We start from the raw sequence: 115,343 nt of genomic DNA on the forward strand, positions 1-115,343 counted from the left end.
TATAAAATTATCTTTGCTGTACATCGTTCTATTCAAACATCTTAGACTATTATTCCTCACTTATAAGTATAAGTGAGGAATTTTTATTTTACAACTCTGATTAGTTCATTCGTATATTAAACCGTCTTTGAGGCTTTTCTTCTGCTTCCTGGTACTTTTCTATGCAGTCGATTATTTTTAAAATGCCCGGGTAATACTCAACATGCTGATACCATTTTAAAAGATTAAACAAACAATCTTTCCCCCAGATTACCAGAATGCGGTCATATCTGTCGTTCAAAACATGATTGGTAAAGCGTTTCTGTTCAAATTTATTTTTAAATACAGGAGTGTTTTTCATTCCGGTTTGATACGTGTGCCGGGATGTTATGTTGCAAAAAACAATAATTAATTTTACGAGTATTTATTCTTCTCTCTTTTTCTTAAGTCGTGATTTTGTTCGTAGTCCGGTTTTTTCTGCATGAAGTTTTTCAGCCTGGTCAATAGAATGTGATTGATGAATGTCGTGGTCTTCTTCAGCTATGTCTGAAAGTTTAGCATAGAACTGCCGAAGTTCATTCAGCTCATCTTCCGAAAGATCTTCGATATCAACCATCCGGTTGCTGGTATATTTACTGGCGGCAATCAGTTCGTTTAGCTTTAGCTGAATTGCCTTTGAATCTTTATTTTGCGACTTCTGAATCAGGAATACCATTAAAAAGGTAATAATTGTTGTGCCGGTGTTGATTACCAATTGCCAGGTTTCTGAATAATTAAAGAAAGGGCCTGTTACACCCCACACGATTACTAATCCTAATGCAATGATGAATGCAGTAGAACTACCTGTCCAGCAGGTTATCTTTTCAGCTAAAGTCTCGAAAAAACTGTTTTTATTCTTAGTCATAATGAATTTTATATGAACAACATCTCAGAATTAGTATAAGTTTTTTTGAGCAGTTGACCATTCTGATTTGAATAGGGCAAAATGATTATTGGAAGTAACTAAAGATTTCCGTTTATTTGCAGACCCGGTTTGTAGCATAGGCCGGAGATAATTTGACTCCGTAGCTCAGTTGGTAGAGCAACAGACTCTTAATCTGTGGGTCCTGAGTTCGAGCCTCAGCGGGGTCACGTCTTGGGACAAGTCTAAAACATTCAGACTTGTCCCATTTTTTTTACCCTTTATTTTCTTGTCTATCAGACAGATAAAATTAATTGCTTCGTTAACACGAGTAGTTCGATATTGAAATCCATCAAAAGTCAGTTTTTCAGGAAACATCGAACTAATTATCTTCCGCTTTTGTGTTATAGTGCCGTTAATGTATAAGTTATCGAGTTGCGATATACTAGTAATAGCCTTTTCCCATAAAGGTTCAATATTTGTAGCATCAGTCGCTGAAGCTGTCAATTGTACTTCTAATTTGTTGATCCGCTCTTCACTCTCTGATTTGATTGTACGGTAATCATCTGCATCAATATCGCCAGCAAGAAGTAAATCCCTTGCCTTAGATAATCTTCTGTTAGTTTCCTCAAGTTGAACCTTTACCTGTTTAATGTCACTCCGTTGCAAGCGGGTCTTCGCCTTAAAGACGGATACGATAGCCTCTTTATAAAGCTGTAATTTAGGCAGTGGACTTACATGTTTTTTTATTTCTTCAACTATAGCATCATTTAACTTGGATGCATTGTATCTGATACCACATGAAGAACTGCAATGATAATAATGGTAATATTGCTTACATCCTTTAGAAGCACTTCCGGTAAGCATTCTGCCACATTTTGGACAAATTAGGAAGCCCCGCAATGGCAACATATCATCGACTGCCAATTTAGTACGCATCACCTTTTTACGTCCATTTAATACATCCTGTACATCATAAAATAATGCTTCGGATATCAACGGTTCGTGTTGTCCTTGTACAAAACAGCTTTCCTCATCTTTGAATTTAGGAATAAAGATTTTCCCACAATACAATGGATTGCGGATGGCTACCCAAAAATTATTCTTGCTGCCTCTGCTTAATCCCTTTTCCCTGGCTAATTTCCAAACTTGCTCTGTATTTAATCTGCCTAACGCTAATTCCTGAAATGCCCATTTCAATATGTCAGCTTCATCTTTTTTGGGCGCTATATATTTTTTTCCCGCTTCATTTGTTTTGTTTATATATCCTAATGGAGCAGTGCCCATGTAACGTCCTTCTTTTTTTGCACGCCTCATGCCATGAAATACATTTAACGCCCTTCGGTCATTTTCCACTTCAGGTGCAGCTAAGTAAAAGGCAAGCATCATTTTATTTTCTGGAATAGAAAGGTCCAAGGGCTGTTCTACCGCCTGAGGCTCTACACTTAATCGACGTAACGCGCTAATCATTTGGTAGGCATCTCCGGCATTCCGACTAAATCGATCCCACTTAGTAAAGAGAACAAGATCTGACTGTCCTTTATGCTTACGCAAGTCAATCAGTAGCTTTGTCCATTGAGGACGATTAAATGTTTTAGCAGAATGATCTTCAAAGATTACCTTTCTTACCTGAATTGAGTTTATCTCGCAGTATTTACGGAGGCGTTCTTCCTGGTCACGCTGTGAATAACCTTTATCTGCTTGTTCATCTGTACTTACTCGTATATATAAATCTGCTATTTTCATAATGACTGTCGAAATGGAACCTCTGTTTATATTGCAAGATAGCTAAAAAAATTAGTATTTCAATCGTACCAAAGGTATTAATTTACCTTTTCTAAGTACTGATCAACAACTATCTCGGCCATTTGGTAGAGAAATTCCAGTATTATTTTGGCTTCATCCAAAGTAACTTCTAAACCATCTTTCTTCAAAATTTCAGTTGCTTTTTTAGGGGATATTCTTTCTTCTTCAAATTCCATTTCACACCCTCCCTTATTGCAGAAAAAGCCCGTATTCGGGCTTTACTCTAAGTTTCTAATTTCGGCATTCGTTTATTCATTGACCGGTAAATATAACCGGCTACCTTGATTCCTTTTGAAAGAAGGAACATATTTTATATACCCAAAATCACTTAAATCCCTGATACATTTATGATAAGTAGTACTGGCAGAAATTTTGGCTATCCTCATGATTTCATGACTGAAAGCATATACAGGATTTTCAAAATCATGTTCCTGCCAGTACTGAAGCAAGGCTGCATAAATACCAATATGGGTAATGCTAATGCGAGGGTCCTTCGCAATAGCAGAAAAGAAATCCGACAATGGTTTTAATGCAGCCATTACTATTCCATCTAGCTTACAGACTGGCCTTGTTTTCTGGTTCTTCGCTTTGCTGCCTTAGGAACTTCCGGGTTGTCGTCATCATTATTCTGACCCTTGCTTTCTTTTTTTGCTTCCTGTTTAGTGGAATTAATTTCCGCCTGTCCTTGTTTTTCACCCTTTGCTTCTTTATTGCTTAGGCGCTGCATATTGCCGCCATAAACAGTGACAGATTTGAATTGGGGATTAGCTTCAACGAAATGCCGTTGTTCACTGCCATTCTGAACAAACGTTACCACCTGCCGGTTGCCTTTTTGAAGAGAGCTTAACAAGGCTGTTTTATCCTGCTCAGTGCTTAATTCCTTAATTGGATGCTTTGCCAACGCTTTCTCCAAATCAAATCCATAATTCTGATGGAATTGTTTTATTTTATAGTTTCCGTTTAGATCAGTCTCTTTCATATCAAGCTTGATCCATGCGTTGTAAATTTGTCCTTCTTTGTTGGTGAGATCCTTATTGACCGACCTTCCATTTAACAGGTTGTACGCCTCTTTTAAAGTGATGTTATGTTCCTTATTCAGATAAAAAGTTTGGTTCATCACCTCAGGCTTATTTTCCTGTTTCATTGTCAGGTCGTACTTATTAAAAAAGTACATGTCACTCTGATCGGATTTTCTGAAATGAAGGACAGCGGCTGTCGAGTCCTTACCGAAACTTCCCTGATGGTACAGCAGAAACTGAGGACTCTGCTTCTGCATCTTTTCCTTCAATTCGTTTTCCAAGCCTTCTCCGAAGCCGGTAAACTTTACCTGATCTCTTAAGTACTCAAAATTTTTCTGGTTCATAAGTTTTAGAATTTATCGGGTTTAATTATAAGATTATTTGGGCTTCAATTCACCAACGATTGGGCATCTACTATAGTTGAACTGTAAATTTTAAGCTCTAAATGCCTTCCGCCATTTTTTTCCATGACCTGGATTTTGAAATTCTTTTTATCGGGAATCGTAAATTTTGGTAGGGCAAAGACAAACACCTGCTCAGCCTTTCCGGCAATAGACACTGGATGACCATAGGTATATAGTGGTTTGATTTCATTTTCCTGAGCAGCGGTTCGTTTAGATTTTTTCTGATCGCAGATAAAGAATCGAAGCTGATCGATGTCGAAGCTGATATTGGAGTGATTCTCTAACTGAATTTGCCAATACATGACGTTATCCTTAATGAATAAACCCTTTAAGCTGAGTTCCATCTGATCTTTTTTATCCCGGATACCGCGAATTGTTCTTTCTTCACCCGCAGCCTGCTTAGCGCACGCTTCAATGTCCGCTTCATTTGCTCCACTATTTGAGAAGAAAGCATCAGCTTCCTTTTTGCCCCTTTCTCGGGCATATCGGATATTCAGTATAGAAGGATTTTCAACATAGTTTAACAAGTAGGAATAAAGTCTGCCATCCGCAGTGATCACGGTGAGATTAGTCTCTTTAAAGTTTTCTTTGCCAGCTTTTACCTGTAGTACATTTTCAACACCTTTCGCTTTTTGAACAAGTATATCTTTACTGCCTCTGTCCACACTTTTGATGGCATATGGAAATATCAGGTTGCTGGTTTTCGAATAGGTAATATCCAAGTGGTAAGGCTCAATTACCGAGATTATAGGTTCTGATATACGTTGAGCGGATGCTCGAATATTGGTAAGCACAAGGAAAATTCCTGTTATCATTACTGCACTGATCGTTTTCATTGTTGGAATTTTAAGTAAATGAATTATCCTTTCTTATTTAGTTATACTGCTTTTGCTTCTCATCCAGTAGCAGTATTCGGTAGCCTGCTTTTACTGTTACTTTAACCTGTTTTACTTTTTTGCTGAAAAGACTTCGGGCTGCATTAATTCCTGCACTGGCTGCCTGTGCTCCGAGTGAAGGATCTAATGTGGTGATTCCCAACCCCTGAACAGCACGGTCTGCAGACTGTTTAGCAGCATCACGGGTGATTGCTCCCGGAATATAAATACCCTCTAATCCATCCAGATCATACACCGATAGTTCTATGGGGAAAAGTGAATTTTTATAGCGGATGCTATTGATTTTAAGGTTCAGGCGTTCTCCATTCAGAGAAGCGATTCCAAACAGAAAATTATTTTTGGGAATGCGTGTTCCATTGATATAGATATCCTGAAGCAGCCGAAGCTTGACTGTCGAACCGGCCACTAGTGTTTGCGTTTCATGGATCACGGTTTGAATAGCATTCGGTTCATTTGCAGAAACATTAAAATCATCAAATGAAAAAAATCCGTTGGATAGACTGATAAAATGAGTATCAGATGCAACCGAACGATTATCCAGTAAAGAAACTAGATCATCTGGACTATTCGCATTTACAGCGAATACTTGTCCCTGTTCTGCTTCAGAGACTTCTCTCAGCCTTTCCTTTACCCGCTCTGGGTGTTGTATATCCAGTATCTTTTCAAGCATGCCATTTAACTGCTGCATTTCAGGATCTTCCCCATCGCCTTGGCTCACCGATGTCATCATCTGTTCAAGCCTGTCAATATCCTGACTACTAACTCCGGTATTGTTTTCGTCAAGATCTGAACTTTTAGTATCTGACTGCTTTTGAACTGCTGGAGGCTGGTCCAGTATTTTATTAAGCTTTTCCAGTTTTTGGTAAACTTTTGTTTCGTTAGGATCAGAATAAGCAGAGCCAGTATAAGGAGAGGTATTGATATGACTAGCAGTGCTGTTTTTATGTTCCCATTCATTCGCTGAAGAACCGGCTTCAGGCAAAGCGCTTGTATTAGGATAATTATAATAAGGGTCATTTTTCATCTGCTCTTTAAGCTTTACAGAATCCGAAGCCGCCTTTTCATAGTAGCTGAGTTTATCCAGCGACTTATCCTCTTTAAGGTAAGCATCAGGCAACTTCATATTAAAGCCTTTTTGGGATGCTACTTGGGCATTGGCTGCACTTGTTTTACCCCCTCCGAGTGCCCAAAACATCAGGGTTATAAAAGGCAGTACCAATAGTGGCAGCACCATGAAGAATTTACGCTGCCGGATGAATTTGGGAGAATGGGTTTGTTGTTCCATAGCTGTTAGTTTTTATTTTGTGACTGATAAATGTTTTCGATGAGCTTAATACTATCCATTAAATCAGGGTTATGCTTAACAATACTATCGTATCGTTCTTTACCCAAAGGTGAATTTGAAAGGTTGTCCAGGTACGCTTTGAAGTGATGAATCTTTTGATATGCATCTTCATTTATTACAATGGAAGCTTTAGTATTTTCATCACCGGGCAGTTGAGCATATCCTGGCTTTTTAATGGATGCTATTTCAAAGGAAAGTGTGTATTTACCTAAAAGGCTGTCTGATATGAGGTAAATACTGTATGTGCTTGCGAAAAAGCAAAACAGCAGCAGCATGACAACCTTCACTTTAACCGATAAACGTTCGGTTTTTCGCTGCATCCATGCAGCCCAACCTGCTTGCATTCGCATGCACTCTCTGAGAATGCTACCTTCAATTTTATCCTGAACATCCTTTTGTCCGATGGCATTTCGATTTTTCTTATTACTGATTACCATAACTTATCGATTTTCAATTTTCAAATCCCTGTTTTCAATGATGCGCCAACGCTCAATCAGGAAGCCGTGAGGGTTATTATCACTTCTGGAGACATTACGCAAATACCCTTCAGTAATTAAGCTTCTGGAAACGATACTTGTCGTACGGATGATCTGCTGGTTAGCGTAGCAGCGGAAGTAATAGGGATACTGGCTAACATCTACCGTAACGCTGTCTATGTTTATCTGCTGACTGATATTACCGGCAATGATATTGGAGTAATAGCTGTTCTCTTTGAGATTATCATATTCTCTTTTTGCAGAAGCATCAGCCAGGTAGAGGGCTTTGGTGATATTCACTTTTATTACTTTGTCATCCGGGTCCAGCGTAAAGAAAAGCTGATGAAAGCTTTTTACATGATCCCTTGCTTCCACAGGGATATTTTCGTTCCGGTCTGAAGCATAAGCTTCGAGTGCCTTGCCATTTGCCAGGATATAAATCTTACCTTGCATTTCGGATACCAGCCGGTAACTTTTATACAAACTGAATGCAGTAAGGAACACACATCCTGAAATCACAATCATGCTAAAGCTTCGGATATGGCGGAAAGCCGTATCTATTCTTTTTGTCTGTTTGAACATAATCTTAGTATTGAATAATGAATACTTAGGAATTACCTTTTATTTTATTGCTCATAAATCCTGAAGAGGAATTGGCTCTCTCTGTGAAATAAGGTGATGAAGTACTGTGACCAGCCATACTTTGAGTGAACCTGCCCGCAGCGTTCCCCATTGCATCTGCTGTCATACTTGCTCCTGCAACTGTTGTATTAACAACAGCCGTCGATGAACTGCTGAACATGCTGGTTACTCTTTGTACCAATGCACCCCCGCCTCCTGCGTGAACAATGGAATTAGCTACTGAAGGGACTGTAAAATAGCCGACAATGCCGATAATCATAAAGACGAGATAGGCCGCATCCGTAGAACTGAAGAAAGTATCTCCCGAACTCTCGATCTGGCCAATATCCAGTGCCAGCATCTTTTCCTGGATTTTACCGATAATTGCCCCGAAGATATTGGCAACCGGAAGCCATAAGAAGATATTAATGTAGCGGGCAAGCCAGGCAGTGAGGGTATGCTGGAAGCCATCAAATACGGCAATGCCAAAGACGAGTGGGCCTAATATGGAGAGGACTATTAATTGGAAAGTTCGCAGTGTATTGATGCAAAGTGCTGCCGCTTCAAATAATACCCTAAGCACTTCACTCATCCATTCCTTTACAGAATTACGAAAGTTATAAGAGGCTTTCGCCATAGCAAACTTGACATCATTGCCGATACTTTCAAATATGCCTTCCTTGGAAGGATCAGCGCCATTATAAGTGTATTTATACCACCTCTCCCGGTTACCCTCGCCCATTTCACCGACGTACATCTGCCAGGTGTTTGATTTCTTAATAGCTGCTTCTTTCTGTTTCAACAGTATTGCAATAGCTTTATCAGAACCTTCTACCATTTCAGAGGTAGCGGTAACGGTAGGTTTCATCACCCCATTAATCATTGAGAGTATCGCCGGAAAAATCAGCACACAAAAGCCGATGACGAATGGACGAAACAGCGGATAAAAATCAATGGGTTCTGCATTGGCGATGTGTCGCCAGACCCTTGAGGCGATATACCAGGTTGCGGCAAAGCCTGCTATTCCCTGTCCGATTCCGATGAGCTTGCTGCAAAGCGGCATCATCTCCTCATAAAGTTGATCCAGCACTCCCTGGAGGCCGCTCATTTCGTTTGCTAAGCCTTGTGCCTGACTAAATTGTGGCAATATCATTCCCACTGCTGCGATGATTGCAGCTCTTTCCCACCTTGCCATAAAAATTTATTTAATTGGTTAATCCATAGATGTTGCGAATGGTATTTACATCATTCCTTTCTTTCGCTCTCTGCAGGGCCAGCACTGTTGTATTATTGTTGAAATATCTAAGGAACTGTAATTTGTCCTGCATATCCATACAGATGTTATCAATAGCTTTGAGGCGTTCGTCATCGGACATTCGCAATTTATCAGAAGTAATGATCGTTGCCAGATCATCCAGGTTATTCAAACTCTGTTTGAATAGGTTATTGTAAACCCTGCCTAAATAATCCAGTTCCGGGGAAGTGAAATTACTATCCTGTTTAAAGCGGCGATAAGCCATTTTATATTCTTTTACCAGTATTAGCTGGTAATTGATGATGTCGGCTACCTTTTTATAGTTCCTGACCGCAGGACTTACCTCCATCAATTCGTCAAGAAAGGTTTTATGTAAGCTGAAATTACCCTCTGATAAATCCTTAATGTTGTTATAGCCTGAGCTGATGATCTGGTAACCTTTTTTCATATCAGTCAGAATTTGCTTTAACTGCGTCAGCTTCTCTACGTTCAGCAATAATTGCTGCACTTCCTGGCTTTGGGCAGAGGATTTAAGATTGATCCCGATATTTAAAATAATGAATAGTACGACGGTCCTTTTCATTTTATTTGTTTTTAATGCCGTACAAAGCACGGCTGATTTGAGTATCGTTTTTCACTTGCATCCGAGCAGCGGCCAGCAATATTGCTTCATTGCCAAAGTCTTTGACGAATGAATACTTATCCTCCATATCGGTATATAATTTATCAATACTTTTCAGGCGTTCATCATCCTTCATTTCGAGTTTTCCGTTAGTAGTAAGGGTAATCAGTTCATCAATTGTACCGGCACAATCATCCAGTAATCTTTTAAATACCCTGCCGATATAATTTATCTCATCCTGATTAAAAGCGCCGCTTTCCTTTGTTTTAGTATAGGCATGATAGTAAGCCTGAATGATGTCTTGTTGGAGGAAAATAATATCAGCAACTTTAGCATAGTTTCTAATTTTAGGATTGACATTCTGTAATGAATTGAAGTAATCCGTATGCAGGTTAAGTTCTCCATGTTTAAGATCCCTTATGGTTTTTAATCCTTTGTGGGCAATCGAATACCCTTTATTTACATATCCCAGGTAAACCTGCAGGACTGCGATTTGCTGGATGAGGTATTTCTTTTGCGTCTTTTTCTGCCTGAACCATTCAGAAAAAGTCTGTGCTTGTGTTGAATCAACAAATACGGCAAGCAGCGATAGAATAATTAGCTTTTTCATAATCTGAACTTTTATTGAATACCGTATAATTTTTTCACTACATCCACATCATTTTTAGCTTTGGCACGTTGCAGGCTCAGTAGTATATTCTGCTGGTTAAATTTTATCAGGTCATAATAGTTGGCGTCTACATGATCAGCTGCGGTATTAATAATTTGTAGTCGCTTGGCATCACTCATTTGAGTAGTAAATGAGTGAATCACTAAGAAAACCTGGTCGATATTTTTGGTGCTCTGATCAAGTATCCCAGAGTAAACTTCGGACATATAATCTAATTCATCCTGAGTAAAATGCTTATCCTGTTTAAATAAGCTCCATGCTCGCTGATATTCTTTCACAAGCAGCACCTGCTTTTGACTGATTTCTTTAATCCGGTTGTAATAGGAGATAATGGATTTGACCTGATATAGCTCTTCATAGTAATCTTTGTACAATTTCCGCTGCTTTGCAGTCCATTCCGAAATTTCATCGAGCTTTAATTTGGACATCGCATTTTCCAGAACCTTCTGTGCATTCTGCAGCCAGATCGTTTTATTCTGCAATCGCTGAATCTTCAGATCAACCGCACGGATTACTTTTTTAACACCTGCTTTGATAATTTCTGCTATAGGAATCTGTGCCTGTGTTTTTTGAACCGGTGTTATTGTTCCCAGCATCACTATTCCCAGTACCACCAATAACTTTTTCATACTATTATATATTTAAGATTATTACTAAGCTGTACCTGTTTTTATATCCCTTGCTAAGGCTGCTATACCTTTTTTTATATCGCTATATTTCTGAGCATACTGCATGACTTTTACTTTTTCAGTTTCTTCAGTAGTATAAGCCAGATATTCTTCGACGGACACTTCAGTCCGGTAAACTTTAGAGAGCATTCCGCCTAAACTGATAAAAACTTCCTTATATTTTCTTGCCGGATCATTGGCCTTATTAACCGATAAGACTAAAGCCTTTTCTTTTTCTGTCAAGCCGAGCAGTTCCTGTATCTGTTCAAATTTGTTCTGGTATTTCGACTGGTCTAAGAGTATTTTACAATCGCTATTGTTGATAATAGCCTGTTTTACTACCGGGGAACTGATGATGTCTTCTACTTCCTGGGTTACTACAACGGCTTCGCCAAAGAATTTACGGACGGTCTTAAAGAGGTATTTGATGTATTCTGCCATGCCTTCCCTAGCGATTGCTTTCCAGGCTTCTTCGATTAATATCATCTTTCGGACACCTTTCAGCTTACGCATTTTACTAATGAAGACTTCCATGATAATGATGGTTACCACCGGGAAGAGGATGGGATGATCTTTGATATTATCCAGCTCGAAAACGATAAAGCGTTCATTCAGGAGATTCAGATTCTGAGACGCATTAAGCAGGTAATCAAATTCGCCGCCTTCATAGTATGGACGCAGTACATAGAGAAAATTACTTACATCAAAGTCCTTTTCTTTTACTTTGTCATTGATCAATATCTCAACAAACTCTTCCCGCAGAAAATCATAAAAGCTGTTGAAGCAGGGAAATAGATTTTTGTTTTTATCCAGCTTTTCATAGTAAAGCTGTAAGGCATTGGATAAGGCTACATACTCACTACGATGAAATACTTCATTGTCTTTTTTCCATAAGGCCAGTAATAGCGCCTTTATACTTTCTTTTTTTTCGGTATCTAAGCTGTCTCCTTCGCCAATGTAAAAAGGGTTAAAGCGTATTGGGTTTGTTTCATTGTAGGTAAAATAATAGCCATTCACCATATCACATAAGCCCTTATAGCTGTGTCCGACATCGACTAAAACGATGTGCGTTCCCTGTTCATAATAAGAACGCACCATGTGATTAGTGAAAAAACTTTTCCCTGAGCCGGAAGGGCCTAAAATGAATTTATTACGGTTCGTGCAGATACCTTTCGTGACCGGCTCATCGCTAATATCCACATGTACCGGCTTGCCGGTAAGCCGGTCGCCGAGCCGAAGACCAACCGGACTTAATGAAGAGCGGTAATTGGTTTCCAGATTTAGAAAGCACGCCGCCTGTTCAGCAAATGTATCAAAGGTGTCGTTTATGGGAAAGTCCGCCTCATTACCAGGAATCCCTGCCCAAAATATCTGCGGTGCCCCGACCGTTTCTTGCTTAGCAGCAGCATCCATTTGTCCTAATCCGGAAGATACCAAGTTTTTGAGATCTTTAAGTTTATCCTTTTTGGATGCCCAAACCAGTATATTGAAATGTGCTTTTACCGGGAGACGCTGCTGGCTGATGGCCTCGTTCAGAAAATCATTCACCGCGTCCCTCGCTATTGAGTTTTCACGGGAATATGCTGACAGGGATTGCAGCCTCAACCGCTTGCTTTCGAGCTTTTGAATAGTTTTTTGTGCATCCTCAATAAAAATGTATTGGTTGTAAATATGATTGCAGGGTAAAAGCTGACCCAATGTAGAAGCAAAGCCAATACTAAATTTTGTTTTGTCGGTAGAATATTTGTCGTAATTAATTCTTGAACCGCATAATGCGGGGAGATCAGCAGCATCACCTAAGGTATAAAGCTGGCAATGCTGATCGCCTACCTGAATGCTTTCATTGAAAGTTATATCTTTTAGGAACAACTCATGCCGACTTGAAGCCAGGTAACAATAACGTTCAATTAAACCCATTCGTCGGTTTTGGCTCAACAGTTCTTCATCTTTCAACTGTATAAGCTGTACAAATCCACTGTCTTCCAGTATTCTTTTAAACTGCCCGGCACTATCCAGAAAATCCTGTAATAGCTGCTGATTGAGTGTTTGTTCCGGCACAATAGATTTACGCAGAAGGTTGGAAAACAAGGAAGAGGCTGGTTTTCTGCCTGCCGGTTTTTTAGTGAGCAATATATAACAGCTATGGTCTAAAAAAGGACGTTCATTAAAAAAACGTTCACTGCTGAACGAAAGGAAGCTGGTATCTTCACGAGTAAAATCCGGCTTATAGCTGCGGTCTATAAACCAGTCCTGTTTGTGGAATACAGACAGCTTCGGCAATACCTTGATAGCTTTAACCCAAGCCTGGTGAAAGGCTTCATACTCTTGATCCGACAGCGTAAATATTTCGGGCAGTTCAGCCTTAAATACTACTGTTATATCTCCTTGAGCAGATAAGATACAATCCTGTTCTACACCTAATATTGGCAAAATACCCTCCAACTGCTTTTCCATCTTCACTTATTTATATGTTTTCAATACTGGTTATCCGATCCCTATGTTATCAGTTTATCATTATATTCTTTTGCCCCTTTTTCTTTTTAGAGATTTCTTCAACTTGTTTTTCTCCAACTGCTTTTCCCGCTCGCGGTTTGTTTTGACTAGCTTAGGAAGGTTTGTCTGTTCGATTGGAATTACGTTGGCTTGAAGGTTTTTAAGAATAGGATATTTTACCAGCATATCCTTGTAATCCATTCCATATTCTCTAGCGGCTGCAACAGGATCAAGCTTACGCTCAAAAGGGATTTCAATGAGTACTACTCCCCGCGGCACTTCTTTTATTCTGGCAGGATCGATGTCAATAACTTGATGAGACGCAGGGTGATAATATGCAAGATATTTCTCCTGTTCAATTACATAATGCAGATCATGTAAGCGTATGCTGGTACTGAAATCATCTTTGGGACGTAACTCTTTTAGCCTGAAATCAACAATAAAATCATGACCGGCTATATTAATCATCGGAAGTTTCCCATTTAACCGTTCCTGTAACAACTTCTTATCAACTATAATATCAAAGTCTGTTTTATCCTTAAGTGATAAGACAGGTATGCTATACTTTTCCGCCATTCCTGCCGGGTCCAGGGTAACCATTTGCGGTACTTGTACTTCTCTTGCATTTTTTGGATCTGCTGTAAACGAGAAGGGAATGTTTTTTGTTGACAAGTCGTACCGGAAAGTGTAATGCGATTCTTTGTACTGCATATCTTCAAATAGAATCACGTTCTCCGGTTTATCTGCCTGCCGCAGCTGGCCTTGTTGTACATCCACAATGAACTCAGTGCCTTCAATTATATGTATTGGTAGTTGCCTTTTCATAAACATTCTCTTTTAAACACACTATTTATTTTTTATTCATCGGCTAAAAAAATACTTTCTGGTTCTTGATTTTATAGTTTTTGGAATGCTTCGGTTCGCCAGCTTTTTCATCATTCCGTATTCCCCATAGGTATTACTAAGTGCATAAATCTTTATCGTCAAAACTGTTCCCGCTGCCAGGACAATGCTTATGCAGACGAAGGAGTTAATCCCGAGGATATATAGAATTGCGAAAAGAATGAGCAGGGCAATCACGCAGCCTCCGAAATACCAGATATATTGCGCTTTGAGCCCTTTAAATTCTATTGACTTATTTATTCCTTTATTGATTTGATATATACTGTTACTCATAGCTTTTCTTTTAAAATCTTAGTCTGTTATGCCGCTTTATGCGTGGTTCTTGTAAAGTTTGATTTTGAAAATTTTCCCTACCCTGCAAGCTGAAACTGCTTGATTTTGCCATCACCGTCTGTGCTGCAGTATCTTTTTCCGGAATCATCTGAATAATGGGGGGTTCTTTTTCCAGCCTTTCCGGCTCATTCTGAATCAGTCCGTTTTGCTTCATTTGATTTTCCTGAATTTTTATGGCAATCTCTCTTTCCAATCTGGATAGTTCACTTTTCATCTCCTGTAATTCAGTCTCTTTCTCAAAAGGCTTAGCTGCTATCTGCGTGACCATTGGAATATTATGCTCCAGTTCCTGTAAAGTCTTTTGATATTTCTCTTTCAGGTTGTCTACCCGGTCAATAGCGTTTAGGAAATGGCGGGCGGCAAGTTTTGGATTATCGGAATTCGGAATCCCATGATTGTAAGTGTATTTGATGCCATTTTCTGAGCGCTGAGCATAAAAGGAATTGGAGTATCTATATTCAAATATTCCCTTTTCTTCATAAGCCTCTCGCTGCCTTCGTATGTACAGTGAAAAGCCATAGAGCGTACCAATTCGCTTTGTGTCATCCTCTCCATCATTGGGATTCCATGTTTGATGAAGTTTAATCAAATGCCTGCCGATGTCTTCAGCATTAGTACCGTTAAAACCATTTATCTGAATCGGATTGGCTTTCGTCCCATCTTTTTCATGCTGCAGCTTGCCTTTATAGAACGTGTCATCATCAGTCAGTTTTTCTAATGTTTTGACTGTATTTGATTTTTCAGTCTGCATATCTTCTAACTGATATTTGGAGCGGGACACCTCACGGTAATGAGCTGTTTTCAAACTTTCCATCACTGCGATTTTCTTTTCTAACCGGGACTTTTCAAGGAGAGATGTATCGCCGGAAAGAATGGCTATGTATTCGGAGAAGTTCATTCCGCTTTTTTCATCGACAGCTCCTTCATCTATCGTGCGTACATTCAGTTCACAATTTTTCATCTGGCTGATGAACGTTTGTTTATTCTTGAGCAGGTTAAACTTGTAATTATCCAGTGACTGCTCAACCGCATAGATGTAATTGTGCACTTTATTTTCGTAGTATTTTTTAGCAATCAGGTTTCCCTGCCTTGCGCCGCGTCCGTTCCGCTGTTCCAATTCTGATGGTTTCCAAGGAATATCCAAATGATGCATAGCTACTACTCGCTGCTGTACATTTAAACCTGTTCCTGCTTTTTCGGTGCTGCCGAGTAAGACACGTATTTCTCCGGAATTCATTTTCCGGAAAAGCTCCGGCTTTTGTTTATCAGTCCAGTTATGGATGTAGGTTATTTCGTGAACGGGAATATTGAAATCTCTTATTAATTTCTCTTTTACGGCATCGTAAATATTAAAAGCATCTGGCTTTGGTGTGCCGATATCAGAGAATACAATTTGAGTGCCTTTATTCAGATTGGTTTTGTTATATATTTCAGCAATCATTCTGGCACAAACATTAACTTTGTTTTCAGGATGGTCCTCATAACGCCGTTCATCTATGAGACGCATATCTGAAGCCATCTTTCTAGCATAATTAGTTGCAATCAGCATGCGCCCTTTATCTTCCTCTTCGCTTAGCTTTCCTCTGCCAATTAATGTTCCGTCACCGGTTTTAGCAAACTGCATCAGGTTTTTAATGAACTCCCTTTGCTCAGGCGTAGGCGTAATATTTACCAGGGTTTCATCCAGGGCAGGCTTATCCAGGTTGATATGTTTTGCAGTTTTATAATCAGTAATTTCATTATAGAATAATGCCAGTTCCGGAACTTTGATGAAATGGCGGAAACGCTCTTTGGCAATTATTTCATTTGTTACTGAAAATTCGAAATCAGTTGTTTTTCGTGCAAATACAGCAGCCCATCCATCGAAGTTTTCAATACGCTGCCTCTCCATTTCTTTAGGCCGCAGGTATTTGAACAATAAATACATCTCTGTCAAACTGTTCGATATAGGCGTACCTGATAAAAAAGTAACACACAAATCGGCATTGAACTTTTCCTGCAAGGTACGTACGGCAAAAAGCATATTTAAAGCTTTTTGGCTGCCTTCCATATTGCCTAAACCTGCTACGCGATTATGCCTGGTCGTAAATGTCAGATTCTTGAACTTATGAGCTTCATCCACGAAAAGATGGTCAATGCCCATTTCTTTAAAGTTTATTCCGGAATCTTTCTTTTGTTCAATTTCATTCAGCACCGTTTTAAGCTTGCCCTGTAGATTGTTTTTCCGTACCTCCAGGCCCTTCAGCATCTTTTTAGAAATGTCGCCTCCTAAGTCTTTCAGGGTTTCCAAATCACGTTCAACATTATCTAATTCAACTTGGAATATCTCTCTTTGTATCTCGGGTGATTGCGGTATTTTACCAAATTGGTCATGAGTGAGGATGATACAATCCCAATTGTTGTTCTTGATTTCATGAAATAGCCTTAATCTTTTCGCAGGAGTAAAATCATTTTTACCTGGAGCCAGGATACGGGCATTTGGGTATGCTTTTCGATAGGTTTCGGCAATTTGGTCAACATTTGCTTTTAGGGCCAGTATTGCTGGTTTATGCACAATGCCTAAGCGCTTCATTTCAGTTGCCGCCACAATCATAGTCAGCGTTTTTCCCAAGCCTACTTCATGGTCTATTAATGCACCGCGGTTCTGCATAATCCGCCAGACGGCATTCTTTTGAGAACTGTATAAGTCCTGAATACCTAATCTTTTCCTGTCTAATCCCGGAAAGCTTAAATGACTGCCATCGTATTCACGCAGCACGTAGCAATTGAAGGTATTGTTGTATAAGTTTTCCAGATATTTTTTATCCGAATCCGGCAACTCCTTTAACCAGTTAACAAACCCGTTTCGAATATTTTCAATCTTTTGATGAGCAAGCTGTATTGCTTCATTGTCTGGCACCCGGATGGTTTTTCCCTCACCGGCGGAAATTTCATAAGTAAAGAAAGGTGTCGTATTTTCTAAGGCATGCTCCAGAATGGTATAGCCGTAAGTCGTTCTTCCGCTTTTTGGCGTTACAGCATATTCCTGAGTTACTTTTGCATTGTATCCCGATGTGTTTACTTTAAAGGCATCTAGAGAAGAAAAGTAATTAATACTGGTATTCTGTTCAAAAAGTTGATTTGCAAAGCGCTCATAGTATGAAATGGGTATCCATCTTTCGCCCAAATTGAAATCCAGTAATTCAAATGGAATTCTTTCAGGCTGTACTTTAGTAATGGCTTCCAGGCTCCTTTGCAGCTGCACATCATCCGGATTTTCTTTTACTTTCTGCTCTGCTGTCTTTAGTTTTGCAACCACATTGCCGCTTAAATATTTATCGTTTGTTTCCCAGGTTTGAGCAGCCGGGTCAAGATAAATATGGGAGCCTAACGCTGTTATAGTTTCTGCTTCTGTTTTTCCGATTGCAGCGGCTATAAAATCAATATTGACATTTCCGGTTTCGTTCAGGCTGCGGGAAAGGGCTTCCACCGGATCATCGGTTACCAAACGTTCCTGCTTTTGAATGATGGATTGGTGTAGGATGTCGGCTTTTACAAACTTTTCACCCTCTTTCCTTTCCAGAGAAGAAAGGACGAGAAACCCAAATGCAGTATCATTAGCAATCAGTGTACGATTGTCTGGTCTGTTCAGAAACCCATATTGAGAAATGAAACTTTCGTACCTTTCATTCAGGGTTTTTCTCTCCATATCATCGACTGGCTTACCAGTCAGTTCCTTTTCTGCTAACTCCAGATAGCGATCTCGGATACCTATATAACCCTCATAAAATGTTTTATTATTCTGCTTATATAAAGGTTGAAAAGAGGCCTGTTTAAAATCGGTATCAGGATTATTTATTGTTCCGATCTGTCCTTGATGGAAAACTAAGGTGCCTTCTTTATAAAACGGTTTTAGTTCGGGGAAGAATTGAGGCGTAATCCGTTTTAAGTCAAAAGCTCCTTCCAGGCTTTTATCGCCTTCATAGATGTAAGCATGATTATATTGTTTAAGCTGATTGGAAAGGTTTTTTAACTTCTGGCTTAACAGAGGAGCATTCATCCAGTTAGCGGGGAAGCTGATTTCTTCCACATTGGAATAAAGCTTATATAAATATCTGTTTGATTTGTCCTGCCTGGCAGTTAATAATACAATGCTTTCATGTTCGGGATGGTCGGTGGTTTTCGCTATACCTATGATGCGTGCAGTTTGTTTTTGCACTAAAGCAGTATCAAGGTCGCTGAGATAAGCCATTGCCCGGTTAATGGGTTCAGCAGGAGCGGTATCAAATAAGCCCAACTGCACCGGAACGAGTTCTTCCTTACTTTCGGGAACTTTCAAAAAGGTAAGCTTTTGTCCACCCGGCTCAGGTATTATCGCCTTTATGCTTTGTGCCTGATGAAACTTGCTTTCATCAAAACGATTGCTAATGCCTTCGCTGATTATAGCTTGCAGTTTTTCAGAAATGTTGTTAATGTCCCCATGCTGCCAGACGGTTTGATGTGCATTACCATACTGATTCTTTCCAGCCTTTATTTCGTTACCTATAAAAATTTCAGGATGCTGATGGATATAGGCATTAATGTGATACCTGCCGAATTCATTTTTTTGTTCAATTGTTTCAGCCAGGTGTTTTTCTTCAGTAGAGATTCCGGGTTTCTTTTCATTCTTCTGAACAATCAGCAAATGATTAGGAGCTTCCGTATTACCGGTATCTTTCATTAAGTTATCCGGCATTACTGTCAGGCTTAGAAAGTCGGCCTTTTCAAACAAGTATTCCCTTGCCGCTTTATTCGAAGGGCTGTTTAAAAAAGCATCTGTGGTGACATAAGCCAATAAGCCTCCATCAGCAATTTTGTCTAAGCCTTTTGCAAAAAAGTAATTGTGGATTTTTCCGGAAAGATGCTTATCAGGGAAAGCTTCATCATAGACTGAAAAGTTTCCGAAGGGAATATTGCTTACAATCAGGTCATATTTCCCATTGTCATTAACCGGAGCTTCTTCAAATCCGGTAATATGAACTTTTGCCGGAATATCCATCGTACTGCTCAAAGCCTGAAGGACACGTCCGGTCAGCTGGTCTTTCTCTACTGCAGTTATTTGCTGCAGATTTGAAAATGATTTTGCAGCCTCTGTAAGAAATATCCCGGCACCGGCACTTGGTTCATAAATCTGGCGAGGCTGAATATCCTGTTCCTTTAAAACTTGATATAAGGTTTGGGGTACAATAGCCGGTGTATAGAATGCAGTTAATACACTGGTTTTAATAGAGGCAACAATTTCTTTGTACTGCTTCTCATTGAAATGCTGTTTAAGAAGATTATGCAGTTCTATGATTTTAGGATGCAGGCGCAGGTCGTTATCCGCTGCACTTAGTTTTACCCATTCTTCTTTTTCAGCAGTAGGATAGAGTACCGCTTTAATACCACCAAAGCCCGAATAGTTTTTTAGCGTATCCACCTGCTGAGGAGATAAGGCTTTGTCCTTCTCCCATTCCAAAGCAATACGGATAGCCGCTATATTATCGTTTAATTTTTGCAAAAGATTGTAAGCCATACCTCACGTTCCAATTCTCACTAATCGCTTTAATATTGTCCGAAACCGACACCTGTTTTAAAAGGTGTCGGTTATTTTATTATCTGCCTTCAGGTATTGGTGTATTGTTCCCGCAATCGCATAATACAGCGACCGGTCATCTTCGTTTTCTTCAGTAAATCCCAATGTTTCAAATACTGGTTTGCCGGCATTAATGAGATTTACTATTTCATAGGTCAGCGTGCCGGTTTCTTTCATCAGCAGAAAGTCAGGCTTAAACTCTTCTTCCAGTAAACTTCGAATGTAATTGAACTTTGACGGCCGAAGGTCTTTGGTCAGCGCATTCAGGCATAGTTCTTCAACAATATAAGCCGGTTTGTTTTCTGACAGTAATGCTTCAAGGAAGGGTTGAATGGCCGCTACCTTTTGCTCTAAGTACTGTGTTACCGAAAAATCCAATTGCAACTCAATCAATACATCCGGATTGTTATTGATTATATAGGCCCGAAGCTTTTCAATTAACAGTGTTTGCATGACCAAAGAGATTTAAATACCGAAGAAGGATTTAATGACAGTAGCAACAACTACCAGAAATACACAGCTTCCAAACCAGGCGGCGGCAACTTTTCCGGTATCCTGATCTCCGGCATTCCATTTTTGATAAACTTTAACCGCACCAATCAGCCCTAATAAGGCGCCTACGGCGTACATCAGATTAGTTCCTGAATCAAAATAGCTGCGAACCTGAGTATTCGCTGCTTCAATGCCGGCGTTTCCATCCTGAGCTGCCGCAGCAAAATGATAAGCTGTTAAAATAAGGGCAGCACCAATGGATTTTAGCTGTTTACGGGTAAGTCTTTTAAATTTCCATACACACATTTTCATAACACACTATTTAAAAGTTAAAAATTACTTAAGTTAAAAAGCGGAGGGTAACTACTGTTTCACTACCCTTTATCATCCTCACCTTGCCTATAGCACAGGGTTGAACAGGAGTTAACTCCTCCGCTTGGTTCCGTTATACTTCATTCCACAACTTCACTACCTCATCCTCACTGAGTATAATGGAACCATATTTTGCACATTCCGAAGTGATCAGTTCATTAATGGCTGACTGGAATGGAGAAATTTTTAATGCAGGATATTCTTTAAGAATCAGGTAGAGATATTGAGAGAACTCCTGCTTAAGGGCTTTTTTATCAGAAGCATCTTTGACAGCCTCTTTCAGCCTGCTTACAAGATGTTCTACTTCCTGAAATGGGTTATCTTCGGTAGATTGAACACTGTTCTCGAAAGATTCTGATTGATCCAGTTTTGTATTATTTGAATAGCAAGACAAAGGCTTATTAAGGTCAGGAGTAACTTGCAGCTTTCGTTTATCAACCAGATTTTTAAGATCCTGATAGTAAAACCATATTCCGACGAATAGGTAATAGATGGTTAAGAGAAGGATAATTACAATGAAGTAATTTGTCCAGGTGATGTTTGTAAACATGGGCTTCGTTTTTTGTTTTCCACTTAATCAATCCGAATTATTCAGGTAGCTGTTTTCGATTCGGGTTGCTTACAATTACATCACAAAGGAACATCAGCCTGATGCGCTTAACAAGTCCAACTTTTTGTTGTACCCAATTTTGTACCCTTGTACCCTGTTGATTATCAGCAAGAAAAATTTTAAAAAAACATAAAAATTCGATAAAAAGGATTTTTTGTATTAATCATGAGAAGTACTTTTTCAAAAAGAAAAAACATTAAAATAAAAAAGGTATTATTTTAAATTGAAGCCTTGAAAGAGCATATTCTATTTATGGTTCAAGCAATATTTATCTCTTATTTGGATTAATATTATGTCTTTAAAGCCCTATGCAAAATTAACCTGGTGGCAAATAGCGTTGATATCAATTGCAGCATCTGCTATAGGAGGTTTGGTAAGCAGACGATCTTCAAAAAAAGAAAGAAAAGTCTATAATGAAGAGCTTGAGCAAGCACCCTGGGCTCCTCCCGGCTGGGTATTTGCTCCTGCCTGGACAATAAATAACTTCTTTGTGTTATTAGGATTACAAAGGCTACTGTTATCGAATATTTCTGATCGTAAAAAACTCATGGTTTTACAAGCAATGATATGGGTTATATTCTTTTCTTTTGGATATATATATATATATTTTAATAAAAAAAGTTCGACTCTTGCTGCTATATGGACAATATCTGATATGGCACTTGCTATGTCAAGTTTTATCATAGCCTACAGGCCGGATAAAAAATTAGCATTCTGTTACCTGCCATTATTTATGTGGACAACATTTGCAGGTACGGTAGCAGTCTATCAGGCACTTAAAAATCCAGATCCTGTGTTTAAAACTGAAGCCTTGCTTGATTGAATGAGTAAAACGTGTTCTGATCAATACTCTTTGATCTTTTTTATTAACTTTTCCAGAGTTTGGATAGCAATCTCTTTATCTCTTTCTTCAGCAGTATATGATTTGCTTCGCATGGAATCATATGAAAGATTTTCTTTATAAGGTGTAGAAAGATGCGGAACGATTGTTTTAAACACTTCATTCATAGAACGAGCCATTAAAATTTTCAGTTCATCGGCAGCACGTAGGATAAGAGCCATTTGGTCAGTTGATAAGATGCACAACACTTTAGACTTCTCATTTTTAACAGGTGTTTTTTCTTTTAAATTTTCCGTTTTGGCCCGCAATGGAACAATTGACAAGTGAAGCTTTTTTTCAAGATAGAAAATCTCCTGGCTAAACCAATTGCTCAGTTCATCTTTGAGATCAGTTTGCTCAGCGTGCAGAGCCATGCCTGCCTTACGATGTATCTGGTTGAACTCTTTAAAGTAAAATAGCAAACAATCCATCTTATCAGAGATACTTTCACACGCATTAATACGCTCAACAATATTTTGTGTGAAGTAATTTATGTATTCCTTGCAATTAAAGTTTAGGTAAATGAGTAACTTATCCAAAGAAGAATAAACGGAAGTTTTTCTGTGAGGCTCTTTAAGTGCTTCAAGTTCTTTTAACAGTTCTTTTATATAATGCACCTCTTTGAAAGTAATAGAACAATCATGATTGAGAGGATTTATGAAGGAATTTAGAGTATCAAAAATAATATTTTTAATTTTTTCGTCTGTTATCTCCGAAAACAATCTCCTCTTCAACCTATTCATCCGCGGTCTTAACTCTTTTTTTGTTACTGAAAGGTAAGTGGCAGGTACACGTTTTTCCAGGCACAAATAAGTTGAAAAACGGAACTCAAGAAACCTTAATAATTCTTCAAGATTTGCAATAAGTAAATTGTAAAGATCCTTTAAATTCTGCTTTCGCAATGAGATTTTCTCTTTGTTTTCATGAGCCCGATTTACCAGCATAATTAGATTACAATGGCATTGGTTAATCAGGGTACTAATTTTATTTTCATCTAATAAGATGAAAACTTCCTTTATAATAAATAATGGATACTTTGCTTTTTCCTCCTCTATCTTCAAAAACCAAAAGTTGAGCTCATCATCTGAAATTTTAGATAAATCAGTTTTGGCTGGATTAAGTGTTACGTTAATTAATACATCCAACCACTCCAAATTGTATTCACAAATCGACTGTTCGCTAATCATAAGAAAACCATTAAGAGAATATTTAGAGAAATCCATCGGCAGGATTTTATTAGGCAGACCTGTCAATTCTAAATATTTTATATCCAAATTTGAAGATTTAGTTAGAGCGAGGGAATAAGTAATTTATACTATTTGGCATACGTATAAATAACTATTTTTAGCCTAGTGGACGAATAACAGGCTAAAAGGAAGATTAGGAAAGTTAAACTTCAAGTTTATTAAGTAATTCGACTTTATTTGAAACGTTAACTTTGTCAAAGATATTCTGCACATGTTTATTAACTGTCTTTTCCGAAATAAATAGTGTTTCTCCTATTGTTTTGTATTTACATCCCTGACGGATTAACCTAACAATCTCTATTTCGCGACATGTTAACTGATAAATTTTGCAGTTCTCTTCAAAAGCAAAGGGGCGTATAAAACCATTATTTAATTCCATAAGTCGTTCATACTCAATTCTTGCTCTATTTATTGATCTGGTAATGAATATGATGGTAATAATTATAAAGCCACCGTTTGTAAAAATTACTTCAACTAACTGGCTAACATTAAAATATGCAAAGACGGTCATGGAGGCCCAAGGTATAACGGCACAATATACTGCAACTACTTCCGGGAATTTATTGCTGTCTCTGTTGTCCTTAAATTTTACACGGATGGCGCGCAAGATTGCCCATAGTAATACCAGGGAGTAGAAGAAAGGAATAATGATTCCGTATTTTATAGCAAGATTAAGGTTGCCATTAAGGGAATACTCAATTACAAAAAAGATAATATAGGGAGTGATCAGAAATAATGGCACTCCATATATTGCATGGAGGCGTAATCTTTGTAGATCAAACGCCTTATAAAAATAGTAAGGAAAATAGGATGCCATTAAAAACCCACTGCCATAGGCTATGATGTTTTGGGTAATTATTGAGATATCAATTTCAGGATCAGGGAAAAGACCGCCGGTGGTATTGTAAACAATCAAGAGAAACAGCAGGATTAAGTACCACATTCGGTTTTCATCCTTCGGTCTGTATAAGTAATAAATGAACTGGTAAAAAAACAAAAATACTTCCAGGATTACAAAAATCAAGGTTACTATGTGCATTTCTGTTCCCAGCACTAACATTGCAGCTATTTTCGATCCCACTCTTTTTTCAAAAAGAATAAGTTATAGCTTAAGTCCAGCTGATTATATATATGAAAGCCAAGTTTCTGATACCATGGCAAATTTTTCAGCGTTGAGGTTTCCAGATAAACGGATCTCTTCTTTTGCTTGCCGTCTTCTATCAATTCATCAAGTAGCTTACTTCCCACTCCTTTATTTTGATATTTGGGGTCAACACCTATAAACCATAAATAATACATCAATTCCTTTGGCTGAATTCTTTTAATTTTCGACTCTCGTTCAAGCGTCTTTTTAATGTTCTTAATTCCCACACAGGAAAGAATAAGTTTTACATCAAGCATTATCGACTTAAAGGATGTCTTTTTTTTATCAGGATATAAAATTAAAGCACAAGCTTTCTTATCATTCGAGAGAAACACATTACCAAATAAATAACAGATCTCGAAAGAATACTCCATTAAAACTCTTATTCTTTTTACTCTTTTTTCATCTTGTTTTACAATGTAGTTGACGCTTTGATTCGTATCAAATGATTTTGTAAGTATGTCTACTATTAAACCCTTGTCTGAATATTCCGCATTTATCATAAATTAATTTTAAGTTTTATTAATTTTTGGATGTCTTTATGAATCTGTTAAGGATAATTCAATAATTGAATTACTATGAGGAGAGTATATTTTAGATTTAAGGTATAGTGGCAAGATTGAAATACTAGGAAAATAAAAGAGATGAATGTTTATTATACTAATAAACATTCCGGTACTAAGTAAGAGATAAAAAGTTGCGATACTAATTGCTGTAAATTTTCTCATAACTTCTCGGAAGTGTGTATAAATTATATTACAATTAAATTTATCCTTTGTTTAAATTTTGACATGTGATTAAAAGCAAAAGAAGATATTACTTAACATATTTATCCCAAAGGCCATATTGCTCTTTCTTAGGCCCACGAGGGATAGACAGTAATATGACCAGAAAACCGGCTGCAGCTCCGTTAATATTAAGCGTCAAGTTACTATCGTTTACGAACCAGGGGCCAACTGCCACAATCAATCCGATAAGAACATTGAAAAAGCGCCCTCTCCGCAAAACTTCGCCCATACATATTACTGCTATCACCACAATTAAAGCCCCGCTCAAATGATTGATATTTGCTGCAGAAGCCTGGATGCTGACTCCGAATACAGCCGGAGAAAACATCATCCACACTCCAATAACTGCAGAAACCAATAATGTCCACGGACAGCTCATTCCCCAAACAGAAGCTTTGAATATTTTTATCGGCTGTGCGGGAAACTCCATCATTTCAGGTGACCGTTTGTCCGTATTCGGTTCGATAGGCATTCCTCCTTTCCAGAATACATTCCAAAGCGAATCGCCTCTTCTTTTGGCAAGCACCATATGCTGCCCCATCGCAATTACTTCATCTACTTCCAATGGAATCATGGGAAGCATAATAGAGGCTGCTAAAAGACACATGGTACACCATGCGCCTACAGCAACAGGCTGCGAAATCACCAGGAAAATATGTACCAGGCCTAAAGGGATAACAAGAATACCGAAAAGGGCTACCATCCAGGGCATGGTACGCCAGCGGGATGTTCCGCCCATCCAACCCATTAAAAATTCAAGAGTATAAGCCAAAGCGCCGAATGAGCCATCGGATACAGGTAAGGATTGTGACATATCAGAATTTAGCACCTGCCGGGTACTTTCCCCAAAAAAAGGGTCCCAGGCAAAATCAATGTATCCTAACTGAAAGGCGCCTAAGTAACGGGATACCAACCAGCCGGCGAAGCCTAAAATAATCATAATCCAGCGCTGCGGCCAGGATGAAGGATTATAAGACCATCCTGCGGGTACTTCCGAACCCATTTTCATAAACATAATCATGTTGGGCATTCCAGGTATCAATATAGTCAGCGAGATAACCAGGATTCCTACTAAAGTATCATTGATATAAACCCCTGCCGAAGGCGCCCAGAAAATAATGGGCGCTATACTGAGCCAGACACCGATAAAGCAGCATATCCAGACACTGACCGGTCGGTCCGGTGTCAGTGAACGCCATCCGAAAAAGAGCAAAAGTACCCCGCTGATGATGTCGCTCCATTTCATAAAACGGATCCGGTCAGCAAGCGATAACCATAATTCCCGCCCGCCGCTCGGATCTACCGTACTTTTTCCATAGCTGAAAGTAAGCGGTGACAGGATCAGCCAGATTCCCAGCATCACCAGCATCCAGTAGATCCAGAGTGTTTGCATGTGATGCATGTGCAGCATCTGCATCCGCCGTTCCGTAGTCATTTTATGATCCTGCCCGTGCTGTTCATGCGAACCGTGTTCTCCTTGCTGTTCCTGATCCATTTGCTGCCCCATCATCATTGGCCTGGTAACTCCACGGGATGCCATACCTCCTCCATGTTGATGCATGTGTTCAGAGTGTTGACTGCTTTCTTCGTTTTTCATTTCTTCATTATTAAAGTTAGGATGAGGATGATTCTTTTCCGGATACTGCTTTTTTAGCTTTGAAAACGGATCCGGCTTATTTTTTTGATGCCATTTTAAAGGATCGGTCTTCAGGTTCCCAATAACGCCTGCTAAAGATTCAAAAGCAGACGGTGTAAACTGAAAAATTAAACTTCGGTTGCCATTTCCTCGCAAGCCTGAGCGCATTTCCTACAGGCTTCGGCACATTCCCGGCAATGTTCCATGCCCATTTGAGCATGCTTCTCACATTCTTCGCCGCAGGCATTACAGATGTCTGCACAGACACGGCAGATATGAGTGCTGAAACTGCTTCCCAGGCTCATCAAATCGCCTGCTGATTTACAAATGGAAGCGCATTCCAAATCCAACTGGATGCATCTTCTCAAGTCCTGAACCTTTTCTTCTTTTAAACATTCTGAAGCACAATGGCTGCAGGCTACTGCGCACGCATAACATGCGTCAATGCAGTTTTGATACTGTTGATGTGACATAATATGTTGTTTTTATAGATAGACATTTGTTTATTTATGGCCTCTCGCTAAGAGCCAGTCCTGTAATTCTGATATTTCTTTTTCCTGTTCAGCTATGATTTTTGTTGCCATTTGTTTCATGCTTTCTTCATGGCCATGCAGCAATTCCAAACGTGAATTTTCAATGGCGCTTTGATGATGACCAATCATTAACATGGCAAAATCGTGATCAATATTCCCATTAATAACCTGCAAATCGGCCTCCTTACCGCTTTTATCCATTCCCATCATCATCATTTGATCAAAATTCGGATCATTCAGGTGTGGTGAATGTGCCTGAAGAAAAGCATCCAACTGAGTAATTTCAGCCTGCTGGCTTTCAATTATACTTTGTGCCATTGTTTTTAATTGGGAGTCTTTTCCACTTTGAAGTTCAAGATTTGCCATATCAATAGCTCCCTGATGATGTGTTTTCATCATCATTGCAAAATCATTATCAGGATCTTTAGTCATCTGCATAGCCATCATTTTATCCATCATCTGATGCATTAAATTCATCATTTGATTCTTATCGTGATCCTGAATAGTAATTTTGTTGTCGTCATCCTTCGTACAAGCATTGGATGAAACTAAAAAGGCACTGACTGCTAAAATTTTTAAGATGTTTTTCATAGTTTTAAATATTAGATGTTTGTTAATTAATGATTCATTTTCATAAGTTTTGGATACAGCCGGAGAAAGGCTTCTCCTGCCAGTGGGTTTTTTCCATATAATACATCAAGACGATTATCAGCATCATAGAGAGTCATTTGGCCTCCTCCGGCCAGACGAAGCGGCCCAAGATTAAAGAGATCGTAATTAAATCCAAGGGTTATCGCATTCACGGGAAATAAGGTGTCTTCGCCATAGGTACTTTCATCCAGACTAAGTTCCTCAACCGATTTCTGCACCCACTCATAACGTGTATATAATGCAAATCGTTGTAACCGTAAATCCGCTTCAAGCAATGCCGCATTTTCTCCGTCATGCCCTTTGGTTTTATTTAGTCCCCACAAGGCAGTTGCATTTAGCCACTTTTCCGAGCCAAATGGAAGGCTGTATATTGCCGATGCAGTAGTACGGTTTACATTTTCATCTGCATGTAGTTCTTCCGGGCTTTTTATATATGCCTGCGATATCTGCAGTGCCCAGTTTTTAGAAGGATTGAATGAAAGCCTTCCACTCCAGGAGTCAAAGCGGGGTTTATCAAAGTTGTAACGGTTTTCATTCGGTTCACGGCCGGTAAAGGAAGAAGCTTCCAGTTTAAATTTATCATACCGGAACCCCATAGTTGCTACACCAAAAGTGATATGAGTAGCATCCGTCCAGTGATGCGAGATTGGGGCATCCGGATTAGAAAGAGCCGATGGACGGTGCATAAAAGCTACTGGACCAATAGCAGGTTCCCCCGGGTATCCCAGATAAAAGGAAAGGTCAGATATTTTAGAGAAAGCATGAGAATAGCTGACTGATAACTCTGAAAAAAGATCATGCGGGTGTTGCCGGTCTACTAAAGGTACACCATTCCAGCTTTCCCCGGATTGGAAAAGTAAGGGATAGCCAAACCCACCTTCGGTTAACGGATCTAAAGAAAGCATCGCATTCCAGTGAAAGAGGCCGTTTTTTCCAACCTTTCGTTGAGCCATTGCCATAAACCAGTTTGGCGCATCAAATTTCTCATCTCCTCGTGAGCCTTTATCGGTAAGATCTTGCTTAGTATAGCGAAGATCAATATTGCCGTGCAGCATATACATCCATTTTTTAGAATGCAGCATTATCCCATACATAGGTGATGCGTCTGGAAGCCATGCTGTACCTGAGCCATTCCTGCTCATAGGAAGATTTAAAGAATAAGCATGATTCATCGGAACATCCATATTCATTTGCATGCCCTGCATACCAGCATGATCTATATGCTCCATATTCATTTCATCCTGCGGCCGGTCATGTATTTGATCATGATATATTTTTTGCAATGAATCCTGCATCATCTGATGGTGCTTAGTTGTGTCGCTCTTATCGGGCATTTGGTGTTCATGCTGCGCACTTGCTGCCAGGCTGTTTCCTACACAAAGGACAGTGATAAAGCCTGTTCGAATTTTTGAAATTGTTTTCGCATTCATAGTGGTAAATCTTAGTTTTCCTTAATTTCCGGTGTAAATCTTATCTATTGGTTTACGATTAGCCTGTTCCAATGATTTAAATTGACGAGGTGTAAAGCCGGTAACATTTTTAAACTGGGCGGAGAGATGAGCGCTGCTGCTGTATCCCATTTTGTCGGCAATCTCGCTTATATTCAATTCACCGTATTCCAGCAGTTCTTTTATCTTTTCAATCTTCTGCTGAATAACAAATTTTTCAATGGTTATATTCTCAGATTCTGAGAAAAGCCGGCTTAGATAGGTATAATCTTTATTTAATTCTGAAGAGATTAATTCAGTAAAAGGAATATGGGTTTCTGCCAAATCGGAATGGTGGATTGATCCAATAATCAGATTTTTAATCTGTTCTACAGTCCAATCCTTATCCCGGCGAATGAGTTCGAATCCCAGAACTTCCAGTATAGAGGAGACCTTTAGCAGTGTCTGCTCATCCGGATCAGGAAGGATTTCAGCCGTTCCTAAAGAGATATTACAAACCTCAAAACCTAAATTTTCAAGCTGCTGGCTTACAACCATTATGCAACGGCTGCAAACCATATTTTTAATATGAAGTATCATGGAAAATTATCAAGCTATTAATTCTTTATAGGGATAAAAGAAATCTGCTCCTGTAGAATTACAGGAAAATAGCATGAATAATCAAATCAGAAGGGAACGTATTTTTATATAAATAGGCTGATTGTTTTTACCCGGAGGGGCATGGCTTTCTGGCCATGTATCAAACAGTCCTATATTTTTATTTAAGAATGTATAGTTAAAATATGCAGGTTGATAGCCGGTAAGTAAAACTTGAGGAACTTTGAGGTTAAAAGTCGGGCTTATATTTTCTTTGATAATATAAGTGCCGTGCTGGTCACAACAAGAACAGTCTTCTTCTCCTGTACAATCTTTTTTCTTTTCAGATGAAGAGTTGTGCTTTTCCGTAGAATCGTGATGGTCAGAACCGCTTTTAGCATAATGATCCGAGTCCTTTTGTTCGGCATGAGCGGTTATTATTCCGAATAGAAAAGACTCAGCAGCGCAATGAACAATGCAAACAAACATACCTGTTGCAACTAACAGGTAAAATGCCACAAAACATATTGCCAATGCTTTCTTCATTAAGCTAATTTACTGTGCAAATAAATACAAAATTCAGAATGTTTTTGTTTCTAAATTGTTACTTCTTATACCATAACAATTGTTGTCGAATAAAATCAAGACTTCCTAAATTTATTTGATAGTTTTTATTATCCTTCTGATTCGTAAAACCATTCTTCAGCCTGTTGAATCGCCGTTCGTATAGCTTCTTGTATAGTTTTCAAGAGACCGCATCACACAGTTATATACCTTATACCTGAATTTTAAATAAAATCTAAACTTTTTGAATTTCAGGCAAGTTGAATTAGCGTAATAAGTATCAAAATCGGACAGTATAGCATGTCTTTTTCCTAATATAAATCAATATTAAAAATCAGAATCATGAAACTTCATTTATTTACCCGAGACATACAGCAGCAGTGGATTGAAACAGGATATAATTTTGTAAAGCTTACTTATTCGAAGGATCTGAGTTCAGAAAATTTAGGAGAACACCCTTTTACATTATTGGAACCATATCTAAATAATGATGAAGCGCTTGAGTCGGATAAAGTAGTACCGGTATCATCTCCTGAAATTGATAAAATTATTATAGAGAAAACAGGAATGCACTATCAATAACATACAATGAACACAAATTTTGTTGGAATTATATCTTGATTTTTCTTCTCCTTCCATTTCTTCAAAAAACCTAAACAATTACTAACAGGGTAAGTTGAAATTACAGGATTTAACAGGAGGAATTACAATGGCTGGAAGAAATTATGCTGATCAGGGAACAGCGGTTTTAGATGAAAATCGTGAAAGAACTTATAGCCTGAAAAATAAAAACGATCTGAATCCTTTGATGGAGAGAATTGGAGCCGCACGTCATGTATTGCTGGGAGAAGCCTCTCACGGAACGCATGAATATTATACATGGCGGACTGCGATAACAAAAAGGCTGATTCAGGAGAAAGGATTCAATTTTATTGCTGTAGAAGGCGACTGGCCGGATTGTTACCGGATTAACCGCTTTATTAAAGGCTATGCGGATCAGGATAAAAAGGCTGTTGAGCTGTTAAAAACATTCGACCGCTGGCCTACCTGGATGTGGGCAAACTGGGAGATAGTTGGATTGATCGAATGGCTGAAGGAGTACAATACTAATCTCCCGGCTAATAAAAGAGTGGGTTTTTACGGGTTAGATGTGTACAGCCTTTGGGAATCGATGGAAGCGCTGATGGATTATCTTTCCAAGCATGATCCTAAAGCTGCCGAATACGCCAGAAATGCCATCCAATGTTTTGAACCTTACGGCGAAGACGAACATCGTTATGCCCGGGCGCAGTATTCGATGGACCAATCCTGCCAGGAAGCTGTACTTCAGCTGCTGACGGAAATTCGCAGGAAAGCACCGGTGTACGATCATGATCCGGAAGCTGCGTTAAATGTAGAGCAGAATGCTGAAATTGCAGTAAATGCCGAGCGGTATTACCGCAATATGATTGGCATTAACGTGAATACCTGGAATCTTCGCGATACACATATGATGGAAACGCTTAACCGGATACTGAAGTTTCATGGCACAGAAGCTAAAGCCATAGTTTGGGAACATAATACACATATCGGCGATGCCCGTTATACTGATATGGCAAAATCCGGTGATATTAATGTAGGGCAATTGGTGCGGGAACAAAAAGGTGAGAATGATACGGTGCTGGTAGGTTTTGGCTCTTATTCAGGCAGAGTGATTGCAGGCCAGAACTGGGGGGCGCCAATGGAAAGTATGTACGTTCCGGATGCCCGTCCGGGAAGTGTTGAAGAAATACTGCACAATGAATCTGCCGAAGATAAATTATTGATCTTTAATAGAAACAACAAGAACGAACGTTTTAGAAAGATAATGCCCCATCGGGCAATAGGTGTGGTATATAATCCGGCCCATGAAAAATATGGCAATTATGTTCCAACCGTATTGAACTCCCGGTATGATGCATTTGTTTATATTGATAAAACGAAAGCATTACATCCTTTACACATGCGGCCGGAGGGACATAAAGTGCCTGAAACTTATCCTTTTGAATATTAAAAAATGGAGATAGCTTTTAAAAAGAGCTGCAAAATTTTAAAATCTTACAAGTCAAAAAACTAATTTAATCATTAAGAACAGGAGGTATTATGGAAGCGCATTTTGAAAATTATGCACAGGAAGGAAATGTTTTCTTAAGAAAGTGGCAACAGAGTTGGGAGCATCAGATGATATGGAACATGCCTTCAGAGTAACACAGGCGGTTTTTCATGGATTAAGGGACAGAATTACCATTGAAGAATCTATGCACCTGATATCCGAGCTGCCAATGGCTTTGAAAGCAATGTATGTGAACGAATGGAATATTTCAAAAAAACGGAATGACTCTTCCACTTTGCATGAATTTCTGAAAGAAATTTCAAATGAAACAAGGACTGCTGAAATAGATTTTGGCAGTAATCCGAAAGAAGAAGCCCCTGCGGTATTCCGGGTAATTAGAAATTGTGTATCTCAGGGGGAAATGGAGCACGTTAAGGGTCAACTAACTCCTGAAATTGCTGAACTTATGGAAATGTAAATTGAGAAATAGAGATTAGAGCAGCAGGGAAAAGAAAACTTCGCTGCTGTTTTATCTTTGACGGAAGCAACGTTTAGCATATGGAATATTCGATAACAGATCCATCAACCGGAATGCCTTTAAGTTCGAGGCAAAGCCGGAAAAATTTCATGACGAGCAAGGATATCGAATACTCTGCCAGTTTGGTTCCAGCTTTTTCATAGCTAATAAATATGGTGGCTGGAGATCTTTAGACGATCATAAAGTGGATTCAGGTCTTCTTGAACAAATAGGCGTAGCCCTGGAAGAAGCGGGTTGAACAATATAGCGGTATGCGTATTGACAGGAGTTACCACTGAGATTATGACCAGGCGAATTGGCCTTACTGGTTCAAAGAGTTTTGTTTACTTGTAATTTTCTCTTCAACCTTTTTAAGCAACTCATATAGGTCAAAGGGTTTTTCAACCAGAAAATCCGCGTTATAAGTGCCCAGTGATAGGATTACTTTTGGATAAGCAGACATTAGAAAAACAGGAATATTCTGATACTCACGCATTGTCTTAATCTGATGACATATTTCACCACCATTAATTCCGTTGAGAATATAATCAATGAGAATAAGATCAGGTTGATATGAATTAAGGACATTAACTATATTATCAACACTGTCCAAGGCTTTTACCTCATATTCTTCATATTGAAAAGCCTCTTTAAGAACATTCAGAATATCAGGATCATCATCAACTATTAGAATACGCTTATCCATAAATTCATTAATTGGTCTTATTAAATAATAAACTCCAGATAAAAGAGCTGTATGATTTATAGGTTCTACAAAGGTAAACATAAAAACTTCACCTTCCTTTACAAAGAAGTTTTTGTGGTAAAAGGGTTATCAGAAAAGTAATTACGAACACTTAGAAAATTCACAATTATCCATAATACTGACTATTCTACAGGTTAAGAGTCAGCCTTGTTTTTTCCCATCTAATCTGCTCTTGCGCCTACTTTCCCTTCATAGTTTTAGTTTCCAGTGAAAGTTTAGTTTGGGAATAAGGAGGAGGAAGACATTATCTTTCTCCTCCTTAAAGTGAAGAATTGCAACAAGGGTTATAGGCTGTTCTTTTAACAGACTTGTTAACGTTAGGTTCTTAAAAAATAAAAAATGAATTAAACATTTCTCTTATAGTTTACAAAACGAACTTCTTTTTGAATAAGGTAACTGAGAGTTATGTTAAATTTAATATGAATAATTTAAAAACTTTTAACCGAAATGGAAGTAATTTAAAAGAATGTCTATTCTTAGTAGACCTTGAATAATTCTCAGCAAGACTAAATAAATTATTGTGAAAACATTTAATCTCTCTTTATTCGAATCGAAGCAAGGCCTCTCTATTTCGAGAAATAAAAAATTAGAGGAAATTAAGATAAGGCTAAGTGATCTTACCCTAAATATTTATAGAGATAAAGAAACGGGAAATCTTTATTTACCTTCTAATTTGGAAATTAGTTTTTCGGACTTCAAAAATATAGCAGAAAGTTTAGATTGATAATCCATCTCAAACAGCAGAAATCAGCACAAATATCTTTACTTAAATAAATACTACATATGGAAATTAAAGTAAAAGACCCTAAAATAGATGAATTGCTGAAGCTTGAAGCAAATCCTTCCGAGAATGATACCGAACCCGGATGGTCTGTGAAAATGCCGGCAGGTGATTCTATTTTTATTACATTACAGGATGGAAAGTGGGAAGTAAGGCATAATGATACGGTAGATCCGGATTTTGTACGAGCAATAGGCGAAGCAATCAGCCCTTCTTCAGATAATAAAGAACAAACATGGGAAGATCGTAAAAATCCTGAAAACGTGTCCGACGAGCGTGATGCTGAGAAACTGCTCCTTCAGAAAAAAGAAGCTGATATCAGGAAAAGAAATCTTACAGGAAATAGCGGGCCAGAACCCTAGTCGCGGTAATAGAACTAATATATCATATAAAATGAAAAAGGAACTTAGATTAGGTTATGTTGTCTTTACAATAATTTTATTACTTGCTTGTAACTCAAATCCAAACAAAAATCCTGATTCAGATTCTGTTCCTACGCCTGATTCAACCCGCGATGCGATAGATTCAATAGATTCTGCATCCAGTGTAACTACTGATTCAATAGATACTAATATCAGTGTTGCAAAAGACTCCGATCAATGAGCCTCTGGAAGGAAAGCTTGATAAGAATATCAAAGCAGCAATGAGAATAAAAAAGATAATTCCTGTTGATTTAATAAGTTTTAAATTAGTTCCTTAGTATTAAAAAAACTTAAGATTTATATATCTGTTAAATGGAGGAATGCAATGATTAGTAAATCTTTAATTCTATTGGCATGAAAAAGAACAATTTATTAACCTTGACAATTAATCTTGGGTTATTGGCATGTATAGCGTGTAATAACAGCAATAATACAACTAACACCAGCCGGGACACGGATACGATCAATACAGGAAATAATAATGCCGCTGCTACTGCAATGGAGGCACATGCTGACATCAGTGCTACCAAATCAGATACTACAGGCAGAGGAAGTGCAGATTTTCGCCAAAAAGACGATGGTACTGTAGAAATGAATTTAAAGATAGATTTTCCTTCGCTGGCTAATAAAACTGTTGCAGTACATATTCATGAACATGGCGATTGTGGCGATGCGGGAAAAGGTGCCCATGGGCATTGGAATCCGACTAATGAAAAACACGGAAAGTGGGATTCATCCTCTTATCATTCAGGTGATATAGGAAATGTTAAATTGGATGATAAAGGACACGGAGAGCTAACTCTTTCTACCAACCGGTGGACCATTGGAGGAGATGAAAAAACAAATATTCTTAACAGAGGAATGATTGTGCATTCAGGTGTAGATGATTATACCTCTCAGCCAAGCGGTAATTCTGGTAGCAGAATAGGTTGCGGTGTTATTATGGCAAGTAGCAAATAGTTTAAAAGCTTGGTTTTTGTGTACAACGGACAGGTATTACTGGGGTGGGGTATTCCGTGTTCGGTCGCCCCCGAACTACAGATGATTAAAGATATATTGCTAAATGGTTACTACAAAGTTCAATAGTGAACATCCAGCCTAAATAGTGATCCAAAAGCTGAGCTATGTTCGCCCGGCGCTTGCAGCAATATTCCTGTTCGCGGCTGTTCTTTTATTTAGAAGCATTTCCCTCCAATGCTTTTATCAAGGCTTTTGCCGTAGGTCCTGCCGCCAAAGGATTTTGACCTGTAATTAATAACCCATCTTCTTCTACATGTGAGGTATAAGGAATAAGTCCGGTATGGTAGTCTACCCCTAATTCTTTCAGGCGGTCTTCTAATTTATAAGGCACATTGTCGTCGAGAAAAGCCAATGATTCTTCTGCGTTGGAAAATCCGGTTAACCGCTTTCCATTCAATAAACCCGGCTGAAGTTCTGCGGCTTTAATCAGCGCTGCTGGACCATGGCATACTGCTGCAACGGGTTTATTTTGCGCCAAAAAATCAAGGATTATTCTGCCGCTTGTTTCGTTTGCTGCTAAGTCCCATATCGGGCCGTGTCCCCCCGGAATGAATACCGCATCAAATTCGGCCACGTTTACTGTTTCCAGTTTCTGCGTGTTTTTAAATTTCTGTTGGGCTGCTTCATCATCCTGAAACCTGCGGTTGGAAGCCGTAATGTTTTCGGTTACTGCGCTTAAAGGGTCAATTGGTGGTTCGCCCCCTTTCGGACTTACCAAAGTGACCTCATAGCTTTTGTCCAGGAACTCATAATAAGGGTCGGTAAATTCTCCAATCCACAGCCCTGTTTTTCTGTCTGTGTTTTGCATCTCGCTGTGAGACGTCAATATCATTAGTATCTTTTTCATCTTTCTGGTTGGCTTTATAGATTGAATCTGTTTGAAGTTTTTTTGTAAGTATTTAATTTTGAAAGCTTTTATAAAATTGCTGGAGATTGATAAAAAATTCGGAGTCAAATCTTTGCGAGAAAACTTTAAACAGGTTAATAATTTTAGATACAAGGACTGTGCCACCTTGCTCTGCGGAATTTTAATAGAGCGATTGAATAGCCCCTAACGAACGGGTATTTAAAAGTTATCGTTTTGATAGTCGTGAACCATTTTTCAAAATGCAAACTTTCTGGTATAACATTATCCTCAGTCATCGTTGCTGCTTGCCCTATTTTAATTCTCCTATAAATTAAATAGATTTGTATAACGCCTATAAAGCAAGGAATACTCTATGAAAAACAAAGCTAATGGAAAATGCTAACGAGATCTTAAGTAAAAAAGAATCAGAAAGGATAGAAGCATTAAGACATTACAACATACTTGATACACCTCCTGATGGAAGTTTTGACCGGATCACAAGGTTAGCGTCAAAATTGCTTGATGTTCCGATCGCTATTGTTTCCCTGGTTGATACAGACAGAATATGGTTTAAATCACGCTATGGAATAGATGCTTCACAAATTGACCGTGATCCCGGTTTATGTGCTTCGGCTATTTTATCCGGCGAAGTTTATTTGGTGGAAGATGCTGCTAAAGATCCACGTACCCTGGCGAACCCTTTAGTAGCCGGGGAATTCGGTTTGCGATTTTATGCCGCTGCACCACTTAAAACTAAAGATGGATATAATTTAGGAACATTATGTATTATTGATAAAAATCCCAGGCATCTGACAGAATTTCAAAAAGAAATTTTACAGGACTTGGCAGATACGGTTATGGATCAGATGGAGCTTCGTCTGGCTATCAGGACTACAATTACCCGGCAAAATCAGATACTTTATATTACTGCTCATGACCTTAAAAATCCATTAACAACTATACCTGTACGTGCTGATTTGATTAAAAGAAAAAAAGGTGATCCTGATTCTATTGATCTGTTGTGCGATCAGATAAAGGAAGCCGGCATAAAAATGTCCCGGACCATTAACGAATTACTGGAAGCGGCAAGTTTGGAAGCCGGTAAGGTTAAATTGCGTTCAGAAAAGCTGGATTTAGCTGATCTGGCCAGGCAGGTAGTAATCGCAAATCAGTCGCTTGCAGAAAATAAATATCAAAAGCTAAATCTCACCATTGAAGACGAGCTATGGGTAATAGGCGATAAAAGCAAGATGGCAGAAATACTAGATAATTTAATTAATAATGCCATAAAATATTCTCCTAACGGCAAGGATATTTTAGTAAAAGTAAGCAGCAGGGATAGAAAAGCAATTATTGAAGTGAAAGATGAAGGCCCCGGCCTGACGGCAAAAGATAAACAGCAATTGTTTCAGCGCTTTACAACACTAAGCGCTCGGCCAACAGGCGGAGAAACCGCTACCGGATTAGGCCTGTCAATCGTGAAGACATTGGTAGAAGCTCATCAGGGAACCATAAAGGCAGAAAGTTCAGGGCAAGGCCAGGGATCGGTCTTTATGGTCGAACTACCTTTATTGGAATAATAATCGTTTCCAGGAGAAAGTTGAAAGACGTTTTATGGTATCGCAAAAATTCAAATATCCAGCTTTCTGCAAAGCTCCACAAACTCATCCTTGATTTGAGGTAATGTTGGCAATCCAAGATGCTCCAGTTCCTTATTTAATTTTTGAGCAGGTTTGGAATGTGTATTATCCAGAAAGTTTTCCTTCACCTCTTCGGCAGATTTATAAACATCATGAAACTTCTTTTTCTCATTCTCTGTCTTTTTCAAAATTTCTTCAAAATTCTCTCTGTCGTTTCCTTTAAACTTATCAGGTGATGTATGCAATATCACATCAAAAGCTTTTTTATCAATAAAGCTTATTAATTCCTTTCGTTTATCCTTTTCAGCAGTCATTTTCTTTTTTTACCGGATTTTTTCCCGTGCCCTTATTCGTTAACAGGCTAAAACAGCTGTTGTTTAATCTTTTATTTCATTTACAGGCTCTACCAGCCCTTGCGTTAATCTTCATTAATTCTAAACTTTTCATTTTTCATCAGGTTAGAAATAAAGAGATTGTTAATCTGATTCGGCATAATTGGATGTACTCAAATTTTGGAGTTATGTATAGTGTGAAGAATGACAGGTTTTTTAAAAACAGGCAGGATGCAGGTAAAGAATTGGCACTCCTTCTTGAACCGAAGTACAAAGACCTTAACCCGATAGTACTTGGTATTCCACGCGGAGGCGTAGAAGTGGCCTACTATGTGGCTCAACAACTGGCTGCTGAATTATGTCTCGTTGTAGCTAAAAAACTGCCTTTCCCCGGACATGAAGAATATGGATTCGGAGCAATAGCTGAAGATTATTCAGTGTATGTTTCACAACATGGGAAAGAAGCGTTGGAACCCAAAGTTATTAATCAAATAATTGAAGAGCAGATAGAAGAAGTTAATCGGCGGGTTGAGAAATACCGAAATGGAAAACCTTTGCCCGACATGAAAGGGCGAACAGTTATACTGGTGGACGATGGTATTGCTATCGGAGTAACACTGGTACCCGTTATTAAGCTTTGCAAGAAAAAAGAGGCCGGAAAAATCATTTTGGCCACCCCTGTGTCCGGAACTCGGTTTGATCCTCATTTGAATGAAGCAGATGCAATTGAAGTGATAGTACAACCTCTCGATTTTTATGCGGTAGGGCAGGTTTATGAAACCTTTGGAGATTTTTCTGATGAACAACTTTTAAAGTTGTTAAAGAAAGCTGAAGAATGGCAAAAATGAATGGTAAGTAAAACCAGAGAAGAATTGGCATACTAAAATACTCCACAACTCTTCGTTCCTATCCATGAATGTGTCGATTGGATAAAAATGAAGAACACGACAAATACCTATAGAAAAACAATGAGACCATCATGTGCAGCAAGCACATCAGCTATAATGAATGAAAAGCAACCAGCACATGATCGCTTCATTGCCATTAAAAAACAAATCTACACTAATGAAAATAGCACAAGTAGCGCCTTTATATGAATCAGTTCCCCCAAAATTCTATGGAGGCACCGAAAGAATAGTTCATTATTTGACTGAAGAATTAGTTAAAAAAGGGCATGAAGTAACTTTATTTGCCTCCGGCGATTCGGTTACAAATGCGAAGTTAATAGCCAACGTGAATGATAGCCTGAGATTATGTCAGGCCTGCGTTGATCCGCTTGCCCACCATATTGTTCAGATGCAGGAAGTAATTGAAAGAGCAAATGAATTTGATATTATTCATTTCCATACCGATTATCTTCATTTTCCATTTTCACAAAAATTGAATACACCCTGTGTAACTACCTTGCACGGCAGGCTGGATATTCCTGACTTGCAGTCTGTTTATAATAAATTTTCTTCGCAAAAAGTAATTTCAATATCCGATAGTCAGCGAGCACCCTTGCCTCAGGCTGATTGGATAGGTACAGTATATCACGGCTTGCCGGTCAATCTTCATTATGCTGGAAATGGTGAGGGCGATTATCTTGCCTTTTTGGGAAGGATTTCACCTGAGAAAGGAATTGACCGGGCGATAGAAATTGCTATTGCTTCGAACAGTAAGCTAAAAATAGCAGCCAAAGTAGATAAGGTAGATGAATATTATTTTGAGCATCAGATCAAAACCATGTTAGATCATCCCCTGATTGAGTTTGTCGGCGAAATAAATGAAACTCAGAAAACAGATTTTTTAGGCAAAGCGAAAGCACTGCTTTTTCCAATCGATTGGGCGGAGCCCTTCGGATTGGTAATGATAGAATCAATGGCCTGCGGAACGCCTGTAATTGCTTTTGGAAACGGCTCTGTTCCTGAGGTGATTGATGAAGCTGAAAGTGGTTTTATCGTTCATTCAATTGAGGAAGCTCTCAAATCTGTATTAAAAGTGCCTCTGATATCACGTGAAAAGGTTAGAAGTACTTTTGAGAAAAGATTTACAGCTTCAATAATGGCAAAAAGTTACCTGGATCTATATTCTTTAATCATTCAAAATAATACTTATGAAAGAAACGGACGGTTAAAGCCGCTTACTATAAGTCCATCTTTAAATAAAAATGGAATGAAAAATGTTGTCTGAAACTTCCTTAAAACTATGACTATGCAAGCTGAAGAATTAATCGAACCATTAGATGATAAATTTCATATTTCGGCTGATGCCGTAAATTCAGATGAACGGGTAAACGTACTTAATCATTCGAATACCTTCGCCATTTTTGATCGCTGGGGAAATATATATCCGCAGGGAAAGATGGTGCAGGGCATTTATCATGAAGGAACACGATTTATTAATAGGCTGGTATTAGCTATTAATGGAAAAAAACCGCTTTTACTAAGTAGTGCTATCAAAGAAGAAAATGATATTCTTGCTGTTGATCTTACTAATCCATTTTTAGAAACTTGTAATATACTTGATAATACCATTCATATTTCCCGAAATCAGTTCATCCGCGAAAGCGCTTATTATGAAGAAATAGCCTGCATATTTTATGGTGAAAAGGAATGTTCTTTTGAACTTACATTGTCTTTTGACGGCGATTTTAAAGATCTGTTTGAGATAAGAGGAATACAAAGGCAGGTAGATGTTAATAAGGTAATTCGTGATGATCATGACAATTGTTGTAAGCTGCAATACGAGGGGCTTGATGGCATAAAAAGGCAGACTTCAATTTATTTTACTTCGGAAGCGGATTATACTTTAAAAGGGAACCAAGCCCGTTTTTCTATCAAACTTAGTCCAAATAAACCTGTTGTTATTCGTTATTGCATACATTTTATTGTTGGCGACAGGCCCAAATCTACTACCAGCTACTTGGAAGCCAAAAAATCAATCCAGTCTGAATTAAATAACAGCCGCTCGGTTTTTGCAACCATTCTTACCTCCAACGAACAGTTTAACCATTGGATAAAGCGCTCACAGGTTGATCTTCTTTCGTTGCTTGCTCAAACACAGCAAGGCAAATATCCTTATGCAGGTGTACCCTGGTATAATACACCTTTTGGCCGTGATGGATTAATAACTGCAATTCAAACTTTATGGCTGGCACCAGAGATAAGCAGGGATGTATTATTATTTCTTGCCCGTAATCAGGCGACAGAACTTATTCCGGAAAAAGATGCAGAGCCTGGCAAAATCCTTCATGAAGCCCGTACGGGCGAGATGGCAAATACCGGCGAAGTCCCTTTTAAACAGTATTACGGGACTATTGATGCCACCCCTTTATTTGTGATGCTGGCAGGAATGTATTATGAACGCACCGCCGATCTGGAATTCATAAAGAAGATATGGGCAAATATTAAAGATGCAGTTAAATGGATTGATGAATACGGAGATCTGGACGGTGATGGTTTTGTAGAATATAAGCATAAAGCAAAAAACGGACTTACCAATCAGGGCTGGAAAGATTCCTTTGACTCTATTATGTACGAAGACGGCCATCTGGCTGAGCCTGCTATTGCTTTATGCGAAGTTCAGGGTTATGTGTACAGTGCCAAATGTTATGCCGGTAAACTGGCAAAAGTGTTTGTTGAAGAAGACTTATCTAAACAATTGCTTGAAGATGCCGAAACGCTGAAGAAAAACTTTAACGCGAAGTTTTGGGACGACGAACTAAGTTGCTTTGTACTGGCGCTTGACGGCCAGAAGCGTCCATGCAGAGTTATCTCTTCCAATGCCGGGCATTGCTTATTCACACAAATTGCAGATGAAGATAAAGCGAAGAAACTGGCGGATGTTCTATTAGGCAGTGATATGTTTAGCGGTTGGGGTATCAGAACACTTTCTGCCAACGAAGAGAGGTACAATCCGATGTCTTATCATAACGGATCGATATGGCCGCATGATAATGCCTTAATTGCCTACGGATTATCTTTGTATGGTTTTCAGGATCATGTGCTTAAAATCATGAAGGCTATATTTGAAGCTTCTTTATTTATCGAGCTTCAACGAATGCCAGAACTGTATTGCGGTTTTAATCGCAAGGCGGGTATAGGTCCTACAGATTATCCGGTAGCCTGCTCTCCGCAAGCCTGGTCAGTGGCCGTGGTATTTATGTTATTGCAAGCTTGCTTACGAATTGATATTAACGTACTAACTAAAACTATTACCTTCGACAGGCCACTCTTGCCGGAATATCTCGAAAAATTTCATATCAGCGATCTGACATTGAATAGCAGTAATTGTAACTTAACTATCAATCGTCTTCCAAATGATGTAGGCTTTAATTTATTACAAAAACCTGAAGACTGGCAAGTGATTATAAAGAAATAATTTATGCATTTCGAAAAAATCAATAATACCGGACAAGCACAGCTATTTAAAAATAGCTTTCTTGAAAGCTTAACCAAAACCCGGCCCTGGATTATCTACTCTATTTACATCCCTCTTTGTGCTTTTTTGCTTTTTTACAGTTATAGCGAGCTTGGTTTTTCTGCCGCTTTTATTTCAGGCCTGTTTTTTATTTCAATGCTTAGCTGGACTTTGTGTGAGTATATAGCACACCGGTACTTGTTTCATTATGAGGCAACGAGTAAATTAGGACTTCGGATAGTTTATATCTTTCATGGAAATCATCACGAATATCCCAGGGACAAACAACGATTATTCATGCCGCCTGTGCCTAGTATGATTGCTGCCTTTCTTCTCTTTAGTTTATTTTTCGGATTATCCTATCTGTTAACCGGAACTGGTAATTATGCTTTCATTTGTTTTCCTGGCTTTGTTACAGGTTATTTAATTTATGTTTCTAGGCACTATGCCATTCATGCTTTTCCTCCCCCTAATTTACACCATTATAAATATCCTGAAAAAGGATTTGGAGTAAGTTCGGTAATATGGGATGTTGTATTTCGGACAATACCTAAAAAAGATGGATCAGAAAATCAGCAGACTAAATAATTCTATAAAAGGATGATTCTTTTCCTTCTTTCGAACATTCAAAAGAACAGAGCTTTCTTCTTTTAAATCTCAGGAAAATATTCTAACAGTTTTATTTCTCCTTACTTGAATTTTATTAAACCATTCTATTTAGCTAAGGTTGTACCTAAAGTGTCGCATTTGCTGCTAAAATCAAAGATTTTTTGTGGCCGATACCGAGAGATAAAAAGTTATAATTCTCTTTTTTAAGAACGAGTAAGACTGTGGTAACCTCGTCAGAAACGGAACATACTTCCGGAGTTTATTTTGACCATCATCAGCCTTCAAAAGAACAGCAGGCTTACGATCCGGATGCCAGGAAAAAATTACATGCCCTGAGCCTTAAACTTACCGCTCTTGCTCAGCTTAAAACAGTGCATTCAAATTAAATAATAACTCAGCTATATCTTTCAAACAATCTTCATTAATAAATAATAACTACCATGATTAATTATCAATTTAAAGAAGAAGTTCGGATACCTCTGGATGAAATAACATTAGCAGGAGATCTTTCAACACCAGAACATGCTAAAGGCCTTGTTGTATTTGCCCATGGCAGTGGAAGCAGCAGGCTTAGCTCCAGAAACAAATATGTTGCAGAGGTGCTTCAGCAAGGTGGTTTTTCAACCTTACTATTTGATCTTCTTACTGTTCAGGAAGATCAGGATTATTCCACTCGCTTCAATATAGAACTGCTGACAGACAGGCTGGTAAAGGTTACCGACTGGCTAAAGCAGGAACCGAAAACCGCGGATCAAAGCGTAGGCTATTTTGGTGCAAGCACCGGAGCCGCTGCAACACTTAAAGCTGCCGCTGCTCTTGGAAATATAATCCGGGCAGTAGTGTCCCGGGGAGGAAGGCCTGACCTGGCAGGACAGGTACTTCAGGAAGTAAGAACGCCAACATTACTCCTTGTTGGCGGATTGGATGGTGAAGTGATCCAATTGAACGAACATGCTTTTTCATTATTACGGGTTGAAAAGGAGATTAGAATTATACCCGGCGCCAGTCATTTATTTGAAGAGCCAGGTAAGCTGGAAGAAGTAGCAAGCCTGGCTGCCGAATGGTTTAATAAACATTTGATCACTGTGGCTGAGACTTAATCTCCACGCTCATCTAAAATAAAAACACTTGTTTTTTCACTTGAAAATGGCATGATTTTTACGGCATTAAAGTATGAGGCATTCTTAGGGGTGGTTTTTAGGAAACCTGAGAATATACCCATAGAACCTGATCCGGTTAATACCGACGAAGGAAAACAAAGAAGCTTCATTGGGTTTTGGCGTAATACCAAAACCCTTTTTTATTATACTGCTGGCTCCTATTGTATATTTTCGAGGATAAAAATGTATGCTTTCAGGGAATAGAATGCCGATTTACAAGCAATAAAACACCATATCCAACTTACATCTTCTTTTTTCTTATAAAGTTCATATATATTGAAAGCAGAGCGGCAACAAGGAAGAATATTCCGGTCAGCGTATCAATTAAAGAACTACTTATATTTCCATCGGTCAGTTTATCAATAAAATATTTGATAAAGGAATTCGGTAAATTTTCCTCTCCCAGTTTTTCTTTGATCTGCCACTGCCACTCTGTTAGCGGGCAATATCCTAAACCATACCAGATACCCAATATCAGCCATGATCCGGCTGTAATTAAAATGCAGATAAAATGCCACTTCCTTGTTGATGCCCATATCCAGCCAAATAAATTGAACAGGATTATAACAAGGTGAAGTACGGTAAATAGCAGATCAAGGAATTGCAGCATCATGTTCTGAAAATACTTTAGATACCTGCAAAGAGTTTAAGAAAATTTAAACATTTCTATCAAAGGACAGGTACTAATTGCAGAAGTTTATTTCAGATAAATTAATTGTTTACTTATGGAAACACTAAAAGTTATGGCAACTATAGATGATGCCCTTTACGAAGTTGAAGTGAAACAGATTGATCCAAAACAGCTCGAATATGAAGTATGTCAGGATGGAAAACAGATTGGAGTGCTTTATAAGGCAAATGATAACTGGTATGCAAAAGATGAAACCTGTCTGATGCCTAATGATATAGAAACTATTGGTAAAGCAGTGGATAAGCAGCTTGAAGTATAAGTAAAAATTGTATCGTTATCACTCATTTTAAGTCCTTTATCTAAAGGGTATATAATTAAATCTTTTTAAGAACTTATCAGGAAGCGATCTGTTGCCCTAATAAATAATTGCCATGAAAAAGTTAATAGGAATTGCAATCTGTGCAGCGGTAATCGGATTATCCGAAACTAGCTATGCTCAAAACAAAAAAGATACTTCATCAAAGGATACCTCATCAGTTGGACAGGATATTAGAAGATCTGCAGATACGGTTGGGAATAAAACTGCTGAAGCAGCAGCGAATGCGGCAGCGAAAGTTGCCGATAAAACATTCAAAGATAAAGTAGGCCCGCAGGGACAAACTGTGTATATAGACAAACATTCTAAATATTACTATATAAACAATAAAGGTCATAAAGTTTATGCAACCAAAGCTGAGTTAAGAGACAATCCTGATCAGTAGCAGAGACAGAAAGTTTAATTTTAAATTATTCGTGCTAACTATGGATGCAAAAGAAAAGGCAAATTCGGGAGAGAAAATGATTCTGCCTAGGGATACTGATTCGTTAAAGAAACCCGCTCCTACTGAGAGGAATAAAGATAAAGAAACGCAGGAGACACAAAATAAAGATAGTGTCATTGCTGAACTTTAGATAAGGGCAGGAAAGAAAAGCAAAAGATAAGAGAGAAAAGTCAGTATCATAAGACTTCCTAAATTAACTTTTTGAAAATCTCCCGGCTTTTAAAGCCATTAATAAATCACATCTAATAACTCTAAAATCATCTTACGTTATGGAAACACAAACAATGAATGCCAATGATTCAAAACTAAAAGAGTTTTTTATAGACCAGTTACAAGATATTTATTGGGCAGAAAAGAAACTGGTAAAAACATTACCTAAAATGCAGGAAGCGGCAACAACGCAGCAGCTCAAAGATGCTTTTAGCAATCATCTGGAGCAGACTAAAACACATGTCAGCCGTCTTGAAAGTGTATTTAATATTGTTGGTGAAGAAGCTGACACTCAAAAGTGCCCTGCTATGGCCGGAATAGTTGATGAAGGAGAAGACATTATTGATGAAACCGAAGAAGGTACTGCGCAAAGAGACGTAGGTCTCATTTTTGCCGGTCAAAAAGCAGAACATTATGAAATAGCAACTTATGGAGGGCTTGCAACGCTTGCCAAAACGCTAGGATTTGCTGATGCGGTAGAGATTCTGGTGCAAACGCTGAACGAGGAAAAAGAAGCCGATGAATTACTAACCCGAATTGCAAAAGATAATATAAATTATCAGGCCAGTAAAGAACCAATGGAAAGTTAATCAGAAAAAGATCTGATTTTTATTTTAAATCCGGAATGATTTTCAATATTCCGGATTTTGTCATTCTGCAATCTTTTGCCGTCTCCCAGTTGCTAAAATCACTCTCGGAAATTGACAGCAAAAATGGCAATGCCAATCAGAAACAGAATGGCGCCCAAAATAATTATAACCACACTGAATGGATCAGTATAAGTAGCCCAGGCAAAACGGACAAGGAATCCGCCTGCAAGAATGAATGCACCGGCAATCCAAAGTTTTCTTCTACTTCTCATATCCGCTAAACAAGTAAAATTCAGACTTGTTGATTTTTTTAAGCTTTGGGTTTCAAACGGAAAGTAACTATGGGAAAAACAGACCTTCTAAATAACAGCAGCATTTATGACAGATGTCAGGCTTAAAAGTGGTTCAGAAAAAAATTAACTGTTGCTCCATTCAGATATGCAGAGCTGATTATAAATTCGATTCACATAATATTGGCTTATGAATATGTGGCACATATTATCATTAATTTGCAGAGTTAATAAGCACCTAACTTGTCGTTAAAACATATGGGCATTTAAGATCTTGCCTTAACGGGAAGATTCTGCAAGCCAGCCTTTCATACCTCTTTCTTCAGGAGTTCCCGGTAAAATATTATCGAGAATGAAGGCCCAAAGACCGGATACCAGCATCGGTGTGGCTAATACGACATTGATAAATACCATCAAGGAAGTATTTTCCAATTCAATGGGATTTTCTTTCATATAAGACGGCAGAGATAATCCTAACATCAATGAAGTTCCAATTAGAATTTGATTCCGTGATATATTTATTTTAGCCCTTAATATCAGTTCCAAGCCCGTCATGGCCAAAATACCAAATGCCGTTAAATAGACAGCTCCGAGAATGACTTCCGGTATCTCTGCCATAAATGCACCTAACTTTCCTATGATACCGATAAAAAGCAATATAATTCCCGCTACTACGCAAACAAAACGGCTGGCAATACCGCTTAGCCTGATTACGCCAATATTTTGAGAAAATGTGGATGTGGCACTTCCTCCCAGAACACTGGAAATTATACTGCCTGCCCCTTCGGCGGCAATCCCCCGGCTGATACGTTTTATTTTAGGAGGGTCCGTTTCTGTTACTTTTGAGAGTGCCATGTAGTCTCCAAAGGATTCAAGCGATGCTGTTAAATAAGGGATAGACATCGCAAAAATGAATCCCAGATTAAATTTCGGAGCACCCCAGGGAAACAACTCGGGGAATGTGAACCACTTGCTTTCCGCTATGGTCTGCAGATTCACAAACATAAAATGTTTTTCGGGAAACCACTCCAGCCAGGTTCCCAAAATGGCGACTCCATAAGAAATGATTACGGCCAGAAACAAAGACATAGTTTTGACCATGACTCCAAAGGTGAAACTAAAAAAGATCACTAACGCTATGACAACTATGGCATAATGCCAGGCCCCTCCAATAAATTCCGTAATGACGGGCCATAGACCAAGACCAATCATCATAATGATAATTCCCACCGTCATGGGTGAAATAAACCGGCTTACCCATTTCAGGACATTAAAAAAACCCAGACTGGCTTGAAATATCGCTCCGATCAGCAAAGCGCCGCCCAGGTATTGCATAGTGAGCAGCGGATCGGAATAGAGGGAAACACCTAAAGAGCCTAAGGCGAGATAGGCTGGTATATGACCTGATGTAGAACCTTGAATAGTCGGCAGGCGTACCCCTAATGTTACCTGGATAATAGTCGCTATTCCAACTGCCACATTGATATAACCGATCAGCAATGCTATCTGTGAAGTGTTTAAGCCGACTGTTGTTCCTATAATTACAGCAGTAGTTATGCTCCCCAGGATCATGGCAAAGATATGCTGAAAGCCATAAATTATGGATCTGCCAATCGGAGGCTTTTCATCCATTTTATAGACTAAAGATTTATCTTCTGTGTTTTCCGCCATAAATTTCTAATTAATGACTGTATATATTTACTTCCTCATACAAACAGACCTAACGCCCTTTTGTTAACCTTTTTTAATTCTTTAAACAGAGATAAAAAGAAGTTGTTGTGTAAACTACAGATTGCCAGAAATTTGAGATTGTGCCACAAACAAAACGTCTGTCATGACCCAAGATAAAACAGAAGATATTGAGCTGGTTTATGATGTCAATGATCAACCTCGGTCAACCCGGGATTGGATTATCTATTGTCTGCAATGGGTAGTGACAATGATTTATGCCGTGGTGTGGGGTTATGCTATCGTAGGTCTTGAAATGGGGTTTAAGTCCGCTGAACTTTCAGGCTATATGTCTTCAATTGTTCTTACTATTGGACTTTCAACTTTGCTTCAGGTTTGGCTGGGACATCGTATGGCCATGGTTTCGGGCCCCAATGTTATTCCATCTCTCGCCATTGTCGCAGCAATCACTGCCGGCGGTAGAGACTATGCCCAGCAGGCTTTTCTTGCACAGTCCATCGCAAGTATTGTCATTATCGCATTAACTCTTTTTGGGGCTGTGAAATACATAAAAAAAATCTGGAGCCCGTTAATCCTTGGATCGATGGTGATGCTTGTGGGGCTCTCCATATCTAAACAAGGTCTGGCCCTATTGGCTGCATTTGGATTTGGATGGCAATTTTTTATGGGTGCAGTTCTTGCGCTAATTGGCACCTTTACCGCCATTAGGGCAAAAGGTGTATGGGGAACGCTTCCACCTTTAATCATCATTGTTCTTGGCTATGCTGTTTTTATGGTACTGGGTGAATTTAAATGGAAGCTCATGCAGGAAACCCACCTTTTTGTCTTACCCGAAATACTGCCTTACGGCCTGGCGATGCCGCCCTTTGATTTGATTGCTATCATGATAATAGTAAATCTCATGGCCGGTCTCAATATGTTTGGCAACCTCAGCGGCTATGCGGGTGTCATCAATCATAAATTAGAAGATAGAACAATGAACAGGTCATTCCTTTTCTTTGGGACGATAGAAACGTGCCTTGCCGGAATCCTGGGTGTTCCCGCCACGGTAGCTTACGGGGAGAATCTGGGAATTGTGATGCTGACTCGGGTCGCCGCCCGAAGTTTCATCCTGGCAGCCTCCATCATTTTTATCTTTTTTGCTTTCATCGGGCCCATTGGCGGGTTCATGGCTGCAATGCCCAAGCCTGTTGCGGGTGCTGTTTTGTTGGGCATTGCTTCTACCGTTATAGGCATTGGGGCAAGCATGATGGCTGCTGCGCCAAGTTTCGGAAGAAGAGAGCAAAGTCTTGTTGGATTTTCTATTTTTTTGAGCCTGGGCTTATTTCTTCTGCCACAGGAAACATGGAAGAATGTTCCACGGATTATTACCACTATTTTCAGTAATCCCATCATATCCGTTATCCTGTTCGTTATGCTATTTGAACAGATCATCTTCCGACAAAAAAAAGAATCTTATAAAAGAAAAAATTAAAAGAGGAGCAGTTATGAAAACCCAAAAGAACAAACAAAAACTACCCCAGGAACGAAAAACTAAACCTGCCTCGCCGACTGAATGGCAGCCGGGTACTGTTTCAGATATGGCTGAAGAACGCCAGTATGAGGATATCCTGGATAAACGACGCGAAGCTGTTCTCGCCCAGGCACAAAAGGATTATGAAGATTTTCAGAAAGACCGGACATTTAAGTTTCCTGCCTGGCAATATGGCCAACCGAAAGGAAAGCTCTTTAAAGTGGAATGCGAAGACAATCCTAACTTTGGAGAAACTTCATTTCTGGAATTTGATTCCGGCAGGACGGCTTTTCTCTCCATTGATTTTCAGATTGATTTTTGCGGTGAGAATGGATACGTGGACGTGATGAAGTATCCATTGGAGAACACTGCCGTGCCTTTATCTGCTACCCGGAAAGTCCTGGATGTGGTTCGGCGCACCGATATCACTGTTATTCATACCCGGGAAGGCCACCTTCCGGATTTAAGCGACTGCCCCTATAATAAGCTTCTTCGAAGCAAAATAATCGGTAAAGGTGTAGGGATAGGCGAAAAACCGGAGGGCGGTATCGGCCGGCTCCTGGTCAGGGGTTCTAAGAGCTGGGGAATTGTTAAAGAAGTAGAACCCATTGAGGGAGAAATTCTAATTGACAAGGCTGGAAAGGGTGCCATGGGTGTCAGCAACCTTCATATGACCCTGCAAAACTTAGGCATAACCCATCTGGTGATTGTGGGCATTACCACCGATGTATGTGTAAATACCGTTATGACTGAGGCCAATGATCTCGGTTTCTGGTGCCTGGTTCTGAAAGACTGCACAGGCGCAACGGACAAGGATAATTATGCGGGAGCTATCAAGAGTACCAAGATGCAGGGTGGGGTTTTTGGATGGGTTTCAGATTCTGAAAGATTTATAAAAGCTTTAGAGGGCATACAATCCAAGGCGCAATAGATTATCGGGTATAACGGGCTGGATATTTAAAGATGCCATATTTTATGATGACAACATCTTACCTGGAAAACCTCAACAGATAGCCAACGCTCCTGAAATGAACAAAAAAGATTAATCGTCACTACACTTAAAAGGAGTGCTATGAATACAATTCTGGTTCTTACTGACTTTTCTGAAGAAGCAGCTAATGCAGCACGGTTTGCAGTAGCCGTAGCTGGCAAATTAAGTGCACACAAAATTATATTATATCATCCTTTTGCGTTGTCTGTCACTGCATCCCCAACAGACGCTTCCAGTTATGAAGTAGCCACTGAAGATACGAATGCTCATCTAATAGCATTGAAAAATGAACTGATTTATTCATTTCCCGGACACATTCAAATTGAAACCTGTAGTGATAACAGGCCGCTTGCTGAAGCAATTGATGCCCTACAGGAGCAGGTAGATCTGATAGTTATTGGAGCAACTGTAAAGGGTGATTTAGAAGAAGACTTATTTGGAGGCAATACAATGACTGTAGTTAGCCACTGTGCTAAGCCGCTGCTTGTTGTTCCTAAGGACGTAAGATATCATTTAATAAAAAATGTATTGCTGGCCTGTGATCTTAAGGAAGTATTGCAAACCGTCCCTGTTCAGTTCATTAAATCTTTCACGAACGCACTGGATGCAAAATTATTTATCCTAAATGTAGATTATAAAGAGAAACATTTCCGTGCTGAAACAATATTAGAACAAACCGATCTTCATAAAGTATTTGACAATGAAAATGCTGAATTTCATTATATAGATAGTGAGAATACTGCCAATGGCATTTTAACTTTTGCCGCAGCTCATGAAATTCAATTATTAATCACAGTACGAAAAGAGCGTGGATTGCTCGGAGAGATCTTTCATAAAAGCGTATCTAAAAAATTAATTTTTGACACCGGTATTCCTCTTTTAGTATTAAAAGAAACGGATTGATTTTTGAATGAGTGTATTTAAGCAATTCTACTAAAATGGTTCGAATTGTACGTTTTTTTGCCCTTTTATTTACTGCGCTGGCTCTCTCTATAACTTCTGCACATGTATTGGAAATGCCTCAGAAAATGCAATACACCAAGGAATTGTATTCAGTAGTTAATACCACGATGTATCATTATTTTGCCGTTATCGGAGGTGTATATTGTATCGGAGCTATACTGTTTTCAATTAGTTTGGTATTCCTTACCCGTAAATATCGACAGACATTTGGATGGGCTTTAACCGGCTCCATCTTTAACCTATTATGGCTAATTAGCTGGCTACTGATTGTACTTCCGGTAAATAATAATATTTCTGCTGCTCTTCAAACAGATCCTTTAATAATTCCAGATTGATGGATGACGCTTAAATACAGATGGGAGATCGGACATGTGATCGGCTTTACCTTTCATTTACTGGCATTTTCAGCATTAACTATTTCGGTATTAGTAGATACCACCCGTAATTCAGCTAAGAACAAATTTCCCCAGTGATTTTAAAAGCTAAAAATTGTTTTTCGAAACAGAAAATTCTGATTTGAAGTTATCCCTGTATTGCAATCGGACACCTAACCGAGCCGGTAATTATGTATTAACATAATAATTTAAGTTGATCCAACATTTAATAAAGGGATTACCAATGATAGAATACACTATACCCTTCAATAAATTAGATAATTCCAGGGTTGCCCAGGTTGGAGGCAAAAATGCTTCGCTCGGAGAGATGTTTCGACAACTCAAATCTGACGATATACTGATTCCGGATGGTTTTGCCACCACGGCAGATGCATACTGGAATTTTATTGAGGAGAATAACCTGAAAGCTCCCATACACGAAGCGCTGAAAAACCTCGACAGGAAAAGCTTTTCAAACCTTAGCGAAACAGGAAAGAAGATCAGGCAAATGATTTTAGATGCCCCCATTCCTGATGCTTTTTCGGAGTCAATAAAAAAAGCCTACCGGGAATTACAAAAACGGGAACAAAACCTGGAGAGCGTAGCTGTCCGGAGCAGTGCCACAGCAGAGGATTTGCCGGAAGCCAGTTTTGCCGGGCAGCATGAATCATTCCTGAATATATCGGGAGAGGACAATGTAATCAACGCTGTTCACCAATGTATTGCTTCCCTTTTTACGGATCGTGCTATAAAATACCGGGAAGACAATGGTTTTGATCATACAAAAATAGCGCTTTCGGCAGGAGTTCAAAAAATGGTACGATCTGATTTGGCTTGTGCGGGAGTAGCTTTTACCATTGAACCGGAAACCGGATTTGACAAGGTCATTTTTATAAACGGCAGCTGGGGACTTGGCGATAACGTTGTAGGCGGTGTAGTGAATGCCGATCAGTATTATTTATATAAGGAAAACCTGAGAAAGGGCTATAAAGCAATTTTATCGAAAGAACCCGGATCAAAGGAAAAGACCTTAGTTTATGCTGAACAGGATTCGAATGAGGAAAACAAGAAGAATACAATAAACCAGGATACTCCTGAGAATAAAAGACAGCAGTTTGTCCTAACCGATGATGAGATCACACAGATTGGCAAGTGGTGCCTGAAAATTGAAGAACATTATAAGAAACCCATGGACATAGAATGGGCTAAGGATGGCTTATCGGGCGATCTGTATATCGTGCAGGCGCGTCCTGAAACCGTTCATTCTACAAAAAAAGAAAAAGGCAAATTAAAAAGTTATGAATTAAAACAGGAAAGTGAAATCATCCTTACGGGCGCTGGTATCGGAAACAAGGTAGTGGCTGGCAAGGCCAGGATACTACATTCTCCTCAGGATGCTGACAAGCTACAGGAGGGTGAGGTATTGGTAACCGAAATTACCAATCCGGATTGGGACCCGATTTTAAAGAAAGCCTCAGCCATTATTACCAATCATGGCGGAAGAACCAGTCATGCAGCCATTGTAGCCAGAGAGATGGGCGCCGTTGCGGTTGTAGGCACTGGCAATGCGACCCAAAAGATCAGTGATGGTCAGGAAATCACTGTTTCTTCGGCTGAAGGAAATGAAGGGAAAGTTTATAAAGGAATTCTAGAATGGGATGAAACAGAAATAGATCTTGAAAAGTTCGGTAATCCTGAAACGGAAGTCATGCTGATCATAGCAGATCCCAAACGGGCTTTTCAATATGCGCTTTATCCTGTAGATGGTGTAGGACTTACCCGGCTCGAGTTTGCAATCACTAATTCTATAAAGATCCATCCGCTGGCGCTGGCAAAATTTAACGAATTGCAGGATCAGGAAGTAAAAGAAAAAATCGAACAGTTAACTGCTGTTTATCCAGATAAGGAGCAATATTTTACAGAACGGCTTTCCATGGCTGTAGCGACTATAGCTGCGTCATTTTATCCGAGGCCGGTAATCATCCGCATGAGTGATTTTAAATCTAACGAATATGCAAGTCTTTTAGGAGGAAAACAGTTCGAACCGGAGGAGCAAAACCCAATGCTTGGTTTTCGTGGAGCATCACGTTATTACAGTGAGCACTACAGCGAAGGATTTCGTTTAGAGTGTGAAGCTATGCGTATCGTGATTGAAGAAATGAAACTGGATAACGTGATCCTGATGATTCCATTCTGCCGTACCATAGAAGAAGGAAAAAAGGTAGTGGAGGTAATGGAAAGTTATGGGTTAAAGCGCGGTAGAAATAAACTTGAGGTTTATATGATGATTGAGATTCCCTCTAATGTTTTGGGATGCGAGCAATTTGCAGAAGTGTTTGATGGTTTTTCGATCGGTTCTAATGATCTTACACAGCTTACTTTAGGAATAGACCGGGATTCTGAATTGGTGAGCGGGATTTTTAATGAACAAAATGCTCAGGCAAAAGAGATGATTGCAATGGCTATTCAAAAATCCAAGAAGGCTAAACGTAAAATCGGGCTGTGCGGACAAGCGCCAAGCGATTTCCCTGAATTTGCTCAGTTTCTTGTAGATAAGGGTATTGACAGCATCTCCTTTAATCCGGATGCTTTAGCGAAGGGGATTAAAAATATTCTTAAAGCCGAAGAAAAAAACAAAGCATAACAGAATAATAGGAAAAAGAAAAGAGCCAATATGGAACTCTTTTCTATTATGAATAATAAAAACCTTATAGGCCTCGAAGCCATTCTATGACTTCTTCTCTTGTTTTACCTGTTTTCTTTTGCAAACGTCCGTAAAGCTCGTCTTCTTTTCCTTCTTCATAGGTTAAATCATCATCGGTAAGGTCGCCGTAAGATTGTTTGATTTTTCCTTTAAGTTCGTTCCATTTTCCTTTTAATTCCAGTTTTTCCATAATCGTAGTTTTAATTACATCTATCTAAACAAGTCTCAAATGAATTTAGTTTCGACTAAAACGAACTAAAGGCCTAGTACTCTTTGTTATAGCAATGATGAGTCTTGAAACAGTTCGTAATATTTAAGAAAGATTTGTATGTAAAATTTACAGGAAGAGCTATATTCTCATCGTCTGATTAATCTATTAAGTTAATGGAAGACTAAAATAAAAAGTGGAACCCTTTCCTGCTTCACTTTCAAACCAGATTTTACCATTTTGCCCTTTGATAATTTCAGCAGAGATATATAATCCAAGCCCAAGGCCGGAAATAGAAGTATTTCTTCCTTCGGTAATTCGATAGAACCTTTCAAAAAGGTGTTTTTGTTTCTCCCTTGGAATACCTATCCCAAAATCCTGAATACTGCATTGAAGTTGACTTCCATCCGTTTTAATTCGTAAAAGCACTTTATCCTGCCCAGGAGAATATTTTACAGCATTCGTTAGAAGATTAGTAAGTACCTGTCCCGTTCTTTCCTTGTCTCCATAACAATAAATATCATCTGTATCTTCAACAATAATCTGATGAGAATATATACTTTCTATTTCTAATGCTGTTTCTCTAGCCAGCTCATTAAATAGATACTTGCTTTTCCTTAATTGCAATTTACCTGCATCCAGGCGACTTACATCTAGCAAATCCTGAATCAGCACAAACAGTTTTTCGATCTGGAGAAGCACTTTAGCAAACATCTCAGAAGCGTCTTTTTCTTGATTTTGTTTTAACTTCCGGTCTACTAGCTGTGCAAACGCCTTCATGGAAGTAACGGGGGTTTTCAGTTCATGACTTACAATGCCAATTAACTCGTCCTTCCGTTGTTCCAGTTCTTTCTTTTCTGTAATATCTGTTGTAGTTCCTACAATTCTAACAGGAGCATTTTTGGAGTTATATTGTACTTTTCCCATGATGTTGATCCAGCGAACAATATCATCAACCCTTTTTATTCTTACTACAACATTTAGGTCTCCGGTTTTAAGTGCATTGAAAAAACAGTTTTTAAAATCTTCTAAATCTTCCGTTAAGATATGTTCATATAATTTATCTAAGCTCCACTCTTCGTTATTATCCTGATAACCAAATATATTTGCATGCTTTAATGAGCATATTGATTTTCCCGTTACAATATCTGTATCAAAAATCCCTGCTTCTGCATTCTCTACTGCCAGTCTTAACCGCTCTTCACTCTCTTTGATTTTTTTCCGGTCCAGTACCTGTTGAGTAACATCAACAGCCATCACTAATATACCTGAAACATGGCCGTCACCACTTTTTAAAGCTTTATAGGTATAATCAAAATAAAAGGACTTTGATTTTCCTTTAACATTAATATGAACAATAGCTTCCTTTTCAGAATAAGTACTGCCTGTCTTATAAACATTGTCTAACAAAGCTGAAAAAGGCTGATTGCTCATTTCAGGCATAAATTCCAGAAAAGGCTTTCCATAAATACTATTATCCTTTTGCAGAACATCGAACATTGCCTGATTCGCCAATTCCAGTTTCATATCCGGCTCTCTGAACACTGCCATAGGAATAGGCGATTCCTCTACTAATTGACGGAAATTTCTCTCATTTTCTTCCACTTTAGCCGTTAGTGTATAAAGCTCGGTTATATCTACCGGAGAGTTAATAATATGAATTATATTTCCATCGGAATCAAAAACAGGCGTATTTGTGGCTGTCCAGTACCGTTTTTCAAAAATACCAGTACCGGTGACAGGCATATCAAAACGTTGAGGCTTCAACTTATCTGACTTCTTTGATTTTAAAACTGTATAGAGGGATTGTCTGAGAGTACCAATATTTCGAGTCTCGGTATGATTAGGATCATCTGGATATATTTCAAACACCCCTTTCCCAAGAAGGTCATCTCTCTTATGATTTGTAGCCTTTAAGTAAGCCTCATTTACCTCTAAAATAGTAAAGACAGGTGGATCAGGTTCAAGGATAAGAAAAAGCGCTTCACTTAAATCGAAAATTTTCTCGAAACTTTTAGTTGTTACTGTTCCCATAGGAGATCAAATAAGTCCTTAATTCAAAATAATTAAGGTGAAATTCAGTCTTAGATAGATTCAGTTAAGCTAATAAAATATTTTATGTTCTTAAAGACTATTTTTCTGTGAAGGCACTTGGTTGAGTTATTAGAAATAATAAAATTACTTTCAAAGTGTTTTAATAAAAAATAGAGTTTTTTAAGTTCCATTTGAACCATTAAATATGGAGATACTTTCTAATATAACGTAAGGTATTAGGCTTAGGGATATAAATAGCTAAAAAATAAAAGAGGGCCTTTATGTGAAAGCCCTCTTTAAAAGAGAAAAGTATATATAATGGATCAGGCACGTAAATTCGGAGAAGGATACTTTGCCTGGTTGTTTGCCAAAAATTTTCCTCGCGTAATCTTAAATGTTTTTAAATCATTTCTAATATTGATTATTAACAGTTTATCGGCATTAAAATCAGCAGAAGGATTTATTTTAATAATTTTCATAAAAAATACATCTCCAATTGTATGCCATTTCCTTAAAAGTGATTTTAAAGGTATTCTAAAAGCTTTTTTATCTATTTGCTGATCTAAAATTTATACATTGAAGGGATGATAATGCAGCATAAATTAAGCAATTAATTGCCTTTCTATTCTGCCTAATAGATTATAAATATCAAAAGGCTTAGCTATAAAATCATCTGCTCCAACGTCCCGTATGGTTCTTGAAATGTCCACATGAGCAGACATCATAACAACAGGAATTTCCTTTGTTTTCGCGTTGCGCTTTATATCCCGGCATATATCTCTGCCATCTATTCCTGGGAGCATGATATCAAGCAATATCAAATCAGGGTGTTCATTTTCGATCTGTTCTACAATTCCCAGTCCTGTTAAAGAGGTGATTACTTCATATCCCTCCTGGGTTAATAAAAATTCAATAAGATAAAGTATGTCCTGGTCGTCTTCTACAACAAGTATACGTTTAGCCATAAGCAAAAGGGGAATAAATATTGTGTTAAGTTTGTAGTAGCAAAAATGGTGCTATGTAAGTGATGAAAACTAATTTTACCGATCACACTTAAATGGAAGGCTAAGATAGAAAGTAGTTCCAACTCCTTTTTCACTTTCAAACCAGATATTGCCTTTATGTTTTTTTGCTATTTCCATTGAGATATATAGGCCTAATCCAATTCCTGGTATATGATTGTTTTTACCGTTAACACTTCGGGAAAAACGTTTGAAGATTTTATCTTTTTCCTCATCGGATATGCCTATACCAAAATCTTTTACGCTAATTATTGCCTGCGTTCGGGCAAGATCGTTTGACAGGCTGACGACGACTTGTTTTCCCTCAGGAGAATATTTAATCGCATTTGAAATTAAATTGGTCAGAATCTGAGTAATTCTGCTTTTATCTGCGCAAACATCGTTTTCAACTTCTCCTTTAAAAGTTATTTGATAAGTCTTATTGATAAATTGAAGATCACGAACTATTTCAGAAGTTAAATCCGTTAAATTGAAATTTTCAAAATTTAAAGAAAAGCGATCCGTATTGATACTGGATATATCCAGCAGATTGGTTATTAATTTATTGAGTTTAACAGCCTGAGAATGCAATCTGTTAGCAGGTTCAGTCATAGATTGATCTTCCGCTTTTTGAAAATAGCCTTGGATAATCTGAGAATAACCTAAAATGCCTGTTACAGGTGACTTGAGTTCATGAGAGGCAATGCTGATAAAATCTTCTCTTTGTCTTTCTAATATTTTTCTTTCTGTAATATCTATAATATATAGTGCAATAAATTCATTTAAGGTTGCCAAATGTTGAAGTTTTCTGCCGGCCACTTTAAAATATCTTCTTCCCGTACCTGGTAAACTTTGTTCTATTTCCTCATCCGCGAATGGTGCTCCCATTGTAAGTTTATCCAGTAAACTAAGAAATTTGGAATTGCTCAGTCTGCCATTGTCAATTTTAGCAATTGATTGTCCCTCTGCTTCCTTTTTGTCAACCTTGAAGAGTTTGTAAAAGGCTTTGTTTGCAGCCTTGATGGTTAAATCCTTATTAAGGACGACCACAGATTCTGGTGCAATATCTACAATTGTTTTTGCAAACTCCTTGTCTTGTATTAATTGGTTCTCTGCAAGTTTGCGTTCACTGTAATTGCGTACTATTTTAGTGAACCCAATGTGTTTCCCCTGTTCATCAAATAGAGGAAACATTAAACCACTGGCCCAAAACTTTGAACCATCTTTTTTTAAGTGAAATCGTTCATCAATAGCTTTTCCCTTACTTAATGCAGTTGTCATTTCTTCCTCAGGAATTCCTCTTTTTATATCTTCCTGAGTAAATAGGAGATGTCCTTTCTTACCTAAAATCTCTCTATCAGAATACCCAAAGATGTTTTCAGCTCCTGTATTCCATGAAACGATAAGTTCTTCTGCATTAAAGGTAAAAACAGCAAACTCCTGTAAGCTTTCAAGGACATTTTTATAATAATTCTGTTCTTCTTTCTGATTCGGCATAGATTAATAAAACGTTTTAAAAGATTTCTTTAAGATTTAATTTTTAAGAAGTCAAGTTAAATCACACAGAATTTGATTAACCTCAAAAATCCTTCCATTTTTTAAAAAGTCTAGTAGAGTGACTTTCAGAAGTTCATTACTATCGCACTGTTTGTTTGAGTGGGAAACATACTGGTATGGTTTCACTGTACGCAAAACGTTGATTTTTGATATTTCGTTAAGATGATTATCTGAAAGCTGCCGATAAAAAACAGGAATTTTTAGTAAGAAAAGGATATTGTTGAAATGATATATTTGCAAGGATAGATAGAAACAATACTTTTGTTTCACAGCCAGGTATTCGCTTAAGGGATGGATAAAGATTCAGTGTTATTTCAGACAGGAGGATTGCTCAGCTTCATAGGTGTAGATCTTTTTACTCCTGAAATTCATAAATCTATTTGGCTAACAAATCCGACCCAACAAATGAGAGTTGGTAAACTGCTATCTCTAATTGGAGAATTGATCCAGGAGAGAGCTAAAGGGAATCTTAAAGTTGAAAATTTCGAAAATAGGGTATTAGAATTAAAGGAACTTTGGGTATCTGATGATCTATACCAATTTCTTTTGAATTTCATTAATGGATCATATAAATCAGAAACCTTAATAGATTTTAGCACCCGTATTCTTGGCTTAACTGCTACTGATACCATTAGCAATGCAATAAATACCTCAATTGCTTTTAATGAGGGGACAATCTAAAGAATAATTTTAGCACCTTGAAAAATTGGATATTTAGATGTAATTTAAATTGCAGAGGAAGAAATAATATCTGCAATCAGCTCCTTAGAAATTGGTTTTAGAAGGCAGGCTTTTACAAAGGGATAGGTGCTTGGCAGGAAATAATCTTCTTCTCTAAGAAAGGCTGAAACCACATAAACAGTTATTTTTTTATTTAACATGGTTATAAGTTTTTCAAACTCCTTTAAAAACTGCCAGCCATTCATGCCAGGCATATAGAGATCCAGAAAGATTATGGGAGGCAGCCTATCAGGATGTGAGGCATTTTCAATAAGGTAACCTAAAGCAGCATTAGCGGGGTAAAACTTAACTGGAACGATTGATGGATTGACTCTTTTAATAAGAAGTTCCATAATCCGTTGGCTGACCGGATCATCATCAATAAGCATGATAAAATTCATTGAAATTATTTAGACATGTTCCTATTACTCTTCAATATTAGAACGAACAGAAACTGTCAAATCTATTTGATTTATAAAATCTGTATAGGTTCTTAAAGCTCTCGGCTTAATTGAAAAGCTGTTAACTGATTTAATCCGATCAATGTCTTCTAGTAGATTAGCTGCATTTAATAACAAGACTTTCCATTGCTGCCCGTCAGGAGAAGATTTCCAGACTTCTGATTTTCGGTTAAATAGCTCCTGGTTTATTACAAAACGCTGTTTAAGTAAGGCAGCAGAATATTTGAGGGCTGCCAGAGAATTTTCAAGGTCATTTAAGGATTTTGTATTTGCCATCAGACGAAGTTTTGTATTCATCTGCGTTCATGACTTGGCCTTAAAAATTTAGGCGTGAGTCTTAACTTACCGTCATAGAGGTACTGGTATACCCGGAAACGAAATAAGCAAGCCCACGCCATGCGTGAGCGTTGCACATTCCATCTCGTTTCCTTTGAAATTACCAGTTTCCTATGACGAGAGCGTGTGAACGCAATATTTTATTATATACTGTAGCCTTTTACGGCTTTTTTTCCTAAATGTTCTTCAAATATAGCTATATTGACTTTAATCGCTTATGCCTATTCAGGCGATAATTTCTTTTATTGCCGTTCCCTTTGGGTCGGGCTATTCATTACAAGTCCTCATTTCATTCCGGGCTATCCATTTCTATCCCTAACGGACAGTGTTAATACCTTTTGCTATGTCGTTTCCGAAACTCAATGAAAGTAAGACATAACAGTCGTTTTTCAATCGAAACGGATAAAAAGGGCAGCGAAGTTTGTGTCCGTATTGCTTCAGCTGAATAAAAGGCATCCAAAAGACTACGGCATAATGGATAAAGCCTCGTTCCTCAGCCTTATCCACCCTGCGGGACTTATTCCGTTTCCTTTTGGCTTTTTGCGGATACACTTTCTGGGCTTTCTTTTTTTCCGTTTTTTCTTTTGAAAAACAGCTTTTTGAGGAGCAGACGGACTAAAAGGGAATAGCTAAATAACATTTAGTATTCACTTAAAAAGGTTCAGTTATGGAAATTACAGGAAGATTAACCGCAGACGCACAGGTTAACACGCTAAAAGACGAAAGGCAGGTTGTCCATTTCAGCATTGCCATCAATGACAGTTACAAGCCTAAAGGTAGCGACGAAATCAGGCAGGTTACCACATACATCAATTGCTCATACTGGTTAAGTGCGAAGCCTGCAAACTGGCTCAAAAAAGGAGCTCTGGTTCAGTTATACGGACGAATCGGCATGAATGCTTATGTAAACTCGCAGGGAGAAGCAGCCGGTTCGCTGACCTTCCATGTTAATGATTTGAAGGTGCTGGCTTTCCCTAAACAAAGAGAAGAAAATAAGGCCGTCGTTTCCGGCCAAGTTGCGAAAGCAGCAGCCGAGACCGATGACCTTCCTTTTTAATTAATCCTATTCATTCACTATTAAAATTTAAAGCAATGGCACACAATATAAATTTCAACGAGCAGACAGGTAAACACAGTTTTTTCAGTGTAAAGGAAAAAGTATGGCATGGATTAGGGCAGATTGTATCCGATTACCCGACAAGTGCAGAGGCGATAGAATTTGCCGGATTGAACTATGAAGTTATTAAATCTCCCCTGTTTACCTATGGAAGTGAATTAAGCATCGGCAATGATGAGCTGGAAACTGCTAACAGTGAAATAGTAGTTCCAAATTATTATGCAACCATGCGGACTGATAATAATGCCGTTTTAGGTGTAGTAGGAAAAGATTACGAGATCGTACAGAACAAGGATGCTTTTTCTTTTTTCGACAGTATTGTGGGAAGTAGCGAAATACTGTATGAAACAGCCGGAGCATTAGGTAAAGGAGAACGTATTTTTATTACTGCTAAACTCCCTGATTATATCAGGGTGGGTAATGACGATCTGATAGAAAAGTATTTGTTCCTGACTACTTCGCACGATGGCAGCGGAAGCATAACAGCAGCTTTTACTCCTGTCAGAATCGTATGTGCAAACACACTTCATGCAGCCCTGAATAATCATTCCAACAGTATTAAGATACGCCATACTACCGGAGCAAAGGAACGGTTAGAACAGGCACATCAAGTAATGGGTATATCGAATACACTCTCCATTCTGATGGAAGGCATCTTTAATGAATGGGCTAAAGTTCGGATTACAGACAAAGAGGTAAAAAAACTGATCCGGCTCGCCTTAGTGCCGAATAAAGAGGTTTTGCAAAACCTGAAAGAAGGCAGAGAAGATGAACTTTCCGCCTATTTTAAAAATATGTGTACGGATGCCTTTGAGTATGCAATGAGCAGTCCCTCTCAATTACTGGAAACTACAGAAGGCACACTGTTCGGAGCATACAACGCTGTTACCGGATATTTTCAGAATGTACGCCGGTACAAAGATGATGAAGCGAAGGTAAAATCACTGCTTTTAGGCGGGACAGCACAATTGCGGACGCAATCGGCATTTAATCTTTGTGAAGAATTTGCCATTCACGGCGCTGCTGCCTTATCACTCAATTAATCCATTGGGGTGAGTGCTTTCATCATCCATCCCCTTTTTACTCACTCTAAAAGATTTATCATGAAACCGCTTAGTAACTTAACGAATATAGAGAAAGCAAAACTGCTCCATCAGTTATTCCCCGACGAAATACCTGCCTTGCTGGAGTTTGTTCAGAATATGTGTGTGACCATTAAAGAACAGGAGCAGTTACATCGGGAGCAATGGGAAAACGGATTGTTCAGCTTTGACTTTTGGCTATCCCAACTGTATGAAGCAGAGCAGAAGATAAATCATTACGGAATCAGGTTAAGCAAAAGTGTCCAGCTTTTTGCCGACCAGTTATTTGAGGGCTATCTCGCCGTTTACCTGGTTCACTGCCTGATGGTTTACACCACTACAAGACAGCATCCCAATATAAGATTTGCTAAAGCAGTTGATTTATTATTTAACCCTTAATTGATTGGAGGACAGGTTATGACAATAGGTATCATGTTCTTACTTGCCGGGTTTATTCTGAAATATATCATTAACCGGCGAAAGTTTAACAGAAGGTCAATTACGGGAATGGAATTATTTCATTCCTATGAACAGGCCCTCTTTATAAGAAGCATGGAAGGCATTGTGATTTTCATAGCAAGAGTTTTAATCGCTTTAGGCTCTTTATATGCTGCCTTCCGGTTTGCTGATTTTTAAAAGATAATCTAAAAGTTTAAGCATTAATCATTTCACAAAGTTAGGCACAGGGCTGCTGAGCGTCCAAGAGCTTCCCGCATAAACACATGCCAAACGCTCAAGTCTTTCATTTATTCGTTTGCCTCTTGGACTTTATTGCCCTGTGCCTTCATAGCATCCATAATTAATTTTTAAACTTTTAAATCATTGAATTATGGAAAGCGTAATGAGTATTTCAGAAATGTACAAGGTTGCAGAAATTGAACTGGTTTACAAAACTAAGGTAAAGGCATCACAGCGTCCTAAAGCATCCACTTCAAAAGAAGTCTATCAAATCCTTTTGCAAAGCTGGGATGAAAATAAAATAGAATTTGTAGAGCAGTTTAAAATTCTGCTGCTGAATCGAGGCAATAAGGTACTTGGTGTTTATGAAATTTCAACAGGCGGAATGGCCGGAACAATAGCCGATCCCAAACTGATATTTAGCGCTGCCTTAAAAAGTTGTGCCAGCTCTGTTATTTTGAGCCATAATCATCCATCTGGTAATCTTAAACCCAGCAATGCCGATATTCAGTTGACACAAAAGATTGTCAAAGCCGGCAACTTGTTGGATATTGCAGTACTGGATCATGTGATTGTCTCAGCAGAAGGATTCTATTCATTCGCTGACGAGGGGCTTATATAGTCCCTTTTTTTATTCAGGTTGTTTTTTAAAAAAAGAGATAATTGTAAATTTGAATATCTGCTAAAATCAAATTACTATGAAAAAGTCCATCATTATTTTATTGCCAATTGCTTTCCTGATATCAAGTTGTGCTGAAAAAAATGAGTTAAACCGGGAAGAAGCTCTTCGCCTCATCAAACAGGATAAACAGTATCCAACTGTAATTGATTATGATATTTTTTGTGCAGATCCTGAATTTGCAAAAAAGGTGCTTGATGCCGGACTGGAAACACAAGGTCTTGTCACTGTACAACGTACTCAAAAATTAGCGGATGCAGGCAAACCTATTATCCAGTTTTCAGACAAAGCCGAACCGTATCTATTACCTACTTCTGAGAAGGATAAATCAATAGATATCCAAAAGGTAAAACTGGCTGAGGAAGAATTACAGGAAGTTACAGGTATAAAGATGACGAATGATGGAAAAAATGCTGTAGTAGAATATACCACGTCTTATAAAAATATCACTCCATTTTCAACTTTAGTCAATACTGATTTTAAAGAAAAAGATACACATACAGCAACTTTCGCTTTATATGATGACGGTTGGCGACTAGAGAAATAGATATTAAAATTATTACTAGTCAAAGCCTTCTTTAAAGAATTCTGGTAAAGTCATCTTAAATGCTTCAATTATCTTGACCAGACTGCTGAACTTCAGATCCTGACCATTCTCATATCTTCCCCATTGTGCCCTCGATATATTATGTTCATATGCAAAAAATTCATAACTGGTATAACCGGCCTTAATACGAAGCTCCTTTATCCGCTTACCTAACTTTTGCAGGTACTCTTTAGAATGAGTTTCATGCTGTTCGTTATTCTTTTTGTTTTGGCCTTGCATAAGGTAAAACAAAGTAATAGCCATCTGCGATACAACTACTCAAATGATGGCTATTTATAAGTAGCTTTTTGAATTATTATTTCTAATTTTACGTTTCAAAGTCGAATAAAACTATAGAGGACACATTTATTGGTGTTGGACACTTCTATAGTCCAGTTCAATAGCTGCTGTCTGTCTTAATTTTTATTGGCAGTCATCTATAAGTTTAATAATATATAAGTTTAATAATAAAAGCTAAGCTTATGACTTTCGTTAGTCATTATCCCGGATTTGAATATTCTATCGAACAACTATACAAGTTCATAGCCGTTCATGAACTTTTTACTATTATGCTGAATGACGGAAGAATCATTCATTTTACTCCAAATGATCCTGATTCATTCCGTCAATGGTTACAGAAGCATCAGATTCAGGATATCCGTCGCGAAGACGGATGGGTGATTTCTTAAAGTATTTATAAAATTTGTTTTCAAACTTGCATCCCTATCAGTAAGCGTTACATTGGTTACCTTCCGCCACTTACATCAATGAATGTTCCGGTTGAATAGGAAGACTTTTCTGAAACCAGCCACAGGATAGCTTCGGCAACTTCCTCAGCCAAGCCTCCTCTTTTCATAGGAATGCTATTTTTAATTCTTTCTATGCGGCCCGGTTCACCGCCATCGGCATGTATGTCTGTATAAATAAATGCCGGACGAACACCATTTACACGTATTCCCTCTTCGGCAACTTCTTTTGATAGTCCGACGGTAAAAGTATCAATAGCACCTTTGGAAGCTGCATAATCAATATATTCTCCTGGAGCGCCGGTTTTAGCGGCAATTGATGAGACATTAACGATGGAGCCGCCGCTTCCTCCGTATTTTAACGACATTCGCTTTACAGCTTCTCTTGCGCAAATAAATTGTCCGGTAATATTTACCCTGAAAATCCGGTTTAGACGTTCAGCATCCATGTTTTCGAGTGGCATCTGCCGTTCCAGTATCCCGGCGTTATTAACTAAAGCATGCAGATTACCCAAAAGTCTGTCTGTTTCTGAAAACAGTTTTACTACTTCTTTCTCTTTTGAAATATCAGCCTGAATGGAAACGGCTGTTCCTCCCTTGCCGGTTATTTCAGAGACAACTTTATCTGCAGCAGTTTTATTTTTGTGATAGTTTATCACTACTGCATGTCCGGCTTCGGCAGCCAATATGGCTGTAGCAGCGCCAATGCCGCGGCTGGCACCTGTAATTAAAATCGTTTTCATTGATTCAATTCTGATTTCAGTTTCGTTAATTCTCCAAGTAGTTTAGTTTCCTTTACCAAATTTTCCTTATTCAATGTTTTTGCGATAGCGGCAATCTCCAGGTTTAAAGTTTCTATTTCAGTAGGCCTCTTATTCTTAATATCCTGTAAGGTAGATATGAGCTGTCCCTCAGAAGATTTGCTTATTAATAAAAGGCTTTCTGTAACTTCATCGGAATTTAGTATAATTCCTTTTTCTCTCGCAATTGAAACACATTCTGCTATTACTCTTTTCGCCATTTCAAGAACTCGGCCTTCTCGATGAAAAATTCCGTTATCAACTTCAAGAAGCGGACAAATAGAATTGAAAACACAATTAATAATCGCTTTTTTCCATATTACAGGTTGAATGTTTTGTTCGGCTTTGAATTGAAAGTCGGGGCTATTTAGCTGTTCAACAATTGCGTTTAAATGCGTGTTGCTTCTCTTTATTATTCCGATTGGCGAAATTGAAACCGGTTTAAAACTGACTTTGTTTTCGGCAATGGTCTGGCAGGTAACAAAAAGAACGCAGCGGTAGATTTCAGGAAAATGATTGTCCACAAAAACCTGCTCAACTCCTAAACCATTCTGCAGAATTACAACAGGTGAACTGTTTGCTTTTTTCCCAAGTGCCTGAGCCAGATTTTTGTTACCATAAGATTTGTTGGTTAAAGCGATAATACCGTCCAACTGCGGAAAGTTACTTAAGGTACTAATTTCAATTTCAGCTTCAAGTTCTGTTTTGTCATCTGATGTGATCTGAATTTTTTCGAAATATGTTGATTTATCATCAAGACTTCCCCTGAGGAGAATAACTTTTCTGCCCGCAAGTTTCAGGAAAACAGCCAATGCTTTGCCAATTGCCCCGGCTCCAATGATGTATATATCATTCTTCATATTTAAGATTTTTAAAGCTGCAGCTCCATTTTGATATCAGCACGTTTGTAAACGCCTTTTTCAAGCGGTATTTCCGTAAAGCCTAGTTTCCGGTAAATTCCAATCGCCGGTTTTAGTACAGTCTGCGAGTAAAGAATTACACGTTCGGCTTTCAGCGTTGTTTTGGCTTCATTAACGGCAGCACTGCACAAAAGCTTTCCCGCCCCCAAGCCTTGAAATGCTTCATTTACCGCCATCTTGGTAAGTTCGTATGTACCCGGCTGTACAAATTTCAGCGCTGCTGTTCCAATAATCTGTTTATTATATTCAGCAAATAAAATGATTCCGCCTTCTTTAAGGATTGCTTCATCCGGGTTTGCAAGCACCCATTCATCTATCGGTTCTACCTGAAAATATTTATTCAGCCAAGCTTTATTCAATCGTTCAAAGTGCGGCTGGTATTCTGGTTTGTATTGTATGATGTTCATGGTATAGATTATTTAACGAATGCCGGCTTTCCGGCGGATAGTTTTCTTTCTTTAAGTATAGTATATCCTTTGTTGATCCAATATACACCGCTAACTATGGTAATTAATGACAATCCCGTTATCCAGGTAATTTTTTCATTCAGGATAAGGTAGCCAAGCAATATGGCAATAAGCGGATTGATATAGGCATAAACAGAAGCAAGGCCCGCCGGCAGTTGTTCAAGAGCATAGAGAAAACAGCCATACGATATTATGATCCGACTATGACCAGATATACTAATGCCCAAATGCTACTCGAAGAAACAGTATGCATCTGCGACAAATCATCAAAAAATAAACTGAGTATTAAAAGTACAATGCCTCCGCTGGTCAGCTGTACCGCGGCATTGACAAAGGCATCAGCAGAAGATTTCCGGTACTTGGCATACACAGTACCGCCTGCCCAGCAAAAGGACGCAAAGAATGCTATAATTATACCAATGAAATAATCGGGATTGGTAAGGTCGGAAATATTATCCCTGAATATCAGTATGATTCCCATGCACCCTAACAGCAATCCCAGAAAGACATACTTATTCAGCGATTGCCTGTCAATAGCTGATGCATAATTTATAAAAATTACATAGACTGGCATTGCTGAAACAATCAATGCCGCCAATCCGCTGGGAATATACTTTTCTGCCCAGCCTACCAGTCCATTGCCCATCGCAATCATCAATATTCCCGCCATAGCCTGTCTTTTTACGTCCTTTTTGCTGATTTTTATTTTATTTCCGAAGAGCAGTAATATTCCAAACAGCAGGGCACCAGCAGTAACCTGCCTGATACCTGAAAAAAGAAAAGCAGGGAATGTGCTGACGCCTATACGCATTGCAAGATAAGTGGTTTCCCAAACCACGCAGACCACCGTCAATGCTAAATATGCCTTTGTGTTTGATTTAATCATGGGTTATTATCGTTCGATTTGTTGAATGCGATTTATCATCCTTCTGATTATAATTTGTTAATTGTCTTTTCAGGAATAAGCTGCAACGCTCTTTCGGAAAAACTTTTCTTTTTTAGCTGATCTTCTACTTCTATAATAGCCTGCATTAAGTTGTTTTGTGTATTGGTAAGGTCAGTTACCGCAGTGATTATGATCTGCCATACCGGCTTCATCTGTTCAACCAATGCCTGCCCCTTAGCCGTTAACTGAATCAAACGCTTTCTTTCGTCTGTTTTATCCCGTTTTGAGCGTATCAGCTTCTGTTTCTCCAGTTCTTTTAACAAACTGATTGTTGAAGGGTGCGTATAGCCTATTTCAGCCGCAATTTCAACCACGCTTAATACAGGTTTTAAATGCAGAGCATAAATCACAGGAAACCACTTGGGTTCAAAGTCAACCCTGTGAGCTTTATATATCTGCAAACCATCCTTACGTATCAGATCGCTCAGGCGCTGGAGCCTTGTTGAAATAGCGAGTATCCCCGCTTCATCTATTACATTCATTACTGTTAATTATTTAGGTGCAAATGATAATATACATTTTCCCCCATCATTGCAGGAAAGTAATGAGGCAAGTCTTCCTTATTGATCCTTTGAAATCCATTACGCTCATAAAAGCGATGCGCCGCCTTAAGCATATCCACAGTTCCCAGATAAAGGTCAGTAATCTGTTGATCAATACAATATTCAATAAGTGTTTTAAGTAACTGCTGCGCTATGCCAGTATCGCTGCCGCGGAATTCCTTTTTCACAAACATCTTTCGGATTGCTCCGGCATTATGGCCGGTTGAGATAAGCGCTATAGTTCCCACTAATTCTTCCTTATGCAATGCACCCCAGAACCCGCCTCCTGTTCCATAATAATGTGTTTCAATATCCAGCAAATCCGGCTGGCCTTCGAGCGTGACAGGAACATTAAATTCTATCTGTTGTATAGGAAGAATAAGATTTAAAATTGGTTTGCAGTACGCGTTATTCAAGGTTTTAATACTAAAATCTGTATTCATCTCATTTTAAATTTATTCAAAAGTATGTAGCATACTACGTATATGCAAACATTTTATTAAATTATTGAAAATATGATACTATCCAGTATTCTTTACTACCACTCAACTTCTTCATTAGACAAAAACGATATTTACAAATGATCGGTAAAGGTATAATCAGATATAGGAAAGGAAGAGGGCTGACTTATCGAAAGTCAGCCTTCCGGAGTAGGTCATTTGCTGTGTCCTAAAGTATTAAGCTTTTCGCTTAATTCAATAAGTCCAGCCTTTTGCAGACAATCATCTGCCAGTGTCTTCAGTTCTTCTATACTCTCTCCGGGAACACTGGACAATAAGCTGGATGTTTCATTACCATCTTTTACCGATAAGCCACGCTCAATAACATGGTTCAGCAAGAGTACATTTTTGCGTGAGATTTTCATGTCAATCTTCACAGTCTCATTCATGCCAGGGATACTCAATATGGTATCATAAACCTTGGCTACATCATTTGTTGTAAGCATAATCCACACGTTTTAAATTATTAAACTTCACAAACAAAAGTAGAAAGCCGTGTTTAAACCATCCTCATCAAAATATGGGGAGGATAGGAAGTACCCGTTCTGCTTGTTTAACTTCGTATTCATAATCTGAATGTGAAATTGAAAATGTGCGGTTATGGATATCAGAAACAAGCGACTTCCCATCAGTGAAGTCAGGGAAATGGACATGGTTAGTTACCTGTCTGCTTTAGGCCATGAGCCTTCAAAAATCAGAAGTGCCGATTATTGGTATTTGTCTCCTTTACGGGAAGAAAAAATACCGTCCTTCAAGATCAACCGAAAGCTGAACCGATGGTACGATCACGGTTTAGGCAAGGGCGGTAACCTGATTGATTTTGCTATCCTGTATCATGGATGCACTATCGGTGAATTGTTCGAAAAATTGAGTGGCAATCTTTTCGTTCAAAAGCCGATTATCTATTTATCCAAGACAGAAGCTGAATCTGGAAACAGGATAAAGATAGTTAAAGATTTTACCCTCACATCTGATGCTTTACTGCGCTACCTGCAGCAGCGGCGGATACCCATTAGTGTAGCCGATGGATATTGCCGTGAAGTCCGTTATGAACTCAATGATAAAACCTATTACGGCATCGGATTTAAGAATGATTCAGGCGGCTACGAAATCCGCAATCCCTATTACAAATGTAGCAGTTCTCCCAAAGATATAACCACGCTCAGAAACGGCTCAGATGAAGTGACAGTTTTCGAGGGCTTTATTGACTTCCTTTCATTTAGAAGTATTCACAGGAACGAGCCTCTAAACCGAAGCGATTTCGTGGTTTTAAACTCCCTTTCTTTCTTTGAGAAAGCCCGGCCATTTATGGAGAAACACCAAACGATCCGACTCTATTTAGACCGCGATACTGCCGGACAAAATTGCAGTCGTTATGCCGAATCTTTAAGTATAAAATACAGCGATGAAAGCGGGCTGTATAAGCACTATAAAGATTTCAATGACTGGGTGATGAATTTTGGAAGGTCTTCTAATAAGCCTCCCGGTTAAAAATCCTAGCAAAATGAAGACCAGCCATATTTTGTATTTGTTAAAAAATCAAGGATTAAGAACGCCTGAAAATAGATTTTTTAGCACTGTAAAATCATAAAAACATTAAAAAGGCTGGGAAGATTGCCTCTTTCGTGCAATCGGCCAGATGTCCGGTTGTTAAACAACCGAATCCGGCCGCCATTTCACTCCGAAGTCGTGGGCGGTGAAACTCAAAAAGTAAATAGTTTGAAAACGTGTAAATGAAATAGTGATGGAAGAGAAAAAATCAAACAGAAGCCGGATAATCGGATTGAGGCTTACCTTAAAAGAGTACGAGCAGATTGAGAAAAAATGCAAGGCAAGCACCTGCCGCAAGCTGAGTGATTATGTACGCCGGAGCATCTTTGAAAAACCTATTGTTACTACCTACCGCAACAAGTCCTTGGATGACTTTATGGCAGAGGTAATAAGGCTTAGAAATGAGTTGAACGGTATCGGAAACAACTTCAACCAGGCAGTAAAAAAACTGCACACACTTCACCAGATTGCCGAGTTCCGGGCATGGTTAATCACTTACGAATTGGAGAAAAAAATTCTTTTCAACAAAGTGGATGAGGTCAAAAAACACATCCAAAAAATCGCCGAAACATGGTTGCAGTAATCAAAACAGGTCACTCCATCTACCGCATCTTTAATTACAATGAGAACAAAGTAAAAGAGGGTGCGGCGGAATGTATTGGAGCAGGAAATTATCCCATCGACGTGGACAAAATGAACCTTCACATGAAGCTGAACCGCCTGCTGAAACAGGCCGAATTAAACCAAAATGTCAGCCGGAACAGTGTACATATTTCCCTGAATTTTGATGCTTCAGACAGCGGCCTTTCAAAGGAACGGCTGATGGAAATTGCAGAAACCTATATGCAGAAAATAGGCTTCGGGCAGCAGCCGTATCTCGTATATCAGCATTACGATGCCGGACACCCACACATCCACGTGGTTTCAATAAAAGTTAGAGAAGACGGCAGCAGGATTAACACCCAGAATATCGGGCGTAACCAATCGGAAGCGGCCCGAAAAGAAATAGAAAAATCATTTGGGCTGGTGGTAGCTGACGAGCGGAAAAGGAAACAGGCGTTTGAGCTGAAACCGGTTGATGTAAGAAAAGTTCAATATGGCCGGACAGAAATGAAGAGGGCCATTACAAATGTATTGGACGCAGTACTTGATACCTACAAATATACCAGTCTGCCCGAACTGAATGCGGTGCTGAAACAGTATAATATAGCAGCCGAACGGGGAAGCGAGAATTCCAGAGTATATATTAATAGAGGGCTGGTCTACCGGGTCCTGGATGAACAGGGAAATCCAATTGGTGTACCGATCAAGGCCAGTGATTTTTACAGCAGGCCCACCTTGAAATTCCTGGAGGAAAAATTCCCGGGAAATGAACTGAAACGTATTCCCTATAAGGCAAGGGTAAAAAATGCTATTGATATGGCTTTGCTGTCGAAAAAGTTATCTCTTCAGGAATTGGTAACGGTTTTGGAAAAGCAGGGTATTCATACGATACTGCGGCAAAACGAGAGCGGTTTGATATACGGGATTACCTACGTTGACCATCAAACCAAATGTGTATTTAACGGCAGTGCATTGGGCAAAACTTACAGTGCTAAAGCCGTTCAGGAACGCTGCAGTCAAAAAGCTGGAGCCGATCAAAAAACCGCAGCTGTTCAGCAGGTATTACCCGAACCACAGGATGCAAAAATACAGATGCAGTTACCTGACTCCAAGCTGCGTTCTGAATCTGCTGCTCACTTTCCAGACATCGGTAAAGCGATGGATCTACTGATGCAACCGGAGCAAGTGCCGGAGTATCTTCCATATCATTTAAAAAAGAAGAACAGAAAGAAAAAAAGGAAACGGATTTCTAACAATCCTTAAAGTTTTACGCTATGGTTATGCACACAGGAGAAAACGAACAGGCGCTGAGGAAAATTCTGGATATGACCAGGCTGATCAGCATCGCAATCTTAGTAATCCATTTTTATTATTACTGCTATTCCGCATTCCACGAATGGCAGTTTACCAGCAGTTTCAGCGACCGCCTACTTAACAATATCAGGAACACAGGATTGTTCAGCAGTTTTCATAAATCGAAGCTGATTGCCTTAGGCTTTCTGATTATTTCCCTCATGGGAGCCAAAGGCAGAAAAAATGAAAAGCTGAACCATCGAACGGCACTTGCTTACATAATTACTGGCCTACTGATTTACTTCTTCAGCTATCTGTGCTTGCTGCTGAAAATAAAAATAACGGAAGCAGCTTTACTTTATATGGGACTGTCTTTCGTTGGATTCCTGATGATCCTTTCAGGAGGTACACTATTGTCCAGAATTATAAAAAGCAAATTCAACAACAAGGATATTTTTAATAAGGAAAATGAGACTTTCCCGCAAGAGGAACGCCTTCTGGAAAATGAATATTCTATCAACCTTCCTGCACAGTACCAATTGAAAAATAAGATCATAAAAAGCTGGATCAATATTATCAATCCTTTTCGTGGCTTACTTGTATTAGGCTCTCCGGGAGCTGGCAAATCCTACTTTGTTATCCGGCATGTGATTACACAGCACATTAAGAAAGGCTTTACCATGTTTGTTTATGATTTTAAGTTTGATGATCTATCTAAGATAGCATACAATACCTGGTTAAGATATAAGAGCAAATACGCCGTACCACCCCAATTCTTTATTATCAATTTTGATGATTTAACCCGCAGCCATCGCTGCAATCCACTCGATCACCAAAGTATGTCAGATATTACCGATGCTGCCGAATCTGCCCGTACTATTTTAATGGGTTTGAACCGGGAATGGATCAAGCGGCAGGGTGATTTCTTTGTAGAATCACCCATCAATTTTTTATCGGCCATTATCTGGTATTTGCGGAAATACAGGGATGGCGAGTTTTGTACACTCCCTCACGTTATCGAATTAATGCAGGTAGATTATGATTCTCTTTTCACTGTATTAAGAACGGAAAAAGAAATAGAAGTATTGATTAACCCTTTTGTGAACGCCTATATGAATGATGTCATGGAACAACTGGAGGGCCAAATCGCAGCGGCTAAAGTTGCTATGGCAAGGCTTTCTTCACCCCAATTATACTATGTGCTTTCGGGTAACGATTTTACTTTAGACATCAATAATCCCGAAGAACCTAAGATTATCTGTATGGGTAACAATCCGCAGAAAATACAAATCTATGGGGCTGTTCTATCGCTCTATGTAACCCGATTGATTAAGTTAGTAAACAAAAAAGACAGATTAAAAAGCAGTTTAATATTTGATGAGTTCCCAACTATCTATTTAAATAATATGGACAGCCTGATTGCTACTGCCAGAAGTAACAAAGTAGCCACTTGTTTAGGTGTTCAGGATTTCAGCCAGCTTCGTAAAGATTATGGTAAAGAGCAGGCCGATGTAATTATGAACATAACGGGCAATATCATCAGCGGGCAGGTAACCGGCGATACAGCCAAACAGCTTTCCGAGCGTTTTGGAAGAATTATGCAGAACAGGGAAAGCCTTTCTATTAATAGTGCCGATACTTCCATCAGCCGTTCCAGGCAGCTGGAATCTGCTATACCCGCTTCTAAGATTTCAGCTTTAAGTTCCGGCGAGTTTGTCGGTATGACCGTCGATGATCCAGGTTGCAAAATTGAGCTGAAAGCTTTTCACTGCGAGATACAGAACGACCATGAAGCTTTAAAGAAAGAGCAGGATGGTTATAAGGAAATTTCCGTAATTCGTAAGTTGGATCAGGCTATGGTTCAACGGAATTATTTACAGATTAAACAGGATGTGCAGGATATTATTCAGTCGGAGATGGAAAGGGTTTTGAATGATCCGGCCTTATCCCATTTGATTATTCGTAAAGGAAATTAAACCTTTAACCTTACTCTTAATATTGGATGTGTATCAATAAAATTTTAGTTATTTAGATTATGAAAGCTGAAAAGGATAAACCTGCCTTACTCCAAAATATCAGGTCTTTGATTGTTGAAGCACAAAAAATTGTGGTTCGTAATGTTAACACCATGATGGTGCTTACTTATTTCCAAATAGGCAAAATGATTGTTGAGGATGAACAGCAGGGTCAGGACAGAGCCGCCTATGCTGATAAAACTATAGTGCATTTAAGCAAAGCTCTTTCAAATGAATTTGGAAGAGGCTATTCTAAATCAAATTTGGAATATATGCGAGTTTTCTTTATTACCTATCAGAACCGAATTACCCAATCAGTGATTGGGCAATTCGAAAAAAGTGTAAAAACCCAATTATTGATTGGGCAATTGAAATCTGCATTTTCATTAAGCTGGACACATTATATTCAATTACTTAAAATCAAGGATGAAGACGAACGGGATTTTTACGAGATAGAAGCTACGCAAAATAATTGGTCAGTCAGGGAATTACAGCGACAGTATAATTCAGCACTTTTTGAAAGACTGGCATTGGGGAAAGACAAAAAAGGCATCAAGCGGTTAGCTGAGAAAGGACAAATTTTAGAAAAACCTATTGATGCTTTAAAGAGTCATTATGTATTAGAGTTTCTCGAATTAAAAGAGGACAGCCGATATTCGGAGAGCGATCTGGAAAGAGCTATCATTAATAAGCTGGAGCATTTTATGTTAGAGCTTGGGAAAGGCTTTTTATTTGAGGGGCGGCAGAGGAGATTTACATTTGAAGGAGACAGCTTTTTTGTTGATCTGGTTTTTTACAATAGGTTATTAAAGTGCTTCGTACTTTTCGATCTGAAAATTGGGAAACTAACTCATCAGGACATTGGGCAGATGCAGATGTATGTAAATTACTATGACAGAAAGATCAAGCTGCCGGAAGAGCGTCCGACTATTGGCATTATTCTTTGTAAAGAAGAAAACAGAACAGTTATTGAGTTTACCTTACCTGAAAATAACGAGCAGATATTTGCTAAAGAATATAAATCAGTATTGCCCAGTAAGGCAGAGCTTAAAAAACAGATCGAATAGGTTTCTTTTTATGGCAGCAGTACTCAAGTAATAAAGAAAAATTATATTAGTGTATTAAAATCAAGAAAAAATGGACAAATTCAATCAATTAAAAAGCCTGGTTGCATCGATAGAACAAGATGCTGACAAATTTTATAACAAGAATAGTAAAGCTGCTGGAACACGGGTTCGTAAAGGTTTGCAGGAAATCAAAACAATGGCTTCCGAGATAAGAAAGGAAGTAACTGAAATTAAAAATAAAGAAAAATAAGAACAACTGAGAATATTGTTTTGGGGAAAGAGCCACTTAAGGCTCTTTATTTATTTAAAGTTTTATTTATCCCTCAAAGTAAAGAGTAAAGACAGCGGATAGCCGTTATTTAACAGCTTAGGGAGTGTTAAGCTAAACTCAGAAAATAAGGAGGACCTTAAAAGCTCTTAAGGCTGTCCCTTTCCACCAGCGGCACCATAAACTTGTCCTGTTGAATAACTAGCATCACTCGCTGCAAGTTGAACATAAATGGACGCGAGTTCAGCTGGCTGACCTGGTCTTCCCATAGGAGTATCTCCTCCAAAACTTTTCAATTTTTCCTGGGTAGCTCCTCCGCTTACCTGCAAAGGTGTCCAGATAGGCCCCGGGGCAACTCCATTAACACGAATGCCTTTTGGTGCCAGTTGTTTGGCAAGAGATCTTACATAGTTTGTTGTAGCAGCTTTAGTCTGAGCATAATCATAGAGTTCAGCTGAAGGGTCTGTTGCTTGTTCAGATGTAGTTCCGATAATTACAGCCCCGGGTTTTAAATGGGGAAGAGCGGCTTTAATTATCCAGAAGGGCGCATAGATGTTCGTTTTCATCGTCCAGTCAAACTGCTCAGTAGAGATGTCAAGGATTGATTCATGAGTTTGCTGCCGGCCAGCATTACTTACTAAAATATCAAGACCGCCAAGAGCCTTTACCGCATCTGCTACCAGTTTCTGACAAAATGCTTCATCTCTAATATCTCCGGGAAGGGCAACTGCCTTTCGCCCCTCTGTCTTAATAAGGGCGATAACTTCCCGTGCATCAGGTTCTTCAGCGGGAAGATAATTTATGGCCACATCAGCTCCTTCACGAGCATAAGCAATTGCAGCAGCACGTCCCATTCCGGAGTCTCCTCCGGTTATCAGGGCTTTTCTGCCTTGTAAGCGGCCTGATCCTTTATAACTTTTTTCTCCGTGATCCGGGCGTGGGTCCATTTGGCCGGCCAGGCCGGGCCATGGTTGAGACTGCCCTTTAAAGGGTGGCTTTGGATATTTGGTAGTTGGATCTTCCAATTTCTGAGATTCGTTCAGTTGGAGATAAGATGCTCTTTCTGATCCAATTGTAGGCGAAACTGCAGCAGCAGCTAAGCCCACTCCTAAACCGCTGATAACTGTACGGCGGCTGATTTTATTTTCTTCATTCATAGCGAAAAACTCCTTGATGTTTGATTTGATAACTCATCTAAACAGCAATTGGTTTATTGAAAAATCTTTTTATTTGAAGAACTTTCTAAAGGATGCTGGGTACTAAAAATTCTAATAGCCCTGGATGAAGTTCTATAGTTACATCGGCGGGATTACGAATTTCAATAAGCTCATCATCAACGTGTACATCATTTCCTTCCCATAATAATTTTATATTTCTTCCCTTAATAATCAGGGGCCGAAAAGGTTCTTCAACACCTTCTATTTTTTTTCTTATGTAAGACGAAAAAGCATCCTTTTGACTGGCTTTTATTAAAACTACTTCGAGTACACCATCTCCGGGGTCAGAATCCTGAGCGAAATTAAGATTAGGGCCGATAGTTGCTGTATTCATTATCTCCACCAGAATATACTCCCCTGAATAATCTACTCCGTCCACTTCTAATTTACAAAAGCTTGGTTCATATTCAGTAATCAGTTCATCAAGCACCTGTAAGGCCATTTTCATTTTCTTTTCGGGCGTATCTTTCAACTTCTTGTCCAGTCCTTTCATTTCCTTCATTAGCCGTGGAAAAAGCCCATAACCAAAGCTTTCTAAGAAGAACTGAGCTTCGGGAATGTTATAGATTTTTCCCACATCAACCTTTTTAATCTCAGCATTTTTCCATCCTTCAATAATCTCTTCATCCTTTCCATTTATGCCTAAGGTTTTAGCAAAATTATTTGCTGTACCGGTAGGAAGTAAGGCAATCGGGAAATGTTTATCTAAAAGTTTTCTTTTTAACAGTTTAGATACCACTTTTCGAAGAGTACCATCTCCGCCGGCAACAACAAGAAAGTCAATTGCAGGAGTAAGCTTTTTTAAAACGCTTTTCTTAATTGCTGTATTTGTGCACTGAAATCCTTGTGACTGTATGATAGAAATTAAATTAGCCGGGGTATATTTTCCTCTTCCTGCTTTCGAATTATGTAAAAGGGTGGTTAGTTTCATCAGGTAAAATCTAAATAAGTATTTATTGAAACAGGAAACAGTTTTAATGGTTGGCACTATAAAACATTATTATAAGCGATGAGGATTTTAGTAACAAACGATGACGGAATATACAGCCCTGGAATTGCTGCGTTAGCCAGGACAGCCTCTAAGTTTGGAGAAGTACGGGTAGTTGCTCCTGATGTAGAGCAATCTTCAATGGGCCATGCCGTTACTCATTCCAGGCCCCTCAGTTATAAAAAGTCACCTATAAATTTTGGAGAGATTGAAGCATACAGGGTAAACGGTACTCCTGCAGATTGTGTAGCCTTAGGATCTCATTTATGGACCAATACAGATGTAGTTCTGTCGGGAATAAACCTGGGTCCCAATCTGGGGAATTCAATGTGGCATTCAGGGACGTTAGCAGCAGCAAAGCAAGCCGTACTCCTGGGCATAAAAGGAATAGCATTAAGTACCCCTGTTAACAAGACGGAACCTGATTTTGAACTTCTTGAACCCTATGTAGAAAAAACACTGGCAATGTTGCTTGAAAGAAAAGGGTTAGGGCTTTATAACGTAAATTTTCCGGAAAAGCCTGAAGGCATACACTGGACCCGACAGTCTGTCCGATTATATGATGGCAGTATAATTCCGGGAACAGATCCTATGGGACGAAAGCATTACTGGTTCACAGTAAAACCACTTGAACCTGCCGAAGAAGGTACAGACCGCTGGGCCGTAGAATCTAATTTTGTTTCAATAACTCCGTTACGCCTTGATTTAACTGATGAAACGGAACTTAAAAGAATGGCATCATCTGCGGTATAACCGATAAAATACGTGCTCCTCTGTCTTGACAGGAAAATATCTATCATATGAAAAACACCATCCTTTTTATTCATGGGATGTTTCAGAATCCCAAAAGCTGGCAAAAGTGGGTCGATTTCTTTAGTCAGCGAGGTTACAATTGTTTAGCCCCTGCCTGGCCTTTACATGAAGGCGAACCGGCAAGTTTACGTCAAAATCCACCTGCAGGTTTAGGCGATCTTTCCCTTAATGATATTGTGGGAAAGATTGAGGAAGAGGTTTTAAAACTGGATGAAAAACCTAGTGTAATAGGCCATTCAGTAGGTGGATTGATTGTTCAGCTGCTTGTCAATCGGAACATGGCACAAATGGGTATTGCCATTGATTCTGTGGCTCCTAATGCCATGCTTGATTTTGACTGGGCCTTCTTTAAGAATAGTATGGCTATTACCAATCCCTTAAAAGGGAACGATCCTTTTTATATGGATCTGGAAACCTTTCACAGCTCTTTCTGCAATACCATGAGCATGGAAGAGACGAAATCGGCCTACGAGCAGTTTGCCACACACGACAGCCGGAACGTACTGCGCGATTGTATGGGAGAGGCAGGACAGATAGATCTGGAACTGCCGCATGTCCCTTTATTGTTTATAGCCGGCGAAAAAGATCAAATCATCCCTGCATCTTTAAGTGAAAAAAACTATAAAGCCTACAAAGACGAAAACAGCATTACTGATTTTAGAGAGTTTACAAATCGAGGCCATTTTATATGCGGGCAGCCCGGATGGGAGGAAGTCGCTGAATATGTAAGCAGCTGGTTAGAGAGGCATGCACGTCCGGTTGAAGAAATCAGGAATTTCTATCAGTAAATTAAGTTGAAAAAATAAAGTATTATAATCATGACAGCAAATAAAAAATATGCACTGATAACCGGTGCAACAAGCGGAATCGGCTATGAACTGGCTAAACTCTTTGCCAAAGATCAGTTTAACCTGGTAATTGTGGCCCGCAGCGAAGAGGAGCTGCAAAAAACATCGCAGGAATTAAAACAGCAGTATAACGTTGAAGTGGTTACTATTGCCAAAGATTTATTTAAACGGGAAGCTCCTTTTGAAATATATGATGAAGCGAAAGCCAAAGGCATTCGGGTTGATGTTTTAGTAAATGATGCGGGGCAGGGAGAATTCGGAAAGTTTGCAGAAACAGATATTAACCGCGAACTGGATATTATCCAATTGAATATCGGCGCTTATGTGGCGCTTACAAAATGTTTTTTAAAAGATATGATACAGGGAAAGGACGGGAAGATACTGAATGTGGGTTCGATAGCGGGCGAAGCTCCAGGACCGTGGCAATCTGTATATCATGGAACGAAAGCCTTTGTAAATTCATGGACTGAAGCAATCCGGAATGAGCTTAAAGATACCGGAGTTTCCGTTACCTGCCTGCTGCCCGGAACTACGGATACAGACTTTTTCAATAAAGCCGACATGGAAAGCTCTAAACTTGTGCAGGAAGGCAAAATGGCTGATCCTGCAACAGTAGCAAAAGATGGTTATGATGCTTTATTGGCTGGAGAGGGCAGTATTATCTCCGGATTTAAGAATAAGATGATGGTTGGAATGGGAAAAGTACTTCCCGATAGTATATCCGCCGAGCAGATGAATAAGCAGCAGGCTCCTGCTGATAAAAAGTAAAATTGAGGGTATGTAAAAGCCAGTGTTAATGCAGTTACACTAAGCTTGTCGAAGTGCATGGTGCGTGGATGGTTGCCTTACACGCCTTGCTTCGACAGGCTCAGCATGACCTTTCGCATACCTGGAATTCAATCAGGGTTTTAATATCACTTTAACACAATCGTCTTCTTTGTTTTTAAATATATCAAAGGCATGGGATGCCTGATCTAAAGGAAGTGTGTGTGAAATGATATCATCAAGCACTACTTTCTCATCTTTAACCAACTGAAGTAAATGATCAATATAATTTTGCACCGGCGCCTGGCCCTGTTTTATTGTGATCCCTTTATCAAACATCCGATGGACAGGAAAATTATCGTAAGGTGAACCATAAACGCCGACTATCGAAACTGTTCCTGCCCGGCGAACAGCTTTAAAACAATTTTCAATCACCTTTGATGTTCCTTTTTCAAAATTGACGACTGCTTTGGCCTTTTCAAGGATATTTCTTTCAGCTTCAAATCCAACTGCATCCACACAGACATCGGCACCTCTGCCTCCGGTCATTTCCCTTATTGCTTCAATCGGGTCAACTTCATGAGGATTGATTGTTTCTACTTTATTCACTGAACGGGCTCTTTCAAGGCGATAATTTAAGGGGTCGATGGCTATTACGCGGCTGGCCCCATTTAACCAGGCTGCTTTTTGTGCCATTAATCCCACAGGCCCCGAACCAAATATGGCTACCACTTCCCCTCCTTTCAGCTGCGCCCAGTCTATAGCAGTCCAGCCGGTCGGGAAAATATCGGTTAAAAATAATACCTGCTCATCAGTCATGTTTTCAGGAATAATACGCGGACTGATATCGGCATAAGGCACACGTACATATTCAGCCTGACCTCCCGAATAGCCTCCATATAAGTCGGTATAGCCAAACAATGCACCTCCTTTTCCATCAAGCATATCGCCTTCGGGGCCATAATGTTTATGATTGGAGTTTTCACAATGCGGCGTAGCACCGTGAGTGCAAAAGAAGCAATGCCCGCAGGCTATCGGAAAAGGAACAACCACCCTGTCGCCACGTTTAAGCCTTGTAACTGCTGATCCGACATCCTCTACAATGCCCATAAATTCATGTCCCATAATCATGTCTTTAAGCTGAGGAACTCCGCCATCATATATATGGAGGTCTGATCCGCATATAGCTGTCGAGGTTACTTTTAAAATAACGTCTCCGGAATCCTCAATACGTGGATCTTCAACCGTATCAACTGTAATATCGCCGGGTTTGTGAAATACTGCTGCTTTCATAGAGTAAATGTTTTGAAGTAGATGTTAAAGGACTAACAATAAATGCATTGTACAGTTTCCTTAATATTGCAGATAAAGGAAGATTGAAGTACTCGGATTCGTAATCCTGTCCTCGCTGAAGGTTTATCAGATCAGGTTTCCCAAAGCAGAAAATTGTCAATTCCCATTATTGATGAGGTGCCTATACTTATACCCATGATATAGAAAACGAAAGTTAAGTGCGTAGAAACTTTTTTAATTTTTTTATAACAATAACAATTGCCTCCTGTTAAATTTTAAATCCCTTCAACTTTGCACTTATGAAAACCTGGATCAAGACTCTTGCTATTACAGCCATCGTTACTGGTTTAGTTTATAGCTGCTCTAAAAAAGACAGCTTTTGGGATACAATCGTTCCTGAAACTGAAGAAGACCCGACCTCAACAGAAATTAAAGGATTTGTATTCAGGCCTGCTCTGGCTCCTGCTTCAGATGAAAATATTCAGCAGTTAAAAGTTCCGGCTGGTTTTACAGTGAAAAAATTTGCAGATCAATTAGGCAAGCCAAGGATCGTTACGGTAAGCAGCACAGGAAATGTTTATGTTTCTGACAGGGAAGCAGGAATTGTAATGCTTTTAAAAGATACGGATAACGATGGAGTTTCTGATAGTAAGCAAACCGTAGCAACGATTAAACAGGTGCATGGGCTCACTATCCATAACTCTAAAATATATATGGTATCGGTAAGAGATGTTTATACCGCTGATATTAATACAGACGGAACTCTGGGTACACCGCAACTGATTATTAGTACGTTACCTGACGGAGGCCAGCATCCTAACCGTACGCTTGCTTTTGGACCTGATGGAATGCTTTACATTACTGTTGGAAGCACATGTAATTCATGCCCGGAGCCGAATGCGAAGAATGCCACTATTTTAAGAGCTAATGCTGATGGTTCTAACCTGCAAATTTTTGTAAAGGGTTTGAGAAATACAATAGGATTTGGGTGGCATCCGGAAACAGGGGAACTTTGGGGAATGGACCACGGAATAGACTGGCTTGGAGATGAGGAGCAGAAAGAAGAACTGAATCAGATTAAGCAGGATGCAAATTACGGATGGCCCTATATTTATGGAGAAGGCAAATATAATCCAAGCGACAGACCGAAAGGAGATACAACCTATAATCAATATTTAAAATCAACCACACTTCCAACATTAACTTATCAGGCGCATTCAGCTCCAATGCAACTAATTTTTTATACCGGCAGTTCATTTCCTGCAGAGTACAAGAATGATGCTTTTATTACTATGCGGGGATCCTGGAACAGGAGTGTCCCAGCGGGGTATAAAGTAGTACGCCTGCATTTTGAAAATGGCAAACCAGTCCGTTTTGATGATTTTCTAACCGGATTTCTTATTAATAACAACAGAGCTCATTTTGGAAGATTAGTTGGCTTAGCTGTACATCCTGACGGTTCTTTACTCGTTTCAGATGATACTAATGGAGTTATTTACAGAGTTTCTCGTAATGACATCTGATAATAAGTATCAATAGCTTGATTGCTTGGTTTGATAGGAAGTTTTTTAGAAATGAGACTAGAAACTCCTACTACGATCTTAGTAGGTTACTGTTACGAATTTTAAGAAATCTGGTAGGATCTTATGGAATTTTATTAGATGGAAAACTTTTAATACTGTTTAACCTAATAAATAATTCTAACACTTGCTTTAAATCGTTAAAACTCATTTCCCCGCAATCCGTCAGAAATATATTCGTATTTTCCATATCCTTAATTACAGTAAAATTTGAATCCTTGGTTTTAACCGCCATTCGTTCAAGCTTGTCATCTTTGATTGAACTGCTTTCAAAGGAATTTATCAGTGATATGCTAAAAGTTTTCATTAATAATTGGAATTTATCCGTCTTTAAAAAAATTTAGTATAACACATACTGGAGAAGATTGTGGATTCTCTGAGTATTTGATTGATAAAAATTACCTTATTAAAATACTGGAATTTTACCATTAGTTTTTAAGATTTGCAAATCTCGCCAAGAAACTGCTATAATAAAAAATAAGCGCTAACGAGGGCGTTTAGTTGGAAATTATTTTATAGTGGAAGCAACTTCAAGCCCTACACTCTGCTCAATTAATGTGTTTCTGTCTTCAGACTCAATCCTTTTGATAGTATTATTTATAAAAACTTTTTAAACCTGATTAGGAGGATTGTTATTTTTTTAAATCAACACCTGTTTGGTACGATTATTTTATACCTACATAATATTATAAATTATTTAGTATCTATTTTATGAAAACAAAGTATTTAACCACCGAAAAAAAGATATCAAAAGGTTACAGTGCTTTCAGTCATGTCTTTTATAAAGGACTGATTGTAGCAATACTCGGTATCTTGGTTTTATCATCTTGTAAGAAAAAGAATGATGAACCCAAAGTTACTCCTACAGGTCCAAAACCGGAATGGGCTCCTAATATTAAGCCGGAAATGCAGGCTGTAATTGAAAAACTTGCAAGTTTTGGTGCACCACCTTTAACAACACTCACTGCACAGGAAGCAAGAAAGCAGCCCTCATTTGCAGATGCTTTAAAGGCTGTAATGCAAGAAAATGGCATTTCTATGCCGCATACTAATGTTGATACTACAGGCAAAAATATTCCTGTTCAAGGTGGTTCTATCCATCTGCGTGTTTACACGCCACAATCAGGAAATGGCCCTTTCCCTGTAATTGTTTATTATCATGGGGGAGGCTGGGTAATTGCTAACCTGGACACTTATGATGCCTCCGCCCGCGCTTTGGCAGACAAAGCAGGTGCCGTCTTGGTATCTGTTGCGTACCGGCAGGCGCCAGAATATAAATTTCCAACTGCTCATAATGATTCATATGCGGCTTATCAATGGGTGCTGAATAATGCTTCTACAATTAATGGCGATCCGACAAAAGTTGCAGTTGTAGGAGAAAGTGCCGGAGGTAATTTAGCAGCAGCAGTAAGTATAATGGCAAGAGATAATGGTATTGCATTACCTGTTCATGAAGTACTTGTTTATCCAATTGCCGGTATTGATACTACAACGGCTTCTTACAATAAATATGTTACTTCAAAGCCTCTAAATAAGCCTTTAATGGAATGGTTTTTTGCAAAGTATTTGCCTGATGCTGAAGCAGGTCATAATCCCTTAATTAATTTGGTAGGAGCAAATTTGGCAGGTTTACCTCCAACTACTATAATTTCTGCTCAGCTTGACCCCTTACAAAGTGAAGGAGAAATGTTGGCCGATAAATTGCAGACGGCAGGTGTTACAGTAACGCAAAAAACTTTTGAAGGAGTTACTCATGAATTTTTTGGAATGGGTGCTGTAGTACCGGATGCAGAACAAGCAGAGAACATGGCAGCCGATGAACTTAAAAAGAGTTTTAATAAATAATATTAATTCTGATTCGATTAGTGAATTAAATTAGAAATAGCTGTCTTTTTAGACGGCTATTTTCTAATATTAAATGTAACCTAAAAAATATCAACTTCTCTGAAAGCCGCGCTTGAATCAGTCTCTCAATTTTTAAATAATAATTGCGGTATCGGGATTACAAATCCAATGAGAAGAATCTTTCTGCTTAGATGCATTAAATTGAAAGGTGGTTTTTGTTTGTCCTTGACAACAATTCTGAAATACAATCATTTACTTGATTCAAGTGACGAAATGAGGTAGCAGATTAAGGGCTGATAATAGACAGAGACTAATATTATTTTTATGCAGCTATTGCCCAACATGCTGTGCGGGTTATTTCCGAAGGGCTATACCAGGAAGTGAAAGAGTATAATCTTCGCACATCCATTATTTCACCTTGAGCAGTAGCAACAGAACTGTCAAACATCATTACGGAAGAAGATGTTGTTCAAGGGCATCAAGGATTTCTATGAAAACTTTGCAATTCCGGCAGATTCCTTTGCAAGAATGGTCGCTTTTACTATCAGTCAACCGGAAGACGTAAACATCAATAAAATATTGTTCCGTCCAACAAAACAAGCATTTATAGCAGAGTACATGTGTAAGTAGGGGCTTGGTGAAGCAGCATTATATTGACTGTTCATTTTTTAAATTTAAGATGATACTTGATTTATTTTGAATATTCCTCCTCTGTGACAGGTTTCAGCCATTCTGTTGGCCCTTTTTCTCTTCCTGTTATGGCCACCTGAATAAATTCTTTATTCGCACTTGCGCCATGCCAGTGCGGGACATTAGGCGGGCACTTTACCACATCGCCTTTATGGAGAACTTTCTTTGGTTGTCCTTTTTCCTGATAATATCCTTCGCCTTCTAAAGCCAATATAATCTGCCCGGCCGGATGACTATGCCAATTGGTCCTTGCGCCCGCTTCAAAGGTTACACTTCCTGCCGCGTTCTGGTTGACACTGTCAGCTTCAACCAACGAGTTTAGCCAGGCGGTACCTATGAAATTGCTGCTGGTGATTTTTTCACCCCGCGGAAATATTTTGTCATTCTTAATAACTGTCTGTTCCTGCTTTGCTGATTGTGTGCAGGAAGTAATGACAATGGATATAACAGCGATTATCATTAAGTATTTATATCTTTTCATCATAATTATTAAAGATTCTTACCAAAGAAACTGGTTAATTTGTTTACTGCCTGCTCTACATATTCGGGTTTCCAATACGTTTGTATATGCGTAGCGCCATCAATCACAAAAAGTTCCTTATTTTTCGCATTGGCTGCTTTGGCAAACGCTTCATCAGTCATGTATTTTGTATCGGCTTTACTGCCAGCCATCATGAGCAAAGGCTGGTTGATTAATTCGATTTGGTCGGTGGCATCCCAGGTCATTAAATCCATCAGGCTGCTCGTGGTGTATAAAAAGGTTGAATTGGGATGTGCATGAGTTCTGTAATAGTACTCGTATCCTTCACGATATAAATCCGTCCGGGTTTTGGCAATTTCTTCATCTGTGATGCTCGCCACACCTGAATAAAGAGGTTTGCCACCTGTTTCTATCCGCTCATCTTCCTTGATTTTACCACCCGCTTTTTCTTGCGCACGGGCATCCGAAGCTTGTTTCAAGCGTTCCTGAATAGTGTTTAACTGGGAATTTTGAAAGCCATTGCGTCTTACTTCACCTGAGTTGAACATGCTCAAAGTGGCAACGGCCATAATGCGTTTATCTGATTGGGATGCTTTTAAAGTATAACCACCGCTGCCACAAATCCCTAAAGCGCCTATTCGGTTCGCATCCACGCCCGGATATTGCGAAATAAAGTCAACCATACCGTGAATGTCTTCTGTTCGGTATTGGGGTTTATCCGTATGACGAGGCTCGCCGCCGCTTGCGCCCTGGTATGATGCGTCGGCAGCAATGGTGATGTAACCGGCTTCCGCCAAACGCTGCGCATACAATCCGGCTGTCTGTTCTTTTATACCTCCGTTAGGATGTGCTACCGTTACTGCGGGATATTTCTTTGACGGATCATAATTGGCCGGTGTATAAACATTGGCAGCAATGTCAATCCCGTTCAGTTTATAGGTAACTGGATGAATGTTTACTTTCCCTTTTTCATTTTTGGTAATGGCTCCTTCATATACCAAAGTCCAGGGATTTTGTTGATGTACCTTTTGAGCCGATTGTGCATTTACCGCATCTGCAGCTGCTATTGACGCTGCTATTGCGATGATTGATGCTATTTTTTTCATGTTGTTATGTTTTAATTTTATTGTGAATGGTTGTTTTTCAGCACTTCGTCCAATACGGATTGAGCTGATTCTGCTTCTTTTTCACCTGCGGTTGTTTTTATAACTTTCACAAATTGCTGCAATTTGCTGGGGGTTAAGCCGACATTCAGGCAGATGTTCAAATGCGAACGAAGCATAGGTTCCACGCCGCCAATGCTGCTGAGGACTGATATGGTAACCAGCTCTCTTTCTGCATAGGTTAAAACATCCCGTTCAAAAATATCAGCGAAAAGATGCTCTTTCAGGAAAATTTCTATTTCGGGGGCAAATGCCGAATAGCCGGTTTTGGGACCATTCTGCGGAGCGCCCAAAAGTGTGTCTAAAATAGCTTTCCCCCGGTCGTATTTGCTGCGTTTATCATTTATGGGCGATGCTTCGGCACCTATTACATCATTAATACCTTTGGTTTTGCGTTCATTTAAGACAGCCATAAAAGTCTGCAGCCCGCGAATGCTGCGGGGAAATCCGGCATAGGCATAGAGATGAACGATAGCTTCTTTGATTTGATTAACGGTCAATCCGGCATCAAGTCCTGCATTCAGTTCTGTTTTCAGCTTTGCTAAATCGCCTTTTGCCGTAACTGTCGCAATTCGGACAAGGGCTTGCTGCTTCGTGCTTAAATTTTGATTTGTATCCGTTTGGGCATTCACAGCGATTGTAACCATTATTGCCATTACAAATAGTACCGATTTTAAAAACTTGCTCATTATCATTTTTTATCCTCCGAAACAAATTGATGGTACAAAGTTCTGAACTGAAACCGATAGAAGGGGTAAATGGATTACGGTTTTACCTGCCAATATTACTTATCCAACCCTTTTGCCTTTAGCCATTTGGATAATTCGTCCGCTATCTGGATATTGTTTAAGTCAGAAAAGGCAAAATGTGTATTGCCTTTGATACCGATTTTCGGCAGGTGTACCACCGTTGCGTCGCCCCCGTGTTTGTTGATGGTGGCAGCCCAAATCTTTGCCATTTCAAGTCCTGAACGCCAATGGTCTTTATTCCATACTTTAGTCGGTTCCCCGGCAATGTTGTCTCCATAGTAAACAACTATTGGTATTTTGGTCAGCTTGATGAAATCCGACAAGGGTATTTCCACACCTTTCAGTTCACCAAAAAGACCTGCGGATTTTATCGGCTGGGGCAGTTCTCCTTGAGGGAACACGAAGCTGCTGTAGGGTTCATAGGCCACTACGGCTTTCACCTTATCGTTTTTGACAGCCGTAAACCAGCCCGGGCTGCCCCCCTGTGAATGCGTAACCAAAATGCCTTCTCCAATCTTATCAAACAATTGTGAAACCGCATCCGAAATAACGTTGGCATCAAAACTGCCCGTGTTCGGGGTCATCTGTCTGAAAAACTGTTCCAGGGAAGCCGAATCTTTTGGAAACTGAACATTTGGAAAATAATCGGGATAATTACCTAACCTGAACTGCGTAAACCAGAACTGCTCGTCTGGTGTTGGCGTAATCGTTACGGCAACGGTGCTCTTCCCCGCCTCACCACGCCTGGGCTGGTCAAGAAGGTAAACAGGAAATTTCCTACGAAGAAAAATATTCTGAAAACCTTCTCTTCCGTCTGGTGTTGTTTCCCATGTTTTTTTGGACTGTCCGGCTCCATGCAGAAAAACCAGGGGATACCTTCGGGCTTTTACCGGAATTTGATAAAAAGCATAAGCATGGTCGCCGTGAAAAGTCTGTCCCTGGGGTTTCAAAACGCTGTTCAAATCGAAGCTTCCGGGTTCGGTAATCTTTGTTCCGCCTACTGCAAAGCTGCCCTGTTCCTGAATCATTAACGGTTCCCTGCTTGTGCTTTCTTTTATTGATGTACATGCAGTAAAAAGGGCAGAGGCCGTAATCGCTGAAAGAGCAAAATATATTCGGTTTATCTTTTTCAATTTATTCATGATAACTTTTTTGAATGTAATACAATTCAGCCTGGTACTTACTTAATTATCCCTATTTTTCGCAGCCATTGCTGCACTTCGTCCTGCACCTGTTTTTCTTTTTCGCCTTTCATTACAAAATAAATTCCGTCTCTTTCCACTCCGCCTTTGGTTGAAAAACCTTCTAATACCTTGCTGTTGGGGCACAGTTGTTTTATGGTCTGGAAACTGCTTCCAACACCATAACCCGCGTTTGTATTAAATGGAATTACGGTTTTACCGCTGAAATCATATTGATGCAAAAAGCTTTTCACCGGCGGCGGCAATTGCATATCCCAGGTAGGAAAGCCCACAAACACGACATCGTATTTTTCAATGCCGGCAATCTTTGTTTTTAACGGCGGTAAATAGCCTGTTTCATTTTCCCTGTCTACCTGCTGCACGATGGCTTGATAGTTCTCTGGGTATGGCTTTTCCATTTCAAGTGCAGCCAATGTTCCTCCCACATTATTGTGGATGATTTCCGCTGCTGCCTTTGTGTTATTTGTCCGGGACAGGTACACAATTAATATTTTGCTGCTGTCTAAAACAGTGTTCATTTTAGCGTTAATATCCTTTGTTTGGGATGAAGAACAAGCTGAAACTGAAAGCAAAAAAGCCAGCAGTATATGCGCCATATAGGTGGTTGTTTTCATTAATGTCTTTTTTATTCACAGTGAGACATGCTGCTGATAGATTAAAGGTGCCTGCCTCAATGTTGTGTATCGTTAGGCCTAAGCAGTTTAGTAAACGACAAGGAGTCTAACATCCATCTGCCGTTCTCTTTAATATATACTTCAGTAACGATAAAGGGATTGGTTACTTCATTGCCGCCTACCACAGCCAGTAAGGTGATGTTATTTAACAGGATAGCAGTGCTGCCGATTATATTTACAGAGACTGAATGGATATCGGCTTTCTTATACCAAATCCCGCCGCTTTTGATAATGTTGAGTTCAGAAGTTTTTCCCCAGCTGCCTCCCATATGTACGAAAACGGATTTTTCATCGAACAGTGCATTTAAAGAATCCACATTTTTGTCTGCCATCCATTGCCATTTCTTTTGTGAAAGGCTTTTGATTTCCTCTTCTGCATTTGTGTTATTGACAACCGGAGGTTTTACGCTGTTATATTCTGTATCTGTTACTCTTTTCTGCCATATTGTTTTTCCTTTTTGAGTTGGCGTAACGCCGATATATGCAAAGCTGCTGCTGGGCGATGCGCCGTGCCAATGCTCTACGCCGGGAAGGCATTTTATGACATCTCCTTTATGAACTATTTGAATTGGTCTGCCCTTTTCCTGGTAATAACCGACGCCTTCCGTGATAAGTAAATATTGCCCTGCAGGATGAATGTGCCAGTCTAGCTTTGAGCTGGGTGCAAATGCTGCCTGCGCCAAACTAAGATTAAAGATGCTGTCAGGCTCGGCCAATTCACTCAGCCATACAGTTCCGGTGTAATTATCAGTGTTCGCAGCTATTTTACCTTTTGGAAATACAGGCGTCTCTTGTGCCGTTATCCTGCTGGAAAGAATGGCAGATAATAAAATCATTAAATACAGTGCTTTTTTCATGGTTCTTCTTTTTGATATTTTACTTAAGTAATTTATTTCTGCCTGCTTAACGACCCGCCATTTTTTGCGCCTGCTCCGGATAACGGGCACCCTGTACTTCAATTTTTGAAACTGCATCATCAATTTCTTTGAGGTCATTCTCCGTTAATTTGATTTCAGCCGCTCCAATATTTTCTTCCAGCCGGTGCAGTTTGGTAGTGCCGGGAATAGGAACAATCCAGGGCTTTTGCGCCAGCAGCCAGGCTAATGCTATTTGCGCATTCGTTGCATTTTTTTCATTTGCAATCCTGCCTAACAAATCAACTAATACCTGGTTCGCTTTTCTGTTTTCTTCAGAAAAACGCGGAACAGTATTTCGAAAATCACTTTTATCAAACGTGGTGTTTTCATCAATCTTTCCTGTAAGAAAACCTTTACCAAGCGGGCTGAATGAAACGAAGCCAATTCCAAGTTCTTCCAATGTTGGAATGATTTCTTTTTCCGGTTCTCTCCACCAAAGCGAATATTCACTCTGCAGTGCCATTACCCGCTGCACAGCATGTGCTTTACGAATGGTCCCGGCACCTGCTTCTGAAAGACCAAAGTGTTTTACTTTTCCTTCTTTGATTAAGTCCTTCACTGTTCCTGCAGCATCTTCAATGGGAACATTGAGGTCAACACGGTGTTGATAAAATAAATCAATAACATCTGTTCTCAAACGTTTCAATGCTGCTTCCGCAGCCGCTCTTATATTTTCCGGACGGCTGTCGGTTCCTAAAGCTGTTTTACCTTCCCTGAAACCAAATTTGGTGGCAATCACTGCTTCTTTTCGAAATGGCTGCAACGCTTCGCCTAATAATTCTTCATTTGCACCAGGCCCATACGCTTCGGCGGTATCAAAAAAAGTAACGCCGAGTTCAAAGGCTTTTCTGATTAATTTAATGGCATCTTGTTTATCTATTGCAGGACCTAAACCAAAACTTAATCCCATACAACCCAAACCAAGAGCGGATACTTCCAATCCGCTTTTTCCTAATTCTCTCTTTTCCATGCTTTTCTTTGTTAGCGGGTTTAGTTATCCAATTTTCTTTCTCCAAGCCATTTTACCATTGCCGGGTCGCGGTGGTCGAAGAAGCTGCTCGTTTTTGTGTCCAGTATCTGGATGGCTTCCATATCTTCAGCACTTAATTCATAGTCAAGCACATTTAGATTTTCTTCCATTCTTTCTTTGCGAACCGATTTTGAAAGAACAACAATTCCTCTTTGGGAAATCCATCGAAGAATGACCTGGGCAGCGCTTTTCTGATATTTCGCAGCAATGGAAAGCAGCAGCTCGTTTTTAAAAATATCGTTTCTTCCCTCTGCAAATGGAGCCCATGCTTCAATCTGTACCTTGTTTTCCTGTAAAAACTTTTGTGCATCAATCTGCTGATTGAAAGGATTTACTTCAATCTGGTTGACTGCCGGAGCAATTTCGTTGTGAATAATCAAATCCATAAGCCTGTCCGGCTGAAAGTTGGAAACGCCGATGGCTCTGATCTTTCCTTCTTTGTATAGCTCTTCCATCGCTCTCCATTCACCATATACATCGCCATAGGGCTGATGAATAAGGTATAAATCCAGGTAGTCTACTTGCAATTTCTTCAATGAATTTTCAAAAACCTTTTTTGTTCCTTCATAACCATTGGATTGTATCCAAAGCTTGGTGGTGATAAAAAGTTCTTCCCTCGGCACACCGCTGTTTTTGATGCCTCTGCCAACAGCTTCTTCATTCATGTAGGATTGAGCCGTATCGATAAGGCGGTAACCTGTTTCGACAGCGTCAACAACGCTTCTTTCACATTCTTCTAAATCTGTTACCTGAAAAACGCCAAATCCTAAGATGGGCATTTCAACGCCGTTGTTTAACACTGCTTTTTCCATAATATTTTTCTATAAGTATCTGCCTCTGATAAACAATACAAAGTTCCGGCCTCTTGTTCTTTAAATTGTTATACAGATTACGGATATGTTTACCAATATTACTGATTGGAACTCTGAGAGTAGTTCCGGGATAAATAAAGCGGTAAATTTGAATGAGAAAAATAACAGGGCATGAATAGCATGAAAAGGTTTGAGACTATAAATGACTACAATGTTTTTAACAATACAGAAACGCTTCACCCGCTGGTAAGCGTGATTGATATGTCGAAGGCAAATCCCCGGCAGGCCTCCAATATGTATTTCGGATTTTATACCGTCTTTTTAAAAGAAATAAAATGCGGCGACCTGCGCTACGGCCGGCATACTTATGATTACCAGGAAGGGACATTGGTGTTTATTGCTCCGGGACAAGTAGTCAGCGTTGAAAACACAGGAGAAACTTACCAGCCCAAAGGCTATGCGCTTGTCTTTCATCCCGATTTGATACATGGCACTTCCTTGGGAAGACATATCCAGGAGTACAGCTTCTTCGGCTATCAGTCGAACGAGGCACTTCATCTCTCTGAACGTGAACGTAAAATTGTGCTGGAATGTTTCTCCAAGATTGACTATGAGCTTGAACATCCTATTGATAAGCACAGCAAACGGCTGATTGTATCAACTATCGAGCTGCTGCTTAATTACTGTGTCCGTTTCTATGACCGCCAGTTTATTACCCGCGACAATGTTCACAAGGGCGTTTTGGAAAGGTTTGAAAATTTATTGAATGAGTATTTTCAATCGGATAAACCACAAACCACAGGTCTGCCTACTGTTGCCTACTGCGCAGACGAACTCAGTTTATCTCCAAACTATTTCGGAGACCTGATTAAAAAGGAAACTGGTAAAACGGCTCAGGAGTATGTACAGTCAAAAGTGATCAGCATCGCCAAAGAAAAGATATTTGATACAAGTAAAACAGTTAGTCAGGTGGCTTATGAGTTGGGCTTTAAGTATCCACAGCATTTTACCCGATTGTTCAAACAGCGTGTTGGTTATTCACCTATAGAGTTTAGGATGCTCAATTAGAGATTGCTGTTTTTTTATCATTACGATGGCAGGCAAGACAATGGCAAAGCTACTTCAAGGTGGAAAAATAAGACTTAAAACCCAATGATGCTTAGTAAAAGACAATTGCCTTTCCAAAAGAGTAAGCTTTAGTTAATAATACAGAAAAAATTAAAGTTTTAGGCTTAGAGTTATTTATAATCTAAACTTCATATTATTGACACCGCTGAATTATAGCCCACATAGAATAATTTATGCCGCTAAAATATCTACCATAAGCTTCAAATCAGAAATTAAATAGTTCGAGTTTTGTACCAGCGGGATCACAAAAATTTAAAAAGCCTTCAGATCATTGATTTGAAGGCTTTTTAGTTCGATTAAACGTTGCAAACAACGGCAAGATCTTCAAATGTATTGATTTACAAGTGGTTCAAAGTTCGAGTACCAGTAGGTGGGTAGGTATATTAAAGTTCTGTTTTCCCTTCTAATTTAATCTCGTTCAAATATTGGTCAATGACTATTTTGTCCTCTCTCCATAAAATCAAGAATAATTTTAGCTTGTTCTTCTGAAATTATAATGCCGTCTTGAGCTAATATTTAACGGTTTTCACGAGAAATCTTATTTATTTTATCTGAAGAACTGTGATAGGATATGCCTTTTTTCATAAACCACGGCGAAATTCTATACTTAATATTTTTCGAGCGTTACTCTGAATTATTAATAGATTATTATGACTAGGCATAGTAAACTATGAATATTTTAATTAAGTTTACGTCTGCAAAAAGGGATTTAAAGCATCCCTTTGAACAAACAACAACTTAATGAAGCTTCAGTACGGATATTTGGAGGATTTTCTTGTCGACCTGCGTTCAGCGGGGCGGTATGCGTTTTCTTTGGGCGAAGTGAGACACAAATTTGAGCAGTCCGATGAAGCAATTAAAAAAGCGTTGCAGCGACTTAAAGGAAAGCGGGAAATTGCATTGGTGCGAAATGAATTTTATGTTATAGTAACGCCTGAATATAGAAGCAAAGGGATGCCTCCACCATCTTTCTTCGTTTCAGATCTAATGAAATTTTTGAATCGGGAGTATTACGTTGCACTATTAAACGCGGCTGCTTACTATGGGGCTGCTCATCAGCAACCGCAATCCTTTTCTATAATAACCACAAAACCCAGCTTAAGGGATATTGAAAAGGACAATCTTAAAATAAAGTTTCTTGTAAAAAAAGATTGGTCGGAAGCTGATATAATAAAGAGGAAAGTTGACACAGGTTACATCAATATTTCTTCTCCCGAATTAACTGCACTAGATCTGGTGTATTACTATGAGCAGTCTGGAGGCATGAACAGAGTAGTTACTGTTTTAGAGGAACTAACCGAGTCTATAAAAGCTGATAAGTTAGTAGAGACTGCCTCAAGGTACTCTCCGGTAACTGCCGTTCAGCGTTTGGGGTTCCTATTTGATGAAATATTAGGATTAAAGGACTTCAGTGCACCCCTGAAAGGGTATCTAAATACGGTTAATCATTTTCCGGTCTTACTTAGGCCACAAAAAGAAAAAGTGGATATGATTACTGGGAATGATTGGAAGGTTGTACAGAACATAGAAATAGAAGTTGATTAATGGTACCTAAAGCGTATATAACGGCATGGCGAAATAAAGCTCCCTGGCAGGAAGATTATCAGGTAGAACAAGATCTTGTGATTGAACGATCACTGATGGCCATTTACGAGGATGACTTTCTCCGTGAGCGGCTTGCTTTTAGGGGAGGCACTGCGTTGCACAAGCTACACTTGGCACCGGCGGTTAGATACTCAGAAGATATTGACCTTGTGCAAGTCAAATCCGAACCGTTCGGTCCCATTATAAATAGGCTGAGAGAGGTATTATCATTTTTAGGTAACAATCCCGTCAGGAAACAAAAACAGCACAACAACACACTAATCTATAGATTTAATTCTGAAGACGATATTCCCCTCCGGTTGAAGGTTGAAGTGAACTGTCGCGAACATCACACCATTTATGGCATTAAAGAGGTTCGCTATACAATGGATTCTGAATGGTACAAAAATAAGGTTTTAATTCCCACTTACGAATTAGCAGAATTATTAGGAACCAAAATGAGGGCTATGTATCAGCGTAGTAAAGGAAGAGATCTTTTTGATATGTGGTATGCGATGAAGCAAACTTCTATTGATTCAACCAGAATTTTGGAAGCTTGGAATTTTTATATGGAGCACGAGGAACATAGCGTTACTAAACAGGAGTTTATGGATAACATGGGAAAGAAAGCTGCTGACAAAGAATTTGCAACCGATATGGAAGGTCTTCTGAGGCCAGGGATTCTTTATAATGTAAAAGACGCATATAAACTTATAGAAATCGAACTATTGGAAAAAGTCTAGTGATGAACAAAGATTTAGGATTATATCATTTGCCAGAAAACTGGCAGCTAGTTCATTTGGAAGATATTGCGCTCTTTTCCAAAGGAAGAAAAACTGCCCTTACTAAACAACAGCAGGAAAATACCATTTCCTATCTGGATATTGAAGCATTTGAAAAAAACCAAATAAAGCAATATGCTATTGCAGCCGACGCGACACTGATAGATGAGAAATCATTGGCTATGGTCTGGGATGGAGCCAGGTCAGGATTGGTCTTCAAGGGAAAAGAGGGTGCATTAGGGTCTACATTGATGAAAATTACCCCAGTCCTCGTTAAAGAGCTTTATATCTACTATTACCTTCAGTTTATCAATGGTTATATAAAAAGTCACACTAAGGGTACAGGTATTCCTCATGTAGATCCGCAAGTGTTATTTAAAATTAAAGCACCATTACCTCCTATTGAAGAGCAGGAAAGGATTGTTCAAAAGATAGAAGAGTTATTCAGTGAGCTAGATGACAGTATTCAGAAAGTAAAAGAAGCTCAATCAAAACTGAATTTGTTTCAACAGGCGCTTTATGAGGAAACCTTTAAACGCATTACTGTAGAACGTGAGGCTTCATTGAGTGAAATTTGTTCAATAGTAGGAGGCGTAACAAAAGGACGCAATCTGACAGGAAAAGAAACAGTAGAATTGCCTTATCTAAGGGTGGCAAACGTCCAAGATGGTTACTTAAACTTAGAAGATGTAAAAACCATCAGAATCCCTATAAAAGAAAAGGATAAATATTTACTTTCTATCGGTGATATTCTATATACCGAAGGAGGAGATCGAGATAAATTGGGAAGAGGTACAGTGTGGCAAGGCGAAATAGATGAGTGCATCCATCAAAATCATATTTTCCGGGCAAGGCCAAAATCACCTGACTATAATTCAAATTATATATCATACTACTCAAAAACAAAAGCAGCAAGGGAATATTTTTTCAAGAGTGGTAAACAGACGACTAATCTTGCTTCTATAAATATCTCAATTCTATCGAACTTAATAATTCCTCTGGTTTCGCTTGATGAGCAAATAAAAATTGTAGAAAAGATAGATGCACAATTGAGTATATATAGCCATTCAGTTTTAAAGGTCCAATCAATACAGGTTCAAATGGATTACGCAAAGCAAAGTATTTTAAAAAAAGCTTTTAACGGATTTCTCGTTTCACAAAAGTCATCTGATATTTCTATAAACAGTCTATTAACAGAAATAATTTATGAAAGGCAAAGGATGGTCTCCGCTGCAAAAAACGAAATCAAGAAAAAGCCTAAAAAAACTAAAATTACGATGAATAACAAAGATATTATTGAGATACTTCAGGCATCACAGCAATCATTGTCCGCGAAAGAAGTATGGGAGAGTAGTCGATATAAAGGCGATATCGAGAAATTCTATGCTGCATTGAAAAAGATTTCACATCTCATTAAAGAGGATCCTAAAGGTTTCATTTCACTTAGAGAAAAATAGAGATTATGAGAGTTGATCAAGTACATATCAAGACGACATTTAAAAATCTCACAGATTTTCAAATCGACATTGACGAGAAAGCGATGGAAACGGTCTTGTTGGGGCTTAATGCTACCGGCAAATCAAATTTTATGGAAGCCCTGGTTATAATATTCAGAGATCTAGATTTGACTTATAACTATAATCGGAAACAATCGCCTGTTTTCGATTTTTATATAAAATATGAGTGCCGTAATCGAATGATTGAGGTAAGTTATGAGAAAGGTAAATACAAGTTCATCGTTGATGGGACCGTTGAAACTACAAATTTTACGAAAAATATAGATCAATTTCTTCCCAAACATATATTTATTTATTATTCCGGGATCAGTGATAGGTTAAATGATCTTTATATACCTCATCAAAAACTTTACTATGATCTAATCATAAAGGAGCACGCCAAAATAGAGAATTTCAATTCTATCCGCAGAATCTTTTTAGCACAAAACGTCCATGCCAATTTTGCTTTGATTGCGTTTTATCTTTTTCCAGATCAGTCAGCCGAGACATTGCAATTTTTAAAACAAGAACTAAAAATTACCGATTTTGGATCTGCATTGTTTATGCTAAAAGAACCTGCATGGGTTCAATCAAAAAATAAAACTGAACTATTTTGGGGAGCAGAAGGCTTAGTTAGAAAACTACTGGATGATCTGTATGGAATTGCATTTGCCCCTATAGAGGAAAAGGCACGGGTAAATGTAAGCTACAAAAAGACAGAAACCCAATATCGAAAATATTTATTCATCAAAGACCTTAACGATTTTAAAAAGCTGGTTGATGCAAAGTATAGCAATAAGATAGAATTGTTCAATGCCTTGGAAAGCATCCACATTTCTAACCTTTTACATGATGTCAAAATTACTGTTGGTAAAGAATCAGTGGATGGCGAGCTCGCTATGAACGAGCTTAGTGAGGGAGAAAAACAATTATTAACAGTTTTAGGGCTGCTGAAATTTACCAAGGACGAAGAATCTTTGGTATTACTTGACGAACCAGATACGCATCTAAATCCGTTATGGAAATGGAAATACCTGGATTATCTTGATAGTGTGGTGAAAAGGCAAGAGACAACTCAAATCATCTTTTGTTCTCATGATCCTCTGGTAATTGGTAACCTGAAAAGAAATCAGGTGCAAGTCTTTAAGAAAAATGAAGAAGGTAAAACGGAGGCATTCAATCCGTTTGTCAGTCCACGAGAAATGAGTGTTTCTAAAATACTTACCAGTGAATTATTTGGGATTCCTTCACTGATCAGCAAAAAGCTTGAAGACTTGCTTAATCAGAAGCGTTATCTGCAAGCTAAGCTCACAAATGGAGAGTTACCGGAAGATGAGCGAGTAGAATTTGAGCGCCTGAAAAAATATTTTGATCGTATAGGGTTTGACGATGATACAGCTGACAGCAGATATAACAAGTTTTTGCAGCTCACAAGTGAAAATGAAGCTTTTGTCAATCGAAAATATACCAAAGCAGAAGAGGAAGAATTAGATAAAATTGCCCGCGAAGTACTTGATGAAATAATCAAAGAAGAGAAAAAAGCATGAGGTATATCGATAATAGTACGCTTGAGCAGGCAGCCGTTGATATTGGGTGGGATGCTATAAGGCAAGCCCATCTGAATGCGATGGCAGGTTTATCTGTAGCCGAATTAAAGGCTTATATAACAGACCATCCGGATTGGAATATGTTTCAGCCTCGCATGCTTTCCCTTTCGCACAATAAGTGCTGGTATTCTGAAGCTCCTATTGGCAATGGGGATTTTGAGGTTGATCATTTTCGACCAAAAAATAAATCCAAGCAGAAAACTGATTATACAAACGCCAAGAGCAAATCAGTTGTTCATAAGGAAAATGGTTATTGGTGGAAGGCATACGATTGGGATAACTACAGGTTAGCTGGTGCATTGGCAAATAAACTAAGACGTGACCGTCTTGGTGATTGTGAAGACGTAAAGGGAAAAGGAGATTATTTCCCTCTCAATTTGGTTTTGGGCCGGGTTGCAAATGATGAAGAAAATTTGGCTTGCGAAGATCCTGTCCTATTGGATCCTACGAACCCTGTAGACGTATCCTTGCTCACTTTCGACAAGGGTATTCCCATTCCAGCAACGACAGATGAAGATGAAATAGATAGGGTTAAACAATCTATATTTTATTATCACCTAGACTTGGATCAGCTTAATACTGCAAGGAAAATAGTCTGGGATGATTGTGTAGCTCAAATAAAGGACGCAAAAAAGAATATTGACAACTCTGCACCGGCAGTGAAAAAAGCAATGGTCAGGAAGTGTTTTGAAGAATTAATTAAGCTGGTGGATTCCGAAAGAAAATCATATACAAGTACTGCAAAGGCGTGCTTAATGGTCCATTCAGAACTTAATGGATATTCTTGGTTAAAAAATTTCGTAAGAACGTTATGACAACAAATAATCTTGTACAAAAAATATGGTCATTTTGCGATACGTTGCGGGATGATGGCTTAGGATATAACGATTATTTGGAACAGCTCACTTATCTGCTGTTTCTAAAAATGGCAGATGAGAACAAAAATAAATACAGCTTACCAGATATCTGTAACTGGAAAAGCCTTGTAGCTAATAAAGGAGGTGAACTACTGGATCAATATGAGAAGATATTGAAAACACTCACTGATTCGGGAGGCATGTTAAAAAAGATTTTTTCAGGCGCACAGAATAAAATTCATGATTCATCGAAACTTCAGAAGCTTATCAACCTCATTGATGAGGAGAATTGGACATCAACAGGCTATGATATCAAAGGTGAAATCTATGAATCCTTGCTGCAAAAAAACGCCGAGAATAGTGGTGCTGGTCAATATTTTACACCCCGATCTGTAATTCAAGCAATAATTGAGTGTATAAAACCTCAGCCTTCAGAGACGATAGTCGATCCTTCATGTGGCACAGGTGGCTTCTTTTTAGGGGCACTGGAATATTTAAACAGGAAGAATCTTACTCAGGAAGAAAAAAAGTTCATCAAGTTCAACACATTTCATGGATGGGAAATAGAAAAGGCAACTGCACGCCTTTGTTTAATGAATCTCTATTTACATGGTGTAGGTGATTTGAAAAAAACTCCGGATATACAGGTTACCGATAGCTTGAAAGCAAATAATATTAAAAAGGTAAAGATAGTATTGGCTAATCCCCCTTTTGGGAAGAGCAGTAGCGATATTCCCACGAACGATCAAAAAATGGCTGAAAAAGACGGCTATTTCCTGAGAGAGGATTTCTGGGTTACAACAAGTAATAAGCAACTTGCTTTCTTACAGCACATAGTTAACATGCTGGAGGATGAAGGGCGTGCTGCCATTGTCCTGCCGGATAATGTACTTTTCGAAGGCGGTGCTGGCGAGATAATACGTCGCAAACTTCTTGAAGAGGCTTATCTGCACACTATTTTGAGATTGCCTACCGGTATTTTCTACGCCCAAGGCGTAAACGCTAATGTCTTGTTCTTCGATAAAAAGCAAGTTTCTAAAAAATCGAAAAAGGAAGTCTGGTTCTACGACTATAGAACGAATATCCATCACACCCCTAAGAAGAACCCACTATCTTTTAATAGTTTACGGCCGTTCGTTGAATGCTATAATGAAAGTAAGAGGAAGGAAACATGGGGAAAGGACAACTTACACGGACGCTGGAGAAAATACAGTCATGAAGAGATATTAACCAGGGATAAAGTGAATTTTGACATTATCTGGTTAAAAGATGAAAATTCAATTGATATGGAGGCGCTGCCTGAGCCGGACGTCTTAATTGGTGAAATTATAGATAGCTTAGAAACCGTCCTAAACAACTTGAGAAACGTAAAGGACTCGGTATCCTAGTAAGTATGACTGAAGGTGAACAAATAAGAGCTTTTGAACGTGATGTCTTGGACGAGCATCATAAGAGTTTTTTATTTTATCAGTATTCCGACGATATAGTTATTCCGTATTTGTTGCAGACCTATGGCGATACTGAAAGGCATAGAGACAATTTAGTTCGTAATGGCCATAACGCGACTAGCCTTTCTTTCTATTTGAACAATATGCTGCATGGTTTGGGTCACTGCATAAGATGGATGATCAATAAAGGGGGTACTGGAATCAAAGATGCTTCAGGGAATACATATCTACAAATACATGAAATGGCCGCTGATTTTCTTGGCTGGGGAACGGGCTATCACATGATTGCCCAGGAATTTGTTACCTGGTCTCGTGGTATCAAAAGGGCGAACATGAACGAAGAAAAAAAGACAATTACGTTCACGAATCCTGAAGGATACGAATACAGCAAAATATATGGCGGCCAACTGCTGTACGCTAAAAGGATCGCAGATTCATTTGATAGCTATCCACACGAAGAAATGGAGGAAGAATTCATCAAATGGTTTCAGGAAATAGACTTTACTAAACCGCCGATTGCCAATCACATTAAATGGCAACAAGGACGAAGCTCTGCATCATATCCAATGCTATATCTGAAGATGAAGGATATACTATTCCCTGAATTGGATGAGACAACAGAGTTCCAAGGGTATAATCTCCAGCAGATCCGCCAATTTTATGCCCTTGTTTTCCTAAATTTTCATTTCATTCGATGGGTTGAAGCAGTATTGGATTCGCGAGCCGGAAATAATAATTTGTTTTTTGGCTCTAATCCACTTGAGCTAAGCCAGCAGCAATTCGAAAAATTCGTTTCTAATATTACGGGGCTTGCTATGGACGTATCGAGAGCGATTATTGCCGATCTGACATTTGACCCTTTCAGCTTTCATACAAGCGTAAGTATCCAACCTTTCATTCGTTCGTTTTCCGGCCATTATTATATTCTGCCTAACTTATTTGCACAGTTAGAGCCGTCCAGAATGATTCTCGGTGCCTTAAATAAAGGAGTCAAGAAAAATGTATATGACACCTTAATTAACACAATCGAAAAAGTAAACCTAGGCTTAGTGTATGACACGGCAAAAGGTCTCGAAGGCAGTATTTGTTATCTCGAAAAGCAGATTAAAAATAATGGGCAAACGATAAGTCCCGATTTAATCCTGATTGATCCTTCAGATAAGTTTCTATTGGTTGCCGATTACAAGCATTTCATTGGCCCTATAACAGCTTCTGAGGTTGACTATAAGATGAAGGAGCTTGAAAAAGGTATTAGTCAGGTGACAAAATATATTGAACATCTTTCCCAGCTCTCGATGGTCGACTTGCTATGTATCCAGGACTTTTCCATCGTGGGCTTGCTCATTACTCATAAACTTTTGCCTGTCCCCATTCCAAAAGGGAAATCGGTTCCAATCTTTGACCTAGAATCATTTATTGAGGATATCAATCAGGTAATTCAAGGCAATCAGCGTTTACGTGATCTGGCACAAAAGATACACACAGCTTTTACGAAAAAGCCTAATATTGAGTTCAAGGACTTCCAATGCTATCAGGAAGTTTCTTGATAATCCAAATCAACAACAATATCAGGGATTGATTGAAGAAAACTTTCAATCTTTTGCGGGAACTAATTATTGTTATGGGAAAAATAGTAAAGAGATGTACATTTTACTAAAGAGCATGGTATAATCGAAGATACTATTAAACGACTTGCTGAAACTTATGAACAGAGGCAGGATTATGCGGAGCATAACCGATGTACAATGGGGTATAAACTCGTGGAGGAAATAATGAAGTTTAAATAAAGACGATCACTCTATGTCAAATAATTTAGTAGCATATTCAAGAGCCGGAGATGTTTTTCATTATAGGTGGGCAGCCAGACGTTGCCTAAGACTAATCTATCCTAATTCTTTTGTAAGGAAAATATACATTGAAGGATCGCCTGAACCCGAGAAAGCAGGAGAATATGTAATAGACGTTTCGGAATACAGTATTGAAGATGCAGGGAAGAAAAAAATAGACTACTATCAGTTGAAGCACACAACTGTTCAGGGAGATAAGCCATTTACAATAAGCGACTTAAAAGATACCTTCACCGGTTTTACTGCAAGATATCTCCAGCATAAGAAAGAGAATAAGACAGATGTTTCCGACATTTCCTTTACTGTAATTACAAACAGAAAATTTGCGGATTCGTTCAAGGCAAATTTATCAGCTATCATAAGAAAGGAAAAGGTCGACCCTATTTTCAAGAGAACAATAGAGAGTTATACTAATCTCTCTGAAGATGATCTGGTGGCATTCTGCCGTATGCTACATTTAGAGGATGGCGAAGGCAATTACAACATTCAAAGAGATGAATTAAGAATAGAATTAGCTCAATTGATTGCGGGTTCCATTGAAAATGCACAAATTGAAAATCTTGTTGCTTTAGTACAAGAGAAGGTACTGCCCGATGCTGATGGTAGGATTAATCGGGAAGACGTTTTAAAGCGCTTTGGTATAACCTCTGAAAAAGAGCTATATCCTGCGCCAGCTAAATGGGATGAGCTTACTAACATAATCGAACGCAGGCAATATGCAATTCTTAAAGACAGTATTGCTAGCTTATCACATCCTGTTATCGTGCATGCAGCCGGCGGCGTAGGAAAATCCGTTTTCTGTCGCCAGCTAATCAATTCTTTGCCCGAAGGATCTCTAGGGATTGCTTATGATTGTTTTGGTGCAGGAAGCTACAGAAATCGAAGTGAATCCCGGCATAAACATAGGGATGCTTTAGTGCAAATTGTAAATGAACTTGCTTCCAAAGGTTTATGTGATCCGTTGATCGTACAGAATACAACCCTGGATGAGGATATAATGCGGAAATTCCTTCAACGAATTGAAGCCTCTGTGAAGTCTCTAAAAAAAGTAACTGACGAAGCACAGCTATTCATTTTAATTGATGCTGCTGATAATGCTGAGATGGCAGCCATCGAATACACGCAATCCTGTTTTGCTCATGAGCTGATTCGTGAGAATATGCCGGATGGATGCAAGCTGATACTTTTATGTAGAACCGAGCGAATCCATCTATTGCAACCTCTAAGCAATGTTACGAAATTGGAGTTGGAGCCATTTTCAGAGAAGGAAACTTTGGCAAACTTAAAAAAATGGTTTCCTGATGCAAATGAAAAGGATGGAATTGAATTCCACCGTTTAACATCGGGCAATCCGCGGGTTCAGGCAAATGCTTTGGATGCAAAAAATGACTCAACCCATGAATTGTTAGACTCATTAGTACCGTCAGGAACCTCTGTTGAAAAGCAAATAGAGCTTCAGTTAAATGCTGCTATATCTAAAATAAAAGACCTGATTCCTCAGGAGCATCATCATCAAATTAATTCAATATGCCTGGGCTTAGCCAGCTTACCTCCTCATATTCCCATTGATGTTTTATCCAAAGTGGCAAATGTCAGTATAGATCATGTGAAAAGTTTTGTTTCCGACATCGGTCGTTCCTTATGGTTGTATGATACTTCTATACAGTTCAGAGACGAGCCAACAGAAACCTGGTTTAGAAACACATTCCTTGCTACAAAGGAAAACTACGAAGAATATATAACAGCTTTGGAGCCTCTCGCTCATCAGCTACCTTATATTGCAGAGGTACTACCACAACTGTACCTGCAAGCCGGACAATACGACAAATTAATTGCCATTGCACTTTCCGACGACTATTTGCCTGAAAACAACCCTATAGATGCCCGGAATATCCGGGTATATCGTTTGCAATTTGCTTTTAAAGCAGCACTTAAACTCAAAAATTTCAAAGATGTCATTAAGCTGGCTATGAGAGCCGGCGAAGAAGTAGCAGGAAATCAGAGGCAGATAGCGCTTTTTAGATCAAATATCGACTTACTTACTACTCTTCAAAGCAAAGAAAAAGTTCAGGAGATTGCTTTCAAAAGATTACTAAGCAGTAGGTGGGATGGGTCTGAGAATGTTTATTCCGCTTCATTGCTTTCGGGAATAACAGATTATAGAGGAGAAGGAAGAGGCTACCTGCGGGCTGCTATGAACTGGCTGCACATTCAATTTGAGGAGCAGAGAAAAAATGATGATCATTATTACCAAGACGGTGTTGAGGATGATGACGTGTTGGAACTTGCCTATGCCCATTTAAACATTCATGGAGTAAACGGTTGTACTGATTTTCTATTTGGTTTAAAGCCCAAAGAAGCCTTATTCAGGACTGTACAGGATTTAGCAGAAAGGCTTGTTGACCTGGGGCGATTTAATGAGATAAATGATCTGACAGGCAGGTTTATTCGTGAACCTTATTACCTTGTTGCCACAGTTAGTAGGCTTGTAGAAATTGGAAGATTCCCTCAAGCAAGTGAAACAGAAACATGCTTAAATCTGCTCTGTTCCCGGAAAAGTAGAATTGAAAAATCGAAAGATTTTTTCAATGACAGGGTAACGCCAGCTATCATTTCTTTCCTCGAAGCATGCATATATAATGGTTTACCTACGGAAAAGATATTACGGGCTTTAAATCATTATGTGCCGCTCAGGGCTAACCGAATGGTTTATAGCGCTCATTCGTCAGATGAAAGAACCATCTATCTTAAAGCGCTTGCTATACGTGTAGTATTGTTGAACAAACCAGAAGTAGACATAGAAACTATTTCACCAGATGAATTTTCCAGCAAGAAGAAAAACCATGAATTGGACAATGACTTTAAAGAGTTTAAAGAAGTAATCTATGGTTTGTTTCCTTGGTATTTGTTAAGGGCTCAGATTTTATTTGACAAACAAATAAAACTTCTTGACGTTGTTGGCTCAGTCAATGAAACTTCAATAAAGGCTCGAACCAGTAGATACAGGAGCTATGATATGCTTCCTTACGAGATTGCTGAAATCTGTGCTGGTATATTGATGTTCTATCAACAAGGTAGCAACGAAGATATAACTGAGTTTTACCAAAGGTTTCTACATAATGACAAAGCCTTCAGATTACAGGATAAATCCCCCCTGCTTCGTGCAGCCTGCAGGGCTCCTCATCTACTAAATATAAGACAGCCATTAGAACATGCTACCTATGAATTAACGAAAACGAACAATGACGATGGGCCTAATGAAATTGCTAATAGATACATTGCTATTGCACGTGCGGTTTTGGTCATTTCACCCGATGATGCAAGTGTATATTTTGACAAGGCGATAGAAGTCGCTTCTAAATTTGGAGAAGAGCTTGTGCCGCGATGGGAAGCAGTTGTGGCCCTAGCTCAAAGAGCTTGTGTGAAGCAAACGGCACCTGATGAACTGGCATATCGCTTCATCAGATGTGCCGAGTTAGTAGGAGAAAATGTTTCCAGGGAAAAGCATTGGAGCAGAAGCGAAGCCATGCGTGTTTGCGCCAAGATGTCGCCAGGAATAGCCATATCAGCCTTAAGCAGATGGCGGGATAGGGATATAGGTCGCTTTGAATATCAACTTGAAGCAATGTTGATAGAATTAGTCGGTTCCAAAACAATCTCCGCCAGTACAGGCTGGGCATTAAACCGTTTTTTTTCTTATCATCAATTGAATGAGCTACTGGCAATCTGTTTAGAAAATGAGCCATCTGACAGTATCCGGCAAAGCTTAGTTGATGATGCTATTTACTTGCTCCAAATAGAAGGCATGGGCAGTGTATATTGGGATAAACTGAAAGAAATTGCAGTTAAGAATAACATTAGCAATGAAGTACTAAAGTCTATTACGAATTTCTATGCACAACAAAATATAAAATCTGCAAGCTCTGAAGATATAACCGGGAAGGAACAAAAGTGGGAATCTAAACGAGATTGGGACGACATTTTCAAAGACTTAAACATTGCTACACCTGAAGGCTTTGCCGCATTAATAGAGAGATTTAAATCGAAACAGGGAAAAGACGATTTCAAATGGCCCTTGAGAAACTTATTAAAGGACGCCATAATTAGGTTGGAAGAAAAATCACTTTGGCCTTTCATTGATATTATCTTTCTTTCTGAAGACATTAACCACTATGATGTTCAGGGTATCCTTTCTTCCATGCCTGAGGCATGGAAAGGCAAGGTGAGTTACCAAGCTAAGTTTCCTGGTGTTGTTTATAAGTTCGGAGAACATTATGCGCACGAATTGACAAATGAATACTCTTTTAACTCTTTCAAAAAAGAATTAAATCTTGATGAAGCTTTAACCGAAAAGTTGATTGTCGGAATCACATCTGGCTTAGCGAATGGTGATGAGATCGCCGATGCACGACAGTTTTTTGGTTTTGCATCTCTGGTATCATCCTACATCAGCGAACAAGATGCTTCTGAGTTAACCGATTATTCATTATCCCGCTTTGAATTGCACATAGCAGAAGATTTTGGCGATGGCGCATGGAGTAAGAATTTACAAGTTGTAGGTGATGCCAGTATAAACGTTGCAGGATTTATATGGTCTGCTTTGGGGGCGCCAAGAGCAGCAGTAAGATGGAATGCAGCGCATTGTGTCAGAAAACTGGCAGACTTTAATTGTACCGATATCATTGATGCTTTAGTCTTTTGGTTGAACCAAGATAAAGTAGGTGCGTTTGGACACCATAAGTTTCCATTCTATAACCTTCATGCAAGGCAATACCTTTTGATAGCATTTGCCAGGATAGCTATTGAAAAGCCTGCCATACTACGTAAGCATAGCAATTTGTTTTTACAGTATGCGCTATCACAGCATCATGTTATTATTCAAAAATTCGCTTCAGATATCATTGTAGAGATTGAAAACACCTTCCCTGGAACCTATGAAGCAGAGAGCTTAATAGCAGTAAAGAATATGGAAAAAAGTAACCTTCCAGTTCAGGTGGAAAATTATCAATACTCAACAGACAGTTATTGGCATCAGCAAGGAGAAGTTGAACCAGGCATTGATTTCCATTTTGGATGGGATTTCGATCGATACTGGTACGAACCGCTTGGCGATGTATTTGGGATTTCCAGTAAACAAATAGAGGATTTGGCTGCAAACCTTATTGTTAAGGAATGGAATTTAGGAGAAAAGAATGGATATAATAACGATCCAAGAGTTATCCTTTGGAACCGTTCCAACAATGATCGGGAGACATGGCATGATCACGGAAGCTACCCTGGAACCGACAATTTAGATTTTTACTTGTCTTACCATTCGATGCTTGTTATTGCGGCAAGGCTAATTCAAAAAATGCCAGTAATCAGGACAAGATATAACTCAGACGATGAACCATGGTCTGACTGGCTATCGCGACATTTACTGACACGTCCGGATGGCAAATGGTTGGCAGATTGCAGAGATCCTTTGCCACTAAACAGGCCTTTGTGGGTGTCAGAAGAAAAAAAAGACACCTGGCAAACTGAAATCACAGAAGGGGATTTTTTGAATTATATTCAGACAGAAACAAATGGGGAATTGTGGGTCAATGTAAAAGGAGGCTGGCATGAAAAGAATAACGAAAGAACAGAAACTATTTCTATTTCAACGGCACTTGTTTCACCTAAAACGTCAGATGCTCTTTTACGAGCATTAGCGACTTGTAGCGATCCATACGATTATAAGCTACCTTATTTTGATGAAGAAGATATGGAAATTGAGTCTGGCTTATTTCAACTTAAAGGTTGGATTAATGAACGCCACAATTCAAAAGAATTGGATGAATTTGATCCTTATGCGGATGAAATTGATTATCCTCCATATTCATTGGGTAGCACAATAGCTGAACAGTTAGGCTTATCAGCAGATCCAGATGGTAAAACCTGGCAAATCGCTCATAGCTCTGAAGTTACATTGTCTTGCGAAACATGGAGCAGCCATAGGGAAGGACGGGATGAAGAACCCGATCAATCAGGAATGCGATTGAAGGCTAAACTTTCATTTTTAAAAGAACTCTGTTCAACGCTTGGCTACGATTTAATATTTGACGTTGGCATTAAAAGAGATATAAGCTATCGGTATGATCGGGAGAAAAGGGAATATGCAAAACCACAACACAAAATATTTATACTATCAGCAGATGGAAAACTCAGAACTACAGGAGCAAATTATCAACTTGGGTAAACTATTTGTCCAGGAGCTTAAATTAGATCCAGGCAGTGACACTTTTTCTAAGTGGATGGCTCATTATATAGCGGAAAAGATGAAAATGGCGGAACATGCTATGTCCGATGAGGATAAGAAAGAAGCAGAAAAAGAATGCTTCGAAACTATTCTGGCATTGTGGAAGCACAGATGGTTACTGCCTTCCCGGAAGCGACCATTGGAAGAATTTGAACCTATTCTGAAAACGCTGGAGCGGCTTAATCCCGAGGAACAGGAGCCGTACTTTTATCATTCGTTAGATCACGAACTATCTGAACTGGAGAAAAGCAACCCGGATTTAAAAGAGATAACAAGCTATACCAATATGGCTTTGCAAATTGACAAGGCTGCCAGAATCTGGATAGAGTTCATTTTGAATCAGGCTGCTTTGAAAGCTAAAAATGAAAAAACAGAATCCTTTCTTGAAAATTCAACAAACATACACGATAATGATGATGCAAGAATTGTAAGAATAATTTTAGATATCGATCCTGCCATTGGGCTTGAAAATTACAATGATGATGCTTTCCAAAAGAAATATTTAGCTGAAAAATTGAAGAAAAGAATTGAAGAGTTAGAGAGGTTTTCAAAGTTGAATAAAGTTCTTTTAGAAAAGTATAAAAAAGACCTTATAACGGTAGAGACTAATTGATCACATGTCTTTACTGGCCATAAAACATTTTTCCTTTCGGGAATTATAAAGGAAATACTTATAACCTGCTTTTCTCGAACGTTAAAGTCGGTTAAACAGGAAAAAGTACACACTATATTCTGCTAAGGGCAATAAAGGGGCAATTGACACAGCAAAGGGGCAACAATGAGGCAATTAATATCTATTTTGATTGATTTTTAGACGATTAGCCGATTAGCGACATATTTTTTTCATCTTATGCCGCTAAAATATCTACTAATAGCTTCAAATCTGCTACTAAATAGTTCGAGTTTTGTACCAGTTGGTTCACTTGACTAAGCCTTCTAGCGAAGGCTTTTTTTGTGCTCAAATGCCTCATTAAAAGGGTTTTCTAGGTAAAAATTGAAAAATGTGTCGTTTTGATAAAATTTTTTATTTTGTTAAAAATAGCAAAAATTCAGTCTTACTGACACGCTTGCTGACACACTTTTTTTCCTAAAGTAATCCCTCATCTGCAAAACTATAATATCCTTCAGAACTAATTATCAAGTGATCTAGTACAGATATATCCAACAGTTCTCCTCCAGACTTTAACTTTCTTGTTAATTGCCTATCTGCTTCACTTGGTTTCAGATTTCCAGATGGGTGATTATGTACTAAGATAATACCAGATGCAGCAGCTTTGATAGCTGAACAAAAGATGATTTTTGGATCTGCAATGGTTCCACTCATCCCTCCTGTACTAATTTCAATAAGTCCTAGAACTCTATTAGCTCGATTCAGAAGCATTATTTTAAACTGTTCTACTAAGTCTAAGGTATCGCAATTCCAATGCTCCTTAACCACTAAAAATGCATCCTTTGAACCTGTGATTTTAGGTCTTTCTGATGCTTTAACTTTTGATTTGTAAACTAGTTGCACCTCGGCAACTTCAATTTGATTTTGTACCATAATAGTTTGAATTAATTATGGTACTCTCCTAGGCTAAGAGCAATCAAGTCCAAAAGGAAACGATATAAATTTATGGTGGGTTAGACTGAGGGTTTATGCTCGGCAATCTTTTGGACGCTTCAGCAGCTCTTAGCCTAACTTCGTGAATGATTAATGATAACTCACCTCTCATAGTAGCACTGCACATTTTTATTTCTGATTGTTTAATCTATATACCTCATGGCAAGAAAATGTGCTTCGGAGTTTTAGCTATTTATTTAAAAGCTATTAGCTTCTAAAGTAGCAGCGCTCTACTTTGACAAGCTCTGGTCAGCTGAACTTATAAGCACTTCTTAACGGCAATGCTGATCTTCTGCAGGTATCGCAGTTATCGAGTAGAGTTTGTTTTTGTCATATGTATAATCCACTCTTGCAATTATATTACACTTCACTTCAATTACGAATTTAAATTCACCTAACTGAACCATTGTACTTCCAAATCCATCAGAGAAGGAATCTGAAAAGTAAGATGGTAATGCATTGTTTAAAGCCTCAAAACTATCACCTACTTTATACTTTGGTATCGTTTCTTTAATTATATTTTCCTGTATTGTGTCTGGCATGTAGCGAAAGGCAATTGATGGAAGAATCTTAGGAAAAAGCCAAAGAGAAATAGTTAGAAATAAGGATAGATATAAGAAAGGAATCAGTAATAGTATCTTCCTATCTATTTTACTAAAGATTCCATCCCTCTTGTAGAAATACAAGTAGACAACGCCAAAGAAAAACCCTACAACCGCAGCTATTTCGAACACTTGAGTAAATCTTGAATTGAAAAATACCCATCCTATAATCAAAAAGAATACAGTCAGAGCATACAGCGTCGTTACAATAGGAAATATTGGAAGTTTAAAAAGTGCACTGCTGTGATTTATCTTTGATAACGGTATATAAATAAAAATTGCCCAGGCAATAAGTATAGCGATTGCAGACCAAAACATAACAAAGTCCAGATCTACTACTTTACCATTTACCAAATTTTCTCTTATATCAAAGTAGGCTATTCCTACTGACCATGCGATAAAAATCGATAGTAGAGAAATGGTACCAGTATTTTTTGGATGGATGATAATCAAGTTTAGCATAAAGAAAAAAATAAAAATACTATTTGCAAAAATTCATCCTTTAGTAAATCTGTATAATCTTATCCATAGATGTCCACGAATAGTTCAAAGAATGTGCTACTCGAACAATTTTATTATAAGGAGAAATAAGAATTAG

At 38.9% G+C, this 115,343-nt stretch carries 116 protein-coding genes, 1 tRNA gene, 2 pseudogenes and 1 riboswitch (1 of these 120 cut by a window edge); of the genes and pseudogenes, 54 read left to right on the forward strand and 65 right to left on the reverse strand.

The annotated features are described in order from the left end of the window. Positions 1–100: 100 nt before the first annotated feature. Entirely contained in the window at positions 101–340 is a 240-nt protein-coding gene (locus tag ACLCDL_RS08130) for a hypothetical protein (RefSeq protein ID WP_423147785.1), read from the reverse strand. A 63-nt stretch (positions 341–403) separates the two neighbouring features. Next, on the reverse strand, positions 404–883 hold the full coding sequence (locus tag ACLCDL_RS08135) for a low affinity iron permease family protein (protein WP_423147786.1): 480 nt from the start codon (positions 881–883) through the stop codon (positions 404–406). Positions 884–1,037: 154 nt separating this feature from the next. Here ACLCDL_RS08135 and ACLCDL_RS08140 point away from each other — a divergent pair. Beyond that, a tRNA-Lys gene (locus ACLCDL_RS08140) sits at positions 1,038–1,110 on the forward strand. A gap of 526 nt (positions 1,111–1,636) precedes the next feature. Here the strand turns inward: ACLCDL_RS08140 and ACLCDL_RS08145 are convergent. The 19 genes and pseudogenes from ACLCDL_RS08145 to ACLCDL_RS08235 form a co-directional block, all read right to left on the reverse strand. Next, positions 1,637–2,626: pseudogene (locus ACLCDL_RS08145) on the reverse strand (recombinase family protein); the annotation flags it as partial. Positions 2,627–2,703: 77 nt separating this feature from the next. Then, positions 2,704–2,862 carry a hypothetical protein gene (locus ACLCDL_RS08150; protein WP_423147787.1) on the reverse strand — a complete coding sequence of 53 codons (159 nt, stop codon included), beginning with the start codon at positions 2,860–2,862 and terminating at the stop codon, positions 2,704–2,706. A 72-nt stretch (positions 2,863–2,934) separates the two neighbouring features. Continuing rightward, positions 2,935–3,225: a hypothetical protein gene (locus ACLCDL_RS08155; protein WP_423147788.1), complete on the reverse strand. Its 291-nt coding sequence runs from the start codon at positions 3,223–3,225 to the stop codon at positions 2,935–2,937. An 11-nt stretch (positions 3,226–3,236) separates the two neighbouring features. Then, positions 3,237–4,049 (reverse strand): hypothetical protein, encoded by an 813-nt coding sequence (locus ACLCDL_RS08160; protein WP_423147789.1) that lies wholly within the window; start codon positions 4,047–4,049, stop codon positions 3,237–3,239. A gap of 44 nt (positions 4,050–4,093) precedes the next feature. Beyond that, a complete protein-coding gene (gene traN, locus ACLCDL_RS08165; RefSeq protein WP_423147790.1) occupies positions 4,094–4,945 on the reverse strand; it encodes a conjugative transposon protein TraN in 852 nt (283 codons plus the stop codon). A gap of 37 nt (positions 4,946–4,982) precedes the next feature. Continuing rightward, entirely contained in the window at positions 4,983–6,290 is a 1,308-nt protein-coding gene (gene traM / locus ACLCDL_RS08170) for a conjugative transposon protein TraM (RefSeq protein ID WP_423147791.1), read from the reverse strand. 5 nt (positions 6,291–6,295) lie between these two features. Beyond that, positions 6,296–6,787 (reverse strand): hypothetical protein, encoded by a 492-nt coding sequence (locus tag ACLCDL_RS08175; RefSeq protein WP_423147792.1) that lies wholly within the window; start codon positions 6,785–6,787, stop codon positions 6,296–6,298. Between the two features lie 3 nt (positions 6,788–6,790). Then, entirely contained in the window at positions 6,791–7,408 is a 618-nt protein-coding gene (traK, locus tag ACLCDL_RS08180; RefSeq protein WP_423147793.1) for a conjugative transposon protein TraK, read from the reverse strand. Positions 7,409–7,433: 25 nt separating this feature from the next. Then, positions 7,434–8,642, reverse strand: a complete 1,209-nt coding sequence (gene traJ / locus ACLCDL_RS08185; protein ID WP_423147794.1) for a conjugative transposon protein TraJ — start codon at positions 8,640–8,642, stop codon at positions 7,434–7,436. Positions 8,643–8,652: 10 nt separating this feature from the next. Continuing rightward, positions 8,653–9,285: a TerB family tellurite resistance protein gene (locus ACLCDL_RS08190; protein WP_423147795.1), complete on the reverse strand. Its 633-nt coding sequence runs from the start codon at positions 9,283–9,285 to the stop codon at positions 8,653–8,655. A gap of 1 nt (position 9,286) precedes the next feature. Beyond that, the gene (locus tag ACLCDL_RS08195; RefSeq protein ID WP_423147796.1) at positions 9,287–9,934 is read right to left on the reverse strand and encodes a hypothetical protein; all 648 of its coding nucleotides are present in this window, start codon (positions 9,932–9,934) and stop codon (positions 9,287–9,289) included. An 11-nt stretch (positions 9,935–9,945) separates the two neighbouring features. Further along, entirely contained in the window at positions 9,946–10,623 is a 678-nt protein-coding gene (locus ACLCDL_RS08200) for a conjugal transfer protein TraI (RefSeq protein WP_423147797.1), read from the reverse strand. Between the two features lie 24 nt (positions 10,624–10,647). Beyond that, a complete protein-coding gene (locus ACLCDL_RS08205; protein WP_423147798.1) occupies positions 10,648–13,116 on the reverse strand; it encodes a TraG family conjugative transposon ATPase in 2,469 nt (822 codons plus the stop codon). A gap of 60 nt (positions 13,117–13,176) precedes the next feature. Beyond that, the gene (locus ACLCDL_RS08210) at positions 13,177–13,980 is read right to left on the reverse strand and encodes a hypothetical protein (RefSeq protein ID WP_423147799.1); all 804 of its coding nucleotides are present in this window, start codon (positions 13,978–13,980) and stop codon (positions 13,177–13,179) included. Between the two features lie 36 nt (positions 13,981–14,016). Next, positions 14,017–14,331, reverse strand: a complete 315-nt coding sequence (locus ACLCDL_RS08215; RefSeq protein ID WP_423147800.1) for a DUF4133 domain-containing protein — start codon at positions 14,329–14,331, stop codon at positions 14,017–14,019. A 10-nt stretch (positions 14,332–14,341) separates the two neighbouring features. Next, positions 14,342–19,924: a helicase-related protein gene (locus ACLCDL_RS08220; RefSeq protein ID WP_423147801.1), complete on the reverse strand. Its 5,583-nt coding sequence runs from the start codon at positions 19,922–19,924 to the stop codon at positions 14,342–14,344. Positions 19,925–19,981: 57 nt separating this feature from the next. After that, a complete protein-coding gene (locus ACLCDL_RS08225; protein WP_423147802.1) occupies positions 19,982–20,437 on the reverse strand; it encodes a DUF1896 family protein in 456 nt (151 codons plus the stop codon). 12 nt (positions 20,438–20,449) lie between these two features. Then, positions 20,450–20,788, reverse strand: a complete 339-nt coding sequence (locus tag ACLCDL_RS08230) for a DUF4134 domain-containing protein (protein ID WP_423147803.1) — start codon at positions 20,786–20,788, stop codon at positions 20,450–20,452. Between the two features lie 133 nt (positions 20,789–20,921). After that, the gene (locus ACLCDL_RS08235; protein WP_423147804.1) at positions 20,922–21,398 is read right to left on the reverse strand and encodes a hypothetical protein; all 477 of its coding nucleotides are present in this window, start codon (positions 21,396–21,398) and stop codon (positions 20,922–20,924) included. A gap of 352 nt (positions 21,399–21,750) precedes the next feature. On the opposite strand from ACLCDL_RS08235, the gene ACLCDL_RS08240 reads away from it, so the two are divergent. Next, positions 21,751–22,281 carry a tryptophan-rich sensory protein gene (locus tag ACLCDL_RS08240; RefSeq protein ID WP_423147805.1) on the forward strand — a complete coding sequence of 177 codons (531 nt, stop codon included), beginning with the start codon at positions 21,751–21,753 and terminating at the stop codon, positions 22,279–22,281. A 20-nt stretch (positions 22,282–22,301) separates the two neighbouring features. Here ACLCDL_RS08240 and ACLCDL_RS08245 read toward each other — a convergent pair whose 3' ends face one another. From ACLCDL_RS08245 to ACLCDL_RS08285, 9 genes are all read right to left on the reverse strand, one after another. After that, complete coding sequence (locus ACLCDL_RS08245) at positions 22,302–23,612, reverse strand: hypothetical protein (protein WP_423147806.1); 1,311 nt, start codon at positions 23,610–23,612, stop codon at positions 22,302–22,304. A gap of 115 nt (positions 23,613–23,727) precedes the next feature. After that, positions 23,728–24,528, reverse strand: a complete 801-nt coding sequence (locus tag ACLCDL_RS08250) for a response regulator transcription factor (RefSeq protein WP_423147807.1) — start codon at positions 24,526–24,528, stop codon at positions 23,728–23,730. A gap of 122 nt (positions 24,529–24,650) precedes the next feature. Continuing rightward, positions 24,651–25,232, reverse strand: a complete 582-nt coding sequence (locus ACLCDL_RS08255) for a GNAT family N-acetyltransferase (RefSeq protein WP_423147808.1) — start codon at positions 25,230–25,232, stop codon at positions 24,651–24,653. 313 nt (positions 25,233–25,545) lie between these two features. Then, positions 25,546–27,321, reverse strand: a complete 1,776-nt coding sequence (locus ACLCDL_RS08260; protein ID WP_423147809.1) for a vitamin K epoxide reductase family protein — start codon at positions 27,319–27,321, stop codon at positions 25,546–25,548. After that, on the reverse strand, positions 27,282–27,626 hold the full coding sequence (locus tag ACLCDL_RS08265) for a four-helix bundle copper-binding protein (protein ID WP_423147810.1): 345 nt from the start codon (positions 27,624–27,626) through the stop codon (positions 27,282–27,284). Before ACLCDL_RS08265 ends, ACLCDL_RS08260 begins: the two co-directional genes overlap by 40 nt. A 30-nt stretch (positions 27,627–27,656) precedes the next feature. Further along, positions 27,657–28,277: a DUF305 domain-containing protein gene (locus tag ACLCDL_RS08270; RefSeq protein WP_423147811.1), complete on the reverse strand. Its 621-nt coding sequence runs from the start codon at positions 28,275–28,277 to the stop codon at positions 27,657–27,659. A 26-nt stretch (positions 28,278–28,303) separates the two neighbouring features. Further along, positions 28,304–29,767, reverse strand: a complete 1,464-nt coding sequence (locus ACLCDL_RS08275) for a hypothetical protein (RefSeq protein ID WP_423147812.1) — start codon at positions 29,765–29,767, stop codon at positions 28,304–28,306. Positions 29,768–29,788: 21 nt separating this feature from the next. Then, complete coding sequence (locus ACLCDL_RS08280) at positions 29,789–30,364, reverse strand: helix-turn-helix domain-containing protein (protein WP_423147813.1); 576 nt, start codon at positions 30,362–30,364, stop codon at positions 29,789–29,791. A gap of 81 nt (positions 30,365–30,445) precedes the next feature. After that, positions 30,446–30,907, reverse strand: a complete 462-nt coding sequence (locus ACLCDL_RS08285; RefSeq protein WP_423147814.1) for an HYC_CC_PP family protein — start codon at positions 30,905–30,907, stop codon at positions 30,446–30,448. A 360-nt stretch (positions 30,908–31,267) separates the two neighbouring features. Between ACLCDL_RS08285 and ACLCDL_RS08290 the strand changes: the two genes are divergently transcribed. The 3 genes from ACLCDL_RS08290 to ACLCDL_RS08300 all read left to right on the forward strand — a co-directional run bounded on the left by ACLCDL_RS08290 (position 31,268) and on the right by ACLCDL_RS08300 (position 33,474). Then, on the forward strand, positions 31,268–31,507 hold the full coding sequence (locus tag ACLCDL_RS08290) for a hypothetical protein (RefSeq protein WP_423147815.1): 240 nt from the start codon (positions 31,268–31,270) through the stop codon (positions 31,505–31,507). Between the two features lie 127 nt (positions 31,508–31,634). Next, positions 31,635–32,957 (forward strand): erythromycin esterase family protein, encoded by a 1,323-nt coding sequence (locus ACLCDL_RS08295; RefSeq protein ID WP_423147816.1) that lies wholly within the window; start codon positions 31,635–31,637, stop codon positions 32,955–32,957. Positions 32,958–33,099: 142 nt separating this feature from the next. Further along, the gene (locus tag ACLCDL_RS08300) at positions 33,100–33,474 is read left to right on the forward strand and encodes a DUF2267 domain-containing protein (protein WP_423147817.1); all 375 of its coding nucleotides are present in this window, start codon (positions 33,100–33,102) and stop codon (positions 33,472–33,474) included. A 361-nt stretch (positions 33,475–33,835) separates the two neighbouring features. Here ACLCDL_RS08300 and ACLCDL_RS08305 read toward each other — a convergent pair whose 3' ends face one another. After that, complete coding sequence (locus ACLCDL_RS08305) at positions 33,836–34,300, reverse strand: response regulator (RefSeq protein ID WP_423147818.1); 465 nt, start codon at positions 34,298–34,300, stop codon at positions 33,836–33,838. A 762-nt stretch (positions 34,301–35,062) separates the two neighbouring features. Here ACLCDL_RS08305 and ACLCDL_RS08310 point away from each other — a divergent pair. The 3 genes from ACLCDL_RS08310 (at position 35,063) to ACLCDL_RS08320 (ending at position 36,442) form a co-directional block, all read left to right on the forward strand. Further along, complete coding sequence (locus ACLCDL_RS08310) at positions 35,063–35,422, forward strand: hypothetical protein (RefSeq protein ID WP_423147819.1); 360 nt, start codon at positions 35,063–35,065, stop codon at positions 35,420–35,422. Between the two features lie 31 nt (positions 35,423–35,453). Further along, a complete protein-coding gene (locus tag ACLCDL_RS08315) occupies positions 35,454–35,663 on the forward strand; it encodes a hypothetical protein (protein ID WP_423147820.1) in 210 nt (69 codons plus the stop codon). Positions 35,664–35,836: 173 nt separating this feature from the next. Next, positions 35,837–36,442, forward strand: a complete 606-nt coding sequence (locus tag ACLCDL_RS08320) for a superoxide dismutase family protein (protein WP_423147821.1) — start codon at positions 35,837–35,839, stop codon at positions 36,440–36,442. Positions 36,443–36,653: 211 nt separating this feature from the next. Here the strand turns inward: ACLCDL_RS08320 and ACLCDL_RS08325 are convergent, their stop codons facing one another. Continuing rightward, positions 36,654–37,349, reverse strand: coding sequence for a type 1 glutamine amidotransferase domain-containing protein (locus ACLCDL_RS08325; protein ID WP_423147822.1), 696 nt, complete (start codon positions 37,347–37,349; stop codon positions 36,654–36,656). Between the two features lie 389 nt (positions 37,350–37,738). On the opposite strand from ACLCDL_RS08325, the gene ACLCDL_RS08330 reads away from it, so the two are divergent. Beyond that, positions 37,739–38,929 (forward strand): GAF domain-containing sensor histidine kinase, encoded by a 1,191-nt coding sequence (locus tag ACLCDL_RS08330; protein WP_423147823.1) that lies wholly within the window; start codon positions 37,739–37,741, stop codon positions 38,927–38,929. A 50-nt stretch (positions 38,930–38,979) separates the two neighbouring features. Here ACLCDL_RS08330 and ACLCDL_RS08335 read toward each other — a convergent pair whose 3' ends face one another. Next, entirely contained in the window at positions 38,980–39,303 is a 324-nt protein-coding gene (locus ACLCDL_RS08335) for a hypothetical protein (RefSeq protein WP_423147824.1), read from the reverse strand. Between the two features lie 185 nt (positions 39,304–39,488). On the opposite strand from ACLCDL_RS08335, the gene ACLCDL_RS08340 reads away from it, so the two are divergent. The 6 genes from ACLCDL_RS08340 (at position 39,489) to ACLCDL_RS08365 (ending at position 45,431) form a co-directional block, all read left to right on the forward strand. Then, a complete protein-coding gene (locus tag ACLCDL_RS08340; protein WP_423147825.1) occupies positions 39,489–40,169 on the forward strand; it encodes a phosphoribosyltransferase in 681 nt (226 codons plus the stop codon). A 160-nt stretch (positions 40,170–40,329) separates the two neighbouring features. Further along, complete coding sequence (locus ACLCDL_RS08345) at positions 40,330–41,493, forward strand: glycosyltransferase family 4 protein (RefSeq protein WP_423147826.1); 1,164 nt, start codon at positions 40,330–40,332, stop codon at positions 41,491–41,493. Positions 41,494–41,514: 21 nt separating this feature from the next. After that, the gene (locus tag ACLCDL_RS08350; protein ID WP_423147827.1) at positions 41,515–43,683 is read left to right on the forward strand and encodes an amylo-alpha-1,6-glucosidase; all 2,169 of its coding nucleotides are present in this window, start codon (positions 41,515–41,517) and stop codon (positions 43,681–43,683) included. Between the two features lie 3 nt (positions 43,684–43,686). Beyond that, a complete protein-coding gene (locus ACLCDL_RS08355; RefSeq protein ID WP_423147828.1) occupies positions 43,687–44,310 on the forward strand; it encodes a sterol desaturase family protein in 624 nt (207 codons plus the stop codon). A 242-nt stretch (positions 44,311–44,552) separates the two neighbouring features. Then, positions 44,553–44,717: a hypothetical protein gene (locus ACLCDL_RS08360; protein ID WP_423147829.1), complete on the forward strand. Its 165-nt coding sequence runs from the start codon at positions 44,553–44,555 to the stop codon at positions 44,715–44,717. 54 nt (positions 44,718–44,771) lie between these two features. Beyond that, entirely contained in the window at positions 44,772–45,431 is a 660-nt protein-coding gene (locus tag ACLCDL_RS08365) for a dienelactone hydrolase family protein (protein WP_423147830.1), read from the forward strand. Between the two features lie 76 nt (positions 45,432–45,507). Next, positions 45,508–45,602: riboswitch (TPP riboswitch) on the forward strand. Positions 45,603–45,732: 130 nt separating this feature from the next. Here the strand turns inward: ACLCDL_RS08365 and ACLCDL_RS08370 are convergent. Then, entirely contained in the window at positions 45,733–46,104 is a 372-nt protein-coding gene (locus ACLCDL_RS08370; protein WP_423147831.1) for a DUF2784 domain-containing protein, read from the reverse strand. Positions 46,105–46,216: 112 nt separating this feature from the next. Between ACLCDL_RS08370 and ACLCDL_RS08375 the strand changes: the two genes are divergently transcribed. From ACLCDL_RS08375 to ACLCDL_RS08390, 4 genes are all read left to right on the forward strand, one after another. After that, positions 46,217–46,441, forward strand: coding sequence for a hypothetical protein (locus tag ACLCDL_RS08375; protein ID WP_423147832.1), 225 nt, complete (start codon positions 46,217–46,219; stop codon positions 46,439–46,441). 112 nt (positions 46,442–46,553) lie between these two features. Continuing rightward, positions 46,554–46,883, forward strand: a complete 330-nt coding sequence (locus ACLCDL_RS08380) for a hypothetical protein (RefSeq protein ID WP_423147833.1) — start codon at positions 46,554–46,556, stop codon at positions 46,881–46,883. Between the two features lie 40 nt (positions 46,884–46,923). Further along, positions 46,924–47,073: a hypothetical protein gene (locus tag ACLCDL_RS08385; RefSeq protein WP_423147834.1), complete on the forward strand. Its 150-nt coding sequence runs from the start codon at positions 46,924–46,926 to the stop codon at positions 47,071–47,073. 139 nt (positions 47,074–47,212) lie between these two features. Then, positions 47,213–47,743 (forward strand): YciE/YciF ferroxidase family protein, encoded by a 531-nt coding sequence (locus ACLCDL_RS08390; RefSeq protein WP_423147835.1) that lies wholly within the window; start codon positions 47,213–47,215, stop codon positions 47,741–47,743. A gap of 98 nt (positions 47,744–47,841) precedes the next feature. On the opposite strand, the gene ACLCDL_RS08395 is transcribed toward ACLCDL_RS08390, so the two are convergent. Together ACLCDL_RS08395 and ACLCDL_RS08400 are read right to left on the reverse strand one after the other, a co-directional pair. Next, a complete protein-coding gene (locus ACLCDL_RS08395; RefSeq protein WP_423147836.1) occupies positions 47,842–48,015 on the reverse strand; it encodes a hypothetical protein in 174 nt (57 codons plus the stop codon). 297 nt (positions 48,016–48,312) lie between these two features. Beyond that, on the reverse strand, positions 48,313–49,704 hold the full coding sequence (locus ACLCDL_RS08400; protein WP_423147837.1) for a uracil-xanthine permease family protein: 1,392 nt from the start codon (positions 49,702–49,704) through the stop codon (positions 48,313–48,315). 163 nt (positions 49,705–49,867) lie between these two features. Here ACLCDL_RS08400 and ACLCDL_RS08405 point away from each other — a divergent pair, with 163 nt between their 5' ends. From ACLCDL_RS08405 to ppsA, 6 genes are all read left to right on the forward strand, one after another. Then, positions 49,868–51,196, forward strand: coding sequence for a solute carrier family 23 protein (locus ACLCDL_RS08405; protein WP_423147838.1), 1,329 nt, complete (start codon positions 49,868–49,870; stop codon positions 51,194–51,196). A gap of 13 nt (positions 51,197–51,209) precedes the next feature. Further along, entirely contained in the window at positions 51,210–52,166 is a 957-nt protein-coding gene (locus tag ACLCDL_RS08410; RefSeq protein WP_423147839.1) for a cysteine hydrolase family protein, read from the forward strand. Between the two features lie 141 nt (positions 52,167–52,307). Next, positions 52,308–53,129: a universal stress protein gene (locus ACLCDL_RS08415; RefSeq protein ID WP_423147840.1), complete on the forward strand. Its 822-nt coding sequence runs from the start codon at positions 52,308–52,310 to the stop codon at positions 53,127–53,129. A 35-nt stretch (positions 53,130–53,164) separates the two neighbouring features. Further along, complete coding sequence (locus ACLCDL_RS08420) at positions 53,165–53,524, forward strand: hypothetical protein (protein WP_423147841.1); 360 nt, start codon at positions 53,165–53,167, stop codon at positions 53,522–53,524. A 3-nt stretch (positions 53,525–53,527) separates the two neighbouring features. Then, positions 53,528–53,662: a hypothetical protein gene (locus tag ACLCDL_RS08425; RefSeq protein WP_423147842.1), complete on the forward strand. Its 135-nt coding sequence runs from the start codon at positions 53,528–53,530 to the stop codon at positions 53,660–53,662. A 145-nt stretch (positions 53,663–53,807) separates the two neighbouring features. Further along, positions 53,808–56,207 carry a phosphoenolpyruvate synthase gene (ppsA, locus tag ACLCDL_RS08430; RefSeq protein WP_423147843.1) on the forward strand — a complete coding sequence of 800 codons (2,400 nt, stop codon included), beginning with the start codon at positions 53,808–53,810 and terminating at the stop codon, positions 56,205–56,207. A 64-nt stretch (positions 56,208–56,271) separates the two neighbouring features. Here ppsA and ACLCDL_RS08435 read toward each other — a convergent pair whose 3' ends face one another. The 4 genes from ACLCDL_RS08435 to ACLCDL_RS08450 all read right to left on the reverse strand — a co-directional run bounded on the left by ACLCDL_RS08435 (position 56,272) and on the right by ACLCDL_RS08450 (position 61,007). Further along, positions 56,272–56,457 (reverse strand): CsbD family protein, encoded by a 186-nt coding sequence (locus ACLCDL_RS08435; protein WP_423147844.1) that lies wholly within the window; start codon positions 56,455–56,457, stop codon positions 56,272–56,274. A 186-nt stretch (positions 56,458–56,643) separates the two neighbouring features. Further along, positions 56,644–58,509: an ATP-binding protein gene (locus tag ACLCDL_RS08440; protein WP_423147845.1), complete on the reverse strand. Its 1,866-nt coding sequence runs from the start codon at positions 58,507–58,509 to the stop codon at positions 56,644–56,646. 602 nt (positions 58,510–59,111) lie between these two features. Next, a complete protein-coding gene (locus ACLCDL_RS08445) occupies positions 59,112–59,474 on the reverse strand; it encodes a response regulator transcription factor (RefSeq protein ID WP_423147846.1) in 363 nt (120 codons plus the stop codon). A 75-nt stretch (positions 59,475–59,549) separates the two neighbouring features. Beyond that, positions 59,550–61,007, reverse strand: coding sequence for a PAS domain-containing sensor histidine kinase (locus ACLCDL_RS08450; protein WP_423147847.1), 1,458 nt, complete (start codon positions 61,005–61,007; stop codon positions 59,550–59,552). A gap of 351 nt (positions 61,008–61,358) precedes the next feature. On the opposite strand from ACLCDL_RS08450, the gene ACLCDL_RS08455 reads away from it, so the two are divergent. After that, positions 61,359–61,748, forward strand: coding sequence for a hypothetical protein (locus tag ACLCDL_RS08455; RefSeq protein WP_423147848.1), 390 nt, complete (start codon positions 61,359–61,361; stop codon positions 61,746–61,748). 44 nt (positions 61,749–61,792) lie between these two features. Here the strand turns inward: ACLCDL_RS08455 and ACLCDL_RS08460 are convergent, their stop codons facing one another. Further along, complete coding sequence (locus tag ACLCDL_RS08460) at positions 61,793–62,188, reverse strand: response regulator (RefSeq protein WP_423147849.1); 396 nt, start codon at positions 62,186–62,188, stop codon at positions 61,793–61,795. Between the two features lie 24 nt (positions 62,189–62,212). After that, positions 62,213–62,524 carry a hypothetical protein gene (locus ACLCDL_RS08465; protein ID WP_423147850.1) on the reverse strand — a complete coding sequence of 104 codons (312 nt, stop codon included), beginning with the start codon at positions 62,522–62,524 and terminating at the stop codon, positions 62,213–62,215. Between the two features lie 727 nt (positions 62,525–63,251). Here ACLCDL_RS08465 and ACLCDL_RS08470 point away from each other — a divergent pair. From ACLCDL_RS08470 to ACLCDL_RS08495, 6 genes are all read left to right on the forward strand, one after another. After that, positions 63,252–63,641: a single-stranded DNA-binding protein gene (locus ACLCDL_RS08470; protein ID WP_423147851.1), complete on the forward strand. Its 390-nt coding sequence runs from the start codon at positions 63,252–63,254 to the stop codon at positions 63,639–63,641. Between the two features lie 35 nt (positions 63,642–63,676). After that, complete coding sequence (locus ACLCDL_RS08475; protein ID WP_423147852.1) at positions 63,677–64,744, forward strand: DUF932 domain-containing protein; 1,068 nt, start codon at positions 63,677–63,679, stop codon at positions 64,742–64,744. Between the two features lie 60 nt (positions 64,745–64,804). After that, positions 64,805–65,182 (forward strand): hypothetical protein, encoded by a 378-nt coding sequence (locus ACLCDL_RS08480; protein ID WP_423147853.1) that lies wholly within the window; start codon positions 64,805–64,807, stop codon positions 65,180–65,182. Beyond that, a complete protein-coding gene (locus tag ACLCDL_RS08485; protein WP_423147854.1) occupies positions 65,183–65,419 on the forward strand; it encodes a molybdenum ABC transporter permease in 237 nt (78 codons plus the stop codon). Positions 65,420–65,612: 193 nt separating this feature from the next. Beyond that, on the forward strand, positions 65,613–66,083 hold the full coding sequence (locus tag ACLCDL_RS08490) for a JAB domain-containing protein (protein ID WP_423147855.1): 471 nt from the start codon (positions 65,613–65,615) through the stop codon (positions 66,081–66,083). Between the two features lie 76 nt (positions 66,084–66,159). Beyond that, on the forward strand, positions 66,160–66,687 hold the full coding sequence (locus ACLCDL_RS08495) for a hypothetical protein (RefSeq protein WP_423147856.1): 528 nt from the start codon (positions 66,160–66,162) through the stop codon (positions 66,685–66,687). Positions 66,688–66,702: 15 nt separating this feature from the next. Here ACLCDL_RS08495 and ACLCDL_RS08500 read toward each other — a convergent pair whose 3' ends face one another. Continuing rightward, a complete protein-coding gene (locus tag ACLCDL_RS08500) occupies positions 66,703–66,966 on the reverse strand; it encodes a helix-turn-helix domain-containing protein (protein ID WP_423147857.1) in 264 nt (87 codons plus the stop codon). Positions 66,967–67,208: 242 nt separating this feature from the next. Between ACLCDL_RS08500 and ACLCDL_RS08505 the strand changes: the two genes are divergently transcribed. After that, on the forward strand, positions 67,209–67,415 hold the full coding sequence (locus ACLCDL_RS08505) for a hypothetical protein (protein ID WP_423147858.1): 207 nt from the start codon (positions 67,209–67,211) through the stop codon (positions 67,413–67,415). 56 nt (positions 67,416–67,471) lie between these two features. On the opposite strand, the gene ACLCDL_RS08510 is transcribed toward ACLCDL_RS08505, so the two are convergent. The 7 genes and pseudogenes from ACLCDL_RS08510 to ACLCDL_RS08540 form a co-directional block, all read right to left on the reverse strand. Beyond that, on the reverse strand, positions 67,472–68,215 hold the full coding sequence (locus tag ACLCDL_RS08510; protein WP_423147859.1) for an SDR family oxidoreductase: 744 nt from the start codon (positions 68,213–68,215) through the stop codon (positions 67,472–67,474). Then, on the reverse strand, positions 68,212–69,132 hold the full coding sequence (locus tag ACLCDL_RS08515) for a ketopantoate reductase family protein (protein WP_423147860.1): 921 nt from the start codon (positions 69,130–69,132) through the stop codon (positions 68,212–68,214). Before ACLCDL_RS08515 ends, ACLCDL_RS08510 begins: the two co-directional genes overlap by 4 nt. Positions 69,133–69,143: 11 nt before the next feature. Next, on the reverse strand, positions 69,144–69,599 hold the full coding sequence (locus ACLCDL_RS08520) for a GNAT family N-acetyltransferase (RefSeq protein ID WP_423147861.1): 456 nt from the start codon (positions 69,597–69,599) through the stop codon (positions 69,144–69,146). Positions 69,600–69,607: 8 nt separating this feature from the next. Further along, positions 69,608–70,545: pseudogene (locus ACLCDL_RS08525) on the reverse strand (DMT family transporter). 47 nt (positions 70,546–70,592) lie between these two features. Further along, positions 70,593–71,087, reverse strand: a complete 495-nt coding sequence (locus ACLCDL_RS08530) for a MarR family winged helix-turn-helix transcriptional regulator (RefSeq protein WP_423147862.1) — start codon at positions 71,085–71,087, stop codon at positions 70,593–70,595. Between the two features lie 5 nt (positions 71,088–71,092). Continuing rightward, a complete protein-coding gene (locus ACLCDL_RS08535) occupies positions 71,093–71,590 on the reverse strand; it encodes a GNAT family N-acetyltransferase (protein WP_423147863.1) in 498 nt (165 codons plus the stop codon). Between the two features lie 212 nt (positions 71,591–71,802). Beyond that, positions 71,803–72,036, reverse strand: a complete 234-nt coding sequence (locus ACLCDL_RS08540) for a hypothetical protein (protein WP_423147864.1) — start codon at positions 72,034–72,036, stop codon at positions 71,803–71,805. Positions 72,037–72,247: 211 nt separating this feature from the next. Between ACLCDL_RS08540 and ACLCDL_RS08545 the strand changes: the two genes are divergently transcribed. The 6 genes from ACLCDL_RS08545 (at position 72,248) to ACLCDL_RS08570 (ending at position 78,426) form a co-directional block, all read left to right on the forward strand. Next, positions 72,248–73,138 (forward strand): toprim domain-containing protein, encoded by an 891-nt coding sequence (locus ACLCDL_RS08545; RefSeq protein WP_423147865.1) that lies wholly within the window; start codon positions 72,248–72,250, stop codon positions 73,136–73,138. Between the two features lie 253 nt (positions 73,139–73,391). Next, the gene (locus tag ACLCDL_RS08550; protein ID WP_423147866.1) at positions 73,392–73,781 is read left to right on the forward strand and encodes a plasmid mobilization protein; all 390 of its coding nucleotides are present in this window, start codon (positions 73,392–73,394) and stop codon (positions 73,779–73,781) included. Next, a complete protein-coding gene (locus ACLCDL_RS08555; protein WP_423147867.1) occupies positions 73,769–75,064 on the forward strand; it encodes a relaxase/mobilization nuclease domain-containing protein in 1,296 nt (431 codons plus the stop codon). Before ACLCDL_RS08550 ends, ACLCDL_RS08555 begins: the two co-directional genes overlap by 13 nt. Before the next feature lie 17 nt (positions 75,065–75,081). Further along, positions 75,082–77,070, forward strand: coding sequence for a conjugal transfer protein MobC (gene mobC / locus ACLCDL_RS08560; protein ID WP_423147905.1), 1,989 nt, complete (start codon positions 75,082–75,084; stop codon positions 77,068–77,070). A gap of 59 nt (positions 77,071–77,129) precedes the next feature. Continuing rightward, complete coding sequence (locus ACLCDL_RS08565) at positions 77,130–78,176, forward strand: PDDEXK nuclease domain-containing protein (RefSeq protein WP_423147868.1); 1,047 nt, start codon at positions 77,130–77,132, stop codon at positions 78,174–78,176. A 70-nt stretch (positions 78,177–78,246) separates the two neighbouring features. Further along, on the forward strand, positions 78,247–78,426 hold the full coding sequence (locus ACLCDL_RS08570) for a histone H1 (RefSeq protein ID WP_423147869.1): 180 nt from the start codon (positions 78,247–78,249) through the stop codon (positions 78,424–78,426). 167 nt (positions 78,427–78,593) lie between these two features. On the opposite strand, the gene ACLCDL_RS08575 is transcribed toward ACLCDL_RS08570, so the two are convergent. Both ACLCDL_RS08575 and ACLCDL_RS08580 read right to left on the reverse strand, forming a co-directional pair. Next, the gene (locus ACLCDL_RS08575; RefSeq protein WP_423147870.1) at positions 78,594–79,601 is read right to left on the reverse strand and encodes an SDR family oxidoreductase; all 1,008 of its coding nucleotides are present in this window, start codon (positions 79,599–79,601) and stop codon (positions 78,594–78,596) included. An 85-nt stretch (positions 79,602–79,686) separates the two neighbouring features. Further along, positions 79,687–80,592 carry a diacylglycerol/lipid kinase family protein gene (locus tag ACLCDL_RS08580; RefSeq protein ID WP_423147871.1) on the reverse strand — a complete coding sequence of 302 codons (906 nt, stop codon included), beginning with the start codon at positions 80,590–80,592 and terminating at the stop codon, positions 79,687–79,689. Between the two features lie 78 nt (positions 80,593–80,670). Between ACLCDL_RS08580 and surE the strand changes: the two genes are divergently transcribed. From surE to ACLCDL_RS08595, 3 genes are read left to right on the forward strand one after another with little or no spacing between them, the layout of a single operon-like run. Continuing rightward, on the forward strand, positions 80,671–81,402 hold the full coding sequence (surE, locus tag ACLCDL_RS08585) for a 5'/3'-nucleotidase SurE (RefSeq protein WP_423147872.1): 732 nt from the start codon (positions 80,671–80,673) through the stop codon (positions 81,400–81,402). Positions 81,403–81,449: 47 nt separating this feature from the next. Next, the gene (locus ACLCDL_RS08590; protein WP_423147873.1) at positions 81,450–82,250 is read left to right on the forward strand and encodes an alpha/beta hydrolase; all 801 of its coding nucleotides are present in this window, start codon (positions 81,450–81,452) and stop codon (positions 82,248–82,250) included. 30 nt (positions 82,251–82,280) lie between these two features. Then, positions 82,281–83,078 (forward strand): SDR family NAD(P)-dependent oxidoreductase, encoded by a 798-nt coding sequence (locus ACLCDL_RS08595; RefSeq protein WP_423147874.1) that lies wholly within the window; start codon positions 82,281–82,283, stop codon positions 83,076–83,078. Between the two features lie 132 nt (positions 83,079–83,210). On the opposite strand, the gene ACLCDL_RS08600 is transcribed toward ACLCDL_RS08595, so the two are convergent. After that, entirely contained in the window at positions 83,211–84,368 is a 1,158-nt protein-coding gene (locus ACLCDL_RS08600) for a zinc-dependent alcohol dehydrogenase (protein ID WP_423147875.1), read from the reverse strand. A 299-nt stretch (positions 84,369–84,667) separates the two neighbouring features. Between ACLCDL_RS08600 and ACLCDL_RS08605 the strand changes: the two genes are divergently transcribed. Continuing rightward, a complete protein-coding gene (locus ACLCDL_RS08605; RefSeq protein WP_423147876.1) occupies positions 84,668–85,891 on the forward strand; it encodes a PQQ-dependent sugar dehydrogenase in 1,224 nt (407 codons plus the stop codon). A 768-nt stretch (positions 85,892–86,659) separates the two neighbouring features. After that, entirely contained in the window at positions 86,660–87,793 is a 1,134-nt protein-coding gene (locus ACLCDL_RS08610; RefSeq protein ID WP_423147877.1) for an alpha/beta hydrolase, read from the forward strand. A 322-nt stretch (positions 87,794–88,115) separates the two neighbouring features. Here ACLCDL_RS08610 and ACLCDL_RS08615 read toward each other — a convergent pair whose 3' ends face one another. The 9 genes from ACLCDL_RS08615 to ACLCDL_RS08655 all read right to left on the reverse strand — a co-directional run bounded on the left by ACLCDL_RS08615 (position 88,116) and on the right by ACLCDL_RS08655 (position 95,511). Continuing rightward, on the reverse strand, positions 88,116–88,244 hold the full coding sequence (locus ACLCDL_RS08615) for a hypothetical protein (RefSeq protein ID WP_423147878.1): 129 nt from the start codon (positions 88,242–88,244) through the stop codon (positions 88,116–88,118). Positions 88,245–88,484: 240 nt separating this feature from the next. Then, entirely contained in the window at positions 88,485–88,967 is a 483-nt protein-coding gene (locus ACLCDL_RS08620; protein WP_423147879.1) for a cupin domain-containing protein, read from the reverse strand. Positions 88,968–88,972: 5 nt separating this feature from the next. Continuing rightward, positions 88,973–90,070, reverse strand: a complete 1,098-nt coding sequence (locus tag ACLCDL_RS08625; RefSeq protein ID WP_423147880.1) for an alpha/beta hydrolase — start codon at positions 90,068–90,070, stop codon at positions 88,973–88,975. Between the two features lie 17 nt (positions 90,071–90,087). Beyond that, positions 90,088–90,816 carry a carboxymuconolactone decarboxylase family protein gene (locus ACLCDL_RS08630; RefSeq protein ID WP_423147881.1) on the reverse strand — a complete coding sequence of 243 codons (729 nt, stop codon included), beginning with the start codon at positions 90,814–90,816 and terminating at the stop codon, positions 90,088–90,090. Positions 90,817–90,911: 95 nt separating this feature from the next. Further along, positions 90,912–92,018: an alpha/beta hydrolase gene (locus tag ACLCDL_RS08635; protein ID WP_423147882.1), complete on the reverse strand. Its 1,107-nt coding sequence runs from the start codon at positions 92,016–92,018 to the stop codon at positions 90,912–90,914. Positions 92,019–92,056: 38 nt separating this feature from the next. Beyond that, on the reverse strand, positions 92,057–92,692 hold the full coding sequence (locus ACLCDL_RS08640) for a flavodoxin (RefSeq protein ID WP_423147883.1): 636 nt from the start codon (positions 92,690–92,692) through the stop codon (positions 92,057–92,059). 56 nt (positions 92,693–92,748) lie between these two features. Further along, a complete protein-coding gene (locus tag ACLCDL_RS08645; protein ID WP_423147884.1) occupies positions 92,749–93,609 on the reverse strand; it encodes a DUF4440 domain-containing protein in 861 nt (286 codons plus the stop codon). A gap of 46 nt (positions 93,610–93,655) precedes the next feature. Further along, entirely contained in the window at positions 93,656–94,639 is a 984-nt protein-coding gene (locus ACLCDL_RS08650; protein WP_423147885.1) for an aldo/keto reductase, read from the reverse strand. A 20-nt stretch (positions 94,640–94,659) separates the two neighbouring features. Further along, on the reverse strand, positions 94,660–95,511 hold the full coding sequence (locus ACLCDL_RS08655; RefSeq protein ID WP_423147886.1) for an aldo/keto reductase: 852 nt from the start codon (positions 95,509–95,511) through the stop codon (positions 94,660–94,662). A gap of 180 nt (positions 95,512–95,691) precedes the next feature. Between ACLCDL_RS08655 and ACLCDL_RS08660 the strand changes: the two genes are divergently transcribed. From ACLCDL_RS08660 to ACLCDL_RS08705, 10 genes are all read left to right on the forward strand, one after another. Beyond that, on the forward strand, positions 95,692–96,579 hold the full coding sequence (locus tag ACLCDL_RS08660; RefSeq protein ID WP_423147887.1) for a helix-turn-helix domain-containing protein: 888 nt from the start codon (positions 95,692–95,694) through the stop codon (positions 96,577–96,579). Positions 96,580–97,380: 801 nt separating this feature from the next. Beyond that, complete coding sequence (locus tag ACLCDL_RS08665; RefSeq protein WP_423147888.1) at positions 97,381–98,184, forward strand: type IV toxin-antitoxin system AbiEi family antitoxin domain-containing protein; 804 nt, start codon at positions 97,381–97,383, stop codon at positions 98,182–98,184. Then, entirely contained in the window at positions 98,184–98,966 is a 783-nt protein-coding gene (locus ACLCDL_RS08670) for a nucleotidyl transferase AbiEii/AbiGii toxin family protein (protein WP_423147889.1), read from the forward strand. The genes ACLCDL_RS08665 and ACLCDL_RS08670 overlap by 1 nt, the downstream gene beginning before the upstream one ends. 2 nt (positions 98,967–98,968) lie before the next feature. After that, complete coding sequence (locus ACLCDL_RS08675; RefSeq protein WP_423147890.1) at positions 98,969–100,462, forward strand: restriction endonuclease subunit S; 1,494 nt, start codon at positions 98,969–98,971, stop codon at positions 100,460–100,462. Between the two features lie 5 nt (positions 100,463–100,467). Further along, entirely contained in the window at positions 100,468–102,048 is a 1,581-nt protein-coding gene (locus tag ACLCDL_RS08680) for an AAA family ATPase (RefSeq protein ID WP_423147891.1), read from the forward strand. Then, complete coding sequence (locus tag ACLCDL_RS08685; protein WP_423147892.1) at positions 102,045–102,923, forward strand: hypothetical protein; 879 nt, start codon at positions 102,045–102,047, stop codon at positions 102,921–102,923. The genes ACLCDL_RS08680 and ACLCDL_RS08685 overlap by 4 nt, the downstream gene beginning before the upstream one ends. Next, positions 102,920–104,353 (forward strand): type I restriction-modification system subunit M, encoded by a 1,434-nt coding sequence (locus tag ACLCDL_RS08690; protein ID WP_423147893.1) that lies wholly within the window; start codon positions 102,920–102,922, stop codon positions 104,351–104,353. Before ACLCDL_RS08685 ends, ACLCDL_RS08690 begins: the two co-directional genes overlap by 4 nt. Positions 104,354–104,358: 5 nt before the next feature. Then, the gene (locus ACLCDL_RS08695) at positions 104,359–105,960 is read left to right on the forward strand and encodes a hypothetical protein (protein WP_423147894.1); all 1,602 of its coding nucleotides are present in this window, start codon (positions 104,359–104,361) and stop codon (positions 105,958–105,960) included. A gap of 253 nt (positions 105,961–106,213) precedes the next feature. Next, complete coding sequence (locus ACLCDL_RS08700) at positions 106,214–112,480, forward strand: P-loop domain-containing protein (protein WP_423147895.1); 6,267 nt, start codon at positions 106,214–106,216, stop codon at positions 112,478–112,480. Beyond that, a complete protein-coding gene (locus ACLCDL_RS08705; RefSeq protein WP_423147896.1) occupies positions 112,437–113,153 on the forward strand; it encodes a hypothetical protein in 717 nt (238 codons plus the stop codon). Before ACLCDL_RS08700 ends, ACLCDL_RS08705 begins: the two co-directional genes overlap by 44 nt. A 474-nt stretch (positions 113,154–113,627) precedes the next feature. On the opposite strand, the gene ACLCDL_RS08710 is transcribed toward ACLCDL_RS08705, so the two are convergent. The 3 genes from ACLCDL_RS08710 to ACLCDL_RS08720 form a co-directional block, all read right to left on the reverse strand. Further along, the gene (locus ACLCDL_RS08710; protein ID WP_423147897.1) at positions 113,628–114,083 is read right to left on the reverse strand and encodes a JAB domain-containing protein; all 456 of its coding nucleotides are present in this window, start codon (positions 114,081–114,083) and stop codon (positions 113,628–113,630) included. Between the two features lie 332 nt (positions 114,084–114,415). After that, positions 114,416–115,207 (reverse strand): hypothetical protein, encoded by a 792-nt coding sequence (locus ACLCDL_RS08715; protein ID WP_423147898.1) that lies wholly within the window; start codon positions 115,205–115,207, stop codon positions 114,416–114,418. A 40-nt stretch (positions 115,208–115,247) separates the two neighbouring features. Then, positions 115,248–115,343, reverse strand: partial view of a hypothetical protein gene (locus ACLCDL_RS08720; RefSeq protein WP_423147899.1) — the 3' portion only. Its footprint extends 69 nt past the window's final position; 96 of the gene's 165 nt are visible here — the last part of the coding sequence; the start codon falls outside the window, past its right edge — the gene reads right to left on this strand; the stop codon is at positions 115,248–115,250.

Origin of the sequence: Rubrilithobacter danxiaensis (assembly GCF_047272945.1) — a bacterium.
GTDB lineage: Bacteria > Bacteroidota > Bacteroidia > Sphingobacteriales > Sphingobacteriaceae > Rubrolithibacter > Rubrolithibacter danxiaensis.

Bases quoted from the DNA above. Each gene is read 5' to 3' on its own strand.
- ACLCDL_RS08225 (WP_423147802.1), bottom strand. From the start codon at position 20,437: ATGCAAACACTGTTAATTGAAAAGCTTCGGGCCTATATAATCAATAAC.
- ACLCDL_RS08600 (WP_423147875.1), bottom strand. From the start codon at position 84,368: ATGAAAGCAGCAGTATTTCACAAACCCGGCGATATTACAGTTGATACG.
- ACLCDL_RS08420 (WP_423147841.1), top strand. From the start codon at position 53,165: ATGGTTCGAATTGTACGTTTTTTTGCCCTTTTATTTACTGCGCTGGCT.
- ACLCDL_RS08490 (WP_423147855.1), top strand. From the start codon at position 65,613: ATGGAAAGCGTAATGAGTATTTCAGAAATGTACAAGGTTGCAGAAATT.
- ACLCDL_RS08370 (WP_423147831.1), bottom strand. From the start codon at position 46,104: ATGATGCTGCAATTCCTTGATCTGCTATTTACCGTACTTCACCTTGTT.
- ACLCDL_RS08290 (WP_423147815.1), top strand. From the start codon at position 31,268: ATGAAACTTCATTTATTTACCCGAGACATACAGCAGCAGTGGATTGAA.
- ACLCDL_RS08550 (WP_423147866.1), top strand. From the start codon at position 73,392: ATGGAAGAGAAAAAATCAAACAGAAGCCGGATAATCGGATTGAGGCTT.
- ACLCDL_RS08445 (WP_423147846.1), bottom strand. From the start codon at position 59,474: ATGGCTAAACGTATACTTGTTGTAGAAGACGACCAGGACATACTTTAT.
- ACLCDL_RS08270 (WP_423147811.1), bottom strand. From the start codon at position 28,277: ATGAAAAACATCTTAAAAATTTTAGCAGTCAGTGCCTTTTTAGTTTCA.
- ACLCDL_RS08520 (WP_423147861.1), bottom strand. From the start codon at position 69,599: ATGAACATCATACAATACAAACCAGAATACCAGCCGCACTTTGAACGA.
- ACLCDL_RS08275 (WP_423147812.1), bottom strand. From the start codon at position 29,767: ATGAATGCGAAAACAATTTCAAAAATTCGAACAGGCTTTATCACTGTC.
- ACLCDL_RS08320 (WP_423147821.1), top strand. From the start codon at position 35,837: ATGAAAAAGAACAATTTATTAACCTTGACAATTAATCTTGGGTTATTG.
- ACLCDL_RS08675 (WP_423147890.1), top strand. From the start codon at position 98,969: ATGAACAAAGATTTAGGATTATATCATTTGCCAGAAAACTGGCAGCTA.
- ACLCDL_RS08710 (WP_423147897.1), bottom strand. From the start codon at position 114,083: ATGGTACAAAATCAAATTGAAGTTGCCGAGGTGCAACTAGTTTACAAA.
- surE (WP_423147872.1), top strand. From the start codon at position 80,671: ATGAGGATTTTAGTAACAAACGATGACGGAATATACAGCCCTGGAATT.
- ACLCDL_RS08295 (WP_423147816.1), top strand. From the start codon at position 31,635: ATGGCTGGAAGAAATTATGCTGATCAGGGAACAGCGGTTTTAGATGAA.
- ACLCDL_RS08630 (WP_423147881.1), bottom strand. From the start codon at position 90,816: ATGAGCAAGTTTTTAAAATCGGTACTATTTGTAATGGCAATAATGGTT.
- ACLCDL_RS08670 (WP_423147889.1), top strand. From the start codon at position 98,184: ATGGTACCTAAAGCGTATATAACGGCATGGCGAAATAAAGCTCCCTGG.
- ACLCDL_RS08260 (WP_423147809.1), bottom strand. From the start codon at position 27,321: ATGCGCTCAGGCTTGCGAGGAAATGGCAACCGAAGTTTAATTTTTCAG.
- ACLCDL_RS08460 (WP_423147849.1), bottom strand. From the start codon at position 62,188: ATGAATTTTATCATGCTTATTGATGATGATCCGGTCAGCCAACGGATT.
- ACLCDL_RS08475 (WP_423147852.1), top strand. From the start codon at position 63,677: ATGGCACACAATATAAATTTCAACGAGCAGACAGGTAAACACAGTTTT.
- ACLCDL_RS08605 (WP_423147876.1), top strand. From the start codon at position 84,668: ATGAAAACCTGGATCAAGACTCTTGCTATTACAGCCATCGTTACTGGT.
- ACLCDL_RS08160 (WP_423147789.1), bottom strand. From the start codon at position 4,049: ATGAACCAGAAAAATTTTGAGTACTTAAGAGATCAGGTAAAGTTTACC.
- ACLCDL_RS08615 (WP_423147878.1), bottom strand. From the start codon at position 88,244: ATGATGTTTGACAGTTCTGTTGCTACTGCTCAAGGTGAAATAATGGAT.
- ACLCDL_RS08385 (WP_423147834.1), top strand. From the start codon at position 46,924: ATGGATGCAAAAGAAAAGGCAAATTCGGGAGAGAAAATGATTCTGCCT.
- ACLCDL_RS08235 (WP_423147804.1), bottom strand. From the start codon at position 21,398: ATGTTTACAAACATCACCTGGACAAATTACTTCATTGTAATTATCCTT.
- ACLCDL_RS08515 (WP_423147860.1), bottom strand. From the start codon at position 69,132: ATGAAGAATGATATATACATCATTGGAGCCGGGGCAATTGGCAAAGCA.
- ACLCDL_RS08345 (WP_423147826.1), top strand. From the start codon at position 40,330: ATGAAAAGCAACCAGCACATGATCGCTTCATTGCCATTAAAAAACAAA.
- ACLCDL_RS08390 (WP_423147835.1), top strand. From the start codon at position 47,213: ATGGAAACACAAACAATGAATGCCAATGATTCAAAACTAAAAGAGTTT.
- ACLCDL_RS08330 (WP_423147823.1), top strand. From the start codon at position 37,739: ATGGAAAATGCTAACGAGATCTTAAGTAAAAAAGAATCAGAAAGGATA.
- ACLCDL_RS08280 (WP_423147813.1), bottom strand. From the start codon at position 30,364: ATGATACTTCATATTAAAAATATGGTTTGCAGCCGTTGCATAATGGTT.
- ACLCDL_RS08155 (WP_423147788.1), bottom strand. From the start codon at position 3,225: ATGGCTGCATTAAAACCATTGTCGGATTTCTTTTCTGCTATTGCGAAG.
- ACLCDL_RS08575 (WP_423147870.1), bottom strand. From the start codon at position 79,601: ATGAATGAAGAAAATAAAATCAGCCGCCGTACAGTTATCAGCGGTTTA.
- ACLCDL_RS08435 (WP_423147844.1), bottom strand. From the start codon at position 56,457: ATGGAAAAACTGGAATTAAAAGGAAAATGGAACGAACTTAAAGGAAAA.
- ACLCDL_RS08190 (WP_423147795.1), bottom strand. From the start codon at position 9,285: ATGAAAAGGACCGTCGTACTATTCATTATTTTAAATATCGGGATCAAT.
- ACLCDL_RS08415 (WP_423147840.1), top strand. From the start codon at position 52,308: ATGAATACAATTCTGGTTCTTACTGACTTTTCTGAAGAAGCAGCTAAT.
- ACLCDL_RS08625 (WP_423147880.1), bottom strand. From the start codon at position 90,070: ATGAAAAAAATAGCATCAATCATCGCAATAGCAGCGTCAATAGCAGCT.
- ACLCDL_RS08135 (WP_423147786.1), bottom strand. From the start codon at position 883: ATGACTAAGAATAAAAACAGTTTTTTCGAGACTTTAGCTGAAAAGATA.
- ACLCDL_RS08640 (WP_423147883.1), bottom strand. From the start codon at position 92,692: ATGAAAACAACCACCTATATGGCGCATATACTGCTGGCTTTTTTGCTT.
- ACLCDL_RS08200 (WP_423147797.1), bottom strand. From the start codon at position 10,623: ATGAAAAAGTTATTGGTGGTACTGGGAATAGTGATGCTGGGAACAATA.
- ACLCDL_RS08695 (WP_423147894.1), top strand. From the start codon at position 104,359: ATGACTGAAGGTGAACAAATAAGAGCTTTTGAACGTGATGTCTTGGAC.
- ACLCDL_RS08425 (WP_423147842.1), top strand. From the start codon at position 53,528: ATGACGCTTAAATACAGATGGGAGATCGGACATGTGATCGGCTTTACC.
- ACLCDL_RS08305 (WP_423147818.1), bottom strand. From the start codon at position 34,300: ATGTTTACCTTTGTAGAACCTATAAATCATACAGCTCTTTTATCTGGA.
- ACLCDL_RS08565 (WP_423147868.1), top strand. From the start codon at position 77,130: ATGAAAGCTGAAAAGGATAAACCTGCCTTACTCCAAAATATCAGGTCT.
- ACLCDL_RS08650 (WP_423147885.1), bottom strand. From the start codon at position 94,639: ATGGAAAAGAGAGAATTAGGAAAAAGCGGATTGGAAGTATCCGCTCTT.
- ACLCDL_RS08240 (WP_423147805.1), top strand. From the start codon at position 21,751: ATGTCTTTAAAGCCCTATGCAAAATTAACCTGGTGGCAAATAGCGTTG.
- ACLCDL_RS08610 (WP_423147877.1), top strand. From the start codon at position 86,660: ATGAAAACAAAGTATTTAACCACCGAAAAAAAGATATCAAAAGGTTAC.
- ACLCDL_RS08700 (WP_423147895.1), top strand. From the start codon at position 106,214: ATGTCAAATAATTTAGTAGCATATTCAAGAGCCGGAGATGTTTTTCAT.
- ACLCDL_RS08580 (WP_423147871.1), bottom strand. From the start codon at position 80,592: ATGAAACTAACCACCCTTTTACATAATTCGAAAGCAGGAAGAGGAAAA.
- ACLCDL_RS08315 (WP_423147820.1), top strand. From the start codon at position 35,454: ATGAAAAAGGAACTTAGATTAGGTTATGTTGTCTTTACAATAATTTTA.
- ACLCDL_RS08350 (WP_423147827.1), top strand. From the start codon at position 41,515: ATGCAAGCTGAAGAATTAATCGAACCATTAGATGATAAATTTCATATT.
- ACLCDL_RS08500 (WP_423147857.1), bottom strand. From the start codon at position 66,966: ATGCAAGGCCAAAACAAAAAGAATAACGAACAGCATGAAACTCATTCT.
- ACLCDL_RS08530 (WP_423147862.1), bottom strand. From the start codon at position 71,087: ATGAATGTAATAGATGAAGCGGGGATACTCGCTATTTCAACAAGGCTC.
- traJ (WP_423147794.1), bottom strand. From the start codon at position 8,642: ATGGCAAGGTGGGAAAGAGCTGCAATCATCGCAGCAGTGGGAATGATA.
- ACLCDL_RS08395 (WP_423147836.1), bottom strand. From the start codon at position 48,015: ATGAGAAGTAGAAGAAAACTTTGGATTGCCGGTGCATTCATTCTTGCA.
- ACLCDL_RS08250 (WP_423147807.1), bottom strand. From the start codon at position 24,528: ATGTGGTACTTAATCCTGCTGTTTCTCTTGATTGTTTACAATACCACC.
- ACLCDL_RS08470 (WP_423147851.1), top strand. From the start codon at position 63,252: ATGGAAATTACAGGAAGATTAACCGCAGACGCACAGGTTAACACGCTA.
- ppsA (WP_423147843.1), top strand. From the start codon at position 53,808: ATGATAGAATACACTATACCCTTCAATAAATTAGATAATTCCAGGGTT.
- ACLCDL_RS08215 (WP_423147800.1), bottom strand. From the start codon at position 14,331: ATGAGTAACAGTATATATCAAATCAATAAAGGAATAAATAAGTCAATA.
- ACLCDL_RS08230 (WP_423147803.1), bottom strand. From the start codon at position 20,788: ATGAAAATGTGTGTATGGAAATTTAAAAGACTTACCCGTAAACAGCTA.
- ACLCDL_RS08620 (WP_423147879.1), bottom strand. From the start codon at position 88,967: ATGATGAAAAGATATAAATACTTAATGATAATCGCTGTTATATCCATT.
- ACLCDL_RS08540 (WP_423147864.1), bottom strand. From the start codon at position 72,036: ATGAATGAGACTGTGAAGATTGACATGAAAATCTCACGCAAAAATGTA.
- mobC (WP_423147905.1), top strand. From the start codon at position 75,082: ATGCACACAGGAGAAAACGAACAGGCGCTGAGGAAAATTCTGGATATG.
- traK (WP_423147793.1), bottom strand. From the start codon at position 7,408: ATGTTCAAACAGACAAAAAGAATAGATACGGCTTTCCGCCATATCCGA.
- ACLCDL_RS08510 (WP_423147859.1), bottom strand. From the start codon at position 68,215: ATGAAAACGATTTTAATTACAGGTGCCAGCCGCGGCATTGGCGCTGCT.
- ACLCDL_RS08205 (WP_423147798.1), bottom strand. From the start codon at position 13,116: ATGGAAAAGCAGTTGGAGGGTATTTTGCCAATATTAGGTGTAGAACAG.
- traM (WP_423147791.1), bottom strand. From the start codon at position 6,290: ATGGAACAACAAACCCATTCTCCCAAATTCATCCGGCAGCGTAAATTC.
- ACLCDL_RS08505 (WP_423147858.1), top strand. From the start codon at position 67,209: ATGACTTTCGTTAGTCATTATCCCGGATTTGAATATTCTATCGAACAA.
- ACLCDL_RS08410 (WP_423147839.1), top strand. From the start codon at position 51,210: ATGAAAACCCAAAAGAACAAACAAAAACTACCCCAGGAACGAAAAACT.
- ACLCDL_RS08590 (WP_423147873.1), top strand. From the start codon at position 81,450: ATGAAAAACACCATCCTTTTTATTCATGGGATGTTTCAGAATCCCAAA.
- ACLCDL_RS08465 (WP_423147850.1), bottom strand. From the start codon at position 62,524: ATGGCAAATACAAAATCCTTAAATGACCTTGAAAATTCTCTGGCAGCC.
- ACLCDL_RS08210 (WP_423147799.1), bottom strand. From the start codon at position 13,980: ATGAAAAGGCAACTACCAATACATATAATTGAAGGCACTGAGTTCATT.
- ACLCDL_RS08405 (WP_423147838.1), top strand. From the start codon at position 49,868: ATGACCCAAGATAAAACAGAAGATATTGAGCTGGTTTATGATGTCAAT.
- ACLCDL_RS08365 (WP_423147830.1), top strand. From the start codon at position 44,772: ATGATTAATTATCAATTTAAAGAAGAAGTTCGGATACCTCTGGATGAA.
- ACLCDL_RS08685 (WP_423147892.1), top strand. From the start codon at position 102,045: ATGAGGTATATCGATAATAGTACGCTTGAGCAGGCAGCCGTTGATATT.
- ACLCDL_RS08195 (WP_423147796.1), bottom strand. From the start codon at position 9,934: ATGAAAAAGCTAATTATTCTATCGCTGCTTGCCGTATTTGTTGATTCA.
- ACLCDL_RS08660 (WP_423147887.1), top strand. From the start codon at position 95,692: ATGAAAAGGTTTGAGACTATAAATGACTACAATGTTTTTAACAATACA.
- ACLCDL_RS08285 (WP_423147814.1), bottom strand. From the start codon at position 30,907: ATGAAGAAAGCATTGGCAATATGTTTTGTGGCATTTTACCTGTTAGTT.
- ACLCDL_RS08375 (WP_423147832.1), top strand. From the start codon at position 46,217: ATGGAAACACTAAAAGTTATGGCAACTATAGATGATGCCCTTTACGAA.
- ACLCDL_RS08665 (WP_423147888.1), top strand. From the start codon at position 97,381: ATGAAGCTTCAGTACGGATATTTGGAGGATTTTCTTGTCGACCTGCGT.
- ACLCDL_RS08635 (WP_423147882.1), bottom strand. From the start codon at position 92,018: ATGAATAAATTGAAAAAGATAAACCGAATATATTTTGCTCTTTCAGCG.
- ACLCDL_RS08340 (WP_423147825.1), top strand. From the start codon at position 39,489: ATGTACTCAAATTTTGGAGTTATGTATAGTGTGAAGAATGACAGGTTT.
- ACLCDL_RS08265 (WP_423147810.1), bottom strand. From the start codon at position 27,626: ATGTCACATCAACAGTATCAAAACTGCATTGACGCATGTTATGCGTGC.
- ACLCDL_RS08495 (WP_423147856.1), top strand. From the start codon at position 66,160: ATGAAAAAGTCCATCATTATTTTATTGCCAATTGCTTTCCTGATATCA.
- ACLCDL_RS08455 (WP_423147848.1), top strand. From the start codon at position 61,359: ATGGATAAAGATTCAGTGTTATTTCAGACAGGAGGATTGCTCAGCTTC.
- ACLCDL_RS08595 (WP_423147874.1), top strand. From the start codon at position 82,281: ATGACAGCAAATAAAAAATATGCACTGATAACCGGTGCAACAAGCGGA.
- ACLCDL_RS08130 (WP_423147785.1), bottom strand. From the start codon at position 340: ATGAAAAACACTCCTGTATTTAAAAATAAATTTGAACAGAAACGCTTT.
- ACLCDL_RS08645 (WP_423147884.1), bottom strand. From the start codon at position 93,609: ATGAAAAAAGCACTGTATTTAATGATTTTATTATCTGCCATTCTTTCC.
- ACLCDL_RS08705 (WP_423147896.1), top strand. From the start codon at position 112,437: ATGGAAAACTCAGAACTACAGGAGCAAATTATCAACTTGGGTAAACTA.
- ACLCDL_RS08715 (WP_423147898.1), bottom strand. From the start codon at position 115,207: ATGCTAAACTTGATTATCATCCATCCAAAAAATACTGGTACCATTTCT.
- ACLCDL_RS08570 (WP_423147869.1), top strand. From the start codon at position 78,247: ATGGACAAATTCAATCAATTAAAAAGCCTGGTTGCATCGATAGAACAA.
- ACLCDL_RS08150 (WP_423147787.1), bottom strand. From the start codon at position 2,862: ATGGAATTTGAAGAAGAAAGAATATCCCCTAAAAAAGCAACTGAAATT.
- ACLCDL_RS08255 (WP_423147808.1), bottom strand. From the start codon at position 25,232: ATGATAAATGCGGAATATTCAGACAAGGGTTTAATAGTAGACATACTT.
- ACLCDL_RS08310 (WP_423147819.1), top strand. From the start codon at position 35,063: ATGGAAATTAAAGTAAAAGACCCTAAAATAGATGAATTGCTGAAGCTT.
- traN (WP_423147790.1), bottom strand. From the start codon at position 4,945: ATGAAAACGATCAGTGCAGTAATGATAACAGGAATTTTCCTTGTGCTT.
- ACLCDL_RS08450 (WP_423147847.1), bottom strand. From the start codon at position 61,007: ATGCCGAATCAGAAAGAAGAACAGAATTATTATAAAAATGTCCTTGAA.
- ACLCDL_RS08440 (WP_423147845.1), bottom strand. From the start codon at position 58,509: ATGGGAACAGTAACAACTAAAAGTTTCGAGAAAATTTTCGATTTAAGT.
- ACLCDL_RS08680 (WP_423147891.1), top strand. From the start codon at position 100,468: ATGAGAGTTGATCAAGTACATATCAAGACGACATTTAAAAATCTCACA.
- ACLCDL_RS08335 (WP_423147824.1), bottom strand. From the start codon at position 39,303: ATGACTGCTGAAAAGGATAAACGAAAGGAATTAATAAGCTTTATTGAT.
- ACLCDL_RS08655 (WP_423147886.1), bottom strand. From the start codon at position 95,511: ATGGAAAAAGCAGTGTTAAACAACGGCGTTGAAATGCCCATCTTAGGA.
- ACLCDL_RS08355 (WP_423147828.1), top strand. From the start codon at position 43,687: ATGCATTTCGAAAAAATCAATAATACCGGACAAGCACAGCTATTTAAA.
- ACLCDL_RS08175 (WP_423147792.1), bottom strand. From the start codon at position 6,787: ATGGTAATCAGTAATAAGAAAAATCGAAATGCCATCGGACAAAAGGAT.
- ACLCDL_RS08545 (WP_423147865.1), top strand. From the start codon at position 72,248: ATGGATATCAGAAACAAGCGACTTCCCATCAGTGAAGTCAGGGAAATG.
- ACLCDL_RS08480 (WP_423147853.1), top strand. From the start codon at position 64,805: ATGAAACCGCTTAGTAACTTAACGAATATAGAGAAAGCAAAACTGCTC.
- ACLCDL_RS08380 (WP_423147833.1), top strand. From the start codon at position 46,554: ATGAAAAAGTTAATAGGAATTGCAATCTGTGCAGCGGTAATCGGATTA.
- ACLCDL_RS08400 (WP_423147837.1), bottom strand. From the start codon at position 49,704: ATGGCGGAAAACACAGAAGATAAATCTTTAGTCTATAAAATGGATGAA.
- ACLCDL_RS08690 (WP_423147893.1), top strand. From the start codon at position 102,920: ATGACAACAAATAATCTTGTACAAAAAATATGGTCATTTTGCGATACG.
- ACLCDL_RS08325 (WP_423147822.1), bottom strand. From the start codon at position 37,349: ATGAAAAAGATACTAATGATATTGACGTCTCACAGCGAGATGCAAAAC.
- ACLCDL_RS08555 (WP_423147867.1), top strand. From the start codon at position 73,769: ATGGTTGCAGTAATCAAAACAGGTCACTCCATCTACCGCATCTTTAAT.
- ACLCDL_RS08220 (WP_423147801.1), bottom strand. From the start codon at position 19,924: ATGGCTTACAATCTTTTGCAAAAATTAAACGATAATATAGCGGCTATC.
- ACLCDL_RS08535 (WP_423147863.1), bottom strand. From the start codon at position 71,590: ATGAATACAGATTTTAGTATTAAAACCTTGAATAACGCGTACTGCAAA.